Here is a 110,723-nt window from a genome sequence, read left to right as displayed (position 1 = left end):
GCCCCTTCTCCACGGCCGCGCGCCCGCGGAAGTCGCCCTCCTTGCCGAGCGCGACCACCTTGCCGAGACCGGCCTGGACGGGCAGGGTGTGGAGGCCGAGCTCGTGGCCGTAGAGCGGCATGCCGGCCTCGAGGCGCAGCGTGTCGCGGCAGGCGAGGCCCGTGTTGAGGAGGCCGAGCGGCGTGCCGGCCGCGACGAGCGCCTCCCACAGGGCGACGGCGTCCTCGGTCGCGACGTACAGCTCGTAGCCGTCCTCGCCCGTGTACCCGGTGCGGGCGACGAGCACGTCCTGGCCGGCGAAGCGCGCCGCGGTGGCGCGGTAGTAGCGGAGCGCCTCGAGCGGCGTCTCGGTCTCGAGCCCGCCGGTGGCCTCGAGGATCGCGCGGGACACCGGACCCTGCACGGCGATGAGGGCGACGTCGTCGCTCGCGTCGTCGACCTCCACGTCGTCGAGGCCCCGGGCGGCCTCCGCGAGCGCGGCGAGCACGGGGTCGTGGTTGCCCGCGTTGGCGACGACGAGGAAGGACTCCTCGCCCGTGCGGTAGACGATGAGGTCGTCGACGATGCCGCCCGAGGGATCCAGCAGCAGCGTGTACTTCGCCTGCCACTCGGCGATGGCGGAGAGCTTGCCCGCGAGCACGGAGTCGAGGAACCGGGCGGCGCCCTCCCCCTCGACCGCGATCTCGGCCATGTGCGAGATGTCGAAGATGCCGGCGGCCTCGCGCACGGCGCGGTGCTCGGCGAGGTCGCTCGTGTAGCGCACCGGCATGAGCCAGCCGGCGAAGTCGGTGAAGGAGGCACCGGCCGCCTCGTGCACGGCGTGCAGCGGGGATCGGCGGGGCGGGGCCGCGGTCGCCGCGGCGGGCGCGGTCTCGGCGGGTGCGTCGGTCATGGAGTCCTCCGGTCGTGACCGGCGCGGGCGCCGGATGCGGGACTCCCCCTCTGTCATGTGCCTGAGAGCTTCGCGCCGTCCGAGGACGGGCTTTCACCGTGGGCGAGCCGTGCGGGACGGCTGCTTTTCAGAGTGGCCAGTGCATCGCGGTACGTGGACCTGAGAGATTGGCGGGGAGGCTTGCTCCTTCGGTGCTCCCGGAGGAGCTCTCCCGCGATGCGTGCGCGGCCGTGTGTTCGTGCTCCAGCATATCGAGCGGGACGTTTCGGCCGTGTGACGATTCCCGGCGGATCCGACCGGCGCAGCCGTCCCGATCGGACGCGACGGCGCCGCCGCACCCGGGTGGATGCGGCGGCGTCGGGTGGTCGGATCGACCGGCGGGATCAGATCGCGTCGGGCGCGGGCGATGCGGGCGCCTGCGGGGCGCCGTCCTCGTCCTGGTCGATGACGCGGCGCACGTCGTCGGCGAGCTGCGCGACGCCCTCGGGCATCATCTCGAAGCCGTCGGTGGTGCCCACGTTGATGACGAGGCCGGTGCCCTCGGGGATCGCCTGCACGAGCTCGGCGGCGGGGATGGTGGCGACGTGGTCGGCGACGCTCGTCACCTTCTCGTCGATGCGGTCCTCGTGCGTGAACGCGGCGAGCATGGGCACGCCGTCGCGGTCGAAGAGGACGGGCTGGAGCTGGTCGGTCTCGGGGGTGAGGGGCGTGGCGGTGGGCACCACGACCGTCGTGTTGATGAACTCGGTCAGGACGGCGGTCATGTCGGACTCGCCCGCCTGGCCGCGCGCGATGGCCTGCTCGAGGGGGGTGGGCTCTCGGTCCTGTGAATCGGTCATGGGTCCATCGTGCCCGATCCGGCGGGGCGGCCGCTGATCGAGGCCGCCTGGCCGAGCGCCGTCGCGGCCTGGCGCGGAGTTAGGATCGTCTCTTCCACCCGCCATCCGTCCCGAGGGGAGACGCCCGTGTCGATCGGACGCCAGCGCCCCCGCGGCGAGCTCGAGGCCGCCATCATGGACGCCCTCTGGGACGCCGACGAGCCGCTCACGGCCAAGGACGTCGTGGCCCGGATCCCGGATCCGCGCCCCGCGCTCACGACGGTGCTCACGGTGCTGGACCGGCTCGGCCAGAAGGGCCTCGTCACCCGATCCGACGAGGCGCGCGCGCTCACGTTCGCGCCCGCCCGCTCGCGCACGGACCACGCGGCGTCGCTCATGTCGGGCGCGCTCGCGGCCACCAAGGACCGCGAGGCCGCGCTGCTGCGCTTCGCCGGCACCCTCGACGGGGACGACCTCACGGCCCTCCGCCGCGCGCTCGGCGGGGACGACCGGGCCTAGGCCGGATCCGCTAGCGCGGGTCGTCGGCGCCGTCGTACGGTCCGCCGACGCTCGGGCCGTCCTCGCCGGGGCCGTCCTCGCCGGGGAACCGACGCGACGACCGGCGCACGACGCCGACCACCACGAGCACGGCGGCGGCGAGGATCACGAGGCCGATGAGCACGAACACCCACACGGGCGTGGTCTCGGCCGTCTCCGCGAGCGGCACGGACGCGCCGGACCGCGCATCGGACGTGGGTGCGGGCGCGACGGGCGCGGCGCCCTCGGTCGTCATGGTGCCCTCGGGCTCCGGCGTCGCGGTGGCCGCGCTGCCCGCCCAGGCGTCGCCGCAGGCCGGGGCCGCCGTGATCGCCGGGGTGCCGGTCGTGTCGCCCGTGGGCGCGTAGGTGAAGGAGTAGGTGCCGTCGATCGGGTGGCTGTCGCTCGAGACCGCGCGCCACGTGACCTGGTAGGTGCCGGCCGTGCCGAGCGCGATGCGGGTCGTGGCGCGGGTCCCGTCGACCGCGATGCAGCCGTCCTCGTGGAAGGAGCCGTCGGAGGCGTTGACCACCTGGATCGCGAAGCCGGACGCCTGCGCGTCGAGCGCGAGGAGCTCCTCGCTGAAGTCGAGCGCGATGGTGCCCGGCTCGTCCGTGACGGTCGCGTCGGCGGCGGGGATGGATCCCACGAGCCGGTCGTGCGCGGACGCGGCGCCCGCCGGGATCAACGCCCCGCCCAGCACGAGCGCGACGGCGGCCGCGGCGAGCGCGGCGCGACGGAGGAGGGACGGGGTGCGGGGGTGGTGCGGAGACGCCATGGGTCCATCATCCCCTGCGCCCGGGAGCGGGAGAAGCGGACGCGAGGCGACGATGTTCGCCTGCCGGTCGCCTCCGGTTCTCCTCGCGCCCCCGATTTCGGCGGATTCTGAAATGTCCCCGCACCGGGGGCATCACCCGAGGAGACCCCACCCCCATGACAACCACCCCCACCCGGACGCGTCGCCGCGTCCTCCCGATCGCCGCGGCCGCCGTCGCCGCGACCATCCTGCTGCCGGCCGGCGCGTTCGCCGCCGGCGCGGCGCTGTCGCAGAACGGCGGCGCCCAGCGCCTCGCCGGCGACCAGACCGCCCAGATCCGCTCCGAGATCACGAACGCGTCCGCGAAGAACGTCATCCTCCTCATCGGAGATGGCATGGGCGACTCCGAGATCACCATCGCCCGCGACTACGCCTACGGCGCCGCCGGCCGCCTCCCGGGCCTCGACGCCCCGCCCCTGACCGGCCAGTACACGACGTACTCGCTCGAGCGCAGCGGCGACCGGAAGGGCAAGCCGGACTACGTGCCCGACTCCGCCGCGACCGGCAGCGGCTGGGCGACCGGTACGAAGACCTACGACGGCGCGATCAGCGTCGACATCGACGGGAAGCCGCAGGCGACCCTCACCGAGATCGCGAAGGCCAACGGCCTGCGCACCGGCGACGTCAGCACCGCCGAGATCCAGGACGCCACCCCCGCCGTCCAGGTCGCGCACGTCGACAGCCGCTCCTGCTACGGGCCCGACTCCGCCTCGTGCGGCGACGACGCGCTCGCGGCCGGCGGCCTCGGATCCATCAGCGAGCAGCTCTTGAACACGCGCCCCGACGTCACGCTCGGCGGCGGATCCGCGAGCTTCACGCAGACCGCGAAGGCCGGGCAGTACGAGGGCCAGACCCTGTTCGACCAGGCCGACCAGCGCGGCTACCAGGTCGTCCGCGACGGCGCCGGCCTCGCCGGTGTGAAGACCGCCGACCAGACCGCGCCCGTGCTCGGCCTGTTCACCCCGGGGAACTTCCCGACGCGCTTCGCGCCGACCCCCGCGACCGTCGGCGGCGCCGACCTCGCGCCCGTCACCTGCACCGAGAACCCCGAGCGCCTCGGCAGCGACCTGTCGCTCCGGACGATGACGGACAAGGCGATCACGCTGCTCGACACCAAGAAGGCCGGCAAGGGCTTCTTCCTTCAGGTCGAGGGCGCCAGCATCGACAAGCAGGACCACGCCGCGAACCCGTGCGGCCAGATCGGCGAGACGCTCGACTTCGACGAGTCCGTGCAGGCCGCCATGGCCTTCGCGAAGAAGGACGGCAACACGCTCGTCATCGTCACCGCCGACCACGCGCACTCCAGCCAGATCGTGGACAACACGCCTCCCACCTCGCTCAGCGCCGCCGTGCGCACGCTCGAGGGCGGCGTGATGAAGCTGTCCTACGGCACCGCGGGCCTCGGCGGATCGCAGCAGCACACGGGCACGCAGGTCCGCGTCGCGGCCTTCGGCCCGGGGGCGGCGAACGTCGTCGGCCTCACCGACCAGACCGACACCTTCTTCACGATGGCGAACGCGCTGAAGCTCGACCGCGGCACGGGGGCGCTCAGCAAGGGCGCGTCGGTCGTGGCCAGCGACTACCGACCCGACCGCGGCGAGGAGATCACCGTGACGGGCACCCGCTTCGCCGGCGACCGCCAGGTGACGCTCACGACCTCCGCCGGGCAGATGGTCGGCACCTACGACGTCGTCGACGGCAAGGTCGCGATCCCGTTCACGGCCCCGGCCACGAGCGGCCCGCTCACGCTCACCCTCACCGGGGTGCAGACGGGCAAGGTCGCCACCGCCAAGGTGACCGTCCGCTAGCACCGCGGATCCACCACGGGTGCCCCCACGACCACGGTCGCGGGGGCGCCCTCCGCGTCTCCGGGCGTCGTCGGCCCGCGCTCGTGTTGCGCCGGGAGCCGCGGCACGATGGACTCGTCGCATGCACACCGCCCCCCAGGACGCCCCCGGCGACGGCCCGGCGCGATCCGCCGGCCTGTCCGCCGACGAGATCGACCGGATCCGCCGCGACTTCCCCCTCCTCGACACGGAGGTGAACGGCCACCCGCTCGTGTACCTCGACTCGGCCGCGACCTCGCAGAAGCCGCGTCAGGTGCTGGACGCGGAGCGCGCGTACCTGGAGCACCGGAACGCGGCCGTCCACCGCGGCGCACACACGCTCGCGGCGCTCGCGACCGAGGAGTTCGAGGAGGCGCGCGAGAAGGTCGCGCGCTTCGTGGGCGTCGACGCGGGCGAGATCGTGTGGACCTCCAATGCGACCGAGGGCCTGAACCTCGTCGCGTACGGGCTGGGCAGCGCGGCCGCTCCGACGTCGATCCGCGTGCGGGAGGGCGACGAGATCGTCGTCACGGAGTCGGAGCACCACGCGAACCTCATCCCGTGGCAGCAGCTCGCGCTCCGCACGGGCGCCCGGCTGCGCTTCATCCCCGTCGACGACCAGGGTGCGCTGCGGCTCGAGACCCTGGCCGAGGTCATCACGGAACGCACGCGCGTCGTCGCGCTCGCGCACGTCTCCAACGTGCTGGGCGGCGTCGCGCCGCTCGGTCCCGTCGTCGCCCGCGCGCGGGAGGTGGGCGCCCTCGTCGTGCTCGACGCCTGCCAGTCCGTGCCGCACCTGCCCGTCGACCTGCGCGCCCTCGACGTCGACCTCGCCGTCTTCTCCGGCCACAAGATGCTCGCGCCCACGGGCATCGGCGTGCTCTACGGGCGGCGCTCGGTGCTCGAGGCGCTGCCGCCGTTCCTCACGGGCGGGTCGATGATCACGACGGTGACGATGGAGGCGGCCGAGTTCCTGCCGCCGCCGCAGCGCTTCGAGGCCGGCACGCAGCGCATCTCGCAGGTCGTGGCGCTGGGCGCCGCGGTCGACTACCTCGACGCGGTCGGCATGGACCGGATCCAGGAGCACGGACGGCGCATCGGCGCGCGGCTCGTCGCGGGCCTCACCGGGATCCCGGGCGTGCGGGTGCTCGGCCCCGCCGGCGACCGCGTCGGCCTCGCCGCGTTCGACCTCCCGGGCGTGCACGCGCACGACGTGGGGCAGATCCTCGACGACCGCGGCATCGCCGTGCGCGTGGGGCACCACTGCGCGCAGCCGCTGCACCGGAGGCTCGGCCTCACCGCGTCCACGCGCGCGAGCGGGACGCTGCACACGACCGACGCCGAGATCGACCTGCTGCTGCAGGGCGTCGAGGACGCCGCCGCGTTCTTCGGGGCCGGCCGATGAGCGCCCCGGGCGTCGGCGGCGGCGCGCTCTACCAGGAGCTGATCCTCGACCACTCGCGGACCCCCGAGGGCACGGGCGATCCCACCGGGTGGCCGATGCACGCGCACCAGGTGAACCCGACGTGCGGGGACGAGATCACCCTCGGCGTCCGCGTCGAGGACGGGCGGGTGGCCGAGATCGCCTGGACGGGCCACGGCTGCGCGATCTCGCAGGCGTCCGCGTCGATGCTCGTCGGCGTGCTCGACGACGCGAGCCTCGAGACGGTGCACGCGCGTATCGCGGCGTTCCGCGAGGTCATGCGGAGCCGGGGCGCGTCCCACCTCGACCCGGAGGAGTTCGGCGACGCCGTCGCGCTCGACGGGGTCTCCCGCTACGTCGGCCGCGTCAAGTGCGCGATGCTGCCGTGGACGACGCTGGAGATCGCGCTCCGCGCCGGCTGACGAGGACGGTCGCGGCCGAGCGCCCGGGCCTCAGGGCAAGTCGACGCGGAACAGCGCGCACTCCGTGTCGTAGTAGGCGCGCGTGCGGCCGAGGGGGCGCATCCCGATCCGTCGGCACACGGCCTGCGACGGCGCGTTCGCCGGGTTCGTCACCGCGAGCACGCGGCGCAGCCCGCCCTCGGCCGCGTGGGCGAGCACCCGCCGCGCGGCCTCCGTCGCGACGCCGCGCCCCCAGGCGTCCGGGTGCAGGTGCCAGCCGATCTCCGTCTCGCCCTCCTCCGGCGCGTCGCGCGGGGCGGGGTCGTCGCCGGCGAGGGGCGCGGCCGACGCGGGCAGGTCCTTGAGCAGCAGCGTGCCGAGGAGCGCGCCGCCGTCGCGGTCCTCGATCGCCCAGATGCCGCGCACGGGGTGGTCGAGGGCGGCGTAGCGGGCGGCGCGCGCCACGGCCTGGGCGGGATCCGTGTGCACGGCACCCGTGCCGATCCACCGCATCACCTCGGGCCGCGCGTGCAGGTCGAGGAGGAAGGGGGCGTCGGCCTCCGTGAAGCGGCGGAGGAGCAGGCGGTCGGTCTCGAGGTCGGGCACCGCCCCAGGCTAGGGGGACGTCGGTGGTCGCCCCTAGCGTGACGGCATGCCCGAGCCGGTGGATGCGTGGTGGGCGCGGCGCCGCTGGTCGCGCGGCCTCGACGTGCCGTACCCGGTGGGCACCTACCGGGAGGCGTGGGCGTCGTTCCCCGTGCTCGTCCGGCAGTACCACCCGGATCTCAACCGCGGCATCACGCTCACGCAGGTGCCGCCCGCGGCCGACGTCCTCCTCACCTGGCAGTGCGACGTCGGGCACGTCTTCGTCGCGACGCCCGAGGAGCAGCGGAGGCGGCCGGGCCGGGAGCGCCGCCGCTCGTCGTGGTGCCCGGACTGCGCGGAGGCCGCCGCGCCGCGCACACCGGTGCTGCCGATGGCGGACCAGGTGCGGTGGCCGGGGGCGTCGCCGCTCGTGGCGGGGCCGGTGGCGGGGGGATCCGCGTCCGACGCGTCCGACGCGTCGGGCGGATCACCGTCGTCGGCTGCCGGGCCCGGATCCGCGTCCGCACGTCCGCGTCGGGGCGCGCGCGACGGCCGGCCCGCGGCGGGCGGCACGGGCCGCGACCGGCGCGGGAAGGACGGCACCCCGAGCGCCTCGGGCACCGCGGGTCCGGCCGAGCGGCGCGCGTCCCCGGCCGCGGCCGCGACCCCCGCCCGCCCCCGCCGCTCCCCCGGCATCTGCACGAAGACGCCCGACCTCCCCGTCGGCGAGCCGTTCGCGAGCGCCTGCGCGCCGCCGCCCGCGTCCGCCGTCGAGGAGCGCCTGCGGCAGGATCTGGCCGCGCGCCTGGATCACACGCCCGGGCTCACCGCCGTGCGGCTCGCGCGCCCGTTCTTCGAGCACCTCGAGGCGTGGCCCGACATCCTGCTGCCCGAGCTGCGGGTGGCGATCGAGTACGACTCCACCGGCCGCCACGGCCTCGAGCACGTCGGCCGGCGCGAGGAGGCCGACCGCCGCAAGGACCGGGCGCTCCGTTCCGCCGGCTGGGAGGTCATCCGCATCCGCACGGGCAAGCTGCCGCCCCTCGGCCCCTACGACCTCTGCGTCTCGGGCCTCACCCGCGGCACGGTCGACCAGCTGCTCGACCGGCTGCGCGAGATCCGCGGCCCGCTCTTCGTGGACGCCTACCTGCGCGAGGTGCCGCCGTCGGCCGCGACGGGGTGACGCGCGCGCCCGGCGCGCTCGCCCGCCCACCTCAGCTGACCCGCAGCGCCAGCGCCTCGCTCCGCCACCGGGCGACCAGCTCCCACGGATCCGGCTGCCCCGCGGCGAGCGCAGCGACATGCGCGCGCAGCTCCTCGTCGAGCGCGAACCACTCGGTGCGCGCGTAACGCTGCCGCGCGAAGAGCGCGTGCCGCGCCCGCTCCACCGCGCGTCCGCCGCGCTCGAACGCCAGCAGCTCGTCGTGCCGGAGCGTGCCGAGCCGCTGCCGCGGGTTCGCGCTGGTGCCGATCTTGATGCGGTCGCCGAAGCGGATGTAGTAGACGACGTCGACCCGCGGCGGCGCCAGCTCGCCGTCCGGGTGATCGCCATGCCGCCACTCGCACACGGCGCACAGCCAGCCCGACGGATACCGCACGCCGAGACGGGATCCGCATGCCGGGCAGGGCGACGGCAGCACGTCCTCGACGCCGTGCTCCCGTTCCGCCCACGCGGCCGCGGCCACGAGGTGCGTCGCGCACAACGGCACGGGCGCCCCGGGCTCGACGGGGGCGGCGCACGCCTCGGCGCGGCACCGGGCGGATCCGTTCGACGTCATGCCCCGACGCTAGGCGCGAGGGCCGACACCGGCGCCTGCGGGATCTGGTCGGGAGACGCTCAGCGCGCCGCCCGCACCACCACGGGCGCCTCGTCCTCGAGCCCACGGCGGAGCTCGACGGAAGTCCACGGCACGGGAGCGTCCGCGAAGATCGGCTCGAGCACCTCCCACATGATGCGGCGGTCGGGTCCCACGAAGTACACGTCGTAGGAGCCGTCGCCGAACTCGTTGCCGTCGATCCCGCCCGCCTCGAGCAGCTGGAGCGCATCGTCGCCCGCGGTCTCGGTGGCGGCCAGCGACTCGAACGCCTCGTAGGCGGATGCCGCCTCGCCCGCCTCGAAGCGGAGCACCACCCAGTCGTCGGGCTCGTCCTCGCGGATCCAGGGGCGCGCGACCGCGACGATCGCCATCGTCAAGCCGGTGATGATCCCGGTGAGGAGGAGCGCGCGGATCCGGGGCGTCATGCGCGCGCCCGCCCGGCGTCGACTGCTGCGCTCATGCGACCTCCCCGTCCCCGCGGCCGCGCTCGCGAGACGGCGCGCCCTGCCTCAGTATCCCCTGGTGCCCGCCCGTGTGACGAGTCGCCCACGGCGCTGGACCGGGAACGGTCCTGATGGGTAGCTTTCCCCCGACGAGCGGGCGGTCGGCCGGCTCCCCCATCCGCTTCGCCGAAGGAGCGCCGTGTCCGAGCCGAGCACGCACGAGGAGCTGATCGCCTCCATGGCGACGGTCTTCGACCTCATGGACGCCGCCACCCTCGACGCCTGGGAGGGCCTCACCGGGCTGCAGATCCAGCTGCTGCGCGTCGTCGCCACCGGCATGCAGGTGGACCGCCAGTCGCTCTCCATGTGGACCCGCACCTCGCGCGCGGCCCTCGTGCCGAGCCTCGCGGCGCTGCTGCAGCGGCGGATCCTCGTGGAGGAGGCGGATGGGGAGGCCGCGCACCTCGTCGTCGGACCCGCCGGCCGGCAGCTCCTCGAGACGGTGATGCGCGCCCGCATCGGCTGGATCCGCGGGGCCTGCGCCTCCGTGCAGCCGCCCGTCGACGAGGGCGAGCTCCGGCGCGCGATCGGCGCCCTGCAGCGCATCGCCGACGGCGCCTGACCGCGAGCTACCCCGCGTCCTCGCCCGATCCCTCCCCCTCGACCACCTCGCCATCGCGCCCATAGGGTGGGGAAATGGCGAACACGAGCGAGGCCCAGGCACCCCCGCGATCCGAGCTGAAGCGCTCCATCACGGTGAAGCAGCTGTACTTCTACGTGGTCGGCGACGTCCTCGGATCCGGCATCTACGTGCTCGTGGGCCTCGTGGCCGCGGCCGTGGGCGGCGCGTTCTGGATGGCGTTCCTCGTCGGCGTCTCCATCGCGACCATCACGGGCCTCGCGTACGCCGAGCTCGTCACGAAGTACCCGCAGGCCGCCGGCGCCTCGCTCTACATCAACAAGGCGTTCCGGAGCCCGGTGCTCACGTTCTTCATCACCATCTGCATGCTCAGCGCCAACATGGCCGCCGTCGGGTCGCTCGCCGCTGGCTTCGTCCGCTACCTCGCCGACCTGGTGGGCCTGCCCGAGTCGGCCATCTGGGCGACGACCGGCATCGCGGTCGCGTTCGTCGCCGTCATCACGGCCATCAACCTCATCGGCATCAGCGAGTCCGTCATCGCCAACGTGGTCATGACCTTCGTGGAGATCAGCGGCCTCATCATCGTCGTCGCCATCGGCGTCATCGCGCTGGTCGAGGGCGTGGGCGACCCCGCCGTGCTGCTCCAGTTCCAGGTCGAGGGCGGCCCCGGATCCGCGGTGCTGGCCGTGCTCGCCGGCGTCTCGCTGGCCTTCTTCGCCATGACCGGGTTCGAGAACGCCGCGAACGTGGCCGAGGAGACCATCGACCCGTCGCGCGCGTTCCCCCGCGCGCTCATCGGCGGCATGATGACCGCCGGCGTCGTCTACGTGCTCGTCTCGATGGCCGCGGCCCTCGCCGTGCCCATCGGCGACCTCGCCGGCAACACGCTCCTCGAGGTCGTGCGCGCCGACCTCTTCTTCATCCCCGCGGCCGTGATGCTCGTGGTCTTCGCCGTGATCGCGATGGTCGCCATCAGCAACACGGCGCTCGTGACCGTGGTGGCCCAGTCGCGGATCCTGTTCGGCATGGCCCGCGAGAACGTCGTCCCTGCGGTCTTCGCGAAGGTGCACCCGGCCCGCCAGAGCCCTTACGTGGCGCTGATCTTCGGCGGCGCCGTGGTGGCCGCGCTCCTCGTCATCGGCGCGGCGATCCGCTCCAGCCAGGCGGGGATCCCCGAGGACCAGCGGCTCGACATCGTCGACCGACTCGCCACCATCACCGTGGTGTTCCTGCTCTTCATCTACGCGCTCGTGATCGTCGCGTGCCTGAAGCTGCGCGGCCAGGACGAGACCGACGACACGTACCGCGCGAACACGCCGCTGCTCATCGTCGGGATCCTCGGCAACGTCGCCGTGCTGGTCTACACGCTCATCGACGACCCGGACGCGCTGTGGTGGGTCGCCGGGCTGCTCGCGCTGGGGCTTGTGCTCTACCTCGCGCAACGCACGTTCGGCGCGACGAAGCCGGACCTCGAGGCCGCAGCGGGCGTCGCCGCGGCGGGCCCCACCGACAGGGAGGTCTGACCCGTGCACGTCATCGTCGCCACCGACGGATCCCAGGCGTCGCTGCAGGCGGCCCGCCAGTTCCAGGTGATCGCCGACTCCCGCGAGATCACGGAGGTCACCGTGCTCGCGGTCGTGAGCCCGTACGCCGCCGCGCCGTTCGCCAACGACCTCGGCCCGCGCCGCGCGACCGGCCAGACCGAGCTCAGCTACCGCCGCGATGCCGAGGCTGCCGTCGCGACGGTCGCCGCGGTCTTCGACGGCTGGGGCCCGACCATCCACCGCGACGTGCGCAGCGGCTCCCCCGCCACCGAGATCATCCGCGCCGCCGAGGACCTCTCCGCGGGCCTGATCTCCATGGCCGCCGGCAGCCGCGGCCTCACGGCGACGATCCTGCTCGGCAGCACGGCGTCGCGCGTGCAGCACTCGGCGCCGTGCCCGGTGCTGATCTGCCGGCCGACGGCGCGCGGGCGGGCGTAGCGGACTAGCCCTGCGGCGTCGCGGCCGCCGTCGCGATGAGCGTCGTGAGCGTGCTCGGGTCCACCGGCCCGAGGATCCGCGCGCTGACGCGGCCCTCCGGGTCGAGCACGAGCGTCGAGGGGGTCGCGTTCGGCGCGGTGCGGGCGGCGAAGGCGAGCTGCACCGCGTTGTCCTCCACGTCGAGCACGTTCGCGTAGGGGATGTCGTAGGCGTCGACGAACGACGTGACGGTATCGGCGGAGTCGCTGGTGTCGACGCCGAGGAACGTCGCCGTGTCCGTCGTCGCCGCGCTGACCTCGCGGAGGTCCTTCGCCTCGAGGCGGCACGGACCGCAGGCGGCGTACCAGAAGTTGACGACGAGGACCTTCCCGCGGAACTGCTCCGCGGTCACCTCGGCGCCGGATGCATCCGGCGCGCGGAAGGATATCGGGTCGCCCCGTTCCCCCACCGGGAACTCGGTGACGCGGTCGTCGCGGGACCCGGCGCCGTCGCCCGTGTGGAAGTCGCTCGCGAGCTGGTCCGTCGCGGTGCACCCGCCGAGGGTCAGGGCGGCCGCGAGCGCGAGGGCGGCAGCGACGAGGGGGCGCCGGATCATGCCGCCATGCTACGGCGCGTCAGTCGATCGCCTCGAACACCATCGTCGCCTGGATCCGGTCGCCACCGTCGAGCCCCTTGCTGCCCGACACCGCCGTCGAGATGGTGTGCAGCCGGTAGCCGCGCGCGGCTTGGGCGTTGATCGCGTTCTCCAGCTCCGTGAGGTTGCCCGACCCGGTCCCCCACACCTTCTCCTTGAGGATGGTCTGCAGGACGACGTACTCCTTGCCTCGCGTGCGCGCTGCCGCGCCCGAGGCCGACGCTGCCGCAGGACCCGCAGGCGTGGTCGCCACAGCCGGTCCGTACCCGGGAGGAGGCGGCGGCTGCACCGTGTCCGTCCACTGCGTACCGTCCCACCAGCGCATGGTGCCCGAGCCGTCGTCGTACCAACCGGCCTGCGTCTCCTGTGCCATCGTCTCGCCTCTCGTCGTGTGATCCTCCGGCCATCGTCCTCCGACGGCCGGCAGATCGTGCCCGTCGATGGCGGACGGCGGATCAGGGGCCGCGACGCGCGACGCCCGAATGTAAAGCCCATGTGAACAGTTCGCGGTCGCGTCGATAGCGTGCGTATCGTGCTGAGCACCTCCCGCCCGACGCGTCGCGACCGAGCGGGAGGATCCCCTACCCGAGAACGCCGACCCGCACGGAGGCCCTCATGGCACCCGCCCCCCAGCTGCACAAGGGACTGACGCAGCGACAGCTCAGCATGATCGCGATCGGCGGGGTGATCGGCGCCGGACTCTTCGTCGGATCCGGCGTCGTCATCAACGGCGCGGGTCCCGGCGCCTTCATCACGTACGCGATCTCGGGCGTGCTCATCATCCTGGTGATGCGGATGCTCGGCGAGATGGCCACCGCGAACCCCAGCACCGGCTCCTTCGCCGACTACGCCCGGCACGCCCTCGGCGGCTGGGCCGGCTTCTCGATGGGCTGGCTCTACTGGTACTTCTGGGTCATCGTCGTCGGCTTCGAGGCGGTCGCCGGCGCGAAGGCCCTCACGTACTGGTTCGACGCCCCGCTCTGGCTGCTGTCCCTGGCGCTCATGGCGCTGATGACCGCCACCAACCTCTTCTCGGTCGGCGCCTTCGGGGCCTTCGAGTACTGGTTCGCGGGGATCAAGGTGGCCGCGATCATCCTGTTCCTCGGCCTCGGCGGGCTCTACGTGCTCGGCATCTGGCCGGGTCGCTCCGCCGACTTCTCGAACCTCACCACGCACGGCGGCTTCTTCCCGAACGGCGTCGGCGCGATCTTCTCCTCGGTCGTCGTCGTGATCTTCTCCATGGTCGGCGCGGAGATCGCCACCATCGCCGCGGCCGAGTCGAAGGATCCGGCGACCGCGATCCGGAAGTCCACCAACTCGGTGATCCTCCGCATCTCGCTCTTCTTCGTCGGCTCGCTGTTCCTCCTCGCCGTGATCCTCCCGTGGGATTCCACGGAGCTCGGCGCCTCGCCCTTCGTGAGCGCGTTCGACCGCATGGGCATCCCGTTCGCGGGCGACGTGATGAACGCGGTCGTCCTCACGGCCGTGCTCTCCTGCCTCAACTCCGGGCTCTACACGGCGTCCCGCATGCTCTTCGTGCTCGCCGGCCGGCGGGAGGCGCCGGCGCGGCTCGTGCAGGTGACGCCCCGTGGCGTGCCGCGCGCGGCGATCCTGCTCTCGTCGGTCGTCGGCTTCCTCTGCGTGATCGCCGCGGCCGTCTCCCCCGACACCGTCTTCCTGTTCCTGCTCAACTCCTCGGGCGCGATCATCCTGTTCGTCTACCTGCTCATCGCGATCTCGCAGATCGTCCTCCGCCGCCGCAACGGATCCGCAGGGCTCGTCGTGCGGATGTGGCTGTTCCCGGGCCTCTCGATCCTCACCGTCGTCGGGATCGTCGCGGTGCTCGTGCAGATGGCGCTGGATCCCGAGATCCGCCCGCAGCTCGTGCTGAGCCTCGTGGCGTGGGCGGTCGTGCTCGGGCTGTACGCGGTGACGAAGGCGCGGGGCGGGTCGGTGGATCCGGTGGCGGCGGAGCCCGTCGACGCACCGGAGACCGCCGTCCCGGTGGCGCGCGAGGCCTGATCCCGCCCGCCGGGGTCGGCGGGCCCGCTGGTTAGGCTGGCCGCATGGCGACAGTGATCCTCGTGCGGCACGGACGCACCACAGCGAACGCGACCGGGATCCTGGCGGGGCGCACCCCCGGCGTCGACCTCGACGACACCGGACGCGACCAGGCCGACCGCGCCGGCGACCGGCTCGCCGCGGTGCCGCTCGCGGCCGTCGTCTCCAGCCCGCTGCAGCGCTGCTGGGAGACGGCGCAGCGGATCCTCGAGCGGCAGCAGGCGAAGCCCGCCCAGCCCGTCGACCCCGACCTCACCGAGTGCGACTACGGCGACTGGCAGGGCCGCGCGCTCGCCGACCTCGCGAAGGAGGACCTCTGGGCGCGCGTGCAGTCGCACCCGTCGTCGGTCGTCTTCCCCGGCGGCGAGTCCATGGCCGGGATGCAGGGGCGCGCGGTCGCCGCGATCCGCCGCCACGACGCCGCCATCGAGGCCGAGCACGGGCCGGGCGCCGTGTGGGTCGCGGTGAGCCACGGCGACGTCATCAAGTCGATCCTCGCCGACGCCCTCGGCACGCACCTCGACCTGTTCCAGCGCATCGACGTGGGCCCGGCGTCGATCTCCATCGTGCGCTACGGCGCGGGCCGGCCGACCGTGCACGCGACGAACACCGACGCGGGCGACCTCTCGTGGCTGGCCGCGAGCGTCGGATCCGGTGACGCTCCCGTGGGCGGCGGCGCCGGGCACACGACGCCGTGATCCACCGCGCCTAGAGTGGACGCATGCCCACACGAGCCCTCGAATTCGACTGGCCGGACCGGGCCGTGGTCGGCACCATCGGTCTCCCGGGCGCGCGCACGTTCTACTTCCAGGTGCGATCCGGCCCCCAGCTGGTGACCATCGCCCTCGAGAAGCAGCAGTCCGCGCTGCTCGCCGAGAAGATCGACGAGATCCTCGACCAGCTCGTCACGGTCGAGGGCAACCCGTTCAGCATCCCCGAGAGCACGCCCCCGGAGCTCGTCGACAACGATCCGCTCGAGGACGTCGACGAGCGCTGGCGCACCGGCGCCATGGGCCTCGGCTGGGATCCGACGACGGCCCAGGTGGTCATCGAGGCGTACCCGCTCGCGGAGGACGACGACAGCGACGACTTCGACCTGCCGAGCGCCGACGACGACGTGGACGCGGATGACACCGAGATGCTCGTGGTGCGGATGCCCGTCGGCGCGGCCCGCGCGTTCGCGAAGCGCACCCACGAGATCGTCGGCGCCGGCCGCCCGATCTGCGCGGTGTGCGGCTACCCCATCGACCCCGACGGGCACATCCACACATTCCCCGACGAATGATGTCGGAGCCGGACCCGCTGGACGGCGAGCTGATCGTCACCGGCCGCATCCGCACCGCGTCGAACGCGACCTTCCTCGGGACGATCGGCGACGTGGCCGTCGTCTACAAGCCGATCCGCGGGGAGAACCCGCTCTGGGACTTCCCCGACGCGGTGCTCGCGCACCGCGAGGTCGCCGCGTACCTGGTCTCCGAGGCGCTCGGCTGGGGCGTCGTGCCGCGCACGTGGCTCCGCGACGGTCCCGCGGGCGAGGGCATGGTGCAGCTCTGGCAGGACGAGGATCCGGACCAGGACGCCGTGGATCTGATCCCCGTGGCCGAGATCCCGGAGACCGGCTACCGTACGGTCCTCGGCGGCGAGGACGATGAGGGCAACACGGTCGCCCTCATCCACGAGGACACCCCGGTGCTGCGCCGCATGGCCGTCTTCGACGTGATCGTCAACAACGCCGACCGCAAGGGCTTCCACGTTCTTGCGATGCCGGACGGCCACCGCTTCGGCGTCGACCACGGGCTCACGTTCCACGAGGACCACAAGCTGCGGACTGTGCTGTGGGGGTGGGTCGGGGATGCGCTGACCGCGGAGGAGCTCGCCGGTGTGGATCGGGTGCTCGCGGGGTTGGATGGGGAGCTGGGGCGGGAGCTGGCGGGGCTATTGACGGTGGAGGAGCTGGAGGCGCTGGCAGAGCGGTGCACGCGGTTGCGCTCGCAAGCGCGGTTCCCGGCGCCGGCGGGACAGCAGTCCGCGGTGCCCTGGCCGCTGTTCTAAGCCCCATACGAAGAGTAACCACCCACCGACGACATTCAGTCGCTGAAGCAGAGCGACTCTAAGTCGCTTACTGCCAAGCACCTCACCCTAAAGCTGGGTGCAAGTAAGAGTACTCGAGTGCACCTAAAGCCCCCTTCGCCCCGCATTCCTGCATCTTATCTATGACGAGGGATACATTCGACCGCGAGCAATGGCATCATTCTTTAATTCGCGCGCAATGCGCTCGTCTAGCTTCCGACACCGGTTCGCCGAAGCGCCAGCATAGTCGTCAGAAAATACGATCGATGCATGCTCTTGATGCAAGTCGTCGAAACCGCCGTCATCGAGAACTCGTAGCTGACCAACGGTTTGGTCTTGTGCGGAAAGGGAGTTGTTTGCGGTAAGGATACAGCCGACAGAAACACCCCATGTGCCACCGGGTCGGACACCCGTTCGCCGCTCATAATTCCCAAAAGACTCAGCTGGACTTACAGTGGATTTGTCGGTCGACAAGCGCCGCTCATCCTTTGGCGTTGGACGAAATGCCACGGATAAGGGACTACCGTCACGAATCCAGCTCACTACTACCTGGCGCCGTAGAACTTCTCCAGATTCAACTATTTCGGACGGCTCCGTGACCGGAGCAGGCTCGGCAACATCGGTGGAATTGGTAACTTCCGTAGGTTGGTGGGATTGATTCGCCTCTGAGGGGGCGCGCTGGCCCAACTCGCTAGGAGAGTCGTCAACCAATTGAACCCTCCTCAAGGAAGTGGCGGATGCGACCCATGTCTCTGGCCTCAAGCAGCACATCACGATCGTCTTCAGCTCGATCCGCGAGGATGCACATGTAAGCGCTCCCATCCACATTCATCTCAAGAATAAAGTCCTCGCTGTTGCGACTCCACTCAAAGCGCAGGCCACCATCAGGCAGAGGCGCAGGTGCCAGGTCTTCCGGCACATCATCGAGTTGCTCTAAAATGTTAGTCGCGTCAACTACAAGCTCACGTTTGACAGGTTCGCTTGCTACTCCCCCAAGCCAACCCGACGGCAGTTCAAGAAGCTTGACAAGATGTTCCTTCAGGCGCACGATTGCAAACCTAGTGACGCTAGTGACGGTCTCAAATCTTTGAATATCACCCTCGGCGTTGACGAGCGCATCCCCATCAACCTCTACGAGAGGCCCCTCTCCGCTTTCGTCACTTAGTAAACTGGCTGGAATTGAGAGACCATTCCACCCATAGTTGCAGAGCACGCGGGTGCCCTCGGCCGTTCGCAAGTGAAAGACTAGTCGTTCAGTGTCTAGCTCAACTATACGGCCCACCACTTCCTGATGTGACACGTCAGACATTGATGCAATAATCTCCGCAAATGCGTCATGTACGGCCGTGGTGACGTAAGCGGTGTTACTGCCGTCGACACGACCCGTCTTAATGCGACATCCCCGTTCCAGCGTTCGCCCTAGGTGGCGAAACTTGACAAGAGACTTAAGTGGAAAGTCGGAGGGTACGGCTCCCGTTGTAGCAACTGCCACGATTGCCTTCGAGACAAGATCGCGACCCTGATCGAAATAATCAGAAAATACTGGCTCATCGCGCTGGTCGAGTTCAGACACGGGCGCACGCTCAAGAACAAGGTCGGAGCTACCCTCATCAATATCAACGAGCCGAAGATCGAAATCTTTTTCCATATTCCGGCGCGATCTTAACCGCTCCGGATTGTCTCGAAGGAAGCACTGCTTGGCTACGTCGACAATGATGGCCCGATAAGTCACTAGCTCAAACAGAGCCTCGACGGGCACTCCGCGTCGGTCAAACGGCGCACCCTCAAGCACGAACAGCCCAAACTTGCTGCCCTGGTGGTCACCGGTCGCGTCGTCTGAGTGTGGCTGCACCGGGTCAGGCATGGGTTGAAACTAGCACGCGAGCCCTCCATCTGGTCTGGCCACTTGAGTAGTCAGTCAGGATGACCCGGGGCTCGTCAGAGAGCCTTCATCTAGCCGGTGCCGGAGCCCCTGAAGATCTGGATGAGCAGTATGGGACTCAGTTGTTGAACCGGAACTCCACCACGTCCCCGTCCTGCATGACGTACTCCTTGCCCTCGATGCGGGCCTTGCCCTTCGAGCGCGCCTCGGCGATGGAGCCGGTCTCGACCAGGTCGTCGTAGGAGATGACCTCGGCCTTGATGAAGCCCTTCTCGAAGTCGGTGTGGATCACGCCGGCCGCCTGCGGGGCCTTCCAGCCGCGCCCGATGGTCCAGGCCCGCGTCTCCTTGGGGCCCGCCGTCAGGTAGGTCTGGAGGCCGAGGGTCTCGAAGCCGATGCGGGCGAGCTGGTCGAGGCCCGACTCCTCCTGGCCGGTGCTGGCGAGCATCTCGGCGGCGTCCTCGGGGTCGAGCTCGATGAGCTCCGACTCGATCTTCGCGTCGAGGAACACGGCCTGCGCGGGCGCCACGAGGGCGGCCAGCTCATCCAGACGCCCCTTGTCGCCGAGCACCTGCTCGTCGACGTTGAACACGTAGATGAAGGGCTTCGCGGTCAGCAGGCCGAGCTCGCGGACGGGCTCCAGGTCGATCTTCGACGCCGACAGCGGCTTGCCCGAGTCGAGCCACTCGCGCGCGGCCTTCGCGGTCTCGAGCACGACCGGCTCGATGCGCTTCGTCTTCAGCTCCTTCTCGTAGCGCGGCTCGGCGCGCTCGAGGGTCTGCAGGTCGGCGAGGATCAGCTCGGTGTTGATGGTCTCCATGTCGCTCGCGGCGTCGACGCGGCCGTCGACGTGCACGACGTCCTCGTCCTCGAAGCCGCGGACGACCTGCGCGATGGCGTCGGCCTCGCGGATGTTCGCGAGGAACTGGTTGCCGAGGCCCTCGCCCTCGCTCGCACCGCGGACGATGCCCGCGATGTCGACGAAGGAGACGGGCGCGGGGAGGATCTTCTCGCTGCCGAAGAGGCCGGCGAGCACCTCGAGGCGCGGGTCGGGCAGGTTCACCACGCCCACGTTCGGCTCGATCGTCGCGAACGGGTAGTTCGCGGCGAGCACCTGGTTCTTGGTCAGGGCGTTGAAGAGCGTCGACTTGCCGACGTTGGGGAGACCGACGATCGCGATAGTGAGAGCCACGGGAGTCCATCGTACGGGGCGGGCCGGCTCCTCCCCCGCCCGCGGCTGCCCTGGGCTCTCCGGCATCCGGCGTCGGTCGTGCGTGGAACACTCGAACCCATGCCGTTGGACTTCACCGCGATCGACTTCGAGACCGCCAACAACTCGTCGGCGAGCGCGTGCTCGGTGGGTCTCGTCAAGGTCCGGGACGGCGTCGTCGTCGAGACCGCGTCGTGGCTCATCCGGCCGCCGGCGGGGCACGACGCCTTCTCGATCTGGAACACGCGGATCCACGGCCTCGTGGAAGACGACGTGGCCGGCGCCGACGGCTGGGCCGACCAGCTGCCGCGCCTCATGGCCTTCGCGGGCGACGACCACCTCGTGGCCCACAACGCGCGCTTCGACATGGGCGTGATCCAGGGCGCCTGCAAGGCCACCGCGCTCATCCCGCCGCCGTACTCCTACCTCTGCAGCCTCCAGGTCGCGCGCCGCACCTACGCGCTCGACTCGTACCGGCTGCCGGTCGCCGCGCGGGCCGCGGGCTTCGAGGACTTCTCGCACCACGAGGCGCTGGCGGATGCGCGGGCGTGCGCCGCCATCGTCGTGCACGCGGCCGGGCGGCACGGCGCCGCGTCGATCGCGGGGCTGGCGGAGGCCGCCGGCGTGGGCCTCGGCCGCATCGGCGCGCCGCGCACGCAGACCGTCACGCGCGCGTCCGCCGCCGCGACGCCGCCCATCGACTGGGCCTGATCCGCCGCTCGGCCACCCGCCGCCCCGCGTCCCGGCCGTGTCGGGGGCCGCTGGCACACTGCACGCATGGATCCCGTCATCGCCCTGCTCGTCGGCCTCGTCATCGGCCTGGCCGTGGGCGCGGTGGTCGGGCTTGCCGTGTCGCGCGCCCGTTCCGGGGTGGATGCGCCGGGCCGCGCGGGCGAGGCCGCCCGCCTCGCTGCGGCGGAGGCGACGGTCACGGCGCTGCGCGAGCAGCTGGATCGCACGGAGCGGCTCGCCGAGGAGCAGGTCGCCCAGACCACCGCGCAGTACGCCGAGCGCGCCCAGACGCAGGACGCGCTGCATCGCGAGCGGCTCGATGCGCAGGAGTCGCACCTCCGCGAGCAGATCGGCCAGCAGGAGGACCGCATCGCCGAGCTGCAGACCCGGCTGCGGGAGATCCAGCGCGCCGAGGTCGCCCGCACCGAGGAGGACGGCCGGGTGCTCACCGCGCTCAGCCCGGTCGCCGAGAGCCTCAAGCAGGTGCAGGCGAAGGTGCACGAGCTCGAGGAGCAGCGGCGGCAGCAGCACGGCGAGCTGAGCGAGCAGCTGCGGAGCGCCACCGAGGCCGAGGAGCGGCTGCGCGCCACCGCCGAGACGCTCGCCTCCGCGCTCCGCTCCAACAGCACGCGCGGCGTGTGGGGCGAGACGCAGCTGCGGAGCGTGGTCGAGGCGGCGGGCCTCATCCACCGGGTCGACTTCGACGTGCAGACCTCCGTCGCCACCGCGCAGGGCGTCGGCCGGCCCGACATGGTCGTGCACCTCCCCGGCGGCAAGCACATCGCCGTGGATGCGAAGGCGCCCTTCACCGCGTACCTCGAGGCGAGCGCCATCCCCGCCTCCGCGACCGGGCCCGAGGGAGCGCGCCGCGACTCCCTCATGAAGCAGCACGTGCAGGCCGTGCGCGACCACATCACGGCGCTCGGCAGCCGCGCCTACTGGGAGGGGCTCGACGCGAGCCCGGAGCTGGTCATCGCGTTCATCCCGAGCGAGTCGCTGGTGTCGTCGGCGTTGGAGGCGGATCCGAGCATCATGGAGTTCGCGTTCTCCCGCCGCGTCGCCCTCTCCTCCCCCGTCACGCTGTGGTCGGTGCTCAAGACCGTCGCGTTCAGCTGGCAGCAGGAAGTGCTCACGGAGGACGCGAAGCAGCTCTTCGACCTCAGCCGCGAGCTGCACGCGCGCCTCGCCACGAGCGGCGAGCACATCGCCAAGCTCGGCCGCTCGCTCACGGGCGCGGTGGGCGACTACAACCGCGTCGTCGGATCCCTGGAGCGCCAGGTGCTCCCCACCGCCCGCCGCCTCACCCGGCTCGACGAGTCCAAGGTCATCGGCACGTTGGAGCCGCTGGAGGCCACCGCCCGGGAGCTCACGGCGGACGAGTTCACGCGCCCGCCCGCCCCGGTCGCGGACACCCCCGCTGGGTAGAGTGGCGAGCACGCGGGGCCCGGCCGCACGACTCCATCCGCCGGCCGATCAGGATCCCGCGCCAGCCGCACGGCGCCGCCGTGGATCCGCCGAAGGAGATGCACCATGCCCGTAGCAACCCCCGAGCAGTACGCCGAGATGCTGGATCGCGCCAAGGCCGGCGGATTCGCCTACCCGGCGGTCAACGTCTCGTCGTCGCAGACCATCAACGCGGTCCTCCAGGGGCTCACCGACGCCGGATCCGACGGCATCATCCAGGTCACCACGGGCGGCGCCGACTACTTCTCCGGCCACACCGTGAAGAACCGCGCGGCCGGCGCCCTCGCCTTCGCGCGCTTCGCCACCGAGGTCGCCAAGAACTACCCCATCACCGTCGCGCTGCACACCGACCACTGCCCGAAGGACGCCCTCGACGGCTTCGTCATCCCCATGATCGAGGCCAGCGAGGAGGAGGTCCGCGCGGGCCGGAACCCCATCTTCCAGTCGCACATGTGGGACGGATCGGCCATCCCGCTGAACGAGAACTTGCGACTCGCGACGGATCTGCTCCCCCGCATGAAGGCGATCAACGCGATCCTCGAGGTCGAGATCGGCGTCGTCGGCGGCGAGGAGGACGGCGTCAGCCACGACACCGGCTCGCACCTCTACACGACCCTGGAGGACGCCATCTCCACCGTCGAGGCGCTCGGCCTCGGCGACAAGGGCCGCTACATGGCCGCGCTCACCTTCGGCAACGTGCACGGCGTCTACAAGCCCGGCGGCGTGCAGCTGCGCCCGTCGCTGCTCAAGGAGATCCAGGACGGCATCGCCGCGAAGTACGGCACGGGCGAGAAGCCGTTCGACCTCGTCTTCCACGGCGGATCCGGATCCTCCGACGACGAGATCTCCGAGGCCGTGCGCAACGGCGTCGTGAAGATGAACATCGACACCGACACGCAGTACGCGTTCAGCCGCTCCATCGCCGACTCGGTGCTCCGCAAGTACGACGGCTTCCTCAAGGTCGACGGCGAGGTCGGCGACAAGAAGACGTATGACCCCCGCGCCTGGGGCAAGACGGCGGAGTCGGCCATGGCCGCCCGCGTCGTCGAGGCCACGCGCCAGCTCGGCTCGCACGGCCGGTCGCAGAGCTAGCGGGTCGCCGCGCCGAGGGCGCGCGCACGACGGCGGGGCCGGTCCACCAGGACCGGCCCCGCCGTCGTGCGCGCTGCGTCGTGCCGGCTACCCGCGGCTCGTGACGAACTGCTGGAACGCCGGATCCGCCAACAGCAGGCTGGACAGGAGCACGGCGGAGATCACGGTCGCGACCACGGCGCCGACCAGCGGGACCCAGAACGCGACGCGGCCGCGGCGGATCCGGCGGAGGGAGAGCACCACGGTCGCCGCGAACACGGATACCGTGATGACCAGGAGTGCCAGGCCGACGGGACCGGTCGCCGACGTGGGCGTGTACGCGTCCGAGATGCCGAGGGCCGGGAACGCCCGGGCGAGGGATCCGGCGAGGTCCGTGTACGAGCCGAGGCTGAGCAGCAGGTTCAGCCCGCCTCCCGCCAGGAGGCCGACCGTCACGGCGGCGTCCAGGCGTCGGCCCGCACGGCGGGGCTGCTGCGTCGGCAGGTACCCGGGACGCCCGGGCTCGGTCGACGGAGCGGGAGCCGGGGACGGCGCCCGCCGCGCCTGGCGACGCTCCGCCTCCGCGGCCTTCTCGGCCTCGCGGCGTTCGGCGATCATCCGCTCGCGCGCGGCCTTGCGCTCCTCCGCCATCTGCTCGGCGAGGGTCTGCGGCGCGGCGGGCTTGCCGCCCTTCTTCCCACCGCGACCGGCGGACGCCGGGGCGTCGCGCTCGGCCTGCGCGCGGCGGTACTCGGCGGCCTCCGCGACGATCCGCGCATCCGCCTCGGACAGTTCCGACGACCCGCCCGCGGACGAGGAGGACGACGACGCGTACTCGCCGAAGCGCGGAGCGGGTCGGCCGGGACGGCGCGTGCCGTCGTCGTCGCTCACGCGCGGGTGCGCCCGCCGATGGCGCGGGAGTCCGTGTTGCCGGACTGGTCCTTGCGCAGCTCCTTGGGGAGCGAGAAGACGAGGTCCTCCTCGGCGGTGACGACCGCGGTGACGTCGCCGTAGCCGGCGTCGGCCAGGTCGTCGAGCAGCTCCTGCACGAGGACCTCGGGCACGGACGCGCCGCTCGTCACGCCGACCGTCTGCACGCCGTCGAGCCACTCCTGCTTGACCTCGGACGCGTAGTCGACCCGGTAGGACGCCTTGGCGCCGTACTCGAGCGCGACCTCGACGAGGCGGACGGAGTTGGAGCTGTTCGCGGATCCGATGACGATCACGAGGTCGGCGTCGACCGCGACCTTCTTGATGGCGACCTGGCGGTTCTGCGTGGCGTAGCAGATGTCGTCGCTCGGCGGGTCCTGCAGGTTGGGGAAGCGGGCGCGGAGGCGGCGGACCGTCTCCATCGTCTCGTCGACCGAGAGCGTGGTCTGCGAGAGCCACACGAGGTTGTCGGGGTCCTTGACCTCGATCACGTCGGCGTGCTCCGGGGAGTTGACGACGATGGTCTGCTCGGGCGCCTCGCCCGCGGTGCCCTCGACCTCCTCGTGGCCCTCGTGGCCGATGAGGAGGATCTGCATGTCGGCCTTGGCGAAGCGCACGGCCTCGCGGTGCACCTTCGTGACGAGGGGGCAGGTGGCGTCGATGGCCTGCAGGCCGCGGTCGGCCGCGCCCTGCACGACGGCCGGCGAGACGCCGTGCGCGCTGAAGACGACGTGGGCGCCCTCGGGCACCTCGTCGACCTCCTCCACGAAGACCGCGCCCATGCGCTCGAGCGTGGACACGACGTGCACGTTGTGGACGATCTGCTTGCGCACGTAGACGGGGGCGCCGTAGCGCTCGAGCGCCTTCTCGACGGCCACGACCGCGCGGTCGACGCCGGCGCAGTAGCCACGGGGAGCAGCGAGCAGGACCTTCTTGGGTCCGGCCACCGGGTTATCCTTGAGCCTGTTGCGGACGCCGGGCATCCGCGGCATCGACAGGCTGACGACGGGTGCTCCCACGAGTCGCTGGTCAGTGGTCGCTGTAGTCACGTGGTCAAGTGTATGCGCCCGATCTGGGCGTCGAGCGGGGTGGACGGATGAGCGAGACGCGCACGGTGGCCATGCCCGCCGCCGACGCCCCGACGGTCGACGCGCCCTGGCCCGTCTCCGTGCTGTCGGGGAAGATCAAGGGCTGGATCGACCGGCTCGGCACCGCGTGGGTCGAGGGCGAGATCACCCAGTGGGGCGGATCCGGCGGCAACGTCTACGGGAAGCTCAAGGACCTCGACGTCGACGCCACCATCAGCTTCACCGTCTGGTCGTCCGTGCGGTCGAAGATCCCGGCCGACCTCGGCCAGGGCGCCCGCGTCGTCGCGCTCGTGAAGCCGAACTACTGGGTCAAGGGCGGCACGCTCACCATGCAGGTGCTGGAGATGCGCCACGTCGGCCTCGGCGACCTGCTCGAGCGGCTCGAGCGGCTGCGCCAGACGCTGCGCGCGGAGGGCCTGTTCGACGCCGACCGCAAGCGCCGCCTCCCCTTCCTCCCCGGCTGCATCGGCCTCATCACCGGCAAGGACTCGGACGCCGAGAAGGACGTGCTCCGGAACGCGCAGCTGCGCTGGCCGAGCGTCCGCTTCCGCGTCGTGCACACGGCGGTGCAGGGCGACCGGGCCGCGGGCGAGGTCACGCTGGCCATCGGGGTGCTCGACGAGGATCCCGAGGTGGACGTCATCGTCATCGCGCGCGGCGGCGGCGACTTCCAGAACCTCCTCGTCTTCAGCGACGAGGAGCTCGTGCGCACGGCGGCCGCGTGCCGCACCCCGCTCGTCAGCGCGATCGGGCACGAGGCCGACCGGCCGCTGCTCGACGACGTCGCCGACCTCCGCGCATCGACCCCGACCGACGCCGCGAAGCGCGTCGTGCCGGACGTGTCCGAGGAGCTGTCGCGCGTGCAGCAGGCGCGGGCCCGCATCGGCATGCGCCTCACCAGCCAGGTGCGCGGCGAGATCGACCGCATCGAGCAGCTGCGGTCGCGGCCCGTGCTCGCGAGCACGGCGTGGATCGTCGACTCGCGCGCCGAGGAGCTCGGCCGCTACATCGCCCGCTCCGCGGAGCTCGCCGGCCGCGTCGTCGAGCGCGGGATGCAGCAGACCGGCGAGCTGTCCCGCCAGCTGCGCACGCTCTCGCCGCAGCACGTGCTCGACCGCGGCTACGCCATCGTGCAGACGGCCGACGGATCTGCCCTCCGCGCCCCCGCGGACGCCCCCGACGGCACCTCACTCGTGCTGCGCCTCGCGGCCGGCGCGCTCGGCGCGACGTCCACCGGCCCCACCGACGACATCCCCTCGTCGGCCGCGCGGCTGCCCGCCTCCCCCGCCCCGGACGCCCGGCCGGCGTCCGGCGCCGAAAGCTAGGATCACCCCCATGCCCACCAGCCCCGCCGACACCGGCGCACGCCTGCCCGACGTCTCCGAGCTCAGCTACGAGGAGGCGCGCGACGCCCTGGTGCGCGTCGTCAACGACCTCGAGCAGGGCGCGTCCACGCTCGAGGAGTCGATCGCCCTGTGGGAGCGCGGCGAGGCCCTCGCGGCCCGCTGCGAGGAGTGGCTGCTCGGCGCCAAGGCGCGGCTCGACGCCGCCCGCACCACCGCGTCCGACGCCGGCTGACCGTGGCGAAGGACCGCACCCCGAACGTCGTCGCCGAGCTCGGCCGACCGGAGACGCCCGAGGAGACCGCCGCCCGCAAGGCCGCCGACTCCCGCCGCCACCGCGCCAAGCAGACGTTCCGCAACCTGCTCTACTCGCTCATCGTCACGGTGGCCACCGTCGCCGTCATCGTCGCGCTCGTGCCCCGCTCGAACACCACGATCCTGCCCGACGTCGACTACGGCGCCGCGGCCGCCGAGGCGCAGGGCGGGTTCCCGCAGACCCTCGTGGTGCCCGACCTGCCCACCGCCTGGAAGAGCAACGACGCCGAGATCCGCCCGGCCGGCCGCGACGGCGTGGCCGTCTGGTACATCGGCCTCATCACGCCGAGCAACCGCTACATCGGGATCTCGCAGGGCATCGACGCGAATCCCACCTGGCTCGCCGAGACGCTGCAGTCCGCCCCCGAGGTGAGCTCGGAGGAGATCGGCGGCCTCGAGTGGACCCTGTACGACAACTCGCAGGCCGACGACCCGGGCAACGTCGTCCTCGCGGCGAGCGCCGTCGACGGCGACAGCACCTACGCGATCTACGGCACGGCCGACGCGAACGAGCTCCGCACCGCCATCGAGGCGGTCGCCGCCGCGCGCACCGCCCCGGCGGCCACCACGCCGTCGACCACCGACGGCACGACCAGCACCACCGCACCCGGAGAGGGGATCGAGGGATGACCGATCAGGTCGAGACCACGCAGGACGACACCGTGCAGGCGCCCGCCGCCGTCTGGGCGGAGATGGTCGAGGGCAACGCGCGCTTCGTCGCCGGCACGCCCGAGCACCCGCGGCAGGACGTCGAGCGCCGCGCCGCGCTCGCCCACGTGCAGCGCCCGGTCGCCGCGCTGTTCGGCTGCAGCGACTCGCGCCTCGCGGCCGAGATCATCTTCGACAAGGGCCTCGGCGACCTCTTCGTGATCCGGAACGCCGGCCAGATCATCTCCGACTCCGTGCTCGGCAGCCTCGAGTACGCCGTCGCCGTGCTGGGCGTGCCGCTCATCGTGGTGCTCGGGCACGACGAGTGCGGCGCCGTGCGCGCGGCCATCGAGAGCGCGGCGCCGGGCGCGGAGGCGCTGCCGCCGCACATCGCGAACCTCATCGCGCCCATCGCGCCGGCCGTGCGCCGCGTCGCGGGCGACCACGTCGTGCCCAGCGAGGTCGACGCGGGCGAGGTCGGCCGCCAGCACCTCCGCGGCACCGTGACCCGCATGCTGGAGGCATCCGAGATGATCTCCGACAGGGTGGCGGCCGGTAGCCTGGCCATCGTCGGCGCCAACTACAAGCTCCTCGAGGGCACCGCGGTGCCCGACGTCATCGTGGGCGACATCCCTCGCTAGAGGGCGGTCCGCGCTGACCCACCGACTCCGGATCCTGGTGGTCCGGCGCATCACCCGTCCCGAAGGAGAGAGAAACAGCGTGGTCGACACTTCCCCCGGATCAGACAGCGGCACGACGGACGAGTTCCGCATCGAGCACGACACGATGGGCGAGGTGCGCGTCCCGAAGGATGCCCTGTACGCCGCCCAGACGCAGCGCGCCGTCGAGAACTTCCCCATCTCGGGCCGCGGGCTCGAGCCCGCGCAGATCCAGGCGCTCGCCCGCATCAAGCGCGCTGCCGCCATCGTGAACGGCGAGATGGGCATCATCGACGCCGACGTCTCGGCCGCCATCGTGTCGGCCGCCGACGAGGTGGCGGGTGGATCCCACCACGAGCACTTCCCCATCGACGTGTACCAGACGGGCTCCGGCACGAGCTCGAACATGAACATGAACGAGGTCCTCGCGGCCCTCGCGACCGCGTCGCTCGGCAAGCCCGTGCACCCGAACGACCACGTCAACGCCTCGCAGTCGTCGAACGACGTCTTCCCCACGTCGGTGCACGTCGCCGTCACGGGCGCCCTCCTCGCCGAGCTGATCCCCGCCCTCGAGCACCTCGCGGAGGCGCTCGAGACGAAGGCCGACGCGTGGAAGGGGCTCGTCAAGGCCGGCCGCACGCACCTGATGGACGCGACCCCGGTCACGTTCGGCCAGGAGTTCGCGGGCTACGCGCGCCAGATCCGCCTCGGCGTCGAGCGCGTGCGCACCGCGCTCCCCCGCGTCGCGGAGGTCCCGCTCGGCGGCACGGCCACCGGCACGGGCATCAACACCCCGGTCGGCTTCCCGCAGAAGGTCATCCGCGTGCTCGCGGACGACACGGGCCTCCCCGTCACCGAGGCGCTCGACCACTTCGAGGCGCAGGGCGCGCGCGACGGCCTCGTCGACGCGTCGGGCGCGCTCCGCACCCTCGCGGTCAGCCTCACCAAGATCTGCAACGACATCCGCTGGATGGGGTCTGGCCCGAACACGGGCCTCGGCGAGCTGCACATCCCCGACCTCCAGCCCGGGTCCTCGATCATGCCCGGCAAGGTCAACCCGGTCATCCCCGAGGCCGTGCTCATGGTGTGCGCCCGCGTCATCGGCAACGACGCCACGGTCGCCTGGGCGGGCGCGTCCGGCCTGTTCGAGCTCAACGTCGCGATCCCCGTCATGGGCTCGTCGCTGCTCGAGTCGATCCGGATCCTCGCGTCCTCCACGCGCCTGCTCGCCGACAAGACCGTCGACGGCCTGCGCGTCAACGAGGAGCACGCCCGCGCGCTGGCGGAGTCGTCCCCGTCGATCGTCACGCCGCTGAACCGCATCATCGGCTACGAGGCCGCGGCGAAGATCGCCAAGCACTCGGTCGCGCAGAAGATGACGGTGCGCGAGGCGGTCATCGACCTCGGCTACGTCGAGCGCGGCGAGATCACCGAGGAGCAGCTCGATGCGGGCCTCGACGTGCTGCGGATGACGGCGCCCGGCCTGTAGCCGCCTCTCGCCACGGACGCCGACGGGCGCCGGTCCTCGCGGGGACCGGCGCCCGTCGTCATGCGGGGAGCGGGCGGATCACATGGGGTCGCCGTCGAGCAGCCCCGTGACGAGCGCCGCGATCGCGCTGCGCTCCGAGCGGGTGAGCGTGATGTGCCCGAACAGCTCGTGGCCCTTGAGCGTCTCGATGACGCTCGCGACGCCGTCGTGCCGGCCGACGCGGAGGTTGTCCCGCTGCGCCACGTCGTGCGTGAGCACCACGCGCGAGTTCTGGCCGATGCGGCTGAGCACCGTGAGCAGCACGTTGCGCTCCAGCGACTGCGCCTCGTCGACGATCACGAACGCGTCGTGCAGCGAGCGTCCGCGGATGTGCGTGAGCGGCAGCACCTCGAGGATCCCGCGCTCCACCACCTCGTCCATGACGTTCTGCGACACGACGGACCCGAGCGTGTCGAACACGGCCTGCGCCCACGGGTTCATCTTCTCGGCGGCGTCGCCCGGCAGGTAGCCGAGCTCCTGGCCGCCGACGGCGTACAGCGGGCGGAACACCATGATCTTGCGGTGCTGCTGCTTCTCCAGCACCGCCTCGAGCGCGGCGCAGAGGGCGAGCGCGGACTTGCCCGTGCCGGCGCTGCCGCCGAGGGAGACGATGCCCACCTCGCGGTCGAGGAGCAGGTCGATCGCGAGGCGCTGCTCCGCCGAGCGCCCCTTGAGGCCGAAGACCTCGCGGTCGCCGCGCACCAGGTTCACGGTGCCGCGGCGGACGACCCGGCCGAGGGCGGATCCGCGGTCGGAGTGCAGCACGACGCCCGTGTTGACGGGCAGGTCCTGCACGACGCGCGACTGCAGCGACTCGCCGTCGTAGAGGTCGGCCATCTGCTCGCTGGAGAGCGTGACGTCGGCCATGCCGGTCCAGCCGCTGTCCACGGCCAGCTCGGCACGGTACTCCTCCGCCTGCAGCCCGATGGACGCGGCCTTCACGCGCAGCGGCATGTCCTTGGAGACGACCGTGACCGCGAGGCCCTCGGTCGACAGGTTGAGCGCGACCGCGAGGATCCGGGAGTCGTTGTCGCCGAGCTGCAGGCCGTTCGGGAGGGACGCCATGCTCGAGTGGTTGAGCTCGACCCGCAGCGTGCCGCCGGCCTCGCCCACCTCGATGGGGAAGTCGAGCCGCTCGTGCTCCTCGCGGAGCTGGTCGAGGAGGCGCAGCGCCTGGCGGGCGAAGTAGCCGATCTCCGGGTCGTTCCGCTTCGACTCGAGCTCGGTGATGACGATGACCGGGATCACCACCGCGTGCTCGGCGAAGCGGAAGAGCGCACGCGGATCGGACAGGAGGACGGAGGTGTCGAGCACGTACGTGCGCTCGGCCTGCGGCGTCCCCTCCCTCCGGCTCGCGCGTCGTGCGGTGCTGCTCTGGCTGTCCATCGGGGCCACGGGCCACTCCATCCCCGAGCGGTCGCGCTCGGATCCTGACGGCGATCGGGCCACGGTGGCGAGAAGAGATCCTGCGGCCCTCTCGATCGGGCGCCATGCCCGATGAGTGGAACCTACGTCGCCCACCGCCGTGCTGACCAGAGCGACGCGGGTCCGGATGTGTCGTGGACATTAACTCTTCCTCGACCCGCCCCCGACGACGGCCGCGACGGCGTCAGGAGCCGAAGCGCCGCTGCCTCGAGGAGTAGTCGCGGAGGGCGCGCAGGAAGTCGACCTCGCGGAGGTCCGGGCCCAGCGCCTCCATGAAGTAGAGCTCGCTGTGCGCCGACTGCCACAGCATGAAGTCGCTGATGCGCTGCTCGCCCGAGGTGCGGATCACGAGGTCCGGGTCCGGCTGCCCGCTCGTGTAGAGGTGCTCGCCGATGAGGTCGGGCGTGAGGAGGGCCGCGAGGTCCTCCAGGGTGCCGCCGGCCAGGTGGTGCTGCTGCACGATGCTGCGCATGGCGTCGGCGATCTCGGTGCGCCCGCCGTAGCCCACGGCCAGGTTGATGTGGAGCCCGGCGTTGCCCTTCGAGCGCTCCTCGGAGGCGTCGAGCCGGGCGATGAGCTCGGGCGGCAGGCCCTCGTCGGATCCGACGTGCTTCACGCGCCAGTCGCGGTGCCGGGAGAGGTCCTCCGCGAGCTCGCCGATGATGTCGATGAGCGCGGTGAGCTCGGCGCTGCCGCGGCCCGTGAGGTTGTCGGTCGACAGCAGGTAGAGCGTGGTGACCTTGATGTCGAGGTCGTCGCACCACTCGAGGAACTCCAGGAACTTGGCCGCTCCCGCGCGGTGCCCGTGCGCCGCGGACTCGAGCCCGAGCTGGCGGGCCCAGCGGCGGTTGCCGTCGAGGATCATCGCGATGTGGTGCGGCAGCGCGTTCCGGTCGAGACCGCGGCGGATGCGCTTCTGGTACGCCCGGTAGAGCAGACCGCGCCACGGTCGGATCGGCTTCTCTCGCACGGGGGCAACGCTATCCCACGCACCCGGGAGCCGGATCGACCGCCCGGCTGACGTCGTGGACCGCTGTCCTACACTCGCAGGATGACGCGCGACGCCTCCTCCCCCCGGCCGCTCGGAGACGCCCCGGAGGAGGACGCGTCGGTCGCCCACCTGCCGCTCGTCGAGGACGCGCAGGACGCCGGCCCGGAGCCCAAGCCCACCTGGCGCGGCTGGCTGCACGCGGGCATGACGCCGGTGGCGCTCGTGCTCGGGATCGTGCTCATCGCGGTCGCCGACGGGACCGCGGCGAAGATCGCGTGCGCCGTGTTCGTGGCGTCGTCGCTGCTGCTGTTCGGCGTCTCGGCCGTGTACCACCGGTTCGACTGGTCGCCGCGGGCCAAGATCCTCCTCAAGCGGATGGACCACGCCAACATCTTCCTGCTCATCGCGGGCTCGTACACGCCCATCACGGTGCTGGCGCTGCCGCACGACGAGTCGGTGCTGCTGCTCTGGTTGGTGTGGTCCGGCGCGACGGTCGGCGTGCTCTTCCGCGTGCTCTGGATCCACGCCCCGCGTTGGCTGTACGTGCTGCTGTACCTCGTGCTCGGCTACGCGTCGCTCGTGTTCGTCGTCGACTTCTTCCGGGCCGACGCGGCCATGATGACGCTGATCCTCGCGGGCGGCCTCGCCTACACGGTCGGCGCGGTCGCGTACGCGCTGAAGCGGCCGAACCCCTGGCCCGGCCGCTTCGGCTTCCACGAGATCTTCCACGCGTTCACGCTGGTGGCGTTCCTCTGCCACTGGACGGGGATCCTGCTCGTGGCGACGCACCCGCCCGTCGTCTGACGCGCGGCCGCCCGCCCGCGGAACCGGGTCAGGCGCCCGCGCCCGCGCGCGCGAAGCCGGGGAACCGCGCGACGAACCCCGGATGCGCCGCGAGCAGCTCGCGCGCGTAGCGGGGGTGGTTCGCCGTGGTGGCGTCCACGTCGAGCTCCACGATGCGGCGCACCTCGCCCGGTCCCTCGAGGAGGGACGCGTGCACGCGGAGCCCGGCGTCGTGGAGCCCGTCCACGAGCGACCGCGTGAGGCCGCGCCACGGCAGCATGATCGTGCGCGCCCCCGTGGGCGCGACCGCGTCGCGCCACTCGCCGTCGATGTCGGCGACGAGCAGGCCCGTGCCGCGCGGGAGGTCGGGCAGCCCGGCCATCACGTCCACGAGCGCCTGCGGGTGGAAGCTGATGACGGTGCAGCGGGTCCGGTCGGCGTCGCCGCGGGCGCGGAGGAGCGCGACCAGGGGTCCCGCCGCCGCCGGCGCCTTCACCTCCACCTGCACGAACCCGCGCGTGCGGTCGAGCACCTCGTCGAGGGTCGGCACGCGCTGGCCCGAGCCGAGGTCCACCGATCGGACCTCGGCCAGCGTCAGCTCCTCGACGGGCGTGCCGAGGTGCGGGCCGGGCGCCGCCGCGGTGCGCTCGAGCGTGCGGTCGTGCAGCACGACCACCTGCCCGTCGCGCGTGAGGCGCACATCGAGCTCGATCTCGTCCGCCCCGGCCCGCTCCGCCGTCATGAAGGAGAGCATCGTGTTCTCCGGGCAGTCCGCCATGCTGCCGCGGTGGCCCGCCAGCAGGAAGGTGCGCGGAGCGTCGGTCACAGGTACGGCTCGACGTTCTCCTTGTAGGCGGACGTGAGCTGCGTGGCCGCGGCCGGGAAGACCGCCGCCGGGTCGGCGTCCTGCGTGAGGATCTGCGACCACGGCTGCTGCAGGTACGTGTCGCCGTTCGGGATCAGCGTGCGCGCCCAGTCCTGCGAGCGGACGTGCTCGAGGCTGTCGTACACGGTGCGGAAGGCCGGGTTCGCCGCCCAGAAGCCCGTGAGGTCGGACGACTGGCCGGCCGAGGTGCGCACGGGCGCGTAGCCCGTCTTCTTCGCGAAGGCGACCTGCTGGTCGACCTCGGTGACGTGCTTGATGAACATCGCGGCCGCGAGCTGCTGCTCCTTGGTCTTGCTGCCGACGACCGCGAGGCCCGTGCCGCCCGTGGGGACGAACTGGCCCTGGGGGCCTCCGGGCAGCACGCCCGTGCCGATGGGGAACTTCGCGCTCGCGGTGACGATGCCGACCGCGCCCGCCGACGCGATGGTGCACGGCGCGAGCCCGCCCGCGAAGTCGACCGCGGTGTCGCCGCTGGCCGCCGCGACGTTCGCGATCTTGGAGTCGAAGACGAGGCCGCTCGCGTAGCGGGCCGCCTCGAGCGTCTCGGGCTGGTCGAGCTTCAGGTCCCAGCCGTCGGAGTACTGGCCGCCGCGGCCCCAGAGGACGTTGCTCATGGCCCAGGTGCCGATGGATCCCTGCGGCAGGCGCACCGCGGGGTTGCCGCCGGTGACCTTCATGATGGCGGGCGCCCACTCCTCGAGCTCGGCCCAGGTGTCGGGGGCGCGGTCGGGCAGGCCGGCCTTCTGCCAGATCGACTTGTCGTAGTAGAAGATCGGCGTCGAGCGGGCGTACGGCACCGCGTAGCGCGCGCCGTTGTACAGGTAGTCGTCGAGGAAGACCTTGTTGAAGTCGTCGAGCTCGAAGCCGAGGTGCGACATGAGGCCGTCCATGGCGATCGACTGCTTGTTGACCATGTAGCGGAACCACCAGGTGTCGCTCGCGTTCACCATGTCGGGCATGCTGTCGGTGCCCGCGGCCGCCTGCAGCTTCTGGGCGATCTCGTCGTAGCTCGCGCCGCCCGTCACCACGTTCACGGTGATGCCGGTCTTGGCGAGGAAGTCCGCCGCGAACTGCGCCTCGAGGTCGGAGGTCTGGCCGGGGTGCGTGGTCCACCAGGTGATGTCCGTGGCGGGCTGGATCCCGTCCCAGTCGGTGTCGGGGGCGGCGGTGGCCGCCGTGTCGCCGCCGACCGAGGGACCGGAGCAGGCGGCGAGCATGGCGGTGCCGCCGAGGACGGCGCCGAGCTTCAGCACGCCGCGGCGGTCGAACGGACGGGCGGCGAAGCCGCCGAGGGCCGAGCGGGGGTCGATGGGCATGGTTCTCCTGGGTTCGGGGTGCGGGTCGAGCGGGGAGGGGTGAGGTGGGGAGGGGGGTTCGGGACGTGCGTCAGCCGGTCACGGCGCCGGCGGTGAGGCCGCCGACGATGCGCCGCTGGAAGACGAGGAAGACCGCGAGCACCGGGATCGTGACGATGACGGTGCCCGCCATCAGCACGCCCCAGTTGGTGATGCCCGTCGTGTCCTGCAGCAGGGTGAGGCCGACGGGCAGCGTCATCATGCGGGGGTCGGTGGTGACGAGGAGCGGCCAGAGGTAGTCGTTCCACTCGCCCACGATGGAGACGAGGGCGACCGCGGCGATCGTGGGGCCCGACATGGGGATCACGAACGACCACAGGCGACGCAGGTGCCCGGCGCCGTCCATGGAGGCGGCCTCGAGGACGGAGCCCGGCAGCGTGAGGAAGTGCTGGCGGAAGAGGAACGTGCCGTACGCGCTCGCGACGCCGGGGAGGATGAGGCCCGGGTAGGTGTTGATCCAGCCGAGGCCCGCGATGACCTGGTAGTTCGGGATCATCACGATCTGCTGGGGCACGAGGAGCGCGAGGATCACGACGCCGAACCACACGTTCTTGAAGGGCACGCGGATGAAGACCAGCGCGTACGCGGTCATCAGGCCGAGCAGCACCTTGAGGCCCGAGCCCGCGATCGTCTTGATGAGGCTGTTGGTCGCGAGCGTCGAGAAGGAGACCGTGTCGGACGCCGTCGCGTAGTTCGTCGGCGCGAAGGACGACGGGAGGAGCTTCAGCGGCAGCGAGTAGATCTCGCCGAAGTCCTTGAAGCTCGTGAGCACCATCCAGACGAGCGGCAGGAGCATGACGACGACCGCGAGGGCGAGCGCGAGGTACGTGCCGGCGAGGGACGGACGCGCCGACCCCTTCCCCGACGGACGGGGGCCGCGACGCGGACGGCGGGATCCCGCGGGCACGGCCGCGGGCTCCGGGCGGGCGAGGGTCGTGGTCACGAGTAGTGCACCTTCCGCTGGACGATCACGAGCTGGACGAGCGTGACGACGAGCAGCACGAGGAAGAGGATCGTGGCGACGGCCGAGGAGTACCCGGCCCGGCCGGCGACGAAGCCCTCGTGGTAGATCTGGTACATCATCGTGGTGGTCCCCTGCAACGGCCCGCCCTTGGTCATGGCGCTGATGAGGTCGAAGGTCTGCAGCGAGCTCAGCAGCGTGGTCACGCTGAGGAAGAACGTGGTCGGGCTGAGCAGCGGCAGCACCACGCGGAGGAAGGTGCGGACGCGGCCGGCGCCGTCGAGGGCCGCCGCGTCGAGCAGGTCCTTCGGCACGGCCTGGAGGCCCGCGAGGTAGATGAGGGCGCAGTAGCCGAGGTCGCGCCAGACCTGCACGGTGGTGACCATCGCGAGCGCGGCGCCCGGGTCGCTGTACCAGTCGGGCGACGGGAGGCCGAGGAACTGCAGGCCCGCCGAGATCAGGCCGAAGTTCGGGTCGAAGACGTAGAGCCAGAGGAAGCCGACGGCGACGCCGGAGAGCACGTACGGCGCGACGATGATGGTGCGGACGGGCCCGCGCAGCCGGATCCTGCGGTTGAGCAGCACGGCGACGCCGAGCCCCAGCACCATCGAGCCGACCACCGTGACGCCCGTGAAGATCACGGTGACCGAGACGACGGTGGGCGTCTGCGGGTCCTGGAACCAGGCGACGTAGTTGGCGAGGCCGACCTCGCGCGCCACCTGGGACCCGATGTTCCACTGCAGCGTCGAGTAGTAGAAGGACTCGAGGAGCGGCTTGTACGTGAAGACCGCGAGCAGGAGCACGTTCGGGCCGACGAAGGCGAGGAACAGCAGGCCGTCGCGGAGGCTCCCGGGGCGGCGGCGGCGCGGGCGCGGCGCGGCGGCGGGGCGCGCGGCATCGGTCGGGCGGTGCGCGCCGGTCGGGGGCGGCGCGGCCGCCCGGGCGGGCGCGGTGGTGTGCGTCACGTCGGTGGTCCTCCTCGCAGCCGGATCGGGAACGTTCCCGGATGCCCGGCGAGCTTCGCGAGCGGGGGTGAACGGACCGCTTCCAGCGCATGGCGCGGCGGTGGACGAGCGACGGCCAACGTCCCCTGTACGGGGGACGCCGGCCGCCGGGTCACCTGCGCGGGGAGCCGCCGCGCATCACGTGCGCGGAGGGGAGGCCGGGCCGTCGGGCGCCGTCGGGTCCTCGCCGGCGGGATCCGCGGGCGGAGCGGTGCGCGCGCCGCGCTCGGGCGCCGAGTCGCGCGCGAGGTCGGCCTCGAGCTTCTCCGCCTCCAGCCGGCCGCGGATCTCCTCGCGGTAGCGCGTGCGCCGGATCCTACGGGTCATGTCGACCATGAGCAGCAGCACCATGACGGCCACGAAGAAGATCGCGAGGAAGCCGACGGGCCCGGGCGAGACGGTGTCGGGGTCGAACTCCGCGCTGGGCGTGGGGCTCGGCGTGGTGGTGACCGCGGTCGCGAGCCGCAGGACGAGGTCGGCGCCCATCACGCGACCGCCGCCCGCTCCTCGTCGACGACGCCGGCGAACAGGTCGTGCTCCTCGTCCGGCACCTCGACGCGCGACTCCACGAGCTGGAAGTCCTCGAACGGCCAGGCCCGCTGCTGCAGGTCGCGCGGCCAGCGGAAGAACGTGCTGTCGGGCGCCACCTGGCTGGCGTGCGCGAGGAGCGCGCGATCGCGGGCCTCGAAGTGGTCGGCGACGTGGACGTGCGTGGTCGCGAGGTCGGGACGGTCGCCCATCCACCCGAGCATCTCGTCGACGGCCTCGAGCATCTCCGGGGCCGCGTCGGTCGCGACCAGGTGCTCGCGCACGGCGCGCAGCTTGGCGCCGTTGAAGATCCGGTCGAAGTACAGCTTGGAGACCTGCCACGGCTCGCCCGCGTCGGGGTAGGAGCCGGCGACGCCGGACTCGCGCCACGCCTCCATCGCGATCACGTGCGCCTGGATGTGGTCGGGGTGCGGGTAGCCGCCGTTCTCGTCGTAGGCGACGAGCACGTGGGGGCGGAACCCGCGGACCAGGCGGATGAGCGGCTCGGCCGACACCTCCACCGGGATGCTCGCGAAGGCCGCCGGCGGCAGCGAGCCGTCCTCGCGCGCCATGCCCGAGTCGACGTAGCCGAGCCAGCGGTGCTGCACGCCCATGACCGCCTGCGCGCGCGCCATCTCGATGCGGCGCAGGCCCGGCAGGTCGCGCTCGGCCATCGCCCGCTCCGCGAGCCCCTCGTTGAGGATGTCCCCCGCCTCGCCCCCCGTGCAGCTGACGACCATGACCTCGGCCCCCTGGTGCGTGTAGTGGGTGTAGGTCGCCGCGCCCTTGCTGGACTCGTCGTCGGGGTGGGCGTGCACGGCCATGAGGCGCAGGGTCACGGGGCTCCAAGGGTGGGGAATGTAGTCTGACCACCCAGAGTACAAGGTGCGTGTGAGGAGTTCGCCGTGACGACCGAGTCCCGCTCCCCCGCCCCCTCGGGCCCCTCCGCCGACGACGACGAGACCGTCGAGCACCGCGTCCCCGCCCCTCGATCGACCGCCGCGCTCGACGAGCGCTACGGCCGCACGCGGCCCGCGCGCATCCGCCAGCGCTGGCTCTACGGCACGGCCGGCGGCCTCGTCGCGCTCGTGTTCGGCGCGTGGGTGCTGTGGGCGGGACTCGACCAGGCGTCGGGATCCATCGACGCCACGGACCGCGCCTTCGACATCGTCGACGCCCGCACCATCGACGTCACCTTCTCCGTGGTCATGCCCGCCGGCACCCGGGCCTTCTGCGCCGTGCAGGCGCAGGACGAGCAGCGCTCGATCGTCGGGTGGAAGGTCGTCGAGCTGCCGGCCCAGGACGGGTTCGAGCGGATGGAGACGGTGCGCCTCCGCACCACCGGTCCCGCGGTGACCGGCTTGATCCACAGCTGCTGGCCCGCCTAGAGTGGGGGATTCGCCTCGACGGTTCCGTCGGGGCGTCCGTGCGAGTGCGAGGAGTCCATCGTGGCCGAGGAGCAGGCAGTCACCTGGCTGACCCAGGAGGCGTTCGACCGCCTCAGCAGGGAGCTCGACACCCTCAGCGTGCAGGGCCGCGAGGAGATCGCGAAGAAGATCGAGATCGCCCGCGAGGAGGGCGACCTCAAGGAGAACGGCGGCTACCACGCCGCCAAGGAGGAGCAGGGCAAGATCGAGGCGCGCATCCGCCAGCTCACGCAGCTGCTGCGGACGGCCGAGGTCGGCGACGCCCCCGAGAGCCACGGCATCGTGGAGCCCGGCACCGTCGTCACCGCGCTCATCGCCGGCGACGCGACGAAGTTCCTGCTCGGCAACCGCGAGATCGCGGGCGACAGCGACCTCGACGTCTACAGCGAGCAGTCGCCGCTCGGCGCCGCCATCATCGGCTGGGAGGTCGGGCAGAAGGGCGCGTACACCGCGCCGAACGGCCGCGAGATCCCCGTCGAGATCCAGGCCGTGGAGAACTACACGCCGTAGCGCACACCGCCGTCACGACGAGAGGGGGCGCGGACCATCCGGTCCGCGTCCCCTCTCGTCGTGCGGGGTGCACCCGATCGGGGCACCCGGACGTCAGTCGCGCTGGAGGCGCGGGTCGTAGCCGGCGTCGCGCAGGCGCTGGACGACCTCGTTCGTGTGCTCGGGACCGCGCGTCTCCACGCTCACCTCGAGCTCGACCTCGCTGATCTGCAGGCCGCGGCCGTGGCGCGTGTGCAGCACCTCGACGACGTTCGCGTTCGCCTCCGAGATGATCTGCGAGGTGCGCGCGAGCTGGCCCGGGCGGTCGGGCAGCATGATCCGCAGCTTCACGTAGCGGTCGCTCGCGGCGAGGCCGCGGCTGATCACGCGCTCCATCATGAGCGGGTCGATGTTGCCGCCGGAGAGGATCACGACCGTGCGGCCGGCGTCCGTCACCAGCCCCGCGAGGATGGCGGCGACGCCCACGGCGCCCGCGGGCTCGACCACGAGCTTCGCGCGCTCGAGCAGCAGCAGCAGGGCGCGCGCGGTGTCGTCGTCCTCGACGGTGACGACCTCGTCGACGCTCTCCCGGATGATGTCGAAGTTGAGCAGGCCGGGCTTCGCGACCGCGATGCCGTCCGCGATGGTCGGCGTGATCTCGATCTCGGTCGCGCGGCCCGCGGCGAGGGACGGCGGGTAGGCGGCGGCGTTCCGCGCCTGCACGCCGATGACGCGGATCGTGCGGCCCTCCTCGGCGGCGCGCAGCTTGAGCGCCGTCGCGACGCCGGAGATGAGCCCGCCGCCGCCGATCGGGACGACGACCGTCTCGACGTCGGGCGTCTGGTCGAGGATCTCGAGGCCGAGCGTGGCCTGGCCCGTGATCACGTCCTCGTGGTCGAACGGCGGGATGAGCACGGCTCCCGTCTGCGCGGCGAACTCGGCCGCGGCCAGCAGCGGCTCGGCGACCGTGTGCCCGCGCAGGATGACCTCGGCGCCGTACTGGCGGGTGGCCTGCAGCTTCGGGAGCGCGACGCCCACGGGCATGAAGATCGTGGCGCGGATCCCGAGCTCGCGCGCCGCGAACGCGACGCCCTGCGCGTGGTTGCCCGCGGAGGCCGCCACGACGCCGCGCGCCTTCTCCTCGTCGGTGAGCCGCGAGATGCGGTTGTACGCGCCGCGGATCTTGTAGGACCCGGTGCGCTGCAGGTTCTCGCACTTGAGGTGCACGGGGCTGCCGAGGATCTCCGCGAGGAACCGGGAGGACTCCATGGGTGTCACCTCGGCGACGCGGCTGACGACCTGGCGCGCGGCCTCGATGCGCGCGAGCGTGGGCGCGGATCCGCGGGGCAGCTCCCCGGCGAGCGCCGCGGCCTCCTCCCCCAGCTGCGACGGGTCGAGCTCGTCGCCGACGGCGCGGAGGTGCGGCAGGTCGGCGTGCGGCGCGGCGGCCGCCTCGTCGGCGGGGGTCCGGGCGGGTGCGGCGTCGGTCATCGGCTGGGCTTCCTCGGGTTCGGGCGGCGGGTGGCGTGCGCGGCGTCGGCGGGCACCGCGGGAGGCGGCGGCTCGGGTTGCCCCCGCCACGCCCCGCTGGCGACGTGCTTGACCATGGAGTTGACGGTCGCGACGAGCGGCACCGCGAAGAACGTGCCGGCGATGCCGCCGACCATCCCGCCCGCGGCGACCGAGAGGACGACCGCGAGCGGGTGCACCTTGACGATCGATCCCATGATGAGCGGCTGGAGGACGTGCCCCTCGACCTGCTGCACGAACAGCACGATGGCGATCATGATGAGCGCCTGCGGCAGCCCGTTGTAGACGAGCGCCACGAACACGGCGAGCGTGCCCGTGACGACCGCGCCGACGATCGGGATGAAGGACCCGAGGAACACGAGCACGCCGATGGGGATCGCGAGCGGCACCCCGATGATCGCGGCGCCGCCGGCGATGCCGATCGCGTCGATGAGCGCGACGAGCACCTGCACCTTCACGAAGTTCTGCAGCGTGGTCCAGCCGGCCCGGCCCGCGCCATCGACCGCGGGACGCGCGAGCCGCGGGAACAGCCGCACGACCCAGCGCCACATGCCCGCGCCGTCGATGAGGATGAAGAGGGTCGAGAAGAGCACGAGCAGCACGCCCGTGAGCACGTGCCCGAGGGACGACGTGACGGACAGCGCGCCGCTGAGGAGCGCGCCCGCGTCCCGCTGCACCGCGTCGACCGCCTGCGCGTACGCGTCGTTGAGCTGCTGCTCGGACAGCTGGAGCGGCCCGTCGGTGAGGAAGCCGCGGAGGTCGGCGTAGCGCGTGAGCGTCTGCGCGCGGAGGGAGTCGTACTGGCCGATGATCTGGGTCGTCACGAGGTACACGAGGGCCGCGACCGCGACGATCACGCCGATCTCCGAGATCGCGACCGCGAGCCACTTGGGCACGTGGTGGCGCTGCATCCACTGGGAGACGGGGACGAGGAGGGCCGCGAGCACGATGGCCAGGAACAGCGGGATGACCACGTACTCCAGCTGGATCACGAGCCACGCGACGACCCCGAGCACGCCGAGGATGAGCAGCAGCCGCCAGGCCCACGCGCCGGCGATGACCATCCCGGGCGGCACGGTCTCGGCGACGGTGCGCGCGACCGGCGGGGCGGAGTCGATGTCGGGCTCGGCGGGACGCTCGGCCGCGCGGGCGGCTGCCGCGGCGCGCGCACGGGATCGCTGGCCGAAGATCATGCTGGGAGTCTAGGACGGGCCTCCCGTGCGGCCGCTCCCCGCCGGGCCGGTGCCGGCCGGTGCCGGCCGGTCCCCGCCGCCCGGTCGGGGGTCGCCGCTAGCGTCGCAGCATGCCCGACACCGTCTCCCCCGCCCTCGCCCGACGCGTGGCCCTGGCGGCGCAGGGGCTCGGCCGGCCGCTCGCCGAGGCGGCGGGCACGCGCCGCCTGTCCGCGGAGATCCGCCGGCTGGGGCTGCTGCAGATCGACTCCGTCAACGTCTTCGAGCGCAGCCACCACCTGCCCGTGCTCGCCCGCGTGGGGCCCTACGACCGCGCCGCGCTCGACCGGATGCTGTTCGGCGGCGGGGGCGCCTACACGGAGTACTGGGCGCACCAGGCCGCCGTGCTGCCCGTCGACGACCTGCCGCTGTTCGGATGGCGGATGGCCGCGGAGCGCGCCCGGCGCACGCGGCCCGGCTCCTGGGCGCTCGAGCACGCGCCGCTGATCGCCGAGGTCCGCGCCGAGCTCGCCCGCACGGGGCCGGTGCCGGCGAGCGCGATCGAGCACGAGTCCAACGTCCGCACCGGCCCCTGGTGGGGCTGGTCGGACGTGAAGCGGGCGCTCGAGGCGATGTTCGCGTGGGGCGAGATCGCGAGCGCCGGCCGGCGCGGGTTCGAGCGGGTCTACGGGCTCGCGGAGGACGTGCTGCCGGCCTCGGCCCGCGACCGCGCAGTGCCGGAGGAGGACGCCGTGCGGGAGCTCGTGCGCCGCGCCGCCGTCGCGCACGGCATCGGCACGGCCGCCGACCTCGGCGACTACCACCGGCTGTCCCGCGCCGCGACCGACCGCGCGCTCCGCGACCTCGCCGACGCGGGCGAGGTGCTGCCCGTGACCGTGCCGGGCTGGGAGGGGCGCGGGAAGCCGCTGCCCGTGTGGCTGCACCGGGACGCGCGGCTGCCCCGGCGGATCCGCGGCGAGGCGCTGCTCTCGCCCTTCGACCCGGTCGTGTGGTTCCGCGAGCGGGCGCTGCGCCTGTTCGACCTGCACTACCGGATCGAGATCTACACGCCGGCGGCGCAGCGCGTGCACGGCTACTACGTGCTGCCGGTGCTGGTGGACGACGAGATCGTCGCCCGGGTGGACCTCAAGAGCGACCGCCAGGCGGGCATCCTGCGCGTGCAGGCGTCGTGGATCGAGGAGGGCCACGATCCCGCGGCGGTCGCCGAGCGCGTCGCGCCGCTCGTCGAGCGCGCGGCCGCGTGGCAGGGGCTGGATGGCGTCGGCGTCGTCGATCGCGGGACGCTCGCGCCGGCGCTGCGGGCGCACCTGCCGGCCGTCGCGGCCGTCGCGGCCGTCGCGGCCGGGGTCTCCGCCGATCCGGCCGGCTGAGGCGCGGCGGCTAGAACTGCACGCGCGGCGGCTCGGCGATGGACGCGAGGCTGGAGACCTCGTAGAAGTCCCGCTCGCCGAAGCCCAGCCCGCGCACGAAGAGCGTGTTCGGGAACTGCGTGATCTTGGTGTTGAGCTCGCGGACGCCGCCGTTGTAGAAGCGGCGCGACGCCTGGATCCGGTCCTCGGTGTCCACCAGCTCGCCCTGCAGCTGCAGGAACGTCTGGCTCGTCTGCAGCTGCGGGTACGCCTCGGCGACCGCGAACAGCGACTTCATCGCGCCCTGCAGGTGCTCCTCGGCGGCGCTCGCCTCCGCGGGGCTCCCGGCGCTGATCGTCTCGGTGCGCGCGGAGGCCACCTTCTCGAACACCTTCTGCTCGTGGTTCGCGTAGCCCTTGACCGACTCGATGATGGTCGGCAGCAGGTCCGCGCGCCTCTTCAGCTGCACCGTGATGTCGCTCCACGCCTCGTCCACCCGCACGTTCAGGGTGATGAGGGCGTTGTACGTGGCCCAGAGGTAGATGCCGACGAGCACTGCCAGGAGCACGACGACTCCGAGCGCGATCCACAATTCCATGCTCGGATCCTACGCGCGGGCCTGGGGAGGACCCGGGGGATCCACGGCCCGCGCACCCGTTCTGGGGGCGGGGCGGCCGTGCGCGTCCGGGTCAGCCGCGCTCGCGCAGGGTGTCGCGGAGGAAGCGGTAGGAGGAGCGGGGCGTGCGGTCGCGGGTGTCCGGATCCACGTGCACGAGACCGCGCGGCGCCCGGCGCCCGGCCTCCCACTCGAAGCCGTCGAGGAGGCTGCCGGCGATGACGACCTCGAGCCGCACGCCCTCCGCGGCGCCGCCCGGCGCGACGGCGGCGAGCGCCTGCACGAGGTGGTCGGAGATCGCGTGCGCACGGCGCGGATCCCGGCGGGAGCCGTCGCGGTCGTCGACCTGCTCGGGGTGGGCGGCGTCGAGACCGGAGAGCACGACGGGCGGCAGGGCGTCGCCGTAGCGCGCGCGGAGGTCGGCGAGCACGACGGGGACCAGGTCGGGCGCGACGGGGTGGCCGTCGAGGGAGGTGGGGTGGTCGGTCCAGGGCAGCTCGGCTAACGGGATCGCGGTGGATCCGGCGACGAGTCGCGGCACGGCGGCGACGCGGATCGGGTCGGCGAGCGCGACCCCGTAGTGGTCGAGCGGTTGGCCGATGGAACGGAGGTCGGCGGGATCCACGCGCCCGAGCCGCTCGAAGGCCTCCGCGTGCGGGCCGTCGAGGTCCGGGTAGCGCCCGAGGAGCACGGCGTCGGCGAACAGGTCCTGGTGCAGGGCGCGCGCCACGACGGCGGCCGCGCGGTCGTCGTCGTCCCCGGAGGCGGCCTCGACGACGCGGTGGGCGTTCACGATGCCGACGCGCGCCGAGGAGCGCGCGCCGCGGATCGCCTCGACCGCGCGGCCGTGCGCGAGCAGCTGGTGGTGCACGGTGGGCAGCGCGTCGAGCCCCAGGCGCGAGCCCGGCGCGTGCGTCCCGGCGACGTGGCCGCCCATCGTCGTGAGCGCGGGCGTCCGCAGCGTGACCCAGTCGGGCACGCGGTCGGCGAGCGCCTCGGCGGCGAGGTACGCGAGGTCGCCGAAGCGGAGCGCGGTGTCGCGGTGGAGCCAGCCGCCGCGGTCCTGCAGCTCGACGGGCAGGTCGTGGTCGTGCAGGGCGGCGCGCGGACGGATGCCCGCGGCCAGCAGGGCGTCCACCAGCTCGTCGTAGAACCCGATGCCCTCGCGACGGAGGCCGCCGCGGGCCTCCGGCTGGATCCTGGACCAGGAGAGGGAGAAGGAGAGGACGTCGGCGCCGAGCTCGACGGCGAGCGCGACGTCCTCCGCGCTGCGGGCCATGTGCTCCGCTCCGCGCTCCGGGTCGCTGCCGTCCGCCACCGCGCCGGGCCGCCGCGCGAACGCGTCCCACACGGACTCGGTGCGGCCGCCCTCGTGCGCGCGGCCCTCGACCTTGGTCGCGCTCGTGCTCACCCCGATGCGCGGGCCGCCCGCGAGCAGACCCGCCAGCTCGGTCGGCGTCGGGCGGTCGGGGGCGGCGTCGCGAGGGGTCACGTGAGCCAGTATCGGGCACCGGGACGGCGCCTCCCCGCGCCGGCCGGCCGTGCGGGCGCTCGGCATCGCACCCGGGCCGCCCGGGGCGCCGCACCGAGGACGCACACCGCGCATCCCGGCGTCGGGCATGCGCCGCACAGGTTCGGGTACCACTTCCGTCACGGTCGGTGCGGGCGGTTGACACGCCCGGATGCACCCGCCTGAATGGAGGCACGGTGCAGCAACTGGCGAGGAACGAGGAGCGCCCGTCCACGGGGGGTGGAGCGGGCGGGATCCGTCGATCCCGCGAGCGGGCCGTCCGCACCGCCTCGGTGCTCCTGCTGCTCGCGGCGCTCCTCGCCGGCGGCACCGTCGCCGCCTCCGCCGCCACCGAGACCCCAGCCCCCACGCCGAGCCCCGTCCCCTCCGGCGCGCCCGCGCCCGCGCCGACGGTGGAGACGCCCCCGTTCTCCACCGATGGCGCCATCGCGGTCACCGGCACGCGGCCCGCGGGCGCCGACGTGCAGGTCACCATCGCGAGCGTGCCCGCCGCCGTCACGCTCCCCACCTCCACCACCTGGCGCGCTACCGCGACCGGCGTCCCGGACGGGCAGAACCCGGTGCGCGTCACCGCGGGCGGGCAGGAGGCCACCGCGACCGCGACCGTCCTGCGGGCTCCCGGCGTCAACAGCTTCTCCGTCGTGACCACCGGCCTCGTCAGCGGCACGGGCTACCCGGGCGCGGTCGTCGACGCGCGCTCGGGTGGTGCCGCCTGCCGCGCCACCGTGGGCGCCTCGAGCACGTGGGCGTGCCTCCTCGCCCCGCCGCCGGCGTCCGGGACCGGCGTGCCCGTCACCGCCACGCAGTCCACGCCGTGGAGCACGGGCACGCCCGCCGTCGGCCGCGGCACCGGCAACTTCGACACGACGGCACCCGGAGCCGCGGTCATCACCGCGCCCGCGGCCGGCGCCACCGTCGACGCCGCGGGGATCACGATCTCCGGCACCTCCGACGAGGACGGCGACGTCGTGCGCGCCTACCTCACGGGCTACGGCGACGCCGCGTGCCAGGCGCAGGTCGCCGGCGGCCGATGGTCGTGCACGACCGGCACGCTGCCGCCCGGGCCGCGGGGGATCACCGCGACGGTCACGGATCCGCTCGGCAACATCAGCACGCTGGCCGCGGAGGTCGACATCACGGTCGCGCAGGCCGCGTCCTCGCCCACCCCGGGCGCGACCACGCCGCCCGCGAGCGCGACGCCCGAGGCCACCAGCTCGCCCGAGGGCACGCAGGCGGCGCCCGCGCCCGGATCCGTCCCCGGCGGCGGCGAGGGCGGCGGCACGACCGGCACGGCGCCGGGGCACGACGGCGCGACCGGATCCGGATCCGCGCCCGCCGCCGCCGCGCCCGGCACCTGGAACGCGCCCACGCGCTTCGGCACGTCGCTCCAGCCCCTGCCCGCGGCGTTCACCGACGGCCGCGGCCTCCTCCCCCTCCTCCTCGCCCTCGGCGCGGTGCTCCTCGTCACCCTCCCGGCCCTCCTCCTCCGCGGTGCCCTCGTCGCCCGCTTCGGTGGCCGCCACCGCGCGGCCGAGGACGTCACGCCGCTGCGGATCATCGCCCGCGGCGACGCCGCCGCCCTCACCACGCGGGCGGCCGCCGCGGCCTTCACCGGCTCGACCGCGACGACCGGCCAGCTGCGCATCGTCCCCGGCCGGCTCGACTCCGCTCCGCTCCCCGTGCCCGCCCGGCGCGAGCCCGAGCCGACGCTCCTCGGCGCCCGCCCCGCACGCGAGCCCGGCCGCGCCGGCCGCTGGGGCGCCGCCGCGGCAGCGCTCGCGCTGGCCGCCGCGCTGGCCGCCCTGTCGCTGCCCGTGGGATCCGACCCCAACGCCGTGCGCCTGTTCCTCGCCGCCCTCGTGGGGCTCGCCGTGGTCAACGGCGTCGGCGTGGTCGCGGTCGCCTCGGTGGCCGGCCGCGTGGGCGCCGGGCCCGCGCGCGTGCGCGCCGTGCCCGCCCTCCTCGTCCTCTCGGCGACCGCCGTGCTCGCGTCGCGGGCGTTCGGCCTCGCGCCGCCCATCGTCATCGGCCAGGTCCTCGGCCTCGTGGCCGACGACCGCGACGACCGGTCCCGGGCCCGCCTCGCCCTCGTGCAGTCGGGATCGCTCGCGACGCTGGGCCTCGTGGCCTGGATCCTGTACGGCCTCGTCCCCGCGACCGGCGGGATGTGGCCGCAGCTGGCGAACGAGCTCCTCAGCGTCATCACCCTGGCCGCGCTCAGCTCCGCGGCGCTGGCGCTCGCGCCCGTCTCCCTCGTGCTCGGGCGCTCGCTGCTGCTGCGCTCCCTGCCGCTGTGGGCCGTCGTCAGCGTCGCCGTCCTCACGCTGGCGTTCGCCGCGGTGGCCACGACCGCGAGCGGGGTACCGGCCGAGGTCTGGATCACGGCGCTCGTCATGGCCGGCGCCTTCGCGGCGGTGAGCCTGGCCGTGTGGCTCTGGATCCGCGTGGTCGAGCCCTCGCTGCAGCGCCTCTAGCCGCGCGACGCGCACCGGGGTCACGGGGATGGGCGGCGCGCGCGACCCGGGGGCTCCGCCCGCGCGGATCACCGTCGACGAGGGACAGGTCCGTCGGCTCGTCGCCGACCAGTTCCCCGAGTGGGCCGGCCTCTCCGTCGCGCCCGTGCCGGCGGGCGGCTGGGACAACCGGACCTTCCGCCTCGGGGACGGCCTGCTGGTGCGGCTTCCGAGCGCCGCGGAGTACGCGCTGGCGGTCCCGAAGGAGCAGCGGTGGCTCCCGCGCCTCGCGCCCTGCCTGCCGGTGCCCGTCCCCGTCCCGCGCGCGCAGGGCGTCCCGGGGTCGGGGTACCCGTTCCCCTGGTCCGTGTACGAGTGGATCGAGGGCGAGCCCGCGAGCTCCCGACCCGCGCGTGACCCGATCGAGCTCGCGGAGGACCTCGGCGGCTTCATCACGGCCCTGCAGCGCGTCGACGCGTCCGACGGCCCGAAGCCGGGCACGCACAGCTGGTTCCGGGGCGGCCCGCTCCTCACCTACGACGCGCAGACCCGCCGCGCCCTGACCCAGCTGGAGGGCGAGGTCGACCGCGCGGCGGCCACGCGGATCTGGTCGCGCGCGCTCGCGTCCCGCTGGGACGGCAGGGACGTCTGGTTCCACGGCGACCTGGCGCCCGGCAACATCCTGCTGCGCGACGGGAGGCTGTCCGCCGTCATCGACTTCGGCACCTGCGGCGTCGGCGACCCCGCGTGCGACGTGGCGGCCGCCTGGACGCTGTTCCCCGCCGAGGGGCGCGCGGCGTTCCGCGACCGGCTGGCGGTCGACGACGGCCTCTGGTCCCGCGGGCGAGGCTGGGCGCTGTGGAAGGCGCTGATCACGTGCGTCGAGCACCGGGGCAGCACCGACCGGGCTGCCGTCGACGCCCGACGTGCGCTCCACGGGATCTGCGCGGAGCACCAGGACGGCTGAGCGCCCTCAGCAGCCACCACCCGCCGCCGTCCGCTGCCGCGCCGCGCCTGGCGCGGACCCTCGGCCGGGGCCACACTGGGGGCGTCGCCGGCTCCGGCGGCCTCGACCCGGCCCGCGCGGCCCCGACGGCAGGAGTCCAGCATGAGCACATCGAGCACGTCCCTCTGGGCGGCGCTCACGCGGCGGAAGCCCGTGGAGACGATCGAGGCGGAGCCCGGCGCGGCCGGGGAGGAGGGCGGCCTCACCCGCTCGCTCGGCCTCTGGCAGCTCACCGCGATCGGCGTGGGCGGCATCATCGGCACCGGCATCTTCACGCTCGCGGGCACCGTCGCGAACCAGACGGCCGGCCCCGCCGTCCTCATCTCCTTCCTCATCGCCGGCATCGCGAGCGCGGCGGCGGCCCTCTCCTACGCCGAGTTCGCGGGCATGATCCCGAAGGCCGGCTCCGCGTACACGTACGGCTACGCGGCGCTCGGCGAGATCGTCGGCTGGTTCATCGGGTGGGACCTGCTGCTCGAGTACACCGCCATCGTCGGGGTGGTGGCAATCGGCGTCTCCGGCTACGCGGGCTTCCTCCTCGACCAGTTCGGCGTCGACCTGCCCGCGTGGATGCTCGGCGCCGCCGGCACGGGCGACGGCCACGTGGTCGACCTCTTCGCCGTGATCCTCTGCCTCGGCACCGCCTTCGTCCTCACCCGCGGCATGAAGAGCGTCGGCCGCTTCGAGCTGTACCTCGTGGGCCTCAAGGTGACGCTGGTGCTCGTGATCGTCGTCATCGGCTTCACGCAGATCACCGGCGCCAACTACCAGCCGTACTTCCCGTTCGGCGCGGCCGGCGTCTTCACGGGCGCCGCCACCGTCTTCTTCGCCGTGTTCGGCTACGACGCCATGAGCACCGCGGCCGAGGAGTCGAAGGACGCCACCAAGCACATGCCGAAGGCGATCCTGCTGTCGCTCGCGATCGCGATGGTGCTCTACGTGCTCGCGACCATCGTGCTCACGGGCATGCAGAGGTACAGCGACATCAACCCGGAGAGCGGCTTCGCGACGGCGTTCGAGTCGGTGGGCCTGCCGGCCGTGGCGAACGTGGTGGCGGTGGGCGCGATCGTCAGCGTCGTCACCGTGATGCTCACGTTCATGCTCGGGGCGTCGCGCGTGTGGTTCTCCATGAGCCGCGACGGGCTGCTGCCCAAGTGGTTCGCGGTCACCGACCGGAAGCGCAACGTGCCCACGCGCGTGACGTGGATCATCGGCATCGGCTCGGCCCTGTTCGCGGGCTTCCTGCCCATCACGGTGGTGGCGGAGCTGACGAACATCGGGATCCTGCTGGCGTTCGTCGTGGTGTGCGCGGCCGTGATCGTGCTGCGCTACAAGCGCCCGGAGATCCCGCGGGCGTTCCGGCTGCCGGCCATGCCCGTGGTGCCGATCATCGGCATCGGCTTCTCGCTGTGGCTCGTCTCGTCGCTGCCGTGGGAGACGTGGGTGCGGTTCCTGGTGTGGCTCGTCATCGGCCTCGTGATCTACCTCACGTACTCGCGCCGCAACTCGGTGCTCGCCCCCGACAGCCCGCGCAACCGCGGCTGACCGGACCAGGCGGGCACGCGGCGCCCCTGCTGCGTCGTGACCCGCGGGCTAGTTCGCGCCGCTGGTGTTGATGCCGCCGTTGACGCCGGCGGGGAAGAACCCGCCCTTCGTCACGGCCTTGTTGTTCAGGTACACGATGTTGAGCACCTGGCCGGTCGTGCGGCTGAACGCGATCGAGTTCGCGTCGGTCGGCACCAGGTTGGCGCCGCCCGAGACCGTGATGCCCTGGTCGAGGTCCGTGGACCCGTCGAGGGAGTCGCGCGCGTTCGAGATCGCGTTGGTCGGAGCCGCGAGGCCCTTCGCGAACAGCGACGTGCGGATGATGCCCGCGTGGTACGCCTCGACCGCGAGGATGCCGGCGGCCGCCTCGAGGTACGTCTTGTTCGTGATGAGCGGGGCCGCGCCCTTGTAGGCGGTCACTCCGACGTCCTCGAAGACGAACGACGCGAGCAGGAAGTTCTCGTCGCTCGCGAACGCGTCGAACTTCTCGCCCGCCTTGATGAGGCCAGCGGCCTGGGCGGCCGCGGAGAACGCCGCGTCCAGGTTGATCGCGGGACGCGCGACCCGCGCCGAGCCCAGCGCGGACCGCAGGAACTTCACGTGCGCCTTCTCGTCCTGCGCGATCTCGCGCGCGTACTGGCGGATGGCGTTGTCCTTGAACTGCACCTGGCGACCGCCCGTGACCGCGCCCGGCGTGCCGACGCCGGAGATGTCGTTCGGGACGAGGCCAGCGCCCGTGGAGGCGCGCAGGTAGAACTCGGCCTCGAGGTACTCGAGGTTGAGCGCGAAGTTGAGGACCGCGGCGTCCGTGACGGCGCCCGCGTCGGCCTCGGCCTGCGCGTCGGCCGCCTGGGCGCCCGTCGCGGGGATCAGGGCCGCGGCGCCGACGCCGAGCCCCGCCACGCCGGCGGCGGTGAAGAAGCGACGACGGTCGAGCGGCGACTGCGCGCTCTTGTCGATGGCCTGGGTGATGAACTTCTTGTCGAACATGGATGAGCTCCCTTGATCGGCGCGTCCGTATCCCAGATACCGAGCGCGTGGTGGTTCGAACGCTAAACGGGTGTGCGGCATACGGGAAGAGGCACGGGGCATCGTTTCGCCGGATGTCGGAAAGCGTTCGGAACCCGGCTCGATGCGGTTTGGGTCGGATCCATGCGGATCCGACCCGCGGCGATCACGTCGGGATGACCTTGAAGAGCACCTTGTGCCTCACCATGAACCAGATCGCCGCGAGCACGAGCGTGTGGATCACTGTCCCCTGTAAGAAATTCGACCTGTCGAGGAACGGCAGGCTGCCGACGAGCAGCACGAAGAACACGTGGACGATGAAGACGTAGAGGCTCGCGGATCCGAGCGGCGTGTAGAACCAGCCGAACGCGCGGTCCACGGGCTTCCAGACCCGGGTGAGGAACGTGTACGCGACCACGAGCATCAGCGCGAGGTCGATGAGACGGCCGGGCTGCAGGAACGTGCGCTGGTACAGCGACTCGTACAGCGACGAGTAGAGGCCGTCGGGCACGCCCGGCAGCTGCACGCCGAAGGTGTGGCCGGCCCAGAGCACGGCGAGCGAGCCGACGTACGCGACGAGCGCGATCGTCACCAGCACGCGGCCGACGCGGCCCGTGAGCGCACGCGTGATCTGCCTCCGGTAGTAGCCGATCACCAAGCCGTTGAGGAACGCGACCTGCCACGTGAGCAGCGGGAAGACGTCCTCGAACATCGACGGCAGCACGCGGATGTCGTACTGCGCGTTGAGGAGGTACGCGGCCCAGCTGACGATGACCACGACCCACCACATGCGGCGGCGGAGCAGCCAGACGATCGCGGGGACGAGCAGGGTCAGCACCACGAACAGGCCCATGATGTTGAACACCCACGGCCCCATGCGCAGCAGCAGCAGGTCGCGGATCGCGTACCAGGGCGGCGGGTAGTCGAGCAGGCGCGCGCCGTTCGGGTAGAGGTCGTAGACCTGCCCGGTGGTCGTCTTGCCGTCGGCGCCCGTGCCGCGGTCGGTGAACGTGGTGATGACATCGGTGTTCAGGAACGGCACGAACGTGAGAGCGAAGACGATGACGACCACCGCGATCGACACGACGTACTGCTTCACCGCGCGCCGGAGGATGGAGACGAGCGCCTTCACCTCGCCGTACTTCTTCACCGCCAGCGGGTAGACCATGCCGAGCACGAGGCCGGACAGCAGCACGAACATCTCGGCGCCCGTGATGGCGCCGATCGCGTTGATGCTGATGTAGGAGTACGTGCTCGCCACCTCGATGTGCGTGACGACCACGACGACGATGATCCAGCCGCGGAAGAGGTCGAGGCGGCGGTCGCGGGGGCTGTTCTCGTCGGGGTAGCGCCAGCCGGGCTTCAGGCGGCCGATGGGGCCGGAGATCACGAACAGCAGCAGGAGCACGACCGCGCAGAGCACGATCCAGCCCATCTGCTCGTCCTCCGGGGATCCCGGGTCGCGGTACTGAGCGGTGGCGATGTTGGCGCGCTCCTGGTCGAAGACCTGCGTGACCGGCCCGAGGGTCGCGGTCGCCGGATCCAGGTGCGTGCGGAGCGCCGACGCCACGGTGGTGTCGCCCGTCGCCCGCCAGTCGATGACGGCGCCCTTGGCCTCGGCCTCGGTGCGCTGGAGCTCGCGCCACACGACCATGCCGATGCCCGGGTGCGCAGATCGGACGTCGGCGGAGAGCACCTGGTCCCACCACGCGCTCTTGATGTCGATCTCGGAGGCGCCGTCGGTGCGGGCCGGGTCGTAGAGCGCGCCCGTCTCGATGACGGCCGGCTTGCCGGTGCCCTCGATCCACTCGGCCGCGAAGTCCCGCCCCGCGCCGCCCTGGTCGGAGTAGCCGTACGCGCCCGAGAGCTCGCGGGAGAACTTGTCCTGCTCGGGCACGACGTTCTTCCCGAACTCCTGCTGCGGGATCACCTCGGTGCCGAGGTAGTCCTGGGTGGGCTCCCCGACGGTGAAGTCCTGCTCGGCGCCGAAGTGGGACGCGGACAGGCCCACCCAGTCGACGGCGTCGTCGCCCGGGTAGTACGGCCGGTAGGCGTCGTCGTCCACGTCCACGCGGCCGTTGCCGTCGGTGTCGAGCTCGGCGATGGAGCGGGTGGCGGATCCCTGCGTGAGGCCGTCCGCGGATCCGAACGGGTAGCCGGCCGCGTAGGCGGGCGACCACACGGTGACGGCGCCCGCGTCGGAGGCGTGCACGGCGTCCGCGACCTGGCGGAAGGCGGCGACGTACGCCGTCGGCTGCTGCCCCCAGGGGGTCCACGACCCGTTCATCTCGGGGGCGAACCGCACCAGCGCGCGGGAGTCGTAGCGCTGGCGGAGCGCCTCGAGCCGGCCCATGAGGGCGGTCGCGTCGGCCGCGGTCAGGTCGGCGAGCGGCTTCGTCGGCTCGAGCGTGAGGAAGAGGAGCGACCCCTGCTGCGCGGCCTGCTGCGCGAACTGGTCGAGGTAGGTGACGTCGTCGGATCCGAGCGGGTAGCGCACCGACTGCCCGAGCACCGCGGGGGTCGCCCCGAGGCGGTCCGCGTAGCTCTGCGCGTCGTCGGCGGTCCAGTCGATGATGCCGCCGAACCAGGGCGCCGCGGGCCCCCGGGTGAGGTCGACCTCGTCGGCGGGCGCCGCGGGCGCGGCGGCCCGCGGCGCGGCCGGTGCCGCGAGCGCCGCCGTCGCCGGGACGACCGCGATCGCGAGCGCCACCATCGCGGCGGCCCACCCGCCGATCCGTCCTCGCGTGCGCCCGCCCCCGCGTGCCCGCATCCCCCCGCCGCGCATCAGCCGCGCAGCCTGACCAGTCGCCAGCGGTTGCTGCCGTCCGTGCGCTCGTACGTGAGGTCGTCGAGGGCCGCCTGCGCGAGCGCCAGCCCGCGCCCGCTCTCGCTGAGGTCGTCGGGCATGGACACCCGGGTGAGGTCGACGACGGCGGGCTTGCCGTCGTCCTCGAACAGCGCGACGATGCGGTCGTGCTGGCAGATCACGGTCATCGTGAACGTCACGGGGTAGCCCGCCCGCTCCCCCACCGCGACGCCGTGCTCGACCACGTTGCCGGCGATCTCCACCACGGCCGTCTCGAACAGCATCCGCTCGGTGTCGCTCACGTCGAAGGCCTGGTCCCACACCGCCGCGATCACCGCGTGCACGGCGGAGAGGCTCTCCTCGACGGCCGGGAGCGTGACGTTGGCCCGCACCGGCGGCGCGTGGTGCGTCATGCCCTCATCGGTCACGGAACACGCCCTCGGGCGAGTCGTGCACCGTGAGCACGCGATTGAGGTTCGTCAACTCCAGCACGGCCTTGACCTGCGCGTTGGGGCGGGCGAGACGGAGGTCGCCCCCCGCCTGGCGCGCGCGCTTGAGCCCCGAGACGAGGGCGCCGAGGCCGGAGGAGTCCATGAAGTCGGTGCTGCCGAGATCCACCACGACGAAGGCCCGGCCGCCGTCGATGACCTCGGTGAGGATGGTGGTGAGCTGCCGGGCGGAGACCATGTTCAGGCGGCCGGTCGGCGTGACGACGCTCACGTGCGTGCCCTGCTCGTTGACTGCGATGTCGATCATGCGTCCTCCTTGGCCGGCGTGAAGCCCCGGTAGCGGGCCGCACGGATGATGATGCTGAAGATCGCCAGGTCGAAGACGACCCAGGCGAGGTTGGTGAACGTGCCGAGCGGCGTCGCCTGCCCGACCGAGAGGCGCAGCAGGCCGATCGCCGACGCGACGATGAGCGCGCCCATCACGTAGAGCTGCGGCTTCACGAGGTCCCACCGCGGCTTCCCGCTCGCGGCGCGGACCTTCGGGGTCACCGCGAAGTCGAGGGGCTTGCGGAAGAACACGTTGGCGACGGCCGTGGTGACCGACGAGATCCACACCGGGAAGAGCGCGAGCGAGTACTGCTGGCCGCGCCAGGTGCGCTTGCCGCGGCCGACCACCGCGAACAGGAGCTGGTTGACGAGGAGGAACGGGATCAGCCGCACGAAGAAGTCCGTCGAGATCGCCTGCACCGGGAGCACGCCGAACACGAGGTAGATGATGGGCGCGGCCACGTAGACCACGGCCGTGAAGCCGGAGAAGTAGCTCCACATCGTGGCGAAGTACATGAGGCGCTGCGGGATGGAGAGCGCCTTCTGCAGCAGCGGGTTCTCGCGGAAGAACACCTGGATCGTGCCCTGCGCCCAGCGGAGGCGCTGGGTGAGCATCGTCGGCAGGTCCTCCGGCGCGAGCCCGTACGCGAGGACCTCGTCGTGGTACGCGGACTTCCAGCCGAGCCCGTGCAGGCGCATGCAGGTGGCCATGTCCTCGGTGACCGAGATGGTGGCCAGCGGCATGATCGACTGCGCGTCGTCGTCGCGGTGCACGTCGATGTCGCGGACGATCGCGCGCACGGCGTCGAGCGCGCCGAGCGGCGACCAGTCGCGCTCGGAGAGGCGGGCCATGGCGCTCTCGTCGACGAGCGACACGGCGTCGCGCGCGGCCGAGTGCCGGCCGGCCAGCGCGGCTATCTCGGCGAGGTCGGCGTTCAGGGCGGCCATGTCGTCCTGCACCATGCGGGCGGCGATGGAGTCGACGCGCTTCTGGAAGCGGTAGGTCACGTCCGCGAGCGGCTGCCCGCGGCGGAGCTCGGCGCGGGCGCGGCGCACGTCGTAGGCGACGTCGTCGAGGGCCTTGCGCAGCTCGGGCTGCTCGGGGTCGAGCTCCTCGCGCGCCTTGTCGATCACGTCGCCCGCCGTGCGGAGCGCGCGGAACACGCTGATCTCGATGTCCGTCACGTACCGCGAGACGCCGAGCAGCATGAGGGCCTCGCGGCGGAGGATCGCGTTGGATCCGCAGAAGAACGCCGCGTTCCACCCGTCCTTGCCCTGCTGGATGGGTCCGTAGAACAGCGGCGCCTGGCTGCCGAGCGGATCCGAGTCGGGCACGTTGACGAACACCTGCGGCGTCTGCACGATCGCCATGCGCCGGTCGTCGAAGTAGCCGAGCGTCTTGTCGAGGATCTCGGGCACGGGCACCTGGTCGGCGTCGAGGATGAGCATGAACTCGCCCTCGGTGGTGAGCAGCGCGTTGTTGAGGTTGCCGGCCTTCGCGTGGCGGGCGCGGCCCGACCAGTCGGCCGAGCGGGTGATCCAGCCGATGCCCTCGGCCTCGGCCAGGTCGCGGAGCTCGGTGCGGTTGCCGTCGTCGAGCACCCACGTCTTGTGCGGGTAGGTGATGCGCTGGGCGGCGCGCGCGGTCTCCATCACGAGGTCGAGCGGCTCGTTGAACGTCGCGATGAACACGTCGACCGTGAGCCCCGGCTGCGGCGTCGGCGGCCTCGGCCGGTCGCGGGCGCGCCACATCGTGAGCCCGAACAGCAGCGAGTCGATGAGGCTGTACGTCTCCGCGAGCACGAGCGGGATCGCGATCCAGAGCGCCTCGGTGTTCACCGAGAACAGCAGCCGCCAGATGATGTAGTTGAGGCCGAGGATCGCGGTCACCACGGCGAGGAAGCGGATGAACGCGAACCGCAGCGGCGACCGGCCGGTGGTCGGCGCGCGATGCGTCGAGCGGCTCACGTGCGGCTCACGGCGAGGACGGTGACGTCGTCGAGCGGCGCGCCGACGGACGCGAGGACGCGGACCCGCTCGACGAGCGCGTGCACGCCGCCGGCCTCGGCCACGAGGCCGCCGATGGCCTCGAACGCGGGATCGCTGCCGCCGAACATGTCGAAGAGGCCGTCGCTGAAGGTGACGAGCGTGTCGCCGTGGTCGAGCGTGAGGCGCAGCTCCGCCCAGCTGTGCTCCGGGTCGATGCCCACGGGCAGGTCCCCCGTGCGCAGGTGCGTGACGCGGCCGTCCGCGTGCACCACGATCGTCAGCCCGTGACCCGCGTCGGCGTAGCGCACCAGGCCGGTGCCGACGTCGATGTGGCCGTGCTGCAGCGTGACGAACGCGCCGGTGCGGCTGAGATCGCCCTCGAGCGACCGTGCGGCCTCCGTCACGAGGACCCCGGTGTCCCCCAGCGCGCCCGCGCCGAAGCGGTCGGCGGTGCCGGCCAGGCCGCGCAGGGTCGCGCGCACGGTGGCGGTGAGGATGGCGGCGCCGGTCCCCTTGCCCATCACGTCGGCGATGGCGAAGCGGAGGCCGGTGGGCGTGCGCTCGTAGTCGAAGAAGTCGCCGCCGACGACCTGGGCCGGGATGCACACCGCCGCGAGCTCGTAGCCGGGCAGCTCGACCTCCGCGACGGGCAGCAGGGCGGCCTGCACGGCCTGCGCGCGATCCATCTCCGCGCTCGTGGCCAGCTCCCGCTGGGCCCAGTCGGCCAGCTCGGCGAGGAGCGCCAGCTGGCCCTGGTCGAGGCTGCGGGGCCGGACGTCGTAGAGGCAGAGCGTCCCGATGATGGCGCCCTCGCTGTCGCGCAGCGGGTGCCCCGCGTAGAAGCGCACGTGCGGCGGTCCCGCGACCGACGGCAGGTGGCGGAACGCCGGATCCGCGGCCGCGTCCTCGACGACGAGCACGCGGTCCTCGCGGATGGTGGTGTCGCAGAACGCGCTCGTGATCGGTATCTCCGACATCTCGAGACCCGTGCGGGACGCGAACCAGATGCGGTCCCGGTCGGGGATCCCGATGGTGCACGCCGGCACGTCGAACGCGGTGCGGGCGAGGCGCGTGACGCGGTCGAAGCGCTCCTCCGGGGCCCCGTCGAGCAGCCCCAGGGCCTCGACGGCGCGCTGCGACGCGGTCGCCCGCGCGTCCTCGATCAGACTCATCCCCGCCCCCTCGCCGATGTGGGCCCCCGCCCACGGCACCCGGGATCGCCGGGCGCGCTCAGCTTACGTGCCCGGATCCATAGGGGGCGTACTAAGTGGCGCTACGCGGATGACCTCGGTAGTCGTCCCAGTGGTCGCGGAGGGGCTGCCAGCTTCGACGGCGGACCGGGGGATCTCATGGAATCAGCACGGCGGCCCGAGCTGCCCTACCTAGACGGCATGCGCGGGGCAGCAGCCCTCGCCGTCGTCGCGTTCCACGCGTTCCTCTACACGGGGCCCAGCGGGCAGGCCTGGCGGGATCTGCCGCTCCTCGGCTGGATCACCGGCTACGGCTACCTCGGCGTGCCCGTCTTCATCGTCCTGTCCGGCTACGTCCTCATGCTGCCCGTCGCCGGCCGCCCGGGGCTCGACCTCCGTCACGGCACGGGCACCTTCCTCCGGCGCCGAGCCAGGCGGATCCTCCCGCCCTACTTCGCCGCCCTCGCCCTCAGCCTGCTCATGGCGCTCGCGATCACCGTGATGAGCGACGGCGGCGGAACGGCCTGGGGAAGCGCGGCGCCCGCCGCCCCCGCCGGGATCGTGTCGCACGTCCTCCTGCTCCAGGACCTCTCCCCCGACTGGGTCAGCCAGGTGAACGCGCCGCTGTGGAGCGTGGCCGTGGAATGGCAGATCTACTTCCTCATGCCGCTGGTGCTGCTGCCGCTCTGGCGACGATGGGGCGGCCTGCCCGTCGTCGCGCTGGCCACGGTCGTGATGACCGGCGCGTCCCTCGCCGGCTTCGCCCCGTGGGCTTGCCCCTGGCTGCTGGGTCTCTTCGCCGCGGGGATGCTCGCGGCCGAGCTCACCGTCGGCGCGCGCCCGCGCTGGGCGTCCGACCGGCTGCTGCTCGCGGTGGCCGTGGGCGCCGCGGCCGTGCTGCTCCTCGGGATCACCGTTCTGCAGGGCCGCGTGTGGGCCGCGGAGCTCGTCGCCGGCGCGGGCTTCGCGTCGCTCCTCGCGTGGGCGGGTGCGCGCACGATGGCCGGATCCCGTCCCCGCGCGCCCGGGGCGTTCGTCACCCGGCCGGCGCAGCGGCTGGGGCTCGTCTCCTACAGCGTGTACCTCGTGCACAGCCCGTTCCTCGCGCTCGGGAACCTCCTGCTCCTGCCGCTCGGGCTGCCGACGGGCGCGCACGCCGCGCTGATGCTGCTCGTCGTCGCGCCGCTCGCGGTCGCCGCCGGCTTCGGCTTCTTCCAGCTCGTCGAGCGGCACTTCCTCAACACGCGGCAGGTGCACGTGACGGAGGCGGCGGATGCGGATGCGGACGCGGCACCGGTCGCGCCCAAGCCCGCGGCCTGACCGGTCGATCCCACCGCCGCGTCGGTGCCCCCGCAGGGACTCGAACCCTGACCTGTAGCGATTTTAAGTCGCCCGTCTCTGCCAATTGGACTACGGGGGCGGCGCGCGATGCGCTCCCGACAGCCTACGGTCGCCGTGCGGATCGGCGTGCCCGGGCATGACGACGGCCCGCAGGCTGCTTGCCTGCGGGCCGTCGTCGGTGGCGCGGGTGGATCAGGCGGAGGGCTTCTCGTCCGCGGTCTCGGCGCTGGGCGCGGAGCTGTAGCTGCCCGCGAGCGCCGGGGACTTCTCGCCCTCGGCGGGCGCGTCGGCCTTGTCGTCGGCGGCCTTCTTGGCGGGCGCCTCCTCCTTCTTCGCGGGGGCGGCGGGCGCAGCGTCCGCGGCGGGACGCGGACGCGACGCGAACGTCTCGAACGCGGTGCGCGGGGTCTCGCGCGCCTCGAGGGAGACGATGTCGCGGCCCCAGACCAGGTTGTTCAGCCAGCCCGTGACGACGCGCGCCTTGCGCTCGAAGGACGGGATCGCCAGGCCGTGGTAGCCGCGGTGCATGACCCACGCGGGGAAGCCCGTGATGCCGAGCTTGCCGGACTGGAACGCGCCCTGGTAGAGACCGAGGCCCGCGACGGCGCCGAGGTTCTTGTGGAAGTAGTCGGTGATCCCCTCGCCGCGGAGGCTCGCGGTGAGGTTCTTCGCCATGAGCTTGCCCTGGCGGACGGCGTGCTGCGCGTTGGGCACGCAGAAGCCGCCGACGCCGCCGCCCGTGAGGTCGGGGGTGGCCGCCACGTCGCCGGCGCCCCAGGCGTCCGCGACGATGCCGTCATCGCCCTCGACGCGACCGTCGGCGCGCACGCGCAGGCGCCCGCGCTCCTCGATCGGGAGGTCCGTGTTCTTGAGCATGGGGCTGGCCATGACGCCCGCGGTCCAGACGATGACGTCGGACTCGAACGACTCGCCGGTCGACAGCTCGACGACGCCTCCGACGGCGGACTTGAGCTGCGTGTCGAGGTGCACGAGCGCGCCGCGCTCGGCGAGGTTCTTCAGCACCCAGTGGCTGGTCTCGAGCGACACCTCGGGCATGATGCGGCCCATCGCCTCGATGAGGTGGAAGTGCGTGTCCTCGAAGTCGATCTCGGGGTACTTCTTCACGAGGTCCGTCGCGATGCTGCGCATCTCGGCGAAGACCTCGATGCCGGCGAAGCCGCCGCCGACCACCACGAAGGTGAGGAGGCGCTCGCGCTCGGGGCCGGCCGGCAGCGTGGCGGCGCGGTCGAAGTTGGCGAAGATGCGGTCGCGGATGGCGACGGCCTCCTCGATCGTCTTCAGGCCGATGGCCTCGTCCGCGACGCCCGGGATCGGGAACGTGCGCGAGACGCTGCCCGCGGTCACGACGATGATGTCGTACTTGAACTCGTACGGCTCGCCCACGGGCGGCGTGATCGTCGCGGTCTTCGACGCGTGGTCGATGCCGGTGACCTTCGCTGTGACGACGTTGGTGGTGCGGAGGTGGCGCCGCTGCGAGACGACCGCGTGGCGGGGCTCGATGGATCCGGAGACCACCTCGGGCAGGAACGGCTGGTACGTCATGTACGGCAGCGGGTCGACCATGGTGACCTCGGCCTCGCCGGATCGGAGGTGCGACTCGAGCTTCCATGCCGTGTAGAAACCGGCGTAGCCGCCGCCGACGATCAGGATTTTGGGCACGATGGATGACTCCCTGCAGGTTGTGGTCGAAATCAGGCTACCCCTTCCGGAGCAGCCGCCTGAAATGCCGCCACGCGACGACGGCCATGGCCGCCGCGAGCGCCGCGAAGACGGAGAGGACGAGGGCGGGGATCCCCACCTGGCGGAGCTCGCCCGCGGTCGGCAGCGCGTCGTCCGTGGAGTCGCTCGGGGGCGCGTCGGCGGGCACCGCGGGTGCGGCGTCCGGGGTGGCGGACGCGGCGGGATCCGCCGTGGCGGCGGGCGCGCGGCGGTACAGGCGCACCCACTCCTCGAGGTCGCCCAGCGGCTTCCCGCTCGCGGGCGCGACGTCCGCGGTCACGGCGGCCGCCGCGTCGACGAGCCCGCGGCCGTAGATCTCCGGCTGGCCCTTCTGCTTGGCCGTGGCGAGCACGCGCTCCACCACGTCGTCCGCCTTCAGCTCCGGATGGGCGGCGCGCACGAGCGCGACGACGCCGGAGACGAGCGGCGCCGCGCCGCTCGTGCCGCTCCACTGCACGTACCGGCCGCCGGGCTCCACGCCCACGAGCTGCTCGCTGGGCGCGGCGACGGCGATCGTGATGCCCTGCGACGACGCGTCGAAGCTCGCGGCCCCCGCGCGGTCGACGCCCGCGACCGCGAGCACGCCCGGGATCGTGGCGGGCGCGCCCACCTCCGTGGTGCCGCTCCCCCGGTTGCCCGCCGCCGCGACGACCACGACGTCGTGCTGGTAGGCGTAGAGGAAGGCGCGGTCCCAGCTCTCCGGCCAGTCGAGCGAGTTGCGGGTGAGGGACATGTTGATGACGCGGGCGCCGTTGTCGACGGCCCAGCGCACGGCGTCGGCGATCTGCGCGTCCTCGTCGCGGGCGCCGGGCGTCGGTCCGCCGAGCGCGACCGAGACGCTGAGGACGCTCGCGGCCGGGGCCACGCCGATGACGCCGGATCCCGTGCCCGTGCCACGGCCGGCGAGGAGCGACGCGACCATGGTGCCGTGCTCGCTCGACGCGCCGACCGGCGTGGTGCCGTCCGCGGATCCGACGCCGGAGACGTCGGTCCCGCCCACGACCGCGCCGCGCAGGTCGGCGACCGAGGCGTCCACGCCCGTGTCGATCACGGCGATCTTCACGCCCTCGCCGCGGGTGGTCTGCCAGGCCTGCTCGACGCCGTAGTCGGCGAGCCAGTACTCGCGCTCGCGCACCGGATCCGCCTGGGCGGGCGTCGCCGCGGCGAGCGCGGCGGCGAGGGCGAGGATCCCGACGAGGCCCGCCCGCGCGACGCGGCGGCCGGATCCGGTCGATGCGCGCGCGCCCGGCGCGGGGATGCCGGACGCCCGGGTCATGCCGCGTCGTGGTCGGCGCACTCGCAGACGTCCGGCGACCACGAGGCCCGGGCCAGCGCGATGTCGCCGATGGGGTTCACGCCGGGACCCGCGGCGAGCGCGTGGCCCGCGAGCGCGTGCAGGCACTTGACGCGCACGGGCATGCCGCCCGCCGAGACGCCGGCGAGCTCGGGCACGACGAGGATCGACTCGCGGTCGGCGAGGTACGACGCGTGGGCGGCGGCGTACGCGTCGCGCAGCGCCTCGTCGTCCGCGAGGCCGTCCTGCAGCTCGGCCATGACGTGCTCGGCCTCGAGGTGCGAGATGGCGGCGGTCGCGGCGGGGTGGCACAGGTAGTAGAGCGTGGGGAACGGCGTGCCGTCGGCGAGGCGCGGGGCCGTGCTCACGACGGTGGGGTTGCCGCAGACGCAGCGGGCGGCGATGCCGACCACGTCGCGCGCCGGGCGCCCGAGCTGGGCGGAGACGACGCGCACGTCGCGCTCGGAGGGCGGGTCGAAGGGGGGTCGGGTCACTGGTCGCCTCCCTGGACGGATCCCTGGAGCTGGTCGGGCGGGGTGTCGCTGAGGCCGCTCGTGAGCGCGGATCCGAGCAGGGACTGCACCCAGTCCCGCTTCGTCTCCTGCAGGTCGGCGCTGATGGGCGCGCCGTCCGGCGTGGTGGTGGCCTCGCCGGAGGAGGCGGGCAGCCCGCGGACGAGGTAGCTCGTCTCGCCGGGCATGACGTAGAAGAGGCGATCCCGGACCTGCGCCTTGAGGAAGGCGGGGTCGTCGTAGCGGGCGCGCTGGTCCTGGAGCTGGGCGATGGTGCCCTTCTGGGCGTCCACCGCGCTCTGCAGGCTGCTGAGCTGCTGCCGCTGCTCGAGGTAGATGCGCAGGCCCGGGGCGAGCACCACGACCGTGAGGACGAGCAGCACGAGCACCATCACGGAGAAGCCGGAGAAGCGCATGCTGCGGAGCCAGTTGCCCGCGGGGGCGTCGCCGTCGGGCAGCGCAACGGGGACCCGCTCGGTGCGCGGGCGCGGGGCGCGGCGGGCGCGGAGGGTGTCGAGGCCGGGGAAGCGGGCCATCGGTCCTCCTTCGTGTGCGGATCGGCCGGATCAGGCCTGGAAGCGCGGGAAGGCGCTGCGGCCGGCGTAGACCGCGGCGGCGCCGAGGTCCTGCTCGATGCGGAGGAGCTGGTTGTACTTCGCGACGCGCTCGCTGCGGGCGGGCGCGCCGGTCTTGATCTGGCCCGCGTCCACCGCGACCGCGAGGTCGGCGATGGTCGTGTCCTCGGTCTCGCCGGAGCGGTGCGACAGCACGGTGGTGTAGCCGCTGCGCTGCGCGAGGCTGACCGCGTCGAGCGTCTCGGTGAGCGTGCCGATCTGGTTGACCTTCACGAGGATCGAGTTGGCGACGCCGCGCGTGATGCCGTCGGCGAGGCGCTTCGGGTTCGTGACGAAGAGGTCGTCGCCGACGATCTGGACCTTCGAGCCCAGCTCGGCGGTGAAGTGGTCGTAGCCGGCCCAGTCGTCCTCGTCCAGCGGGTCCTCGATGGTGATGAGGGGGTAGGACGCGACGAGGTCGGCGAAGTACGCGGTCATGTGCGCGGCGTCGACCTTCTGGCCCTCGAACGTGTACGCGCCGTCCGAGTAGAACTCGCTGGACGCGACGTCGAGGCCGAGCGCGATCTGCTTGCCCGCGGTGAAGCCGGCGGCGTCGATGGCCTCCATCAGCAGGTCGAGCGCGGCGCGGTTGCTGTCGAGGTTCGGGGCGAAGCCGCCCTCGTCGCCGAGCCCGGTCGAGAGGCCCTTCTTCTTCAGCAGGCTCTTGAGCGCGTGGTACGTCTCGACGCCCCAGCGGAGGCCCTCGGAGAAGGTGGACGCGCCGACGGGCAGGAGCATGAACTCCTGGATGTCGACGTTGGTGTCCGCGTGCGAGCCGCCGTTGATGACGTTGAGCATGGGGACGGGAAGCGTGTGCGCGTTCGGGCCGCCGAGGTAGCGGTAGAGGGGCAGCTCGGCCGAGTCGGCCGCGGCCTTCGCCACCGCGAGGGAGACGCCGAGGAGCGCGTTGGCGCCGAGGCGGGACTTGTTCTCGGTGCCGTCGAGCTCGATCATCGTCGCGTCGATGATGCGCTGGTCCGCGGCGTCGAGGTCCTGGATGGCCGGGCCGATCTCGTCGACGACGGCGGCGACGGCCTTCTGGACGCCCTTGCCCAGGTAGCGGCCCGCGTCGCCGTCGCGCAGCTCGTACGCCTCGAAGGCGCCGGTGGAGGCACCGGACGGGACGGCCGCGCGCGTGAACGTGCCGTCCTCCAGGAGCACCTCGACCTCGACGGTCGGGTTGCCCCGGGAGTCGAGGATCTCGCGTGCGTTGACTGCTTCGATGGCTGCCACGGATGGTCTCCTTGCGTTGCGGTGAGGGGTGGGAAGTCGGATCCATCCTAGCCGCGGGGTCATTCCGGGCCGGGGGCGGCGGGGCCTGCGCGCAGGTGTCGCGCAGGTGGCGGATCAGCCGCGCGCGCCGCCGTCGAGGGGGCGCTCGCGGAGGGACGCGGCGTCGGCCGTCTCGGCGTCGACGGCCGCGAACGTGCGGAAGCCCTGCTCCTTGAGCGCCTCGAGGAGCGGCGCCACGTTCTTGGGACGCGGCTCCAGCCGCACGCGACGCCCCGAGGCGACGAGCTCGGCCTTGAGGCGCGCGAGCACCTGGACAGGAGTGCGCCTGTCGTGCACGAGCGCGATGGCGTCGCCGTCCTCCGCCCGGGGCAGGACGGCCAGGTCGACGATGCGCTCGAAGCCGATGGAGAAGCCGGCCGCCGGCACGTCCTGGCCGAGGAAGCGGCCGATCATGCCGTCGTAGCGGCCGCCGCCGCCCACGGAGCTGCCGGACGCGGGGTGCGCGATCTCGAAGATCGTGCCCGTGTAGTAGCCCATGCCGCGCACGAGCGTCGGGTCGAAGCGGAGCGTGACGCCGTCGGGGAGGCCGACGAGCGCGTCCGCCAGCGTCTCGAGGTCGGCGACCGCGTCGGGGTCGACGCCCGCGGGGAGGATCCCGGTGATCGCCTGGGCCGTGAGCGGCACGCCGCCGTCGGCGAGCGCGGGCTCGATGTGCTCGAGGATCCCGCCGAGGACCGCCGCAGCGTCGGCGCCGCCCTCGGCGAGCTCCGCGACGACGCCCGCGGCGCCGATCTTGTCGAGCTTGTCGATGCTGATGAGCGCCTGCGCGTGACGCTCGGGCGCGAAGCCGCAGTGCTGGAGGATGCCCGCGAGGATGCGCCGGTCGTTCACGCGGATGGTGCAGCCCGTGAGGCCGAGCGCAGCGAGCGTCGCGGCCGTGGCGGAGATCAGCTCGACCTCGGCCAGCTGCCCGGCCTCGCCGATGATGTCGATGTCGCACTGCATGAACTGGCGGTAGCGGCCCTTCTGCGGGCGCTCGGCGCGCCAGACGGGCGCGGCCTGGATCGACCGGAAGACGCCGGGCAGCTCGGCGCGGTGCGAGGCGTAGAAGCGCGCCAGCGGCACCGTGAGGTCGAAGCGCAGCCCGAGGTCGGAGAGCGCGAGCACATCGCCCCCGTCGGCGGCGGCGCGCAGGTCGTCGCCCGAGAGGCCGCGCCTCAGCACCGAGTAGGCGAGCTTCTCGTTGTCGCCGCCGAGGCCCGCGTGCAGCCGGCCGGACTCCTCGACCACCGGGGTCTCGATCTCGTCGAAGCCGTGCGCGCGGTAGGTGCGGCGGATGATCGCGAGCGCCTGCTCGCGGCGGGCCTTCTCGGCGGGCAGGAAGTCGCGCATGCCGCGGGGCGGCGTGATCTGCTGGGGCATCCCCCGATTCTGTCAGGCGGCGGGCGGCCGCTCCGGCGCCCCGGGCGGCCCCGCCTCCTCCGCCAGGTCCAGCCACGGCTGGATGCGCGGCGTGAAGGCGTCGATGAGCGCCTCGAAGCCCCGCATGGCCCGGTCGCGGTCGCCCGAGATCACGAAGTCGAACTGCAGGCCGTAGGACCCGGCCTGCAGGAGGTCGGCCGTGTCGAGGGCGACGTCGTCGGGGACGCCGTGCGCGAGCATCCACTCGAGGCCGAACCGGCGCCACGCGGAGACGCTCGCGATGGCATCCGGCCGGACGACGCCGTCGCGCGTGCGGAGGAGCGCGGCCTCGAACTCGAGGCGCTGGAAGTCGCGGTTGACGTCGGTGAGGCGCCAGCTCCACGCCCGCGTGGTCCACTCGCGGAGCTGGCCGGGCCGGATGTCCCGCGGGTCTCCCTCCACCATCTCGGCCTGGCGCTGGTCGATGGCGTCCATCGCGGCCTCGAGCAGCCGCTCCTTGGATCCGAAGTGGTAGACGAGCACGAAGGTGCTCTCGCCGAGCGCGTCGGCGAGGCCGCGGAAGGTCACCGACTGGAGCGGGTGCGCGCGGAGGTGGTCGAGGATGTGGGCCAGCAGGTCCTGGCGGCGATGCGGATCCGGGGCTGCCACGGCCTCACCATAACAACCGTGATGGACGGGCGGCGAAGGCCGTTAGCGTGTGACCGCCCAGGTCTGTCCGCCGTCTCCTTCGGGTGGAGGCGACGGACGTGGCGCCCCGGGATCGGGTAAATCCCGGGCGACGCCCCCGCGGGCCGGACCTCGCCTCAGGCGCTCCGGCCCGCGCCGGGTCCGGCGTCGTCCTCGCCGTCGGCCGCGCTCGCACCGGCGGCCGGTTCCGCCGCGCGGATCTCCGCGGTCAGCGAGCGCAGCGTCGTCCGCAGCGCGCGCTCCGCGTCGAGCCCGCGCGACCTCGCCGAGACCACGACCGCGAGGATCAGCCGACCGAGGTCGTCCTCGTCGTCGACGGGGATCGCGGCCGGCGCGTCCGCCTCCAGCAGGCCGACGCGCTCCGCCCGGCCGAGCAGCTTGTCGGCGAGCGCGAGGGACGGCATGCCCGGGGGGATCCCGTCGAGGACGCTCGTGCGCGCCGACTTCTCGCGGTCCTTGGCGGCGCCCCAGACGCGCAGGACCTCCTCGACCGTGTCGGCGCGCTCGTCCCCGAAGACGTGGGGGTGGCGGCGCACCATCTTCTCCGTGGCGGTGCGGGCGACGTCCGCGAGGTCGAAGCCCTCGCCCTCGGTGCGCGCGATGTCGGCGTGGAAGACGACCTGGAGGAGCACGTCGGCGAGCTCCTCGCGCATGCCGGGCACGTCGTCGGTCTCGATGGCCTCGACGAGCTCGTGGCTCTCCTCGAGGAGGTACGGCACGAGGGTCCGGTGCGTCATGCCCCGGTTCCAGACGCAGCCGTCGGGCGCGCGCAGGGCGGCCATCGCGGCGGCCAGCTCGGCGACGGCGGCGGCTTCGGATCCGGTGGTGGCGGCGGATGCGGACGGGGACGCGGGCTCGCTCATCCCGACATCCTCGCACCGGGCCGCCGGTAGGCTGATGGTCGGTGTGCCGGGAAGTCTGGTCGGCGGCGGGTGACCGTCTCCCCGTCCATCGACCCCGGAAGGCCACCATGACCTCCCTCATCCGCTCCGAGCGCGTCGCCGCCGGGCTCCTCCTCCTCGCGGCCGTCGTCGGCCTCGTCGTCGCGAACACGCCCGTCGGGCCCGGCCTCCTCGCCGGGGCCGACGCCCACCTCGCCCTCCCCGCGCTCGGCGTCGACCTGTCGCTCCGCCACTGGGTCAGCGACGGCCTGCTCGTGGTCTTCTTCTTCATCGTCGCGGTGGAGCTCAAGCACGAGTTCCTCGCCGGCGGGCTGAACAGCGTCTCGGCGGCGCTCGTCCCGGCCATCGCCGCGGTCGGCGGCGTCGTCGTGCCGGCGGGCGTCTACCTCGCGATCACCGCGGGCAGCGGCCTCGAGCGCGGCTGGCCCGTGCCGACCGCGACCGACATCGCCTTCGCGCTCGGCGTCCTCGCCGTGTTCGGACGCGGCCTGCCCGCCGCCGTCCGCGTGTTCCTGCTCGCGCTCGCGGTGCTCGACGACCTCATCGCCATCGGGATCATCGCGGTCTTCTTCACGACCGACCTCGACGTGGGCGCGCTCGGCCTCGCGGTCGCGGGCGTCGTCGCGTTCGCGGTGGTCGGCCGGCTGGGCGTCGGGCGCACAGGCGCCGCCCGGGGCGCCGTCGTCGCGCTGCTGGTGCTCATCGCCCTCGTCACGTGGTGGGCGACGCTCTCCTCCGGGATCCACGCGACCATCGCCGGCGTCGCCCTCGGCTTCGCGCTCCCCCGCCTCTCCGGCCTCCGCGCCGCGCACGCGCTGGAGCCCGTCTCGAACGGCGTCGTCCTGCCGCTGTTCGCCTTCTCCGCCGCGCTCGTCGCGATCCCGGCGATCGGCATCGCGGAGCTCGCGCCCGCCTTCTGGGGCATCGCGCTCGCGCTGCCGCTCGGCAAGCTCGTGGGGATCACGGCGGGCGGGCTGCTCGGCGCGTGGGTCGCGCGCCGACGCGGATCCACCGGCGGCCTCGCCGTGCCCGACCTCGTGACCGTGTCGCTCCTCGGCGGCATCGGCTTCACGGTGTCGCTGCTGATGAGCGAGCTCGCGTTCGCCGACCTCGACGACGTGCGCGACGAGGGCACGCTCGCGGTGCTGCTCGGATCCGGCGTGTCCATCGTCGCGGCGGCCGTCACGCTCTCGATCCGCAGCCGCCGCGCCCGCCGCGACGGGGCGCCCGCGGACGGGGACGACGCGACGCGCGACGACTTCCCCGCGCACGTCGACGGCGGACCGACGCGCGTCTAGGCGCCCACGGCCCGCCTCCACCGGCGGCGCGCGTCAGGCCTTCGGCGCGGACTCCTTCGCGGCCGGCGCCTGCTCCACCGTGAACACGGCGTCGAGCAGCTGCCGCACCCAGTCCACGAGCTCCGCGTCGGGCAGCGGCTCGCCGTCGCGCCGGGGCAGCGGCACGGTCACGGCGTTGGTCTGCGCGAACAGCTTGCTGCCCGGGTACATGCGCTGCAGGCGCACCTGCTTGCTGTCGGCGAGGTCGGCCGGCGCGATGCGCAGGTTCGGGCCCATCGCGACGACCTCGCTGAGCCCGGCGCGCTGCGCCACGCGACGCAGCCGCGAGACCCGCACCAGGTTGTCGACCTCGACGGGCGGCTCGCCGTAGCGGTCGGACAGCTCCTCGATGACCCGGTCGATCTGGTCGTCGGTCGCCGTGGGCGAGGCCGCGGTGGAGAGCTTCTGGTAGGCCTCGAGGCGCAGCCGCTCGCTGTCGACGTACTCCTCGGGGATGTGCGCGTCGACCGGCAGCTCGAGCCGCAGCTCGGTCTGGCCCTCCGCGACGTCGCCGCGGAAGGTCGACACGGCCTCGCCGATCATCCGGAGGTAGAGGTCGAAGCCCACGCCCTGGATGTGGCCGGACTGCTCGCCGCCCAGGAGGTTGCCCGCGCCGCGGATCTCGAGGTCCTTGAGCGCGACCTGCATGCCGGATCCCAGCTCGTTGTTCGCGGCGATGGTGGACAGCCGGTCGTGCGCCGTCTCGGACAGCGGCTTGTCGGCGTCGTAGAGGAAGTACGCGTACGCGCGCTCCCGGCCGCGGCCGACCCGACCGCGCAGCTGGTGCAGCTGGCTGAGGCCGTACTTGTCGGCCCGGTCGATGATGAGCGTGTTCGCGTTCGCGATGTCGAGGCCGGTCTCGATGATGGTGGTCGACACGAGCACGTCGAACTTCCGCTCCCAGAAGTCGACGATGACCTGCTCCAGCATCGACTCGCTCATCTTGCCGTGGGCCACGGCGACGCGCGCCTCGGGCACGAGCTCCGCCAGCTCCGACGCGACGCGGTTGATGCTCGACACCCGGTTGTGCACGAAGAACACCTGGCCCTCGCGCAGCAGCTCGCGCCGGATGGCGGCGGCGATCTGCTTCTCGCTGTTCGGGCCCACGAAGGTGAGGATCGGGTGCCGGTCCTCCGGCGGCGTCGCGAGCGTCGACATCTCGCGGATGCCCGTGACCGCCATCTCGAGCGTGCGCGGGATCGGCGTGGCCGACATGGCGAGGATGTCCACGTTCGCCTTGAGCTTCTTGAGCGCGTCCTTGTGCTCCACGCCGAACCGCTGCTCCTCGTCGATGATGACGAGCCCCACGTCCTTGAACGCGATGTTGCCGGTGAGCAGCCGGTGCGTGCCGATGACGACGTCGACCGAGCCGTCCTCCAGCCCCTTGACGGTCTCGCGCGACTCCTTCTCGGACTGGAAGCGGCTGAGCTGGCGCAGGTGCACGGGGAACCCGGCGAAGCGCTCGGAGAAGGTCTCGAAGTGCTGCTTCACGAGCAGCGTCGTGGGCACGAGCATCACGACCTGCTTGCCGTCCTGCACGGCCTTGAACGCGGCCCGCACGGCGATCTCGGTCTTGCCGAAGCCGACGTCGCCGGAGACCAGGCGGTCCATGGGGATGGGGCTCTCCATGTCGCGCTTGACCTCGTCGATGACGGTGAGCTGGTCGGGCGTCTCCATGAAGGGGAACGCCTCCTCCAGCTCGCGCTGCCACGGGGTGTCCGGCGGGAACGAGTGCCCGCGCGACGCCATGCGCGCCGAGTAGAGCTTCACGAGCTCGACCGCGATGTCGCGGACGGCCCGGCGCGCCTTGCCCTTGGCGGCGGCCCAGTCGCTGCCGCCCATCTTGCTGAGGGCGGGCTCCTCGCCGCCGACGTAGCGGCTGAGGAGGTCGAGCTGGTCGGTGGGCACGAAGAGCTTGTCGCCCGGGTAGCCGCGCTTGGAGGGCGCGTACTCGATGACAAGGTACTCGCGGCGCGTCTTCACGGCGTTGCGGCCGCCGGACGAGACCTCGCGCTGCGTGAGCTCGACGAAGCGGCCGATGCCGTGCGTGACGTGCACGACGTGGTCGCCCGCCTTCAGCTGGATGGGGTCGACGACGTTCTTGCGCCGGGTGGCGAGCTTCTTGACCTGGCGGCTGTCGTACCCGGCGGCGCGCCCGTAGAACTCGCTCTCGGTGAGGAGCGCGAGCTTGACCTCCGGCATCTCGAAGCCCGCGTCGATCGCGGAGCGCATCAGGTAGGCGATGCCGGGCTCCGGCTCGGCGGGGAACTCCTCGACCACGCGCGCCGGGACGCCCGCCTCGCGGAGCACGGTGTCCGCGCGCTCGACGAGGCCGGATCCCTGCGCCACGACGCCCACGCTCCAGCCGGCCGCGAGGCGCTCGCGCACATGCTCGATGGCGCCGTCCGCGTTGCCCGCGAAGCTCGGCACGGGATCCGCCTGGATGCGCACGGTCATGACCTCGTCGATCCCCAGGTCCTCCGGCAGCACGTCGGTGGCCTGGAAGCCGGAGAGCGTCCACCAGCGGCGCGGACCGCGGGCGTCCCGCAGGCGGCCGAGCGAGAGGAAGTCGCCCGACGCGAGGTCGATGGGCGCCTGCGCGCCCGCGGTGGCGGCGTTCCACGCGGCGTCGAGGAACTCGCGGTTCGTGTCCGCGAGGCTCTGCGCGCGGGTGGACACGCGCTCGGGCGAGACCACGGCGATGGCCGCGTCCACCGGCAGGTAGTGCGTGACCGGCACGAGCCGGTCGACGAGCGCCGGGGCCAGCGACTCCATGCCCTCCACCGGGATGCCCTCGGCGATCTTCGCGAGCATCTGCTGCAGGTTCGGGAACTCGTGCTGCATCTCCCGGGCGCGCTGCCGGACGGGCGCGCTCAGCAGCAGCTCGCGGCTCGGCGGCAGCTCGACCGAGGTGATCTCCTCCTCGAGCGACCGCTGGTCGGCGACCGCGAACGGCCGCATCTGGTCGACCTCGTCGCCGAAGAACTCGACGCGCACGGGATGGTCGGAGACGGGCGGGAAGACGTCGAGGATGCCGCCGCGCACGGCGAACTCGCCGCGGCGCGTGACCATGTCCACGCGCGAGTAGGCCAGGTCGACGAGACGCACGGCGAGCTCGGAGAGGTCGTGGCCGCGGCTGCCGGTGGCGAGCTGCACGGGCGCGAGCTCGGTGAGGTTGTCGGCGACGGGCTGGAGGGCCGCGCGCACGGAGGCGACGATGACGAGCGGGCGCACCCGCTCGGCGGGGACCTCGCGGGCGCCCTCGCCGAGCGCGGCGTGCCACTGCTCCATGCGGCGCAGCGCGTGGATCCGCTTGCCGACGATCTCCGCGCTCGGGCTGAGCCGCTCGTGGGGCAGCGTCTCCCACGCGGGGAACTCGAGGATCTCGGCATCCGGCAGCACGGCGGCGAGGCTGCGGCGCACGCCCTCCGACTCGCGGCCGGTGGCCGTGACGACGAGCAGGCACCCCGGGATGCCGCGCTGGATGCGCTGGCGGAGGAGCCCCGCGAGCAGCGGCCCCTGGAGCCCCTCGGTGAGGGAGAAGTCGGCGTCGCGGGAGGCCGACGCGAGGGCGTCGTCGAACGTGGAGGCGCGCGAGAGCGCCGGGATCAAGCCCTGGAGGATCACCCGACGATCGTACGCGCCGCCACCGACGCCCTCGCCGTCGTCCGCCGTGGGCGGACGCGCGGCGTGCGCGCCGTGGCCCGCCTGCGGATCAGGACGCGGCGGTGTGGAAGCGCAGCTGGGCGGCGATGAGGCCGTCGGACGCGATCATCTCGATGGCGTCGGCCGCGTCCTCGAGCACGTTGGGCAGCACCTGCCGCTCCGTGGAGGAGAAGGGCTTGAGCACGAAGTCGGCGGCGTCCTGGCGGCCGGGCGGCCGGCCGATGCCGATGCGCACGCGGGTGAAGTCGCCGGTGCCCGCGGAGGAGATGATGTCGCGGATCCCGTTGTGCCCGCCGTGCCCGCCGCCCTGCTTCAGCTTCATGGCGTCGAACGGGATGTCGAGCTCGTCGTGCGCGACCACGAGCTGCGCGGGCTCGAGCGAGAAGTACTTGAGGAGGTTCGCGACCGGGCCGCCGGACAGGTTCATGAACGAGCTCGGCTTCGCGAGGATGAGCTTCGGCCCGCCGGGGACCGCGCGCCCCTCCGCGACCTGCGCGTTGGCGCGGTGCGAGCGGAAGGTGGCTCGCATCCGGTCGGCGAGCACGTCGAGCGCCATCTGGCCGACGTTGTGGCGGGTGCCCGCGTACTGCGGACCGGGGTTGCCGAGGCCGACCACGAGCAGGGTCCGGTCGTCCACGTGCGCTCTCCTCCTGGTCGTCGCATCCGGGGGCGGATGCGCGGAGCCCGCCGGCCGCTGCCGGTGTCCCGGACGGCGGCCGACGGGCTCCGTGGTGCTGGTGGTGCGGCGCCGCACGCGGCGGCGACGCGGCCCGGAGGCCGCGACGGGTGCTACTTGTCGTCGCCCGACTGGTCGCCGGTGGCGCCGTCGTCGGTGACCGCGACGTCCGCGTCGCCCTCGGCCACGACGTCCTCGTCCACCGCGTCGGTGGTGAGGTCGAGCTGCGGCACCGAGATCGCGAGCACGAGCGTCTCGGGGTCGGTGACCAGGTTGGCGCCGGCGGGCAGGTCGACCTGGCCGGCCGTGACCTGCGTGCCGTCCTCGAAGCCCTCGATGGAGACGACGAAGCGCTCCGGGATGTGGGTGGCCTCGACGTCGACCGTGATGGACGTGTTCTCGAGGTTGTGGATCGTGCCGGGGTAGGACTCGCCCTCGACGTGGATCGGGACCTCGACCTCGACGCGCTCGCCCTGGCGGACGACGATGAGGTCGACGTGCTCGATGATCTGGCGCACGGGGTCCTTCTGGACGTCCTTCACCAGGACCAGCTGCGGCGTGCCCTCGATGTCGAGCGTGATGATCTGGTTCGCCTTGCGGATGATGAGCATGAGCTCGTGGCCCGGCAGCGTGACGTGCTGCGGGTCGGTGCCGTGGCCGTAGATGACCGCGGGGATCTTGCCGATCGCGCGGATCTTGCGGGCCGCGCCCTTGCCGAACCGCGTGCGCAGCTCCGCGGAGAGGTTGTTGTCCACCATGGTGTCGCTCCAATTGCGGCCCGTGAGGGCTCGCGTCGTGTGTGTGTCGTCTGCTCGAACGCTTGCGCGTGAGGAGTGAGGTGCGAGCCCCGTCCACCGCGTCGATAACGGACCGCCGCCGTGCTCGCGCACGGCCCCTGCGATCCCTCGCCGAAGTTCAACCCCCGATGCTACCGGACGGACGGGTCCTCGGTCGACGCGTCCGGTGCGGCCGCCGGCGACGGGGAGCCCGGCGCGGGCGGCGTCGACTGCCCCACCCGGAGCGTGAGGCCGTCGTGGACGCCGTCGACGACGTCCTCGAAGGCGACCGGCGTGCCGAGCGTGGCCGAGACGTAGACGCTCACCACGGTCGCGAGCGACAGGAACGCGTCGTCGACCGTGACCCCCGCCGGGCGACCGGTGCGCAGGGCGTCGGCGATGTCGTCGTACTGGCGGTAGTGGCCCTCGAGGTACGTGTTGTCGAGGCGGGGCGAGCGCGGGAGCTCGGCCGCGTGGATCTCGAGCTCGGCGTCGTTGCGCACGTCGGCCTGGGCGGGCACGCCGGACTCGGGCGCCGCGTGGAAGTAGGTGAGGGATCCGGCCTCGATGACCGCGGATCCGCGCGTGCCCTGCACCTGCACCCGGGTGTCGAGCCCCGGGTAGCCGGCGGTCGTCGCCTGCAGCGTCGCGAGGGCGCCGGACGCGAAGCGGATCACGGCCACCGCGACGTCCTCGACCTCGATGCCGTCGTGCGCGAGCAGCGCGGTCTGCGCGTACACCTCGACCGGGCGGCCGAGGTACGAGACGAGCAGGTCGAGCGTGTGCACGCCCTGGTTCATCAGCGCGCCGCCGCCGTCGAGGTCCCACGTGCCGCGCCAGTGGCCGGAGTCGTAGAAGCCCTGGCTGCGCCACCACGGCGCGCTGGCGACGGCGGTGGTGAGGCGGCCGAGGCGGCCGGAGCGCACGGCCCGGTCGACGATGACGCTCGACGGGTTGAAGCGGTGCTGGCTGATGACGGTCGAGAGGATCCCGCGCCCGGCGGCCTCGCGCGCCAGCTCCGCGATGCGGCGGCCGCGCGCCAGGTCGACGTCCAGCGGCTTCTCGATGACCACGTGGAGGCCGGCGGCGAGCGCCTCCTCGGCGAGGCCGATGTGCAGGCCGCTCGGCGTGCAGATGACGACGAGCTCGGCGGCGTCCGCGCGGATCATGTCGCCCAGGTGCGCGAAGACGCGCGGGCGGTCGGCGCGCAGCTCGTCGACCACGACGTCGGCGAGCTCGTCGGCGGTGTCGGCCGTGACGTCGACGAGCGCGGCGACGCGGAACTCCGGGTGCTCGGCGAGGACGCGCGCGTGGTGCGTGCCGATGACGCCGCATCCGACGATCGCGACGCGGATGGGCTCGTGGACCGCGGCGGCGGGCGCTCCCTCCCCGCCGGGGGCCGGTGCCGGATCGGCGCGGGGCGCGTCGGCCGGCGCCTCATCGGCGCGCGGCACGTCCGCGCGCGGCACGTCGGCGTCGGACCGCGCCTCGCGGACGAGGTCGGGGACGTCCGCCGCGGGCACCGCGGCCGCGGGCTCCGTCGCGGTGGCGGGGGCGTCGTCGACCCGACCCGGGGAGGCCGTGCGACCGCCCGGAAGCAGCTCGCGGACGGCCGCGTCGGCGAGCGCGACGGGATCGTCGGTGATGTCGAGGGTGATGCCCTGCTCGTCGTCGCCGAGCGGCTCGAGCGTGCGCAGCTGCGAGGCGAGCAGGCTCGACGGCATGAAGTGGCCCTCGCGTCCGCCCAGGCGCTCGGCCAGCAGATCGTGATCGCCGGCCAGGTGCACGAAGACGGCGTCGGGCGCGGCGGCGCGGAGGATGTCGCGGTAGGAGCGCTTCAGCGCGCTGCACGCGACGACCGGGCCGCCCTCGGGGCGACCGGCGAGCGTCCGGCCGACCTCCTCGAGCCAGGGGCGGCGGTCGTCGTCGTCGAGCGCGTGGCCGTCGGCCATCTTGCGGCGGTTGGCCTCGGGGTGGAGGTCGTCGCCGTCGATGAAGGGCACGCCGGCATCCTGCGCGAGGAGCTCGCCCACGGTCGACTTGCCGGATCCGGAGACCCCCATCACGATCACGGGCGGGAACGGGCGGACGGCGTCGATGCGGATCACTCCCTGCGGTTCGGTGAGGAACTCGTGCGGCGCTCCGTCGTGGTGCGCCCATCCATCCTACGAGACGCTCCCCGACGCCCCGCTGACGGTCGGGAGCCCGGGCGTAGCCTGAGGACGACTGTCGACAAGGAGGCATCAGATGTCAGATGACCAGCAGGCCACGGCGAACATCGGGGTGGTGGGGCTCGCGGTGATGGGGTCGAACCTCGCCCGCAACCTCGCCAGCCGCGAGGGCAACACGGTCGCGGTGTACAACCGCACCACCGAGAAGACCACGGCCCTCGTCGAGGAGCACCCCGAGGCCGGCTTCGTCGCCGCCACGTCGATCGAGGAGTTCGCGGCGTCGCTCCAGCGGCCCCGCACCGCGATCATCATGGTCAAGGCCGGGCGCGGCACGGACGCCGTCATCGAGCAGCTCACCGAGGCGTTCGAGGAGGGCGACATCATCGTCGACGGCGGCAACGCGCTGTTCACCGACACGATCCGCCGCGAGAAGGAGGTCCGCGCGAAGGGCCTCCACTTCGTCGGCGCCGGCATCTCCGGCGGCGAGGAGGGCGCGCTCAAGGGCCCGAGCATCATGCCCGGCGGCACCGCGGAGGCGTACGAGACCCTCGGCCCCATCCTCGAGTCGATCGCCGCGGTCGCGGAGGGCAAGCCCTGCGTGACCCACATCGGCACCGACGGCGCCGGCCACTTCGTGAAGATGATCCACAACGGCATCGAGTACGCCGACATGCAGCTCATCGCCGAGTCGTTCGACCTGCTGCGCCGCGTCGGCGGCCACGAGCCCGACGCCATCGCCGACGTGTTCGAGGAGTGGAACGGGGGCGACCTCGAGTCGTACCTCATCGAGATCACCGCCGAGGTGCTCCGCCAGAAGGACGCCGCATCGGGCAAGCCGCTCGTCGACGTGATCGTCGACCAGGCCGGGTCCAAGGGCACGGGCGTCTGGACCGTGCAGAACTCGGTGGGCCTCGGCGTGCCGGTGGGCGGGATCGCGGAGGCCGTCTTCGCGCGCGCCGTGTCGTCGAAGCCCGAGCAGCGGAAGGCCGTGCAGGCCACCATCACGAGCCGCCCCGAGATCCAGTCGGGCGGCGACACCTTCGAGGACGACGTCCGCGCCGCGCTCTACGCGAGCAAGGTCGTCGCCTACGCGCAGGGCTTCGACGCGATCATCGCGGGCGCGAAGGAGTACGGCTGGGACATCGACAAGGGCAAGGTCGCGGAGATCTGGCGCGGTGGCTGCATCATCCGCGCCCAGTTCCTCAACCGCATCGTCGAGGCCTACGAGAAGGACTCCGGCCTCGCGACGCTCCTCGAGGACCCGTACTTCGCGAAGGCCGTCGCCGACGGCGAGCAGGCCTGGCGCCGGGTCGTCTCGGTCGCCGCGCTGTCGGGGATCCCGGTGCCCGGCTTCGCGTCGGCGCTGAGCTACTACGACTCGCTCGCCTCCGAGCGCCTGCCCGCCGCTCTCGTGCAGGGCCAGCGCGACTTCTTCGGCGCGCACACCTACCACCGCACCGACAAGGAGGGCACCTTCCACACGCTGTGGTCGGGCGACCGCTCCGAGGTCGAGGCGGAGGACACGCACTAGCCGCCTCCCGCGACGCAGGGGACGAGCCCGCCGGTCATGGACCGGCGGGCTCGTCGCGCACTGGATCAGTTGCGCCAGAACGAGACGCCCGGCGAGTTCGTCGGGTGCTGCTTGTCGTAGCGCGAGGAGTAGAAGTAGATCTTGTTGACCTTCATCTCCGGGCAGATGTCCGCTCCCCTGTCGAGTCCGATCCTCGAGCCGAACACCTCGCACGTCACCATGACGAACGAGAGGTCGCCGGACGACCCCGGGTACGCCTGCGCGTAGTAGCGCCGCATGTAGTCCGACTTCGCGGTGCAGGTGTCGTTGTTCGGGTCGTCCTTGTAGATCTTCACCGCGAGACCGGTGCCGTACTGGCCTCCGGTCGCGGAGTTGTAGACACCGCACACGCGGTATCCCGCCTCGGCCTGCGCCGTGGGAGCCGGGCCCATCACCGCACCCGCCACCCCGAAGCCGAGCGCGAGCAGCGCGGCCGGCCCGAGGGCTGCCGCACGCATGGATCTCCTCATCTGTCCTGTCCTTCCGGGAACCGTGTCGCATGAGGCCGCGGACCGATCGCCGCGGTCGCGGGCAGCCTAGGGAGACGGGTTCGCCACCGCGCATCCCCTGCACACGGGCGCGGGCGACGACCGCGGCACGCGGCGGGGCGTCTGTCACACTGGGGCGGATGGACGAGGACGAGCACCCGGAGCTCGCGGGCTACGAGCCGCACCGCCCGCGGAGCCTGCGCAGCACGCGCACGCTGCTCGTGATGCGGGTCGTCGTCGTGGTCGGCATCGTCAGCCTGCTGCTCCCCGGCGTCGTCACCATGGTGCGCGTGGGCGCGAGCACGGCCGACATGGCCTGCAAGGACTTCGTGGCGTACGAGCGACCCGACTCACCGTCCTACGAGGTGCGGTTCGAGCTCTTCGGGCCCGGCGTCGTGGGCTACGAGTGCTACACGAAGTACGCGTTCGGCGGCGACCAGCACATCGCGTCGCTCGGGCCCATCCCCTCGGGGCGCGTCGCGCGCGAGGTCGTCGAGCGGAACTCCCGGGACTGATCCCGGGCCGCCCGCGCGGGCGGCCCGGTCCGGCGCCTCGGCCTAGGCGGCGCCGTCGAACATGCTCGTGACGGATCCGTCGTCGAACACCTCGTGGATCGCCCGGGCGAGCAGCGGCGCGATGGGCAGCACCGTGAGCTTGTCCCAGCGCTTCTCCTGGGGGATCGGCAGCGAGTCCGTGACCACGACCGAGTCGATGTGCGGGCTGTTCAGGATCTGCGTGGCCGGGTCAGAGAAGACCGCGTGCGTGGCCGCGACCACGACGCCCGTGGCGCCGTTCTTCTTCAGGGCCTCGGCGGCGGAGACGATGGTGCGGCCGGTGTCGATGAGGTCGTCCACCAGGAGGCAGACGCGGCCGGCGACGTCGCCGACGATCTCGTGCACGGTGACCTGGTTGTGCACCCTCGGGTCGCGGCGCTTGTGGATGATGGCGAGCGGGGCGCCGAGCTTGTCGCTCCAGATGTCGGCGACGCGCACGCGGCCCATGTCGGGCGAGACGACGGTGAGGGTCTTGGAGTCGAGCACGGAGCGCATGTGCTCGAGGAGCACCGGCATCGCGAAGAGGTGGTCGACGGGGCCGTCGAAGAAGCCCTGGATCTGCGCCGCGTGCAGGTCGACCGACATGATGCGGTCGGCGCCCGCGGCCTTGAAGAGGTCGGCGACGAGGCGCGCGGAGATCGGCTCGCGCCCGCGGCCCTTCTTGTCCTGGCGGGCGTAGGGGTAGAACGGCGCGACCACGGTGATCCGCTTGGCCGAGGCCCGCTTCATCGCGTCGACCATGATGAGCTGCTCCATGAGCCACTCGTTGATGGGCGCCGTGTGCGACTGGATGACGAACGCGTCGCTGCCGCGGACGCTCTCGTCGTACCGGATGTAGAGCTCGCCGTTGGCGAAGGTCCGCGCGTCCGTGTGCACGAGGCTCGTCTCGAGCTCCTCCGCGATCTGCTCGGCGAGCTCGGGGTGCGCGCGACCCGTGACGATCACGAGCCGCTTCTCTCCGGCTGTCTTGATTGCGGACACGGGACTCCGTCTCGTCAGTGGTGCTCGGTGTGCTCGGTCCCGGACGGAACGTCCTGGTGCCCCTCGGCGGCCTCGACGGCGGCCCGGGCCTCGGGGGTGCCCGGTCGCTTCGCCTCGGTCCAGCCGACCATGTTGCGTTGCGGCGCCACCGAGATGCCGAGTGCGCCGGGCGGGACGTCCTTGCGGATGACGGCACCGGCACCCGTGTAGGAGCCGGTACCGATACTAACCGGTGCGACCAGGACGTTCCGCGAGCCGAGGTGCACGTGGTCCCCCACCTCGGTGTGGTGCTTCGCATGCCCGTCGTAGTTCGCGAAGATCGCGCCGGCGCCGATGTTGGTCTGCTCGCCGATGGTCGCGTCGCCCACGTAGCTGAGGTGCGGGACCTTGCTGCCGGCGCCGATGTCCGCGTTCTTCGTCTCGACGTACGCGCCGATCTTCCCCTCGTCGCCGAGCCGCGTCCCGGGTCGCAGGAACGAGAACGGGCCGACCGTCGCGCGGGCGCCGATGACGGCCAGCTCCGCGTCGGTGCGGCGGACGATCGCGTCCTCGCCGACCTCGGTGTCGCGGAGGGTCGTGTCGGGGCCGACGGTCGCGCCGGCGGCGACCGTGGAGGCGCCGAGGATCTGGGTGCCCGGGAGGATCGTGACGTCGGCCGCGAGGGTGGCCTTGACGTCGATCCAGGTGGTGCGCGGGTCCTGGATCGTCACGCCAGCGAGCTGCCAGCGGCGGATGATGCGCGCGTTCAGCTCGGTGGCCGCCGCCGTGAGCTGGACGCGGTCGTTGATGCCCGCGACGAGCCAGCTGTCGCGCACCGGCAGGCCCTCGATGGCGCCGCCCGCGCGGCGGATCACGTCGGCCGCGTCGGTGAGGTACTTCTCGCGCTGCGCGTTGTCGGTGCCGATGGCGCCGAGGGTCTGGCGGAGCGCCTCCGCGTCGAACACGTAGACGCCCGCGTTGACCTCGTCGATGCGGAGCTGGTCGCCGGTCGCGTCCTTCTGCTCGACGATGGCCTCGAACGCGCCGTCCTGGCCGCGGATGATGCGGCCGTTGCCGGTCGGGTCGTCGAGGCGGGCGGTGAGGAGCGTGAGGTCGTTGCGCGCCTGCCGGTGGGCGGAGACGAGCGAGCGCAGGGTCGCGGCGTCGAGCAGCGGCACGTCGCCGGACAGGACGACGACCTGGCCGGTGAAGCCCTCGGGCAGGGCGGTGATGCCCGCCTCGACCGCGCGTCCGGTGCCGGGGATCTCGTCCTGGTCGACCACGAGCGCCTGCGGCGACAGCGCGCGCACGACCTCGACGACCTGGTCGCGGTCGTGGCGGACGACCGTGACGATGTGGCGCGCGCCGAGCTCCTCCGCGGTCGCGAGCACATGGCCGACGAGCGGCAGGCCCGCGAGCGGGTGCAGGACCTTGGGGAGGCGCGAGCGCATGCGGGTGCCCTGGCCGGCCGCGAGGATCACGACCGCGATGGAGGGGCTGCGCGGCTCGCCGTCGACGTCGAGCTCGCCCGTCACGATGGGGATCTCGCGGGTCGTCGGTGTCTCGTGGTCGGTCATGGCGATCTCCCTGGTCCTCGTGCGCGTGTGCGGCGCGGCCTGCGAGCGTGGCTCCGCCCCCAGGATTCGAACCTGGACCTCACAGCTCCAAAGGCTGAAGTGCTGCCGTTACACCAAGGCGGACCGCTCACGGTCCGGCCGTGCGCAGGACGAGTCTGCCAGAGGTGCCCGGACGCGGAGACCGGGACGCGGCGGGCGCTCAGGCCCCGCGCGCGCGGAGCCGGCGCCGGCTCCCCCGGATCCGCAGCAGCAGGGAGAGCACGCCGCAGACCGCGAGCCCGCCGACCCCGCCGACGAGCACGCGGGCGTCGAACGCGCCCTGCGGGAACGGCCACACCTGGCTGAGGAGGGCGGCGACGCCGAGGATGCCCGGGGTCAGCACCATCGCGACCACGGCTTCCTGCCGCAGGGACATGCGCTCCGTCCCGCGACGGCGTTCCCCGATCGCGGTGCCGACGAGGCCGGACCACATCGGCACCGCCGTGACGAGGTTCGCGACCGGGGCGAGGAGCAGGGCGACGACGACGGACAGCAGGAGCCCGCCCACGTACCACCATGGCATGACGGAGCGGAAGGAGGGACGGTCGGCCATGTCCCTCACGCGAGCGACCGGGCGGACGCCCCCGGACCGGCATGATGGGGGGATGCCCAGCCGCGACGAGGTCGACCGCATCGTCGACGCGTGGCGGCGCGAGCGGCCCGACCTCGACTTCTCCCCGCTCGAGGTGCTGTCGCGCGTCGGGCGGCTGTCCCGGCTGCTCGAGCGCGCGCGGCGCTCGGCGTTCCAGGAGTCGGAGCTCGAGTCGTGGGAGTTCGACGTGCTGTCGGCGCTCCGGCGGGCGGGCGATCCCTACCAGCTGAGCCCCAAGGCCCTCCTGCAGCAGACGCTCGTCTCCTCCGGCACCATGACGAACCGCATCGACCGGCTCGTGGCGCGCGGGCTCGTGGAGCGGCGGACGGACCCGCACGACGGGCGCGGGATCCTCGTGGTCATGTCGGACGCCGGGCGCACCCGCGTCGACACCGCGATCACCCGGCTCGTGGCCGAGGAGGCGACGCTCCTCGACACCATGCCGGGCGCCGACCGCGACGTGCTGGCCGGGCTGCTGCGGCAGCTGATCCTCGACCTCGACGACGACGGCGCCTGACCGGCACGACCCGGGCCGAGGATCCCCCGCTCAGGCGTGCGCGACGCAGCGGCGCGCGGCCGGGCGGATCTCGAGCCGGCCCGCCGGGATCGCCTCGCCGCAGACCTCGCACCGGCCGTAGGCGCCCGCGTCGAGGCGCGCGACCGCGGCGTCGACGTCGGCCAGGCGCACGCGGGCCTCGCGGATCATCGCGTCGGACTGCGAGCGCTCGAACGCGAGGGTCGCGCCCTCGGGGTCGTGCTCGTCGTCGGAGTTGGCGTCCTGGCGCGCCTCGACGATGGCCGCGACGTCCCGGTCGAGGCCGTGGATCAGCGCGAGCGTGTCGGCGCGGAGGGCGGCGAGGGCCGCGCGCGGATCCGCCGGGCCGGGCGCGCCGTCGTCGGCCATGGATCCCGCGCTACGCGGCGACGAGCGCGTGCGCGTCCGCCATGAGCTCGACCGAGCGGAGGCGCTCGGGCGTCTGCTGCGACGCGTGCCCGACGATGACCTCGTCGACGCCCGCCTGCTCCGCGAACCGGTTCGCGTAGTCGGAGACCTCGGCGCCCGTGCCGACCGCCGTGTACGTCATCATGCTGGCGACGTGCGCGCCGACGGGCGCCTCGAGCAGCCGGTCGAGCTCGTCGTCCGTGAAGGTCTGCGTGGCCGGGATCTGGCCGCTCTGGCGTAGCAGCATCATGAGCCGCGCGCGGCGGACCCCGGCGAACTGGCGCTCGGCGTCGGCGCGGTCGTCGGCCGCGATGGCGTTGATGCCGGCGATCGCGTACGGCGCGTCGAGCTGCTCCGACGGGCGGAAGTCGCGGCGGTAGATCGCGATGGCGTCGAGCAGCATGTCGGGCGCGAAGTGCGAGGCGAAGGCGAACGGCAGGCCGAGGGCCGCGGCGAGCTGGGCGCCGAAGGTCGAGGATCCGAGGATGTAGAGGGGCACGCGCGTGCCGGCGCCGGGCGTCGCGGAGACGCCGGGGACCTGGCTCTCGCCGGAGAGGAAGGCCTGCAGCTCGACGACGTCCTCGGGGAAGCGGTCGGAGGATCCCGGGTCGCGGCGGAGCGCCCGGAAGGTGGCCTGGTCGCTGCCGGGGGCGCGACCGAGCCCGAGGTCGATGCGTCCCGGGTGCAGCGTCTCGAGCGTGCCGAACTGCTCCGCGATGGTGAGCGGCGAGTGGTTCGGCAGCATGACGCCGCCGGAGCCGAGCCGGATCGTCGACGTCTGGCTGGCGACGTGGGCGATGAGCACGCTCGTCGCGCTGGACGCGATCGAGGCCATGTTGTGGTGCTCGGCGTACCAGACGCGGCGGTACCCGCTCCGCTCAGCCTGCTGGGCGAGGGCGACGGAGGCGGCGAAGCTGTCGCGGGCGGTCTCCCCGGGGGCGATGGGGGCGAGGTCGAGGATGGAGAGCGGGACGGTCATGCTCACCCCAACAGCGCGGGTGCCCCGACTGTTCCGAGCTCGTCGCGGGCGGGCGCGGCGGGCGCGTCCGCGGGCGCCGACGCCTCGTCGCGTGCGGCCTCTGCCGCGCGACGGCGACGCACGACCGACCACGCCGCGACCAGGCCGGCGAGCAGCGCGCAGGCGGCGGTGGCGAGGAGGATCCGCGCCCCCTCCCCCGGCCCTGCCGGCACGAGCGGCAGCAGGATCTGCACGGCGAGCACGAGCATCACCCCGGCGATCACGGTGTCGAGCACGCGCCAGGCGGCCGGCCGCGCGAGCACGGGCGCGAAGACCCGGGCGGCCGTCGCGATCAGCGCGAACCATACGCAGCTGGCGACCATGGCGCCGATGCCGAACGCCCAACGGCCGTCGCCGTGGCCGGCCGCGACGGATCCCACGAGGAGCACCGTGTCGAGGTAGACGTGCGGGTTCAGCCAGGTGAGCGCGAGGCACGCGGCGACCACCGTGCCGAGCGCGCGCGGCGCGGACACGGCGACCGCGAGGCCCTGGGGCGCGACGGCCCGCAGGAGCGAGAGGGCCGCGTAGCCGGCGAGGAAGCAGGCGCCGAGGATCCGGATGACGACGATCGCCACGGGCGCCGCCTGGATCAGCGCGCCGACGCCGGCGACGCCGAGGCCGATGAGGATCACGTCGGAGACCGCGCAGATGAGGACCACGACGAGCACGTGCTCGCGCCGCGTGCCCTGCCGCAGGAGGAACGCGTTCTGCGCGCCGATCGCGGCGATGAGCGAGAAGCCGAGGCCGAAGCCGGAGAGCGCGTGCGCGAGCGGGTGCATGCCCCCACGGTAGGCAGCGGACGCGCATCAGACCAGCTCATGTTGCTGGTGCACCATTAGCATCGCTGATGATGGACATCCGCACCGAGCACCTGCGCACCCTGGCCGCCGTCGTCGACACGGGCACGCTCGACGCGGCCGCCCGGGCGCTGCGGCTCACGCCCTCCGCGGTGAGCCAGCGGATCACGGCGCTCGAGCGCAGCGCCGGCCGCGTGCTCCTCCGCCGCACCCGGCCCGCCACCACGACCGAGGCGGGCGACGCCGTGCTGCGGCACGCGCGCCAGGTGCTCCTGCTCGAGCGCGACCTCGACGGACTGCTCGGCGTGGGCGACGGCGACGCGCCCCGCGCCGGGACGGCGGCCGTGCCCGTGGTCGTGAACGGCGACTCGCTCGCGTCGTGGCTGCTGCCCGCGTTCGCGGCGCTGGCCGCGGAGACCGGGCAGGCGGTCGAGGTGCTGCGCGAGGACGAGCACCACTCCCTCGACCTGCTGCGCGACGGATCCGCCATGGCCGCCGTCACGAGCGTGAAGGACCCGGTGCAGGGCTGCACCTCGGAGCGCCTCGGGCGGATGCGGTACCGCGCGCTCGCCACGCCCGCCTACGTCGCCGCGCACCTGCCCGACGGGCCCACGCCGAGCGCGCTGGCGCAGGCCCCGCTCGTGATGTTCGACCGCAAGGACGCCATGCAGGACCGCTGGCTGCGCGGCCGTCGCGCGCCCGCCGGGCAGCCGCGCCACTACGTCCCGTCGTCGGCGGAGTTCGTCACGGCGGTCACGCTCGGCATGGGCTGGGGCATGCTGCCCGACCTGCAGAGCGAGGAGCTCGTCGCCGCCGGCGCGCTCGTCCCGCTCGACGCCGGATCCCACGTGGACGTGGCGCTGCACTGGCAGCGCTGGAGCGTCGACTCCCCCGTGCTCGCCGAGCTCACCCGGCACGTGCGCACCGCGGCCGCCTCGCTCCGGTAGGGAGCGGGCGGCCGCGGGTCGCGTCGGGGGCGCGTCAGCGTCGGAGCGCCGCCCGGGCCATCCGGTTGCCGGCGAACTGCACCACCTGCACGAGCACGATGATGATGAGCACCGCCGCCCACGTGACGACCGGCTCGAACTGCCGGTAGCCGTAGACGATGGCGAAGTTCCCGAGGCCGCCGCCGCCGACCGAGCCCGCCACCGCGGTCATGTCGACGATGCCGACGAAGACGAAGGTGTAGCCGAGGATCAGCGGGCCGAGCGCCTCCGGGATCAGCAGCGTGAAGATGATCCGCACCGGGCTCGCGCCCACGGACCGGGCCGCCTCGATCACGCCCGGCTGCACGGTGAGCAGGTTCTGCTCGACGATGCGGCTGATCGCGAAGGACGCGCCGAGCGACAGCGTGAAGATGATCGCCGGCTGCCCGATGCCGGTGCCCGTGACCAGGCGGGCGAGGGGCTGGGCGGCGACCAGGAAGATGATGAACGGGATCGGCCGGAAGGTGTTGACGACCACGTTGAGCACCGCGAACACGGCCCGGTTCGGCAACAGGCTGCTGGCGCGCGTGAGGTAGAGGCCGAGGCCCATCAGGAGGCCGCCGAGGCCGCCGAACAGGACGGTGAGCAGCACCATCACGAAGGTCTCGACCGTGGACTGGCCGAGCAGCGGGAGGAGCGGGGTGAGCGCGTCCATCTCAGACCACCTCCGTCACGGTGACGCCGGCGCGGTCGGCGGCGAGCACCTCGTCGATGCGCGCGGGGTCGCCCCCGAGCGCGAGGGTCAGGTTGCCGAACGTGCGGCCCTGGATGTCGGTGATCCCGCCGTGCACGACCTCGAACGCGATGCCCGCGGCGGCGAGCGCCCCGAACACCTCGCTCTGCGTCGCGCCGCCGTCCGCGAAGGACAGCGTGACGAGCCGGCCGGGGTGGCGCCGGCGCAGGCGCTGCACCTCGTCCGTCTCGGGCACGCCCGCGACGACCGTGGAGACGAAGCGCCGCGCGGCGTCGCTCGTGGGCCGGGAGAACACGTCGAAGACCTCGCCCTGCTCGATGACGCGGCCGGAGTCCATGACGGCCACGCGGTGCGCGATGGACTTGATGACCTCCATCTCGTGCGTGATGACGACGATGGTGACGCCGAGCTCCTCGTTGACCCGGCGCAGCAGCGCGAGGACCTCGCTCGTGGTCTCGGGATCCAGCGCGCTCGTGGCCTCGTCGGCCAGGAGGATCGCGGGGCTCGTCGCGAGCGCGCGGGCGATGCCGACGCGCTGCTTCTGGCCGCCGGACAGGTCGTCGACGCGGGCGTGCGCCTTGTCGGCGAGGCCGACGAAGTGCAGGAGGTCGCTGATCCGCCGCTGCTGCTGGTCCTTCGGCATGCCGGCGACCGTGAGCGGGTACGCGACGTTGCCCCACACGGTCTTCGAGGTGAAGAGGTTGAACTGCTGGAACACCATGCCGATGCCGAGCCGGAGCTTCCGCAACTCGCGCTCGGGCAGGCCCTGGATCTCCCGGCCGTCGACCGAGACGGTCCCGGAGGTGGGCCGCTCGAGCGCGTTGACGAGCCGCACGAGGGTGCTCTTGCCGGCGCCCGAGTAGCCGATGATCCCGAACACCTCGCCGCGGCGGATGTCGAGGTCGACGTCGGCGAGCGCGTCGAGGGCCGGCTCGCCCTTCGCGCGCGGCGGGTAGGTCTTGCCGACGCCGCGCAGGGAGACGTGCGGGGCGTCCGTCATCGAGCCGCCTTCTTCTCGGCGACGGCCTTCTCGGTGGTGGCGAGGAGGCTCTGCAGCTCGTCGGGCGGCGTCTGCAGCGGGATCGCCGTGCCGCCGGAGTTCTCGACGACCGCGTCCACGACGGCGGGGGTGTCCCGGAAGATCTGCGCGAGCTTGAGATACGTCGCGTTCTGCGCGTCGTCGGCGCGGGCCGCGAACACGTTCACGTAGGCGAGCGCCTTCGGGTCGCTGGGGTCGTCCTGCGCGATCGCGTCGTCGGCGGTGAGGCCGGCGTCGGTGACGAAGTCGTTGTTGATGATGACGGCGTCCGCATCCGGCAGCGACGTGGCGGTGAGCGCGGCGTCCACCGTGGTGACGGTGACCTTCGACGCGGCCTGGTCGACGTCGTCGAGCGTGGAGACGCTGGATCCGCCGCCCTTCAGCGTCAGGAGGCCCTCGCGCTGGAGCAGGAGGAGGCCGCGCGCGAGGTTCGACTCGTCGTTGGGGAGGATCACGGTGCCGCCCTGCGGGATGTCGGCGACCGACGTGTGCTTCGACGAGTACAGCCCGAGCGGGTAGATCGCGGTGGCGCCGATGGGCGCGAGCTCCTCGCCCGAGCCCTCGTTGTACTGCGCGAGGTACACGAGGTGCTGGAACTGGTCGAGGTCGATCTCGCCCTCCGCGAGCGCCGGGTTCACCTGCGGGTACTCGGTGAAGTCCACGATCTGCACGTCGATGCCCTGCTCCTTCGCCGCGTCCACGAAGAGGGGCCACTGCGGGTCGCTCGCGCCGACGACGCCGATGCGCACCGCCTTGCCGCCGCCGCCCGAGAAGGCGCCGGTGGCGAAGAGGACGGCCGCGACGACCGCGAGGACGACGACGACCGCGCCGATGATGAGGCCGAGGCGGTTCCTCCGCTTCGGGGCGTCGATCAGGGGTGCCTGGGTGGTCATGGGGGTCCTCTCGGTGGTGCGGGCGCCGGTGCTGTCCGGTGGTGGTGCGGGTGCGGGGATGCTGCTGCGGGGACGCGCGATGCGGCCGGACGACGCGCGGGTGCGCGCGCCGACGCGGTCTGGCGGGCGCACGGCGGCGACCGCTCGGGATGCCTCCCGCGAGGCGTGCGCGGGACGACGGTCCCGCCTGCGGTGCGGGACACCTCCGGTGGCCGATGGCCGCGTCCCTGCAGCACCTCGACGGTAGGCGGACGGACGGGGGCGTGTCGAACCGGGCCGTAACACGGGGACACCCCGCATCGCCCGCGGGATGTGGCAGGGTCGGCCACGGAGGTGCCCATGCACGAGGACGACGACGACGACGTCTCCGCGCTCCCCCTGGAGGAGCTGCGGCGCCGCGTCTACGCGCAGGGGGCCGACGAGGCCGACGAGCGGCGGATCCGCGCGGCCGCCGAGCTCGCCCGCCGCGAGCGCGCGTCCCGGCCCGCCGCGGCCGACGCCGTCCGGGACGCCGACGGCGGCGATCCCACGGACGCGGATGCGGACACGCCGACCACGGCTGCCGGCGACGCGGACGCCGAGGCTCCCGTCGACCCGCACGACGCGGCCCCCACCCCGCCCCGCGGATCCCGGCGCGTCCTCATCGGGGTCGCCGCCGCCGCGCTCGCGCTGGGCCTCGCCGCGGGCGGCGCGGTCGGCGCGTCCCTGGGCAGCGGATCCCCCGTCACGACGTCCGCCGACGGCACGCCCAGCCCCGGCGCAGACGCGCCACCGACCGCCGTGGGGACGTCCCCCGGCCCGAGCGCGAGCGCCGACGGACCCACGCTCCTCGGCCCCGACTCCACCTCCGACCAGCGCAGCCGCCCGGTCGGCGCGATCTTCGACGGCCCGCAGGAGGACGGCGACCGCCCGCCCAAGGCCGTCCGCGCCGACATCAACGCCACCACGATCCGCGCGGTGCAGACGAGCGTCGGCCTCTACGCCGCGCTCTCCACGTCGGGCGACCTCTGCCTCCTGGTCTTCCCGAGCGGCGGCGCCGGGGTCGTCACGTGCGCGTCGCCCGACCGCGTCGCGTCCGACGGCCTCCGCATCGCGTGGACGACCGAGTTCCCGTCGCGCAACCGCGACGGCTCGACGGGCATGATCACGGGCGACGTGACGGCGACCTGGTCGGGGGACGACCTCATCACCCTGACGACACCGAACCGCATCCTCGCGTACTGAGGCGGACTCGACGGACCGCTCGCACCCTGTGGGAGGGTCGACGCGTCGGAAGGGACACCACCATGGACGCACGCGCATCGGGGTCGGACGACGACCTCACCACGCTCCCGCTCGACGCGCTCCGCCAGCTCGTCTACGCCGAGGGCGCGGACGAGGGCGACGAGCGGTGGATCCGCGCGGCCGCCGAGCTGACCCGCCGCGAACGCGCGTCGTCCCCCGCCGCCCGTCCGGCGGATGCGGACGGGCCGGACGCGGAGAGCGACGAGGCCGACACGGCGGATCCGCCCGCGCGCTCCCGCCGGACGCTCGCGTGGGCCGGCGGCGCGCTCGTCGTCGGGCTGCTCGCGGGCGCGGGCATCGCCGCGGGGGTCGGCGGATCCGCGGACCCGACCGCCGACACGACGGTGGTCCCCTCCGCCGCGGCGACCGACGAGTCCGCGCCGCCGCCGGATCCCGCGGACGTGCGCTCTCTGCTCGGCACCGACATCAGCCGCACGTCGGCCCCCGTCGCGGTCGACGGGATCCTCGCCGCTCCGCAGCAGGAGGCCGACCGGCCGCCGCGCTCCCCCGCCGGCGACATCGACCTCACCTCGATCCGCGGCGTGCAGACGAGCGTCGGCCTCTACGTGGCGCGCACGATCTCCGGCGACGCGTGCCTGCTCGTGTACCCGTGGTCCGGATCCACCCCCATGGACGGGGACAGCCCCGGATCCGGCGTCGCGTCCTGCGCCCCGCCCGCGCAGCTCGCGGTCTCGGGCCTCGAGATCACCTGGATCGCGAACGTCCCGGCGCGGGCGTTCGACGGGAGCGTGCGCATGGAGGGAGGCGGGCTCAGCGTCGTCTGGTCGCCCGACGGCACGCTCACCCTGAGCTCGCCGGACGTCCTGCTCGCCTACTGACCCGCGAGCGGATCAGCCCTCGAGCAGCTCGCTGAGCTCCATCCATCGGCTCTCGAACGCCTCGACCTCGGCCTCGATGGCGCGCACGCCCTCGTTCGCCTTCGCCAGCCCCTCGTAGTCGTTCGGGTCGTGCTCGGCCATGGCGTCGAGCGCCTGGCGGCGGCGCGTGTCCGCCTTCTCCAGCTTCCGCGTGATGCTCGCGAGCTCCTTCTGCGCGTTCCGCAGCTCGGCGCCCTGCAGCTGCGAGCCGCCGGATCCGCCGAGCGTCGCGGTGGCCTGGCCGCCCACCTCGTCGGGCCGCGCGACCGTCGCCTTCTCGGCGTTGCCCGGCTGCGACCGGAGCTTCAGGTACTGCTCTACGCCACCGGGGAGGTGGCGGAGGTTGCCGTTCATCACCGCGTACTGCTGGTCGGTGACGCGCTCGATGAGGTACCGGTCGTGGCTCACCACGAGGAGCGTGCCGGGGAACGAGTCGAGCAGGTCCTCCATGGCGGCGAGCATGTCGGTGTCGAGGTCGTTGGTGGGCTCGTCGAGGATGAGCACGTTCGGCTCGTCGAGCACGATGAGGAGCAGCTGGAGGCGGCGCTTCTGGCCGCCCGAGAGGTCCTTCACCGGGGTGGACAGCTGCGCGCTCGTGAAGCCGAGGCGCTCGAGGAGCTGGCCGGGCGTCATCTCCTTGCCGCCCGCGACGTACGTGGTGCGCTGGCGGCCGATGACGGTGGACACGCGGTCCTCGAGCACGTCCTTCAGCTCGTCGAGCTGCTGCGTGAGCACGGCGACCTTGATGGTCTTGCCGCGCTTGACCCTGCCGGTGGTGGGCTGCAGGGATCCGGCGACGAGCGACAGCAGCGTGGACTTGCCGGCGCCGTTCACGCCGAGGATGCCCGTGCGCTCGCCGGGCGCGATGCGCCACTCGACGTCCTTCAGGATCTGCTTCTCGCCGTAGCTGACGGACACGTCGAGCAGGTCGACGACGTCCTTGCCGAGCCGCTGCATCGCCATGGACGCGAGCGAGACGGTGTCGCGCGCGGGCGGCTCGTCGGCGATGAGGGCGTTGGCCGCCTCGATCCGGAACTTGGGCTTGGCCGTGCGCGCGGGCGCCCCGCGGCGCAGCCACGCGAGCTCCTTCTTCATGAGGTTCTGGCGCTTCGCCTCGGAGACGGCGGCGCTGCGGTCGCGCTCGACGCGCTGCAGGATGTACGCCGCGTAGCCGCCCTCGAACGGCTCGATGAGCCGGTCGTGGACCTCCCACGTCGCGTTCGCGACCTCGTCGAGGAACCAGCGATCGTGGGTCACGACGATGAGTCCGCCGGAGGCCGGCGCCCAGCGGCGGCGGAGGTGGCCGGCGAGCCAGGCGATGCCCTCGACGTCGAGGTGGTTGGTGGGCTCGTCGAGGAAGAGCATGTCGTGGTCGCCGATGAGGAGCTTCGCGAGCGCGACCCGGCGGCGCTGGCCGCCCGAGAGCTGGGCGACGTCCGCATCCCACGGCACGTCCGAGGCGAGTCCGTCGATCACGTCGCGGACGAGGGGGTTGCCCGCCCACTCGTGCTCGTCGATGCCGCCGACGATCGCCTCGCCGACCGTCTGGCCGTCGGGCAGGGTGTCGCTCTGGTCGAGCACGCCGATGGTGATCCCACGGCGGCGCGTGACGCGGCCGCGGTCGGGCTCGAGCCGCCCCGCGAGGAGGGAGAGGAGGGTCGACTTGCCGTCGCCGTTGCGTCCGACGATGCCGATGCGGTCGCCCTCGTTCACCCCGATGGTCACGTCGTCGAAGATCACGCGCGTCGGGAACTCGAGGTGGAGCGCTTCGGCTCCCAGCAGATGGGCCACCGCACGAGCCTAGGCGACCCCGCCGCGGGGAATTCCCGCGGGGCGTCCGGGATTAGCCTCGGTGGCGACCCGAGAGGGCCGCGCGCTCGACGGGGAGCATCCCACCCGGCGCCGACGCGCGGGGACCAGCCCACCGCGAGGAGCGCCCATGAGGACCACCGGCACCGGCACCGGCACCGAGACCAGCACCGAGACCGAGACCGAGACCGAGACCGCATCGGGCGCCGCCGCGGGTGCGCGCGCCGCATCGCCCGTCCGCCGCGAGTCCGCCGCCGGCCTCCTGGTCTACGCGCTCACGCTGCTCGTGATGATCGCCTCGGGCGCCGCGCCATCGCCCCTCTACCCCGTGTACCAGGAGGAGTGGGCCCTCCCTCCCGTGGTGCTCACGCTCGTGTTCGCCGTCTACGTCGTCGGCCTCCTCGCGACGCTGCTCACCGCGGGACGGATCTCCGACCACATCGGCCGGCGTCCCGTGATCCTCGGAGCCCTCGTGATCTCTATCGCCGCCATGCTCGTGTTCGCGTTCGCGCACGACGGGCTCGCCCTCGTGGTCGCCCGCATCCTCCAAGGCCTCGCGATCGGCCTCGCGACCGGCGCGCTCGGCGCCGGCATGATCGACCACCAGCCGCGGCGCCGCTCGGGCATCGCCGCGTTCCTCAACGGCGTCGTGCCGCCCGTCGCCCTCACGGTGGGCGCGCTCGGCAGCGGCTTCCTCGTCGCCTACGGTCCCGCGCCGGAGGAGACCGTGTTCGTCGCCCTCGCGGCGCTCATGGTCGCCGCGGGCGTCGCCGTCGCGTTCGTCCCCGAGCGCCAGCCGCGCCGTGCGGGCGCGCTCCGCTCGCTCGTGCCGTCGGTCGCCGTGCCGCGCGCCGCCCGGTCCGTGTTCACCGCGGTCGTCGGCGGCATGATCGCGAGCTGGGCGCTCGGGGGCATGTTCCTCGCCTTCATCGGATCCGTGCTCGGCACGACGTTCGGCCTGCACAGCGCCGCGGTGACGGGCGCGGCCATCGCCCTCTTCACCGGCACCGGCGCGATCACCGGCATCGTGATCCGCACCCGCGACGCCCGCCGCGGCCTCATCGTCGGGGTGATCGCGCTCGTGCTCGGGCCGGTCGGCCTCGTCGCGGCGATCTGGACCGCCTCGCTCCCCCTCTTCGCGGTCGCCACGGTCGTCGGCGGCATCGGCTTCGGCGCCGGGTTCCAGGCGGGGCTCCGGCTCGTGCTCGCGGAGGCGCCCGTCGACCAGCGCGCGAGCCTCCTCTCCTCCGTCTACGTGGCGAGCTACCTCGCCTTCGGCGTGCCGAGCATCGTCGCGGGCGTCTTCGTCGAGGCGGACGGGCTGCCGATCGTGCTCACGGTCTACGGCGCGTTCGTCGCGGCGAGCGCCCTGGTCGCGCTCGTCCTGCAGCTGGCGGGGCGCCGCACGCGCCGGGCCGAGCGGGACGCCGACGCCTGGGACGCCCACGGCCGGGGTGCCGCCGGGTAAGGAGCCCGCCGACGGATCCGGTCCGCACGCGGGTAGCATCGTCGTCGCCGCGCGGCCGGGAGATCACCGCCCGCCGGCCCCCACCGGAACGGCGTCCCGTTCGTGTCCGGCTCCGAACGGAAGGTGTCCCCATGGCGTTCATCGTCGTCCTGCTCGTCCTCTGGCTGATCCTCACCGTGGTCGGCTTCGCCATCAAGGGCCTCATCTGGCTCGGGATCATCGGCATCATCCTGATCCTCGGCACCATCGTCCTCGGCAGCCTGCGCCGCCGCTACAACGCCGCGAAGACGCCCAAGGCCTAGCCGCCCGTCCCGTCCGGAGTCGGGGCCGTCGCCGCCCGAGGAGGGCGCCGGGTGGGCACCGGCCGCGTGGCACGGCAGGATCGACACCATGATCGTCGCGCGCCGCAACGCCCGCATCGGCTCCGCGGTCGTCCTCACCCTGACGGCGGCGGTCGGCCTGTCCGGCTGCGGGTCCGCGGTCAGCACGGTGGATCCGTCGGAGGCGCGGGAGTCGGTCGTCACGGCCGTGGAGGCCACGACCGCCGCGGTCGGCGGCGACTGGACGCTCTACCGGGGCCCCTGGCCCGAGGTGTGCGAGCAGCCCGGCGGCCGCGACGGAGCCCGGTTCGTGTACATCCTCGAGCGGGAGGGCGCGGACGGGCCTGCGCCGGCCGCGGACACCCGCACGGTCGATGAGCTGTGGCAGGGCCGGGGCATCGCGACCCAGCCCTACCGGAGCGGCAGCTCGGCCCCCCTCATCGGGATCACCGGCGTCGGCGGCCCGGTGGATTCGATCGAATTCCGGGCGTACCGGCAGGGGTACACCGTCTCCGGAGCCTCATGGTGCTTCGACGGGGACGTGGGGGAGCTCCGGGAATCGGGGTGACGCCGCCGGGGCCGCCCGGGTCAGCCGAGCGACGCCACCCACTCGCTCGTGCCGTCGTCGAAGGCCTGCTGCTTCCAGATCGGGACGCGCTGCTTCACCTCGTCCACCAGCAGGCCGCACGCCGCGAACGCGTCGGCGCGGTGCGCGGAGGAGACGGCGCAGGTGAGCGCCACGTCGCCGATGCCGAGGCGGCCGATGCGGTGCTCGACGGCGATCCGCACCTCGGGGTACCGCGCCGAGACGTCGAGCGCGACCTGGCGGATCGCCTGACGGGCGGCCGGATGCGCGGAGTAGTCGAGCCAGAGGACGCCGCGGCCGTCGTCGTGGTCGCGCACGACGCCCTCGAAGGTCACGACCGCGCCCGCGTCGTCCGCGCGGACGGCGTCGGCGCAGTCCTCGACGCGGATGGCGCCGCCGGCGATGCGCGCGAAGAGCACGCGGTCGGCGGTCACGAGCCGGCTCCGGCGTCGGGCGCCGTGTCGGCCGCGTGATCGGTGGCCGGGTGGACGGCGCCGCGCGCCTGCTCGAGCACGTGGTCGAGGATCCGGTCGAGGAGGCCCAGGCCGTCGCGCACACCGCCCGGCGAGCCGGGCAGGTTCATGACGAACGCGCCGCCCGCGAGGCCCGCGTGCCCGCGCGTGAGCACGGCCGTGGGCGTGTGGGCCGTGCCGATGCGCCGCGACTCCTCCATGATCCCGGGGATCTCGAGGTCGAGCAGCGGCGCCGTGGCCTCGGGCGTGCGGTCGGTGGGGGTGATGCCCGTGCCGCCCGTGGTGAGGATCACGCGCGCGCCGCCCGCGACCGCCTCGGCGAGCGCCGCGGCGACCCCGGGGCCGTCCGCGCGGACGACCGGCGCGCCCACCTCGAACCCGCGCTCGGCGAGCCAGGCGACGATGACGGGACCCGTGCGGTCCTCGTACTCCCCCGCCGCGGCGCGCGTGGAGGCGACGATGACGACCGCCCGTCCGCGCGGATCCGCGGCGCTCACGACCGCTCCCAGTCGCCCGACTTGCCGCCCTGCTTCTCGCGCACGAGCACGTCGGTGATCACGGCCCGCGCGTCGACGGCCTTGAGCATGTCGTAGAGCGTGAGCGCCGCGACCGAGGCCGCCGTGAGCGCCTCCATCTCGACGCCCGTGACGCCCGTGGTGCTCACCGACGCGACCACCGTGAGCCGGTCGTCGGCGCCCGTGATGTCGATCTCGATGCGCCCGATCGGCAGCGGGTGGCACAGCGGGATGAGGCTCGACGTCTGCTTGGCCGCCATGATCCCCGCGATGCGCGCCGTGCCGACGGCCTCGCCCTTGGGGAGGTCGCCCGAGATCACGGCGGCCACCACCTCCGGCCGCGTGACGAGCACGGCCTGCGCGACCGCGCGGCGCTTCGTCGTGGCCTTGTCGGTGACGTCGACCATGTGCGCGGATCCGTCCTGCCGCAGGTGGGTGAGGGACGGCGCGGCCGCGCTCGTCGCGGGATCAGTCATCGATGCTCCAGACGGTGACGGGGGCGCCGGCCTCGAGCCGGTCGACGTCCGCAGGGATGTGGACGAGGTGGGTGGCGGTCGCGTACGCGTGCAGGAGGTGGGATCCGGGTCCGCCCACCGCGACGACCCGCCCGTCCGCGTCGAGGCGCCCGCGCCGCACCTGGTGCTTGCCGGCGGGCGAGTCGAGCGGGGCGGCGAGCGGCCGCTCCCGCGACGGGCGGTCCGGGTGCGGGTGCCCGGCGAGGGCGCGGAGCACCGGACGCAGGAAGAGCTCGAACGAGACGAGCGCGCTCACGGGGTTGCCCGGGAAGGCGACCACGGGGATCCGCGCGCCGCCGACCTGCGCCGTCCCGAGCCCCTGGGGCCCGCCCGGCTGCACGGCGACGGAGACGAACTCGACGCCGCCGCCGGAGAGCAGGTCGCGCACGACCTCGTAGGCGCCGGCGCTGACGCCGCCCGTCGTGAGGAGGAGGTCGACGCCGTCGGCGGCCCCGCCGATCGCGTCGCGCACCCGGTCGGCGTCGTCGGACGCGACCCGCAGCACGCGGACGTCGGCTCCGGCGGCCGTGAGCGCCGCGGCGAGCGCGACGGAGTTGGCGTCGTGGATCTGCCCGGGCGCGAGCTCCTCGCCGGGCCCGCGCAGCTCGAGGCCGGTGGAGAGGAAGAGCACGACGGGTCGGCGGCGCACGGCGACGGTCGGGACGCCGGCCGAGGCGAGCACGCCCCAGTGCGCCGGGAGGAGGCGCGTGCCCGCGGCGACGAGCACGGCGCCCGCGGCCAGGTCGCTGCCCTGCGCGCGCACGAAGGCGCCCGGATCCACGGGCGCGACGAAGGAGACGGTCGCGTCGGTCGCGGCCTCGTCGACGAAGCGATCGGGGATCGCGGCCTCGATGGGCACGATCGCGTCGGCGCCGGGCGGGACGGGCGCGCCGGTCATGCAGGGGGCGGCGGTGCCGGGCGCGAGGGGCGCGGGGGCCACGCCCGCGGGGATCCGCGGGGCGATCGGCAGGACGGCCGGAACCGCGTCGCTCGCGCCCGCGAGGTCGGCCGCGCGCACCGCGTAGCCGTCCATCTGCGAATTGCGGAACGGCGGCAGGTCGATGCCGCTCACGACGTCGCGCGCGAGCACGCGGCCGGCGTACCGGTGCGGATCCGCCGCGAGCGCCTCGGCGGAGACGGGCAGCTCCTCCGCGGGCAGGTCGGCGAGCGGGGCGAGGAGCGCGGACACGTCCGCGCGGTGCGCGTCGACCGTGCGTCGGCCGCGGCCAGCGGGGCGGTCGGGGGTCATGGGACCATCATCCCCGACGCGGCCGCGTCCGCCCCCGACGCCATCGGATCCCGAGTCGCGGTCGTCCTCCCCGTCATCCGCGCCCCGGACACGGGCCTTGCCGTCGCGGTCCGGACGCGGGACCCTGTGCGCATGGATCCGCACGAGCGCCGCGCCGCCCTCCGCCGCCGCACGGCCACCGAGATCGGCGCCGTGCTGCTCGCCGCCGCGATCGCGCTCGGCATCGCCGGGGTGGTCGTCTACACGGGCGGATCCGACCTCGGGCTGTTGCTGCTCGTGGCGGCGCTCATGCTCCTCACGGCCGGCGTGGGCCTGGTCGTCTCGGCCGTGCGATCCGCCGCGGACCGACCTCGCTGACGCGGACCCGCTCCTCCCCAGGACGCGTCGACGTATCCGTGTCCGCGTCCCGAAGCCGCCCCTGCCGCGCGGCGCCCGGCCGCCCTAGGGTCGGGTCATGACCATCGCCGCCCGCGGGCAGACCCTCGTCGACCTCCACACCGCTCCCGAGCTCCTCCGGGTGGTGAACGTGTGGGACGCCATCTCGGCTGCCGCCATCGGCTCCCTCCCCGAGACGAAGGCGCTCGCCACCGCGAGCCACTCCATCGCCGCCACGTTCGGGTACGAGGACGGCGAGAGGATCCCGCTCGACCTCCACCTCGACATGATCGGCCGCATCGTCGCCGCCGTCGAGCAGCCCGTCTCCGCCGACCTCGAGTCGGGCTACGGGGACGCGGGCGAGACCGTGCGCCGCGCCATCGGCGTGGGCGTCGTCGGCGCGAACCTCGAGGACGGCATGCGCCCCCTCGACGACTCCATCCGCGCGGTGGAGGCCGCCGTCGCCGCGGCGCAGGCCGAGGGCGTGCCGTTCGCGCTCAACGCCCGCACCGACGCCTACGTCCTGGGCGGCGACCGCGACCGGTCCGACGTCCTGGCGGACGCCGTCGAGCGCACCCGTGCCTACATGGCCGCGGGCGCCACGAGCGTCTTCGTGCCCGGGCCGCTCACGGAGGACGAGGTGCGCACCCTCGTCGAGGCCGTGGGCCCGCAGCGCCTCACGGTCATCGGCATCCCCGGATCCCTCTCTCCCGCGCGCTTCGAGGAGCTCGGCGTCGGCCGCATCTCCTACGGACCATGGACCCAGCGCGTCGCGCTCACCGCGCTGCAGGACACGGCGAAGGACCTCTACGCGGGCGGCGCGCTGCCCGAGGGGACGCGGCCGCTCAACTGACGCGGTCCGCCGGATCCCGGGCTCGACCGCCGAGGCGGAGCCCGCGTCCGGCGTGCCCTGGTTGACTGCTGCCACCGCCCCGAAGGAGCTCCCGTGACCGACACCCCCGCACCGGCGCACGTCGCTGCACCCGCGTCCACCCCGCGCGCCGACATCGGCGTCATCGGCGGATCCGGCCTGTACGCCCTGCTCGATCCCGCGACCAGCACGTCGCATCGCGTCGAGACGCCGTTCGGCCCCACCTCGAGCGAGGTGACCGTGGGCGAGCTGGCCGGCCGCCGCATCGCGTTCCTCACCCGGCACGGCGCGGACCACTCGGTCGCGCCGCACCTCATCGACTACCGCGCGAACGTGTGGGCCCTGGCGTCTCTCGGCGTCGCGGCCATCGTGTCGTCCTCCGCGGTGGGCGGCGTCTCGCCGGACTACCCGCCGGGATCGCTCGTGCTCACCGACCAGCTGCTCGACCGCACGTGGGGCCGGCCCGACACGTTCTTCGACCAGGGCGTCGTGCAGCACCTCTCCGCCGCGGATCCCTTCGACCCCGAGCTGCACGCCCGCGCCGCCGCCGCGCTCGTGGAGCTCGAGGGAGGCGACCGGGCGGATCCCGCGGGGCCGCTGCGCACCTCCGGCACGGTCGTCGTGATCCAGGGCCCGCGCTTCTCGACGCGCGCCGAGTCGCTCTGGTTCCGCCAGGCGGGCGCGCACATCGTGAACATGACGCAGTACCCCGAGGTCGTGCTCGCGTCCGAGCTCAACATCGGCACCGTGAACCTGTCGTTCGTGACCGACGCGGACGCGGGCCTCGCTCCGCTGCCCGGCGAGCAGGGCGACGCCGTCACGGCCGACCTCGTCTTCGCGCGGCTGCGGGAGGCGCAGCCGCGCATCGTGCGGGCGATCGAGGCGGTCGTCCGCGCGATCCCCGACGACTACCGCGGACGCCCGCTCATCGACCCGGACGCGGTCGCATCGGTGCTCGCGCGGCCCGTCAGCGGTGCCGGCACGGCGTCGGGCGTGCGCTCGTGAGCGACGGGATCCTCCTCGTCACGGGTGGCGCGGGCTTCATCGGCGGCGCGATCGTGCAGGCTGCGCTGGAGGAGGGCCGGCGCGTGCGCATCCTCGACTCGCTGCGGGCCGACGTGCACGGCGGCGCACCGGAGGTCGACCCGCGCGTCGAGCTGGTGCGCGGCGACGTCACGGATCGCGGCCAGGTGGCGAACGCGCTCGACGGGGTCGACATCGTGTGCCATCAGGCCGCGAAGGTCGGGCTCGGCGTCGACTTCCTCGACGCGCCCGACTACGTGCGGACGAACGACGGCGGCACCGCCGTGCTCCTCGCCGCCATGACCCGCGCGGGCATCGACCGGCTCGTGCTCGCCAGCTCGATGGTCGTCTACGGCGAAGGCGCCTACGCGGGTGCCGCGGGCCCCGTCCGGCCGCCCGCACGTCGCGTCGCCGACCTCGACGCCGGGATGTTCGATCCGCTCGATCCCGCGACGGGCGAGCCGCTCGTCCCCACGCTCATCGGCGAGGACGTGCCGCTGGACCCGCGCAACGTCTACGCCACCACGAAGCTCGCGCAGGAGAACCTCGCGAGCTCGTGGACCCGCGCCACCGGCGGCCGCGCGGCCGCCCTCCGGTACCACAACGTCTACGGGCCCGGCATGCCGCAGAACACGCCCTACGCGGGCGTCGCGTCGCTGTTCCGCTCGGCGCTCGCGCGCGGCGAGGCACCGCGCGTCTTCGAGGACGGCCGGCAGCGCCGCGACTTCGTGCACGTCCGCGATGTCGCGGGCGCGAACCTCGCCGCGCTCGCCTGGACCGGGGTCCAGGAGCCCGGGTCGTTCCGCGCCTTCAACGTCGGCAGCGGCACCGTGCACACCATCGGCGAGATGGCGGAGGCGCTCGCGCGGGAGGCCGGCGGATCCGCGCCCGTCACCACCGGCGAGTACCGGCTCGGCGACGTGCGGCACATCACGGCCTCGTCCGAGCGGCTGCGCACGGAGCTCGGCTGGGCGCCGCGGATGACCTTCGAGGAGGGCATGCGGGAGTTCGCGACGGCGCCGCTGCGGAGCGCGGTGGTCTGAGCGCGGTGGTCTGAGCGCGGTGGTCCGACCCCGGTGCTCCGACCCCGGTGGTCCGACCCCGGTGGTCCGGGCGCCGACGACCCGGCGACCGCGACCCGGGCCGCGCCCGATCCCCCGAAGGTGGTACCCGGGTGCTGGTCGCGGGCCGACCCCGGCACCTCGGAGGGACGAGGTCGCGGCCGCCGGCTCGCCAGACTGGGAGCATGACCTCCGCATCGCCCCGTCGCGTGAGCCGCCGCTCGGGCATCGCCCTCGTCGCGGCGGCCTCGTCGCTCGCCCTCGCGGGCTGCACGGGCATCACCGACGACATCGCCGACATCTACGCCATCACCTACCAGGTGACGACCACCGGCCCCGCCGACGGCGGCCTGACCGACGTCTCGTACGCGGAGGCATCGCACCGCGGACGCCCGTCGATCGTGAAGGAGGTCGGCCCGGCCGCCCTCGCGCCCGGCGACGACTCGGCGAGCTCCATCTGGTCGGTCGAGTCCGTCGTCACCGCCGAGGACTGGGCGTTCGTGCAGGCCACCCCCGTGGACGGCGAGGCGCTGACCTGCCGGATCCTCGTCGACGGCGTGAGGGAGATCGCGTCGTCGACCGCGGCGCCGGGCCAGCCGGTGACCTGCCAGGTGCCCACCGCGCCGTTCGGCTGAGCGCGCCCGGCGCGCCGACCCCGCGGATCGCGCCGACCATGCGGATCCCGCGGATCGCGCCGGCCTCGCTCACGGCCGACGCGATCCCCGCGGCTCAGTACTTGGCGGACTGCCCGCCGTCGATCGGCAGCACGGCCGCGTTGACATACGCCGCGTCGTCCGAGAGCAGGAACGCGACGACGGAGGCGATCTCCTCCGCCTCGCCGTAGCGCTTCGTCGGGTTGCCCTGGATGAACTCCTCGGCCGCGCCGCGCGGGTCGTCCGCGCTGATCTGCTTCATCGACGCCTCGACCATGGGCGTCCAGATGGCGCCGGGCGCGATGGCGTTGACGCGGATGCCGAACTGCCCGTACTCGACGGCCGAGTTGCGGGTGAGACCCACGACGCCGTGCTTCGCGGCCGCGTAGCCGGACTGGTTGCCGACGCCGCGGATCCCGCCGACGCTCGCGGTGTTGACGACCATGCCGGAGCCCTGCGCGCGCATGACCGCGAGCACCTTCTCGAGGCCGAGGAACACGCCGCGGAGGTTGATCGCGACGACCCTGTCGAACTCGCTCGCGGTGAAGTCCTCGGTGAGGTTCTGGCGGCCCTCGATGCCGGCGTTGTTGAAGAAGCCGTCGATGCGGCCGAAGCGCTCGACGGTCTGCTGCACGTACGCGTCGACGTCGGTCTCCTTCGAGACGTCGGCGAGCACCGTGAGGATCTCGGTGTCGGGCGTCGCGGCCGTGACGGCGGCGACGGTGTCGGCCAGGCCGCCCGCGGAGATGTCGACGAGGGCGAGCCGCGCGCCCTCGGCGGCGAGGCGGACGGCGGCGGCGCGGCCGAGGCCGGACCCTCCGCCGGTGATGAGGACGACCTTGTCGGTGAAGCGGGTGGTGGTCATGGGGTCTCCTGACGAGTCGGGGACGGCGGCCCGCGTCTCGTGGGCGGAGCCGCTGATCCATGCGATCGCATGGACATACCTACCGTAGGTCGGGATCCTGGGCGCGGCCTCCGCGCGCCGGCCGCCGGCCGGGCGACCGCAGACCGGGCGACCGCAGCTCGGGCGCCCGTCGCTCGAGTCGCGTGCGCACCGCGACGAAGACGACCCCGGCGAGCACGCTGTGCACGAGCACCAGCGCGATCGCGTCGGGCTCGACGAACGCGACGTCCCAGCCCGACGACATCCAGCCCGTCCCGCCCAGCAGCACGCGGTTCACCGTGAGCTGCGTCCCGTGGAACGCCATCGCGACGAGGAGCGCACCCTCCATCGGTATCCGCCGCGCGGCGATGAGCGCGAGGCCGAAGAGCCCGAGCTGGAGGACGTAGGCGATCGCGTCGTTCCCTGCGGGCACCGGCGTGAAGGTGCCGGTGTCGGAGCCCGCGAGCGTCCGCACGAGCCAGCGGCCGGACTCGGTGACGACGCCGATCGCCGGGAAGAGCGCGGTGGTGAGGAGCGTGGCGACGACCAGGCCGGTGCCGTCACGGAGGTTCGTCCACATGTACCCGCGGAGGGCGAGCTCCTCCGGGATCGCCTCGTAGAGCGCGAGGACGAGGCCGTTGAGCAGGAGGAACCCGGCGAACGCGGCGAGGTCGACGTCGTCGACGCGGATCCAGCCGAGGAGGCCCGCGGGGACCCAGACGGCGGCGCCCGTGGCGGCTCCGACGCCGACGCCCAGCGCGATCGGCGGCCCGACGCGGCGGGACAGGCCGAGGCTCGCGAGGCTCCTGCGGTCGAGCCGCCGCCGCAGGAGGACGACGGCGGGCACGACGAGCGCGGACATCAGCACGGCCTGCAGGACGGCCTTCGGGATCAAGCCGGCGCCGGTCGCCTGCGCCACCGCGTCCGCGATGCCGATGGCGAGGCCGAGCCCCAGCCCGAGCACGATCCAGGCGAGGAGCGCGACCGCGACGGCGCGGATCCAGGGCTGCGGTCGACGCGTCTGCGCCTCGCGGCGCGGATCCGCGGCGGCGGCGGCCGGGTCATCCCGGCCGGCCGATGCCGTGCGGGCGGATGCGGAGGGGCGGGCGGATGCGGGCACGGGACTCGTCTCGTCGGCGGATCGTGGGCGGCGGGCGTCCTCGCCCATGCTGGCCGCCGGGTCCTCGTCGCGCGATCACGACGGCGGCGCGGCCCACGTCTGGGGCGCGGGATCAGGCGGCGGACGCCCCCGCCGACCCGCCGGCCGACGTCCCCGGCTCGGTGGAGTCGAACACCAGCACCCCGTGCGGATCCGGCGCGAGCAGCGGCCCCACGAACTCCGTGAAGGCCGCGTGCTGCGCGTCGACGCACGCCGGATCCGCGACGGCGCGGTCAGGAGGTGACGAGGAGCGGCACGCCGAGCGCGAGGCCGGCGAGGCCGGTCGCGAGCTGGATCCACGTGCGGTGGGCGGATCCGCGGCCGGCGCGGCGCGCGACGACCACCGTGGCCAGCGCGTCGAGGGCGACGAGGGCACCGGCGACGGTCATGATCCAGGCGATGACGGTGGTGGCCACGCGCCCAGGGTACGGGGCGACCGCCGTGACCCGGACGGGGCCTCGCCAGGACGGATCCGCCGCCGTAGCCTGGCGACACGCGACCACCGCCCGGCCGCGGTGCCCGGCCCTCGACGAGGAGGCCCCATGATCGACCCACCCGAGGCGCCCGACGCCGCGCTCGCCCGACGTCTCCGCGACGATCCCGAGGCCGCGCGCCGTCTCGAGGAGCTGCGACGCACCGCCTACGGCCGCGACGGATCCGCCGCGCCGCTCGTCGAGGTCCCCGCCGGCCTCCGCGCGCGCACGGGCTCCGACGAGGACGAGCAGCCGGGGCCGCTCGTCGCGCTGCTCACGGAGGAGGCGCGGCTCGTCGACGAGGGCGCCGCGCTGCTGGCGGCCGAGCGGCCCGCGGTCGCGCCCTCCACGGCGGACGACGACCGCGCGCCGGACGGGCCCGTCGCCCCGCCCGCCCGCCGCCGTGCGCTCCGACCGGGCCCGATCGCCGCGATCGCCGCCGGCGTCCTCGTGCTCGTCGGCTTCGGCGTCGCCTTCGCCGCGGGCGTCGTCGACGACGGCCGCACCACCGCGTCGCCGCCGACCTCGGAGGACGTCGGCTCCGCCGTCACCTCGACCGCCACCCCGCGCGGGCAGGCGATGGGCACGCCGGACGGGCGACGAGGATCCGTCGTCCCCGACTTCACGGCGGACCCGCCCGTCCGGGTCCCGCCGACCGACGCGGAGCTGGCCGAGGGCCTGCGGGTCCGCGCCGACCAGGCATGGGGGCTCGTGCTCGAGCAGCAGCCCGACGCGGTGCGGCCCGAGGTCGCGACGGAGCGGGTGATCGACGACGAGGAGGACCACGCCGAGCAGCAGGTGGCCTGCCTGCAGGACGCGGGCGTCTCCGCGTACATGGAGGGCGAGGCTGGCTACGGCGTCACCGGCGGGGACCCGGTCGCCGTCTACGCGTGCGCGGTCCGCTTCCCGCTGCGCGACACCGGCGGGCGCACCGACGCCGAGCTCGCCTACATCCACGACTACTACGTCTCGTTCCTCATCCCCTGCTACGCCGCGGAGGGGCGACCCTACGAGGGCGACGTCCCCGCCGTCGCCGACTTCATCGCCGGCGTGCACGCCGATCGGCTCTGGACCCCGTTCCCCGATGCCATGGACGACGGGCTCGCCGCCGCGTGCCCGGTGCTGCCCGCGGCGTACCGGTGACGTCCCCGGTCTCGTCTGCCGAGGCCCTGCGTCGGCGGCTGCGCGATGACCCGGCGGCTGCTCGCACCCTCGATGCCCTCCGCCGGGACGCCTACGGTCGCCCGGGCGACGATGCGTCGCGGGTCGGGGCGCATAGGGAGGTCCGGAGCGCAGCAGCGGACGAGGCCGACACCCTCGCCGCCCTGCTGGCCGAGGAGCAGCGCCTCGTCGGCGAGGGACGGGAGCTGCTCGCGGCCGAGGCGCGCGTGGATGACCTCACCCCGGCCCGGCCCGAGGAGACCGCCGACGCCGACGCCGGGGCCCACGCGGCGCGTCGGCTCGTGCCGCCCCGCCGCCGGATCCTCCGCCCCGGCTCCATCGCCGCGGTGCTCGCGGGCGCGCTGCTCGTCGCGGGGCTCGGCACGGCATCCGCGACCGGCCTCCTCGCCGACGGCGACGACCGGGGCTCCGCGGAGACCGCGGCGACGGCCGGGCCGCCGGGCACCCCGGATCCGCCCAGCGGCGAGACGGGGCCCGCGTCCACCACGGAGCCGCCCGCCGGCATGCGCGCGCAGCTCCCCGCCGGCGTGACCGTCGCGGCGCTCCGGGAGCGCGCGGACGACGCCTGGCAGCGGGTCCTCGACCGGCGACCGGACGCCGTGCGCCCCGACGTCCCGGTCGAGCGGGTCCTCGGCGGCGAGGAGTGGGTGCGACAGCAGGCGGCGTGCCTCGGCGAGTCCGGCGTGCGCGTGCAGGTGATCGGGACCGGCGACGACGCGCGGCTCTCCACCGACTCGGCGGACGACGTCGTGCGGTACGTCTGCGAGGTCCGCTTCCCGGCCGCGCCACGGGGCCCCTGACGGACGCCGCGCTCGGCTGGCTGGACGACCACCGTGAGGGCCGACCCCTGCGCTGACCCGCCGCCCCGCCTCCTGAGGACGCTTCTCACCGCGGTTATGGTGGAGGCCGTGCGCGCCCGCCTCCGACCCCGGCTTCGCGCCACCGGACCGCGATGACGGATCGGCACTCCCCCTGGGCGCCGGATGACGACGACGCGTCCCCCTTCGACCGGCCCGCGCGCCCGCGACGCGAGCGCCGGACCCGGACGGACCGGCCCGCCGCCGCATCCGCCGCCGCGGGCATCGCCTCGACCGCCACCGCCCCCTCGACGGCGACCGCGACCGCGACCGCGACCCCCGTCCGCGAGGAGCACGGCGACCCGGACGACCACGGGCACGACGCCCCGCGCCCCGCGCGCGCCACCCCCGCCGGCCTCGGCACCGGCCTCGCGACGGGCCTCGCCCTCGTCCTCCTGCTCCTGGCCCTCCGCGCGGTCTCCCCCGCGCTCGGCGACGGCGTCCTGCCCGACCGGCTGCAGGACCTCGTCACGCTCTCGGTCAGCGTCATCGTGGAGTCGCTGCCGTTCGTGATCCTCGGCATCGTGCTCTCGATCGTCGTCCAGGTGTGGGTGCCGCCCGGCGTCATCGAACGCCGCCTCCCGCGCAACCCGTTCGCGCGCCGCGCCTGCATCTCGTTCCTCGGCATGGCGCTGCCGGTCTGCGAGTGCGGCAACGTGCCGCTCGCGCGCGGCCTCGTGGTGCGCGGCTTCACGGTGCCGGAGTCGATCACGTTCCTGCTGGCTGCGCCGATCCTCAACCCGATCACCATCATCACGACGCACGCGGCATTCGGCTGGGACGGCTGGATCCTCGTGGCCCGGCTCGTCGGCGGCTTCCTCATCGCGAACGTGGTCGGGTGGCTGTTCAGCCTCCACCCCGACCCCGACCGCCTCCTCACCGACGAGTTCCGCGCCGAGTGCGCCCTGCCGGATCCGCACGCGCACGGCGGCGCCCGGGTCCGGACGTCGATCTCGCTGTTCGGCCGCGAGGCGACGACGATCATGCCGGCGCTCGTCATCGGCTCCCTGCTCGCGGGCCTCATCCAGGTCGCGGTGCCGCGCGAGGTGCTGGTCACGCTCGGCGGCAGCCCGATCCTCTCGGTCCTCGCGCTCATGCTCCTGGCCTTCGTCGTCTCGGTCTGCTCCAACGTCGACGCGTTCTTCGTGCTCTCGTTCGGATCCGTGTTCCTGCCGGGCGGCATCGTCGCCTTCCTCGTGTTCGGCCCGGTCATCGACGTGAAGATGCTGGCGCTCATGCGCACCACCTACTCGACCCGCACGCTCGTGATGATCACCTCGGTCGTCGCGCTGATCAGCCTCGCGCTGGGATGGGGTGTCAATGCCATCGCCTGACGACCGGACGCGCGACGACCGCGAGGCCCGCGCGCCCCGCGACCGCACCACGACCGGCCTCCGCCGCGTCCTCCGCCGTCGCGCCGCGGGCGGCCGCGCGTCCTCCACGGCGGGCCTGGTGCTCCTCGCCGCGTGCATCGTCTCGACGCTGTGGCTCGCGGTCACGGGGCAGCTCGGCCTGTACATCCACCCGCGCTACTTCGTCTTCACGGGGATCATGGCGGTCATCGGCCTCGTCGCGACCGTCGCCGGGTTCGCCCTCCGCCCGTCGGAGGCGGCCGACGGCCACGACCACGCGCACGACCACGACGGCGGATCCCCGTCACCGGACGCCCGCGGCACCCTCCGCGCCCGCGTCTCGCGCGTCACCGTCGCCGCCGTCGTCACGGTCACGGTCGTCGCCGTCCTCGTGCTCCCGCCGCGCACGCTCACCCAGAGCACCGTGACGCAGCGCGCGCTCAACTCGAGCACGGTCGCCTCCGGCGCCGCGCCCGACGAGCAGCTCGTCGGCGCCGGCGACTCCTCCCGCCTGGGCGTCAAGGACTGGGCGCGGCTCCTCGCGCAGACGACGGACCCGACGTTCTTCACCTCGAAGTCCGTCGACGTCACGGGCTTCGTGAGCGCCGACCCCGACGATCCCGACGACGTGTTCTACGTGACCCGCTTCGTCATCACGTGCTGCGCGGTCGACGCCCAGCCCGTCGGCGTGCCCGTCTACCGGCCCGGCTGGAGGTCGACGCTCCAGACCGACGAGTGGGTGCGCGTCACCGGCCCGTTCGCGTCGAACCCGAGCGCGCGGAGCCGGCAGCCGCTCGCGGTCATGCCGCAGGGCGTCGAGCCGGTCGACCAGCCCGCCGACCCCTACGTCTACTGATCCGCCCGTGACCGACGCACCCGCCTCCCCGCGCGCCTTCCGGCGGGCGTTCGCCGCCGTGATCCTCGTCCTCGTGCTCGCCTGCGGCGGCCTGCTCGCGGTGGCCGGCAGCCAGGGGCCGCGGCTCGTGCGCACCGACGTGGATCCGCTCGCCGTCGTGCAGCAGTCCCGACAGCGGCTCGTGCTCGCGGCGAACCGGCCGATCCAGCCCGTCGACGCCTCGCGCATCCGGATGGAGCCCGGCGCCGACTTCACCGTCGACACGCAGGCCGACCGCGTCATCATCGACTTCACCCGGCCGCTGGCCTACGACGCCGACTACACGGTGTCCGTCGACGGCGTCCAGGGCGTCGGCGGCGGGCCCGCGTCGGACCTCCGCACCGCGTTCCGCACGGGCGACCCCGGCATGCACGTGCTCGTCCGGGGCGGCGGGCAGCAGCCCGACCGGATCCTCCGGCAGAGCGTCGCCGGCACAGGCACGGGCACGGGCACGGGCGAGGGCGCGAGCGCGAGCGACGTCGTGTTCCAGGCCGCGAGGATCCAGGAGTACGCGGTCGTCGGGAACTCGCTGGTCGTGGCGACCCTGCAGGACGACGGGGAGAACGGACTCGTGCTCGCGGCGCTCGACGGATCCGGCCAGGTCGACCTGCCGCTCCCCGGCCGCGGCACGCTCCAGGACCTGCACGCCGAGGACACGGGAACGACCATCGGCTTCCGCTTCACGAGCGCGGACGGCGGCCCGTTCGACGACACCCTCATGGTCGACGACGTCGCGGCGGCCGCCGTGCCCACGCCCGCCATCGGGGTCGACGGCCAGCCGATCCGCGCGCAGGCGTGGGGCTTCGTGCCCGGGCATCCGCAGCTCGTCGCGCACGGGCGGGACGGCGACCTGGACCTCGTGGCGATCGACGGCTCGTCCCCCGTCGTCCCGCTCGGCCGCCACGGAACGCTGGGCGCGTTCTCCGCGGACGGCACCCGGATCGCGGTGACGGATCCCGGCTCGACCACGGAGATCGACCTGGGCACGGCCCAGCAGACGACGCTGCCCACCGCGAACGGCGGCGGCGACCTCCCGGACGACGACGCGATCTCGTTCGTGCCCGGCGACGACGACGCGGTGCTCCGCGTGCGCACGGCACGGGATCCCGCGACAGGCGCCGCCACGCAGCGCCTCGTCGTGGTGCGCGACGGCCGCGCGAGCGACGTCTACGTGCCCGCGGACCCGGCGACCCGCATCACGGGCCTGTCCGTCACCCCGAACGGCCGCTTCGCGCTGCTCGAGACCGTGCCGGATCCCGCGCGCGGCGCCAGCGACGGCTACCCCCGCGAGCCGCGCGACACGACCGTGACCACGCTCCTCGTCGACCTCGCGACGGGCACGGTGACCCGCAGCGTCGCGGGCTCCGAGGTCACGATCGGCTGAGCCCGCGCCGAGCGGCGGAAGACCGGCTCCGGGTCCCGGAGCACGCCGGCACGGTCCCGGTGGAGCGGCAGGTGGATGCCTTCCGCTGACGCGCCGGCGCGATCCGACCCCGGACGCGCCGACGGCCCCGGCTCCCGGAGAGGGAGACGAGGCCGTCGATGCGTCGTGCTGTGATCGCAGGTGGTGCTGTCCCGGGGTCGAGCCCGGGTGGGGTGCTACTTGGTGTTGACGGTGATCTTGGCGATGCCGACGACGAGCTGGTCGGTGACGGCGGTCGTGC

Annotated in this window: 108 protein-coding genes, 2 tRNA genes and 1 riboswitch (1 of these 111 running past the window's edge); of the genes, 48 read left to right on the top strand and 62 right to left on the bottom strand. The window is 73.3% G+C overall.

The window, feature by feature from the left end:
• Both gcvT and ITJ44_RS12330 read right to left on the bottom strand, forming a co-directional pair.
• A protein-coding gene (gcvT, locus tag ITJ44_RS12335) for a glycine cleavage system aminomethyltransferase GcvT (protein WP_194635848.1) crosses the window boundary here: on the bottom strand, positions 1 to 892 show its 5' portion. It extends 329 nt beyond the left edge of the window; 892 of the gene's 1,221 nt are visible here — the first part of the coding sequence; it begins with the start codon at positions 890 to 892; its stop codon lies off the left edge, out of view.
• A gap of 137 nt (positions 893 to 1,029) precedes the next feature.
• A riboswitch (glycine riboswitch) is annotated at positions 1,030 to 1,116 on the bottom strand.
• A gap of 159 nt (positions 1,117 to 1,275) precedes the next feature.
• Positions 1,276 to 1,731: an SseB family protein gene (locus ITJ44_RS12330; RefSeq protein WP_194635847.1), complete on the bottom strand. Its 456-nt coding sequence runs from the start codon at positions 1,729 to 1,731 to the stop codon at positions 1,276 to 1,278.
• Positions 1,732 to 1,857: 126 nt separating this feature from the next.
• On the opposite strand from ITJ44_RS12330, the gene ITJ44_RS12325 reads away from it, so the two are divergent.
• Entirely contained in the window at positions 1,858 to 2,229 is a 372-nt protein-coding gene (locus tag ITJ44_RS12325) for a BlaI/MecI/CopY family transcriptional regulator (RefSeq protein ID WP_015490825.1), read from the top strand.
• A 10-nt stretch (positions 2,230 to 2,239) separates the two neighbouring features.
• Here ITJ44_RS12325 and ITJ44_RS12320 read toward each other — a convergent pair whose 3' ends face one another.
• Complete coding sequence (locus ITJ44_RS12320) at positions 2,240 to 3,025, bottom strand: copper resistance protein CopC (RefSeq protein ID WP_194635846.1); 786 nt, start codon at positions 3,023 to 3,025, stop codon at positions 2,240 to 2,242.
• A gap of 155 nt (positions 3,026 to 3,180) precedes the next feature.
• Between ITJ44_RS12320 and phoA the strand changes: the two genes are divergently transcribed.
• The 3 genes from phoA (at position 3,181) to sufU (ending at position 6,735) form a co-directional block, all read left to right on the top strand.
• A complete protein-coding gene (phoA, locus tag ITJ44_RS12315) occupies positions 3,181 to 4,872 on the top strand; it encodes an alkaline phosphatase (RefSeq protein ID WP_194635845.1) in 1,692 nt (563 codons plus the stop codon).
• A gap of 121 nt (positions 4,873 to 4,993) precedes the next feature.
• Positions 4,994 to 6,295, top strand: a complete 1,302-nt coding sequence (locus ITJ44_RS12310; RefSeq protein ID WP_194635844.1) for a SufS family cysteine desulfurase — start codon at positions 4,994 to 4,996, stop codon at positions 6,293 to 6,295.
• Positions 6,292 to 6,735, top strand: a complete 444-nt coding sequence (gene sufU, locus ITJ44_RS12305) for a Fe-S cluster assembly sulfur transfer protein SufU (protein ID WP_194635843.1) — start codon at positions 6,292 to 6,294, stop codon at positions 6,733 to 6,735. The genes ITJ44_RS12310 and sufU overlap by 4 nt, the downstream gene beginning before the upstream one ends.
• A gap of 30 nt (positions 6,736 to 6,765) precedes the next feature.
• Here sufU and ITJ44_RS12300 read toward each other — a convergent pair whose 3' ends face one another.
• Positions 6,766 to 7,320, bottom strand: a complete 555-nt coding sequence (locus ITJ44_RS12300) for a GNAT family N-acetyltransferase (protein WP_194635842.1) — start codon at positions 7,318 to 7,320, stop codon at positions 6,766 to 6,768.
• A gap of 46 nt (positions 7,321 to 7,366) precedes the next feature.
• Here ITJ44_RS12300 and ITJ44_RS12295 point away from each other — a divergent pair, with 46 nt between their 5' ends.
• Positions 7,367 to 8,482, top strand: a complete 1,116-nt coding sequence (locus ITJ44_RS12295; protein ID WP_194635841.1) for a zinc-ribbon domain-containing protein — start codon at positions 7,367 to 7,369, stop codon at positions 8,480 to 8,482.
• Between the two features lie 31 nt (positions 8,483 to 8,513).
• Here ITJ44_RS12295 and ITJ44_RS12290 read toward each other — a convergent pair whose 3' ends face one another.
• Together ITJ44_RS12290 and ITJ44_RS12285 are read right to left on the bottom strand one after the other, a co-directional pair.
• Entirely contained in the window at positions 8,514 to 9,077 is a 564-nt protein-coding gene (locus tag ITJ44_RS12290; RefSeq protein WP_194635840.1) for a GIY-YIG nuclease family protein, read from the bottom strand.
• Positions 9,078 to 9,136: 59 nt separating this feature from the next.
• A complete protein-coding gene (locus ITJ44_RS12285; protein ID WP_194635839.1) occupies positions 9,137 to 9,541 on the bottom strand; it encodes a hypothetical protein in 405 nt (134 codons plus the stop codon).
• A gap of 217 nt (positions 9,542 to 9,758) precedes the next feature.
• Here ITJ44_RS12285 and ITJ44_RS12280 point away from each other — a divergent pair, with 217 nt between their 5' ends.
• The 3 genes from ITJ44_RS12280 (at position 9,759) to ITJ44_RS12270 (ending at position 12,181) form a co-directional block, all read left to right on the top strand.
• Positions 9,759 to 10,181, top strand: a complete 423-nt coding sequence (locus ITJ44_RS12280; RefSeq protein ID WP_194635838.1) for a MarR family transcriptional regulator — start codon at positions 9,759 to 9,761, stop codon at positions 10,179 to 10,181.
• 74 nt (positions 10,182 to 10,255) lie between these two features.
• A complete protein-coding gene (locus ITJ44_RS12275; RefSeq protein WP_194635837.1) occupies positions 10,256 to 11,722 on the top strand; it encodes an APC family permease in 1,467 nt (488 codons plus the stop codon).
• A gap of 3 nt (positions 11,723 to 11,725) precedes the next feature.
• On the top strand, positions 11,726 to 12,181 hold the full coding sequence (locus ITJ44_RS12270) for a universal stress protein (RefSeq protein ID WP_194635836.1): 456 nt from the start codon (positions 11,726 to 11,728) through the stop codon (positions 12,179 to 12,181).
• A gap of 4 nt (positions 12,182 to 12,185) precedes the next feature.
• Here the strand turns inward: ITJ44_RS12270 and ITJ44_RS12265 are convergent, their stop codons facing one another.
• Both ITJ44_RS12265 and ITJ44_RS12260 read right to left on the bottom strand, forming a co-directional pair.
• The gene (locus tag ITJ44_RS12265) at positions 12,186 to 12,776 is read right to left on the bottom strand and encodes a TlpA disulfide reductase family protein (RefSeq protein WP_086506249.1); all 591 of its coding nucleotides are present in this window, start codon (positions 12,774 to 12,776) and stop codon (positions 12,186 to 12,188) included.
• Positions 12,777 to 12,795: 19 nt separating this feature from the next.
• Positions 12,796 to 13,188 (bottom strand): DUF2510 domain-containing protein, encoded by a 393-nt coding sequence (locus ITJ44_RS12260; RefSeq protein ID WP_194635835.1) that lies wholly within the window; start codon positions 13,186 to 13,188, stop codon positions 12,796 to 12,798.
• Positions 13,189 to 13,430: 242 nt separating this feature from the next.
• Here ITJ44_RS12260 and ITJ44_RS12255 point away from each other — a divergent pair, with 242 nt between their 5' ends.
• Genes ITJ44_RS12255 through ITJ44_RS12240 form a run of 4 tightly spaced genes read left to right on the top strand, consistent with a single transcriptional unit; the run spans position 13,431 to position 16,928 of the window.
• The gene (locus ITJ44_RS12255; RefSeq protein WP_194635834.1) at positions 13,431 to 14,837 is read left to right on the top strand and encodes an amino acid permease; all 1,407 of its coding nucleotides are present in this window, start codon (positions 13,431 to 13,433) and stop codon (positions 14,835 to 14,837) included.
• A gap of 44 nt (positions 14,838 to 14,881) precedes the next feature.
• Positions 14,882 to 15,574: a histidine phosphatase family protein gene (locus ITJ44_RS12250; RefSeq protein WP_194635833.1), complete on the top strand. Its 693-nt coding sequence runs from the start codon at positions 14,882 to 14,884 to the stop codon at positions 15,572 to 15,574.
• Positions 15,575 to 15,597: 23 nt separating this feature from the next.
• Positions 15,598 to 16,161 carry a DUF3090 domain-containing protein gene (locus ITJ44_RS12245; RefSeq protein ID WP_194635832.1) on the top strand — a complete coding sequence of 188 codons (564 nt, stop codon included), beginning with the start codon at positions 15,598 to 15,600 and terminating at the stop codon, positions 16,159 to 16,161.
• Positions 16,161 to 16,928, top strand: coding sequence for an SCO1664 family protein (locus tag ITJ44_RS12240; RefSeq protein ID WP_194635831.1), 768 nt, complete (start codon positions 16,161 to 16,163; stop codon positions 16,926 to 16,928). Before ITJ44_RS12245 ends, ITJ44_RS12240 begins: the two co-directional genes overlap by 1 nt.
• Before the next feature lie 721 nt (positions 16,929 to 17,649).
• Here ITJ44_RS12240 and ITJ44_RS12235 read toward each other — a convergent pair.
• Positions 17,650 to 18,810 (bottom strand): hypothetical protein, encoded by a 1,161-nt coding sequence (locus ITJ44_RS12235; protein ID WP_194635830.1) that lies wholly within the window; start codon positions 18,808 to 18,810, stop codon positions 17,650 to 17,652.
• Between the two features lie 136 nt (positions 18,811 to 18,946).
• The gene (gene ychF / locus ITJ44_RS12230; protein WP_194635829.1) at positions 18,947 to 20,020 is read right to left on the bottom strand and encodes a redox-regulated ATPase YchF; all 1,074 of its coding nucleotides are present in this window, start codon (positions 20,018 to 20,020) and stop codon (positions 18,947 to 18,949) included.
• 99 nt (positions 20,021 to 20,119) lie between these two features.
• Here ychF and ITJ44_RS12225 point away from each other — a divergent pair, with 99 nt between their 5' ends.
• The 3 genes from ITJ44_RS12225 (at position 20,120) to fbaA (ending at position 23,326) form a co-directional block, all read left to right on the top strand.
• Complete coding sequence (locus tag ITJ44_RS12225) at positions 20,120 to 20,749, top strand: 3'-5' exonuclease (RefSeq protein WP_194635828.1); 630 nt, start codon at positions 20,120 to 20,122, stop codon at positions 20,747 to 20,749.
• Positions 20,750 to 20,815: 66 nt separating this feature from the next.
• Positions 20,816 to 22,195 (top strand): DNA recombination protein RmuC, encoded by a 1,380-nt coding sequence (locus ITJ44_RS12220; protein ID WP_194635827.1) that lies wholly within the window; start codon positions 20,816 to 20,818, stop codon positions 22,193 to 22,195.
• A 105-nt stretch (positions 22,196 to 22,300) separates the two neighbouring features.
• Positions 22,301 to 23,326: a class II fructose-bisphosphate aldolase gene (gene fbaA, locus ITJ44_RS12215; protein ID WP_194635826.1), complete on the top strand. Its 1,026-nt coding sequence runs from the start codon at positions 22,301 to 22,303 to the stop codon at positions 23,324 to 23,326.
• A gap of 87 nt (positions 23,327 to 23,413) precedes the next feature.
• On the opposite strand, the gene ITJ44_RS12210 is transcribed toward fbaA, so the two are convergent.
• Together ITJ44_RS12210 and ITJ44_RS12205 are read right to left on the bottom strand one after the other, a co-directional pair.
• Entirely contained in the window at positions 23,414 to 24,196 is a 783-nt protein-coding gene (locus ITJ44_RS12210) for a DUF6264 family protein (protein ID WP_194635825.1), read from the bottom strand.
• A complete protein-coding gene (locus ITJ44_RS12205) occupies positions 24,193 to 25,227 on the bottom strand; it encodes a 4-hydroxy-3-methylbut-2-enyl diphosphate reductase (protein WP_043560941.1) in 1,035 nt (344 codons plus the stop codon). Before ITJ44_RS12205 ends, ITJ44_RS12210 begins: the two co-directional genes overlap by 4 nt.
• A 104-nt stretch (positions 25,228 to 25,331) precedes the next feature.
• Between ITJ44_RS12205 and xseA the strand changes: the two genes are divergently transcribed.
• The 5 genes from xseA to ITJ44_RS12180 all read left to right on the top strand — a co-directional run bounded on the left by xseA (position 25,332) and on the right by ITJ44_RS12180 (position 29,777).
• Positions 25,332 to 26,648 carry an exodeoxyribonuclease VII large subunit gene (gene xseA / locus ITJ44_RS12200; RefSeq protein WP_194635824.1) on the top strand — a complete coding sequence of 439 codons (1,317 nt, stop codon included), beginning with the start codon at positions 25,332 to 25,334 and terminating at the stop codon, positions 26,646 to 26,648.
• 10 nt (positions 26,649 to 26,658) lie between these two features.
• On the top strand, positions 26,659 to 26,901 hold the full coding sequence (locus ITJ44_RS12195; RefSeq protein WP_012038920.1) for an exodeoxyribonuclease VII small subunit: 243 nt from the start codon (positions 26,659 to 26,661) through the stop codon (positions 26,899 to 26,901).
• Positions 26,902 to 26,903: 2 nt separating this feature from the next.
• Positions 26,904 to 27,611, top strand: coding sequence for a DUF4245 domain-containing protein (locus ITJ44_RS12190; RefSeq protein ID WP_194635823.1), 708 nt, complete (start codon positions 26,904 to 26,906; stop codon positions 27,609 to 27,611).
• Complete coding sequence (locus ITJ44_RS12185; protein ID WP_228495044.1) at positions 27,608 to 28,270, top strand: carbonic anhydrase; 663 nt, start codon at positions 27,608 to 27,610, stop codon at positions 28,268 to 28,270. The genes ITJ44_RS12190 and ITJ44_RS12185 overlap by 4 nt, the downstream gene beginning before the upstream one ends.
• A gap of 79 nt (positions 28,271 to 28,349) precedes the next feature.
• Positions 28,350 to 29,777 (top strand): class II fumarate hydratase, encoded by a 1,428-nt coding sequence (locus ITJ44_RS12180; protein ID WP_194635822.1) that lies wholly within the window; start codon positions 28,350 to 28,352, stop codon positions 29,775 to 29,777.
• A gap of 78 nt (positions 29,778 to 29,855) precedes the next feature.
• Here the strand turns inward: ITJ44_RS12180 and ITJ44_RS12175 are convergent, their stop codons facing one another.
• On the bottom strand, positions 29,856 to 31,202 hold the full coding sequence (locus ITJ44_RS12175; protein ID WP_194636046.1) for a PhoH family protein: 1,347 nt from the start codon (positions 31,200 to 31,202) through the stop codon (positions 29,856 to 29,858).
• Positions 31,203 to 31,425: 223 nt separating this feature from the next.
• Positions 31,426 to 32,211: an isoprenyl transferase gene (locus tag ITJ44_RS12170; protein ID WP_160482800.1), complete on the bottom strand. Its 786-nt coding sequence runs from the start codon at positions 32,209 to 32,211 to the stop codon at positions 31,426 to 31,428.
• Positions 32,212 to 32,292: 81 nt separating this feature from the next.
• Between ITJ44_RS12170 and ITJ44_RS12165 the strand changes: the two genes are divergently transcribed.
• Entirely contained in the window at positions 32,293 to 33,036 is a 744-nt protein-coding gene (locus tag ITJ44_RS12165) for a hemolysin III family protein (RefSeq protein ID WP_194635821.1), read from the top strand.
• Positions 33,037 to 33,064: 28 nt separating this feature from the next.
• Here the strand turns inward: ITJ44_RS12165 and ITJ44_RS12160 are convergent, their stop codons facing one another.
• From ITJ44_RS12160 to mca, 6 genes are all read right to left on the bottom strand, one after another.
• Positions 33,065 to 33,841 (bottom strand): glycerophosphodiester phosphodiesterase family protein, encoded by a 777-nt coding sequence (locus ITJ44_RS12160; RefSeq protein ID WP_194635820.1) that lies wholly within the window; start codon positions 33,839 to 33,841, stop codon positions 33,065 to 33,067.
• Positions 33,838 to 35,217 carry an extracellular solute-binding protein gene (locus ITJ44_RS12155; protein WP_194635819.1) on the bottom strand — a complete coding sequence of 460 codons (1,380 nt, stop codon included), beginning with the start codon at positions 35,215 to 35,217 and terminating at the stop codon, positions 33,838 to 33,840. Before ITJ44_RS12155 ends, ITJ44_RS12160 begins: the two co-directional genes overlap by 4 nt.
• 70 nt (positions 35,218 to 35,287) lie before the next feature.
• Positions 35,288 to 36,199: a carbohydrate ABC transporter permease gene (locus ITJ44_RS12150; protein WP_194635818.1), complete on the bottom strand. Its 912-nt coding sequence runs from the start codon at positions 36,197 to 36,199 to the stop codon at positions 35,288 to 35,290.
• Positions 36,196 to 37,182 (bottom strand): carbohydrate ABC transporter permease, encoded by a 987-nt coding sequence (locus ITJ44_RS12145; RefSeq protein ID WP_194635817.1) that lies wholly within the window; start codon positions 37,180 to 37,182, stop codon positions 36,196 to 36,198. The genes ITJ44_RS12150 and ITJ44_RS12145 overlap by 4 nt, the downstream gene beginning before the upstream one ends.
• Before the next feature lie 177 nt (positions 37,183 to 37,359).
• Positions 37,360 to 37,707 carry a hypothetical protein gene (locus ITJ44_RS12140; protein WP_194636045.1) on the bottom strand — a complete coding sequence of 116 codons (348 nt, stop codon included), beginning with the start codon at positions 37,705 to 37,707 and terminating at the stop codon, positions 37,360 to 37,362.
• The gene (gene mca / locus ITJ44_RS12135) at positions 37,707 to 38,588 is read right to left on the bottom strand and encodes a mycothiol conjugate amidase Mca (RefSeq protein ID WP_194635816.1); all 882 of its coding nucleotides are present in this window, start codon (positions 38,586 to 38,588) and stop codon (positions 37,707 to 37,709) included. Before mca ends, ITJ44_RS12140 begins: the two co-directional genes overlap by 1 nt.
• 66 nt (positions 38,589 to 38,654) lie before the next feature.
• On the opposite strand from mca, the gene ITJ44_RS15915 reads away from it, so the two are divergent.
• Both ITJ44_RS15915 and greA read left to right on the top strand, forming a co-directional pair.
• Complete coding sequence (locus ITJ44_RS15915) at positions 38,655 to 39,137, top strand: DUF4307 domain-containing protein (RefSeq protein ID WP_194635815.1); 483 nt, start codon at positions 38,655 to 38,657, stop codon at positions 39,135 to 39,137.
• A gap of 60 nt (positions 39,138 to 39,197) precedes the next feature.
• Positions 39,198 to 39,686 carry a transcription elongation factor GreA gene (gene greA / locus ITJ44_RS12125; protein ID WP_194635814.1) on the top strand — a complete coding sequence of 163 codons (489 nt, stop codon included), beginning with the start codon at positions 39,198 to 39,200 and terminating at the stop codon, positions 39,684 to 39,686.
• Positions 39,687 to 39,779: 93 nt separating this feature from the next.
• Here greA and ilvA read toward each other — a convergent pair whose 3' ends face one another.
• Both ilvA and ITJ44_RS12115 read right to left on the bottom strand, forming a co-directional pair.
• On the bottom strand, positions 39,780 to 41,156 hold the full coding sequence (ilvA, locus tag ITJ44_RS12120) for a threonine ammonia-lyase (RefSeq protein WP_194635813.1): 1,377 nt from the start codon (positions 41,154 to 41,156) through the stop codon (positions 39,780 to 39,782).
• Entirely contained in the window at positions 41,153 to 42,388 is a 1,236-nt protein-coding gene (locus ITJ44_RS12115) for an AI-2E family transporter (protein WP_194635812.1), read from the bottom strand. The genes ilvA and ITJ44_RS12115 overlap by 4 nt, the downstream gene beginning before the upstream one ends.
• A 110-nt stretch (positions 42,389 to 42,498) precedes the next feature.
• Between ITJ44_RS12115 and ITJ44_RS12110 the strand changes: the two genes are divergently transcribed.
• Positions 42,499 to 43,758, top strand: coding sequence for a winged helix-turn-helix domain-containing protein (locus ITJ44_RS12110; RefSeq protein ID WP_194635811.1), 1,260 nt, complete (start codon positions 42,499 to 42,501; stop codon positions 43,756 to 43,758).
• Between the two features lie 10 nt (positions 43,759 to 43,768).
• Here ITJ44_RS12110 and ITJ44_RS12105 read toward each other — a convergent pair whose 3' ends face one another.
• Positions 43,769 to 44,335, bottom strand: a complete 567-nt coding sequence (locus tag ITJ44_RS12105; RefSeq protein ID WP_194635810.1) for a LemA family protein — start codon at positions 44,333 to 44,335, stop codon at positions 43,769 to 43,771.
• A gap of 91 nt (positions 44,336 to 44,426) precedes the next feature.
• Positions 44,427 to 45,845 carry a family 1 glycosylhydrolase gene (locus ITJ44_RS12100; protein WP_194635809.1) on the bottom strand — a complete coding sequence of 473 codons (1,419 nt, stop codon included), beginning with the start codon at positions 45,843 to 45,845 and terminating at the stop codon, positions 44,427 to 44,429.
• Between the two features lie 215 nt (positions 45,846 to 46,060).
• Here ITJ44_RS12100 and ITJ44_RS12095 point away from each other — a divergent pair, with 215 nt between their 5' ends.
• From ITJ44_RS12095 to ITJ44_RS12085, 3 genes are all read left to right on the top strand, one after another.
• A complete protein-coding gene (locus tag ITJ44_RS12095; protein ID WP_194635808.1) occupies positions 46,061 to 48,358 on the top strand; it encodes a hypothetical protein in 2,298 nt (765 codons plus the stop codon).
• A 28-nt stretch (positions 48,359 to 48,386) separates the two neighbouring features.
• Entirely contained in the window at positions 48,387 to 49,304 is a 918-nt protein-coding gene (locus ITJ44_RS12090) for an aminoglycoside phosphotransferase family protein (protein ID WP_194635807.1), read from the top strand.
• A 141-nt stretch (positions 49,305 to 49,445) separates the two neighbouring features.
• Complete coding sequence (locus ITJ44_RS12085; RefSeq protein ID WP_194635806.1) at positions 49,446 to 50,888, top strand: amino acid permease; 1,443 nt, start codon at positions 49,446 to 49,448, stop codon at positions 50,886 to 50,888.
• Positions 50,889 to 50,936: 48 nt separating this feature from the next.
• On the opposite strand, the gene ITJ44_RS12080 is transcribed toward ITJ44_RS12085, so the two are convergent.
• The 6 genes from ITJ44_RS12080 to ITJ44_RS12055 all read right to left on the bottom strand — a co-directional run bounded on the left by ITJ44_RS12080 (position 50,937) and on the right by ITJ44_RS12055 (position 58,639).
• On the bottom strand, positions 50,937 to 51,878 hold the full coding sequence (locus ITJ44_RS12080; RefSeq protein WP_194635805.1) for a ferritin-like domain-containing protein: 942 nt from the start codon (positions 51,876 to 51,878) through the stop codon (positions 50,937 to 50,939).
• A gap of 184 nt (positions 51,879 to 52,062) precedes the next feature.
• A complete protein-coding gene (gene opgC, locus ITJ44_RS12075) occupies positions 52,063 to 54,609 on the bottom strand; it encodes an OpgC domain-containing protein (protein WP_194635804.1) in 2,547 nt (848 codons plus the stop codon).
• 71 nt (positions 54,610 to 54,680) lie between these two features.
• Positions 54,681 to 55,130: an ATP-binding protein gene (locus tag ITJ44_RS12070; RefSeq protein WP_370551689.1), complete on the bottom strand. Its 450-nt coding sequence runs from the start codon at positions 55,128 to 55,130 to the stop codon at positions 54,681 to 54,683.
• Complete coding sequence (locus ITJ44_RS12065; protein ID WP_194635803.1) at positions 55,120 to 55,458, bottom strand: STAS domain-containing protein; 339 nt, start codon at positions 55,456 to 55,458, stop codon at positions 55,120 to 55,122. Before ITJ44_RS12065 ends, ITJ44_RS12070 begins: the two co-directional genes overlap by 11 nt.
• Positions 55,455 to 57,446, bottom strand: a complete 1,992-nt coding sequence (locus tag ITJ44_RS12060; protein WP_194635802.1) for a glycosyltransferase family 2 protein — start codon at positions 57,444 to 57,446, stop codon at positions 55,455 to 55,457. The genes ITJ44_RS12065 and ITJ44_RS12060 overlap by 4 nt, the downstream gene beginning before the upstream one ends.
• A complete protein-coding gene (locus ITJ44_RS12055) occupies positions 57,443 to 58,639 on the bottom strand; it encodes a PP2C family protein-serine/threonine phosphatase (RefSeq protein ID WP_194635801.1) in 1,197 nt (398 codons plus the stop codon). Before ITJ44_RS12055 ends, ITJ44_RS12060 begins: the two co-directional genes overlap by 4 nt.
• A gap of 177 nt (positions 58,640 to 58,816) precedes the next feature.
• Between ITJ44_RS12055 and ITJ44_RS12050 the strand changes: the two genes are divergently transcribed.
• Positions 58,817 to 59,977 carry an acyltransferase gene (locus tag ITJ44_RS12050; protein WP_194635800.1) on the top strand — a complete coding sequence of 387 codons (1,161 nt, stop codon included), beginning with the start codon at positions 58,817 to 58,819 and terminating at the stop codon, positions 59,975 to 59,977.
• Positions 59,978 to 60,002: 25 nt separating this feature from the next.
• Here the strand turns inward: ITJ44_RS12050 and ITJ44_RS12045 are convergent.
• The 9 genes from ITJ44_RS12045 to ITJ44_RS12005 all read right to left on the bottom strand — a co-directional run bounded on the left by ITJ44_RS12045 (position 60,003) and on the right by ITJ44_RS12005 (position 68,363).
• Positions 60,003 to 60,077 (bottom strand) — tRNA-Leu (locus tag ITJ44_RS12045).
• Between the two features lie 113 nt (positions 60,078 to 60,190).
• Positions 60,191 to 61,678, bottom strand: coding sequence for an NAD(P)/FAD-dependent oxidoreductase (locus tag ITJ44_RS12040; protein WP_194635799.1), 1,488 nt, complete (start codon positions 61,676 to 61,678; stop codon positions 60,191 to 60,193).
• 37 nt (positions 61,679 to 61,715) lie between these two features.
• Entirely contained in the window at positions 61,716 to 63,014 is a 1,299-nt protein-coding gene (locus ITJ44_RS12035; RefSeq protein ID WP_194635798.1) for a S8 family serine peptidase, read from the bottom strand.
• The gene (locus ITJ44_RS12030) at positions 63,011 to 63,526 is read right to left on the bottom strand and encodes a DUF501 domain-containing protein (protein ID WP_194635797.1); all 516 of its coding nucleotides are present in this window, start codon (positions 63,524 to 63,526) and stop codon (positions 63,011 to 63,013) included. The genes ITJ44_RS12035 and ITJ44_RS12030 overlap by 4 nt, the downstream gene beginning before the upstream one ends.
• Positions 63,523 to 64,080: a septum formation initiator family protein gene (locus ITJ44_RS12025; protein ID WP_194635796.1), complete on the bottom strand. Its 558-nt coding sequence runs from the start codon at positions 64,078 to 64,080 to the stop codon at positions 63,523 to 63,525. Before ITJ44_RS12025 ends, ITJ44_RS12030 begins: the two co-directional genes overlap by 4 nt.
• Positions 64,081 to 64,110: 30 nt before the next feature.
• Positions 64,111 to 65,391 carry a phosphopyruvate hydratase gene (gene eno, locus ITJ44_RS12020; RefSeq protein WP_116055965.1) on the bottom strand — a complete coding sequence of 427 codons (1,281 nt, stop codon included), beginning with the start codon at positions 65,389 to 65,391 and terminating at the stop codon, positions 64,111 to 64,113.
• Positions 65,392 to 65,505: 114 nt separating this feature from the next.
• Positions 65,506 to 66,813, bottom strand: a complete 1,308-nt coding sequence (hisS, locus tag ITJ44_RS12015; RefSeq protein WP_194635795.1) for a histidine--tRNA ligase — start codon at positions 66,811 to 66,813, stop codon at positions 65,506 to 65,508.
• Between the two features lie 12 nt (positions 66,814 to 66,825).
• Positions 66,826 to 67,461, bottom strand: coding sequence for a TetR/AcrR family transcriptional regulator (locus tag ITJ44_RS12010; RefSeq protein ID WP_194635794.1), 636 nt, complete (start codon positions 67,459 to 67,461; stop codon positions 66,826 to 66,828).
• A gap of 155 nt (positions 67,462 to 67,616) precedes the next feature.
• Positions 67,617 to 68,363 carry a MazG family protein gene (locus ITJ44_RS12005; protein ID WP_194635793.1) on the bottom strand — a complete coding sequence of 249 codons (747 nt, stop codon included), beginning with the start codon at positions 68,361 to 68,363 and terminating at the stop codon, positions 67,617 to 67,619.
• A gap of 107 nt (positions 68,364 to 68,470) precedes the next feature.
• Between ITJ44_RS12005 and ITJ44_RS12000 the strand changes: the two genes are divergently transcribed.
• On the top strand, positions 68,471 to 69,700 hold the full coding sequence (locus ITJ44_RS12000) for a Na+/H+ antiporter NhaA (protein WP_194635792.1): 1,230 nt from the start codon (positions 68,471 to 68,473) through the stop codon (positions 69,698 to 69,700).
• A gap of 33 nt (positions 69,701 to 69,733) precedes the next feature.
• Here the strand turns inward: ITJ44_RS12000 and mfd are convergent, their stop codons facing one another.
• The 4 genes from mfd to ITJ44_RS11980 all read right to left on the bottom strand — a co-directional run bounded on the left by mfd (position 69,734) and on the right by ITJ44_RS11980 (position 76,965).
• Complete coding sequence (gene mfd, locus ITJ44_RS11995) at positions 69,734 to 73,366, bottom strand: transcription-repair coupling factor (RefSeq protein ID WP_194635791.1); 3,633 nt, start codon at positions 73,364 to 73,366, stop codon at positions 69,734 to 69,736.
• 88 nt (positions 73,367 to 73,454) lie between these two features.
• Positions 73,455 to 74,042 carry an aminoacyl-tRNA hydrolase gene (gene pth, locus ITJ44_RS11990; protein WP_194635790.1) on the bottom strand — a complete coding sequence of 196 codons (588 nt, stop codon included), beginning with the start codon at positions 74,040 to 74,042 and terminating at the stop codon, positions 73,455 to 73,457.
• 152 nt (positions 74,043 to 74,194) lie between these two features.
• Positions 74,195 to 74,839 carry a 50S ribosomal protein L25/general stress protein Ctc gene (locus ITJ44_RS11985; protein ID WP_194635789.1) on the bottom strand — a complete coding sequence of 215 codons (645 nt, stop codon included), beginning with the start codon at positions 74,837 to 74,839 and terminating at the stop codon, positions 74,195 to 74,197.
• Between the two features lie 170 nt (positions 74,840 to 75,009).
• Positions 75,010 to 76,965: a gluconokinase, GntK/IdnK-type gene (locus tag ITJ44_RS11980; protein ID WP_194635788.1), complete on the bottom strand. Its 1,956-nt coding sequence runs from the start codon at positions 76,963 to 76,965 to the stop codon at positions 75,010 to 75,012.
• Between the two features lie 139 nt (positions 76,966 to 77,104).
• On the opposite strand from ITJ44_RS11980, the gene gndA reads away from it, so the two are divergent.
• Complete coding sequence (gene gndA / locus ITJ44_RS11975; RefSeq protein WP_194635787.1) at positions 77,105 to 78,559, top strand: NADP-dependent phosphogluconate dehydrogenase; 1,455 nt, start codon at positions 77,105 to 77,107, stop codon at positions 78,557 to 78,559.
• A gap of 65 nt (positions 78,560 to 78,624) precedes the next feature.
• Here the strand turns inward: gndA and ITJ44_RS11970 are convergent, their stop codons facing one another.
• Positions 78,625 to 79,068, bottom strand: coding sequence for a hypothetical protein (locus ITJ44_RS11970; RefSeq protein ID WP_194635786.1), 444 nt, complete (start codon positions 79,066 to 79,068; stop codon positions 78,625 to 78,627).
• 158 nt (positions 79,069 to 79,226) lie between these two features.
• Here ITJ44_RS11970 and ITJ44_RS11965 point away from each other — a divergent pair, with 158 nt between their 5' ends.
• Entirely contained in the window at positions 79,227 to 79,601 is a 375-nt protein-coding gene (locus ITJ44_RS11965; RefSeq protein WP_194635785.1) for a hypothetical protein, read from the top strand.
• A gap of 42 nt (positions 79,602 to 79,643) precedes the next feature.
• On the opposite strand, the gene ITJ44_RS11960 is transcribed toward ITJ44_RS11965, so the two are convergent.
• From ITJ44_RS11960 to ITJ44_RS11945, 4 genes are all read right to left on the bottom strand, one after another.
• On the bottom strand, positions 79,644 to 80,621 hold the full coding sequence (locus tag ITJ44_RS11960) for a ribose-phosphate diphosphokinase (RefSeq protein WP_194635784.1): 978 nt from the start codon (positions 80,619 to 80,621) through the stop codon (positions 79,644 to 79,646).
• A gap of 14 nt (positions 80,622 to 80,635) precedes the next feature.
• Entirely contained in the window at positions 80,636 to 82,177 is a 1,542-nt protein-coding gene (gene glmU / locus ITJ44_RS11955) for a bifunctional UDP-N-acetylglucosamine diphosphorylase/glucosamine-1-phosphate N-acetyltransferase GlmU (protein WP_194635783.1), read from the bottom strand.
• 48 nt (positions 82,178 to 82,225) lie between these two features.
• A tRNA-Gln gene (locus ITJ44_RS11950) sits at positions 82,226 to 82,300 on the bottom strand.
• Positions 82,301 to 82,376: 76 nt separating this feature from the next.
• Complete coding sequence (locus tag ITJ44_RS11945) at positions 82,377 to 82,769, bottom strand: hypothetical protein (protein WP_194635782.1); 393 nt, start codon at positions 82,767 to 82,769, stop codon at positions 82,377 to 82,379.
• A gap of 52 nt (positions 82,770 to 82,821) precedes the next feature.
• Here ITJ44_RS11945 and ITJ44_RS11940 point away from each other — a divergent pair, with 52 nt between their 5' ends.
• Positions 82,822 to 83,325 (top strand): MarR family winged helix-turn-helix transcriptional regulator, encoded by a 504-nt coding sequence (locus ITJ44_RS11940; RefSeq protein ID WP_194635781.1) that lies wholly within the window; start codon positions 82,822 to 82,824, stop codon positions 83,323 to 83,325.
• 30 nt (positions 83,326 to 83,355) lie between these two features.
• Here ITJ44_RS11940 and ITJ44_RS11935 read toward each other — a convergent pair whose 3' ends face one another.
• Genes ITJ44_RS11935 through ITJ44_RS11925 form a run of 3 tightly spaced genes read right to left on the bottom strand, consistent with a single transcriptional unit; the run spans position 83,356 to position 85,548 of the window.
• Positions 83,356 to 83,712 (bottom strand): TraR/DksA C4-type zinc finger protein, encoded by a 357-nt coding sequence (locus ITJ44_RS11935; RefSeq protein WP_194635780.1) that lies wholly within the window; start codon positions 83,710 to 83,712, stop codon positions 83,356 to 83,358.
• Positions 83,713 to 83,722: 10 nt separating this feature from the next.
• Positions 83,723 to 84,730: an LLM class flavin-dependent oxidoreductase gene (locus tag ITJ44_RS11930; RefSeq protein WP_194635779.1), complete on the bottom strand. Its 1,008-nt coding sequence runs from the start codon at positions 84,728 to 84,730 to the stop codon at positions 83,723 to 83,725.
• Positions 84,731 to 84,732: 2 nt separating this feature from the next.
• Positions 84,733 to 85,548 carry a LysE/ArgO family amino acid transporter gene (locus ITJ44_RS11925; protein WP_194635778.1) on the bottom strand — a complete coding sequence of 272 codons (816 nt, stop codon included), beginning with the start codon at positions 85,546 to 85,548 and terminating at the stop codon, positions 84,733 to 84,735.
• 68 nt (positions 85,549 to 85,616) lie between these two features.
• Between ITJ44_RS11925 and ITJ44_RS11920 the strand changes: the two genes are divergently transcribed.
• Positions 85,617 to 86,513: a LysR family transcriptional regulator ArgP gene (locus tag ITJ44_RS11920; protein WP_194635777.1), complete on the top strand. Its 897-nt coding sequence runs from the start codon at positions 85,617 to 85,619 to the stop codon at positions 86,511 to 86,513.
• A 34-nt stretch (positions 86,514 to 86,547) separates the two neighbouring features.
• On the opposite strand, the gene ITJ44_RS11915 is transcribed toward ITJ44_RS11920, so the two are convergent.
• Genes ITJ44_RS11915 through ITJ44_RS11905 form a run of 3 tightly spaced genes read right to left on the bottom strand, consistent with a single transcriptional unit; the run spans position 86,548 to position 89,178 of the window.
• On the bottom strand, positions 86,548 to 87,207 hold the full coding sequence (locus tag ITJ44_RS11915; RefSeq protein WP_194635776.1) for a methionine ABC transporter permease: 660 nt from the start codon (positions 87,205 to 87,207) through the stop codon (positions 86,548 to 86,550).
• A 1-nt stretch (position 87,208) separates the two neighbouring features.
• Positions 87,209 to 88,246: a methionine ABC transporter ATP-binding protein gene (locus tag ITJ44_RS11910; protein ID WP_194635775.1), complete on the bottom strand. Its 1,038-nt coding sequence runs from the start codon at positions 88,244 to 88,246 to the stop codon at positions 87,209 to 87,211.
• On the bottom strand, positions 88,243 to 89,178 hold the full coding sequence (locus ITJ44_RS11905; protein WP_194635774.1) for a MetQ/NlpA family ABC transporter substrate-binding protein: 936 nt from the start codon (positions 89,176 to 89,178) through the stop codon (positions 88,243 to 88,245). The genes ITJ44_RS11910 and ITJ44_RS11905 overlap by 4 nt, the downstream gene beginning before the upstream one ends.
• Positions 89,179 to 89,517: 339 nt before the next feature.
• Here ITJ44_RS11905 and ITJ44_RS11900 point away from each other — a divergent pair, with 339 nt between their 5' ends.
• Positions 89,518 to 90,402, top strand: coding sequence for a hypothetical protein (locus tag ITJ44_RS11900; RefSeq protein ID WP_194635773.1), 885 nt, complete (start codon positions 89,518 to 89,520; stop codon positions 90,400 to 90,402).
• Between the two features lie 62 nt (positions 90,403 to 90,464).
• The gene (locus ITJ44_RS11895) at positions 90,465 to 91,301 is read left to right on the top strand and encodes a hypothetical protein (protein ID WP_194635772.1); all 837 of its coding nucleotides are present in this window, start codon (positions 90,465 to 90,467) and stop codon (positions 91,299 to 91,301) included.
• 12 nt (positions 91,302 to 91,313) lie between these two features.
• On the opposite strand, the gene ITJ44_RS11890 is transcribed toward ITJ44_RS11895, so the two are convergent.
• A complete protein-coding gene (locus tag ITJ44_RS11890; protein WP_194635771.1) occupies positions 91,314 to 93,131 on the bottom strand; it encodes an ABC-F family ATP-binding cassette domain-containing protein in 1,818 nt (605 codons plus the stop codon).
• 148 nt (positions 93,132 to 93,279) lie between these two features.
• On the opposite strand from ITJ44_RS11890, the gene ITJ44_RS11885 reads away from it, so the two are divergent.
• From ITJ44_RS11885 to ITJ44_RS11875, 3 genes are all read left to right on the top strand, one after another.
• Positions 93,280 to 94,617, top strand: a complete 1,338-nt coding sequence (locus tag ITJ44_RS11885) for an MFS transporter (protein WP_194635770.1) — start codon at positions 93,280 to 93,282, stop codon at positions 94,615 to 94,617.
• A gap of 131 nt (positions 94,618 to 94,748) precedes the next feature.
• Entirely contained in the window at positions 94,749 to 94,919 is a 171-nt protein-coding gene (locus ITJ44_RS11880) for a hypothetical protein (protein ID WP_167435227.1), read from the top strand.
• A gap of 88 nt (positions 94,920 to 95,007) precedes the next feature.
• A complete protein-coding gene (locus ITJ44_RS11875) occupies positions 95,008 to 95,505 on the top strand; it encodes a hypothetical protein (protein ID WP_194635769.1) in 498 nt (165 codons plus the stop codon).
• A 20-nt stretch (positions 95,506 to 95,525) separates the two neighbouring features.
• Here ITJ44_RS11875 and ITJ44_RS11870 read toward each other — a convergent pair whose 3' ends face one another.
• Genes ITJ44_RS11870 through glp form a run of 4 tightly spaced genes read right to left on the bottom strand, consistent with a single transcriptional unit; the run spans position 95,526 to position 98,275 of the window.
• Complete coding sequence (locus ITJ44_RS11870) at positions 95,526 to 95,957, bottom strand: molybdenum cofactor biosynthesis protein MoaE (protein ID WP_012039001.1); 432 nt, start codon at positions 95,955 to 95,957, stop codon at positions 95,526 to 95,528.
• On the bottom strand, positions 95,954 to 96,493 hold the full coding sequence (locus ITJ44_RS11865; protein WP_194635768.1) for a molybdenum cofactor synthesis domain-containing protein: 540 nt from the start codon (positions 96,491 to 96,493) through the stop codon (positions 95,954 to 95,956). Before ITJ44_RS11865 ends, ITJ44_RS11870 begins: the two co-directional genes overlap by 4 nt.
• On the bottom strand, positions 96,490 to 96,987 hold the full coding sequence (gene moaC / locus ITJ44_RS11860; RefSeq protein WP_194635767.1) for a cyclic pyranopterin monophosphate synthase MoaC: 498 nt from the start codon (positions 96,985 to 96,987) through the stop codon (positions 96,490 to 96,492). The genes ITJ44_RS11865 and moaC overlap by 4 nt, the downstream gene beginning before the upstream one ends.
• Positions 96,980 to 98,275, bottom strand: coding sequence for a gephyrin-like molybdotransferase Glp (gene glp / locus ITJ44_RS11855; RefSeq protein WP_194635766.1), 1,296 nt, complete (start codon positions 98,273 to 98,275; stop codon positions 96,980 to 96,982). The genes moaC and glp overlap by 8 nt, the downstream gene beginning before the upstream one ends.
• 132 nt (positions 98,276 to 98,407) lie before the next feature.
• Between glp and ITJ44_RS11850 the strand changes: the two genes are divergently transcribed.
• From ITJ44_RS11850 to ITJ44_RS11830, 5 genes are all read left to right on the top strand, one after another.
• On the top strand, positions 98,408 to 98,632 hold the full coding sequence (locus tag ITJ44_RS11850; RefSeq protein WP_194635765.1) for a hypothetical protein: 225 nt from the start codon (positions 98,408 to 98,410) through the stop codon (positions 98,630 to 98,632).
• A 97-nt stretch (positions 98,633 to 98,729) separates the two neighbouring features.
• Positions 98,730 to 99,503 carry an isocitrate lyase/phosphoenolpyruvate mutase family protein gene (locus ITJ44_RS11845; protein ID WP_194635764.1) on the top strand — a complete coding sequence of 258 codons (774 nt, stop codon included), beginning with the start codon at positions 98,730 to 98,732 and terminating at the stop codon, positions 99,501 to 99,503.
• A 93-nt stretch (positions 99,504 to 99,596) separates the two neighbouring features.
• Positions 99,597 to 100,526, top strand: a complete 930-nt coding sequence (locus ITJ44_RS11840) for an MTAP family purine nucleoside phosphorylase (protein ID WP_194635763.1) — start codon at positions 99,597 to 99,599, stop codon at positions 100,524 to 100,526.
• On the top strand, positions 100,523 to 101,587 hold the full coding sequence (locus ITJ44_RS11835; RefSeq protein ID WP_194635762.1) for an NAD-dependent epimerase/dehydratase family protein: 1,065 nt from the start codon (positions 100,523 to 100,525) through the stop codon (positions 101,585 to 101,587). The genes ITJ44_RS11840 and ITJ44_RS11835 overlap by 4 nt, the downstream gene beginning before the upstream one ends.
• A gap of 203 nt (positions 101,588 to 101,790) precedes the next feature.
• Positions 101,791 to 102,240 carry a hypothetical protein gene (locus ITJ44_RS11830; protein WP_194635761.1) on the top strand — a complete coding sequence of 150 codons (450 nt, stop codon included), beginning with the start codon at positions 101,791 to 101,793 and terminating at the stop codon, positions 102,238 to 102,240.
• Between the two features lie 94 nt (positions 102,241 to 102,334).
• Here ITJ44_RS11830 and ITJ44_RS11825 read toward each other — a convergent pair whose 3' ends face one another.
• The 3 genes from ITJ44_RS11825 to ITJ44_RS11815 all read right to left on the bottom strand — a co-directional run bounded on the left by ITJ44_RS11825 (position 102,335) and on the right by ITJ44_RS11815 (position 104,716).
• Entirely contained in the window at positions 102,335 to 103,123 is a 789-nt protein-coding gene (locus ITJ44_RS11825) for a glucose 1-dehydrogenase (protein ID WP_194635760.1), read from the bottom strand.
• Between the two features lie 79 nt (positions 103,124 to 103,202).
• Complete coding sequence (locus ITJ44_RS11820; RefSeq protein ID WP_228495043.1) at positions 103,203 to 104,261, bottom strand: type II CAAX prenyl endopeptidase Rce1 family protein; 1,059 nt, start codon at positions 104,259 to 104,261, stop codon at positions 103,203 to 103,205.
• 272 nt (positions 104,262 to 104,533) lie between these two features.
• Positions 104,534 to 104,716 (bottom strand): hypothetical protein, encoded by a 183-nt coding sequence (locus ITJ44_RS11815; RefSeq protein ID WP_194635759.1) that lies wholly within the window; start codon positions 104,714 to 104,716, stop codon positions 104,534 to 104,536.
• A gap of 126 nt (positions 104,717 to 104,842) precedes the next feature.
• Between ITJ44_RS11815 and ITJ44_RS11810 the strand changes: the two genes are divergently transcribed.
• The 5 genes from ITJ44_RS11810 (at position 104,843) to ITJ44_RS11790 (ending at position 110,443) form a co-directional block, all read left to right on the top strand.
• A complete protein-coding gene (locus tag ITJ44_RS11810; RefSeq protein WP_194635758.1) occupies positions 104,843 to 105,916 on the top strand; it encodes a hypothetical protein in 1,074 nt (357 codons plus the stop codon).
• Positions 105,913 to 106,755, top strand: coding sequence for a hypothetical protein (locus ITJ44_RS11805; protein ID WP_194635757.1), 843 nt, complete (start codon positions 105,913 to 105,915; stop codon positions 106,753 to 106,755). Before ITJ44_RS11810 ends, ITJ44_RS11805 begins: the two co-directional genes overlap by 4 nt.
• Positions 106,756 to 107,267: 512 nt before the next feature.
• Positions 107,268 to 108,146 (top strand): permease, encoded by an 879-nt coding sequence (locus tag ITJ44_RS11800; RefSeq protein WP_194636043.1) that lies wholly within the window; start codon positions 107,268 to 107,270, stop codon positions 108,144 to 108,146.
• On the top strand, positions 108,133 to 109,020 hold the full coding sequence (locus ITJ44_RS11795; RefSeq protein WP_194635756.1) for a TIGR03943 family protein: 888 nt from the start codon (positions 108,133 to 108,135) through the stop codon (positions 109,018 to 109,020). Before ITJ44_RS11800 ends, ITJ44_RS11795 begins: the two co-directional genes overlap by 14 nt.
• 7 nt (positions 109,021 to 109,027) lie before the next feature.
• Positions 109,028 to 110,443, top strand: coding sequence for a hypothetical protein (locus ITJ44_RS11790; protein WP_194635755.1), 1,416 nt, complete (start codon positions 109,028 to 109,030; stop codon positions 110,441 to 110,443).
• The last annotated feature ends 280 nt before the right edge of the window (positions 110,444 to 110,723 follow it).

It is taken from the genome of Clavibacter sp. VKM Ac-2873, from assembly GCF_015351075.1.
Taxonomy (GTDB): Bacteria; Actinomycetota; Actinomycetes; order Actinomycetales; family Microbacteriaceae; genus Clavibacter.
The sequence above is the reverse complement of the archived record's forward strand: the minus strand, read 5'-3'. Positions and strand labels throughout refer to the sequence as shown.

Excerpts from the sequence above, each read along its gene's own strand:
- ITJ44_RS12115 (WP_194635812.1), bottom strand. The coding sequence starts at position 42,388 with ATGATCTTCGGCCAGCGATCCCGTGCGCGCGCCGCGGCAGCCGCCCGC.
- ITJ44_RS12025 (WP_194635796.1), bottom strand. The coding sequence starts at position 64,080 with ATGGCCCGCTTCCCCGGCCTCGACACCCTCCGCGCCCGCCGCGCCCCG.
- ITJ44_RS11935 (WP_194635780.1), bottom strand. The coding sequence starts at position 83,712 with ATGGCCGACGACGGCGCGCCCGGCCCGGCGGATCCGCGCGCGGCCCTC.
- ITJ44_RS12050 (WP_194635800.1), top strand. The coding sequence starts at position 58,817 with ATGGAATCAGCACGGCGGCCCGAGCTGCCCTACCTAGACGGCATGCGC.
- moaC (WP_194635767.1), bottom strand. The coding sequence starts at position 96,987 with ATGACTGATCCCGCGACGAGCGCGGCCGCGCCGTCCCTCACCCACCTG.
- sufU (WP_194635843.1), top strand. The coding sequence starts at position 6,292 with ATGAGCGCCCCGGGCGTCGGCGGCGGCGCGCTCTACCAGGAGCTGATC.
- ITJ44_RS11900 (WP_194635773.1), top strand. The coding sequence starts at position 89,518 with ATGCACGAGGACGACGACGACGACGTCTCCGCGCTCCCCCTGGAGGAG.
- ITJ44_RS12110 (WP_194635811.1), top strand. The coding sequence starts at position 42,499 with ATGCCCGACACCGTCTCCCCCGCCCTCGCCCGACGCGTGGCCCTGGCG.
- ITJ44_RS12310 (WP_194635844.1), top strand. The coding sequence starts at position 4,994 with ATGCACACCGCCCCCCAGGACGCCCCCGGCGACGGCCCGGCGCGATCC.
- ITJ44_RS11985 (WP_194635789.1), bottom strand. The coding sequence starts at position 74,839 with ATGGTGGACAACAACCTCTCCGCGGAGCTGCGCACGCGGTTCGGCAAG.
- hisS (WP_194635795.1), bottom strand. The coding sequence starts at position 66,813 with ATGCCCCAGCAGATCACGCCGCCCCGCGGCATGCGCGACTTCCTGCCC.
- ITJ44_RS12225 (WP_194635828.1), top strand. The coding sequence starts at position 20,120 with ATGCCGTTGGACTTCACCGCGATCGACTTCGAGACCGCCAACAACTCG.
- ITJ44_RS12330 (WP_194635847.1), bottom strand. The coding sequence starts at position 1,731 with ATGACCGATTCACAGGACCGAGAGCCCACCCCCCTCGAGCAGGCCATC.
- ITJ44_RS12055 (WP_194635801.1), bottom strand. The coding sequence starts at position 58,639 with ATGAGTCTGATCGAGGACGCGCGGGCGACCGCGTCGCAGCGCGCCGTC.
- ITJ44_RS11880 (WP_167435227.1), top strand. The coding sequence starts at position 94,749 with ATGGCGTTCATCGTCGTCCTGCTCGTCCTCTGGCTGATCCTCACCGTG.
- ITJ44_RS12035 (WP_194635798.1), bottom strand. The coding sequence starts at position 63,014 with ATGACCCGGGCGTCCGGCATCCCCGCGCCGGGCGCGCGCGCATCGACC.
- ITJ44_RS12185 (WP_228495044.1), top strand. The coding sequence starts at position 27,608 with ATGACCGATCAGGTCGAGACCACGCAGGACGACACCGTGCAGGCGCCC.
- ITJ44_RS12275 (WP_194635837.1), top strand. The coding sequence starts at position 10,256 with ATGGCGAACACGAGCGAGGCCCAGGCACCCCCGCGATCCGAGCTGAAG.
- ITJ44_RS11875 (WP_194635769.1), top strand. The coding sequence starts at position 95,008 with ATGATCGTCGCGCGCCGCAACGCCCGCATCGGCTCCGCGGTCGTCCTC.
- ITJ44_RS12240 (WP_194635831.1), top strand. The coding sequence starts at position 16,161 with ATGTCGGAGCCGGACCCGCTGGACGGCGAGCTGATCGTCACCGGCCGC.
- ITJ44_RS12105 (WP_194635810.1), bottom strand. The coding sequence starts at position 44,335 with ATGGAATTGTGGATCGCGCTCGGAGTCGTCGTGCTCCTGGCAGTGCTC.
- ITJ44_RS11885 (WP_194635770.1), top strand. The coding sequence starts at position 93,280 with ATGAGGACCACCGGCACCGGCACCGGCACCGAGACCAGCACCGAGACC.
- ITJ44_RS11905 (WP_194635774.1), bottom strand. The coding sequence starts at position 89,178 with ATGACCACCCAGGCACCCCTGATCGACGCCCCGAAGCGGAGGAACCGC.
- ITJ44_RS12260 (WP_194635835.1), bottom strand. The coding sequence starts at position 13,188 with ATGGCACAGGAGACGCAGGCCGGTTGGTACGACGACGGCTCGGGCACC.
- ITJ44_RS11940 (WP_194635781.1), top strand. The coding sequence starts at position 82,822 with ATGCCCAGCCGCGACGAGGTCGACCGCATCGTCGACGCGTGGCGGCGC.
- ITJ44_RS11925 (WP_194635778.1), bottom strand. The coding sequence starts at position 85,548 with ATGCACCCGCTCGCGCACGCGCTCTCCGGCTTCGGCCTCGGCTTCTCG.
- ITJ44_RS12195 (WP_012038920.1), top strand. The coding sequence starts at position 26,659 with ATGCCCACCAGCCCCGCCGACACCGGCGCACGCCTGCCCGACGTCTCC.
- ITJ44_RS12065 (WP_194635803.1), bottom strand. The coding sequence starts at position 55,458 with ATGATCGACATCGCAGTCAACGAGCAGGGCACGCACGTGAGCGTCGTC.
- ITJ44_RS11810 (WP_194635758.1), top strand. The coding sequence starts at position 104,843 with ATGATCGACCCACCCGAGGCGCCCGACGCCGCGCTCGCCCGACGTCTC.
- ITJ44_RS11830 (WP_194635761.1), top strand. The coding sequence starts at position 101,791 with ATGACCTCCGCATCGCCCCGTCGCGTGAGCCGCCGCTCGGGCATCGCC.
- gndA (WP_194635787.1), top strand. The coding sequence starts at position 77,105 with ATGTCAGATGACCAGCAGGCCACGGCGAACATCGGGGTGGTGGGGCTC.
- glp (WP_194635766.1), bottom strand. The coding sequence starts at position 98,275 with ATGACCCCCGACCGCCCCGCTGGCCGCGGCCGACGCACGGTCGACGCG.
- ITJ44_RS11845 (WP_194635764.1), top strand. The coding sequence starts at position 98,730 with ATGACCATCGCCGCCCGCGGGCAGACCCTCGTCGACCTCCACACCGCT.
- ITJ44_RS12140 (WP_194636045.1), bottom strand. The coding sequence starts at position 37,707 with ATGGGCGCCGACCTCGTCCTGCGGCTCGCGACCGCGGTCACCACCACG.
- ITJ44_RS12000 (WP_194635792.1), top strand. The coding sequence starts at position 68,471 with ATGACCTCCCTCATCCGCTCCGAGCGCGTCGCCGCCGGGCTCCTCCTC.
- ITJ44_RS12155 (WP_194635819.1), bottom strand. The coding sequence starts at position 35,217 with ATGCCCATCGACCCCCGCTCGGCCCTCGGCGGCTTCGCCGCCCGTCCG.
- ITJ44_RS12205 (WP_043560941.1), bottom strand. The coding sequence starts at position 25,227 with ATGCCGCGGATGCCCGGCGTCCGCAACAGGCTCAAGGATAACCCGGTG.
- ITJ44_RS12285 (WP_194635839.1), bottom strand. The coding sequence starts at position 9,541 with ATGACGCCCCGGATCCGCGCGCTCCTCCTCACCGGGATCATCACCGGC.
- ITJ44_RS11915 (WP_194635776.1), bottom strand. The coding sequence starts at position 87,207 with ATGGACGCGCTCACCCCGCTCCTCCCGCTGCTCGGCCAGTCCACGGTC.
- ITJ44_RS11930 (WP_194635779.1), bottom strand. The coding sequence starts at position 84,730 with ATGACCGTCCCGCTCTCCATCCTCGACCTCGCCCCCATCGCCCCCGGG.
- xseA (WP_194635824.1), top strand. The coding sequence starts at position 25,332 with ATGAGCGAGACGCGCACGGTGGCCATGCCCGCCGCCGACGCCCCGACG.
- ITJ44_RS11920 (WP_194635777.1), top strand. The coding sequence starts at position 85,617 with ATGATGGACATCCGCACCGAGCACCTGCGCACCCTGGCCGCCGTCGTC.
- glmU (WP_194635783.1), bottom strand. The coding sequence starts at position 82,177 with ATGACCGACCACGAGACACCGACGACCCGCGAGATCCCCATCGTGACG.
- ITJ44_RS12235 (WP_194635830.1), bottom strand. The coding sequence starts at position 18,810 with ATGCCTGACCCGGTGCAGCCACACTCAGACGACGCGACCGGTGACCAC.
- ilvA (WP_194635813.1), bottom strand. The coding sequence starts at position 41,156 with ATGACCGACGCCGCACCCGCCCGGACCCCCGCCGACGAGGCGGCCGCC.
- ITJ44_RS12005 (WP_194635793.1), bottom strand. The coding sequence starts at position 68,363 with ATGAGCGAGCCCGCGTCCCCGTCCGCATCCGCCGCCACCACCGGATCC.
- ITJ44_RS12250 (WP_194635833.1), top strand. The coding sequence starts at position 14,882 with ATGGCGACAGTGATCCTCGTGCGGCACGGACGCACCACAGCGAACGCG.
- ITJ44_RS12090 (WP_194635807.1), top strand. The coding sequence starts at position 48,387 with ATGGGCGGCGCGCGCGACCCGGGGGCTCCGCCCGCGCGGATCACCGTC.
- phoA (WP_194635845.1), top strand. The coding sequence starts at position 3,181 with ATGACAACCACCCCCACCCGGACGCGTCGCCGCGTCCTCCCGATCGCC.
- ITJ44_RS12220 (WP_194635827.1), top strand. The coding sequence starts at position 20,816 with ATGGATCCCGTCATCGCCCTGCTCGTCGGCCTCGTCATCGGCCTGGCC.
- opgC (WP_194635804.1), bottom strand. The coding sequence starts at position 54,609 with ATGGTGGCGCTCGCGATCGCGGTCGTCCCGGCGACGGCGGCGCTCGCG.
- ITJ44_RS11825 (WP_194635760.1), bottom strand. The coding sequence starts at position 103,123 with ATGACCACCACCCGCTTCACCGACAAGGTCGTCCTCATCACCGGCGGA.
- ITJ44_RS11795 (WP_194635756.1), top strand. The coding sequence starts at position 108,133 with ATGCCATCGCCTGACGACCGGACGCGCGACGACCGCGAGGCCCGCGCG.
- ITJ44_RS12085 (WP_194635806.1), top strand. The coding sequence starts at position 49,446 with ATGAGCACATCGAGCACGTCCCTCTGGGCGGCGCTCACGCGGCGGAAG.
- ITJ44_RS12295 (WP_194635841.1), top strand. The coding sequence starts at position 7,367 with ATGCCCGAGCCGGTGGATGCGTGGTGGGCGCGGCGCCGCTGGTCGCGC.
- ITJ44_RS12165 (WP_194635821.1), top strand. The coding sequence starts at position 32,293 with ATGACGCGCGACGCCTCCTCCCCCCGGCCGCTCGGAGACGCCCCGGAG.
- ITJ44_RS12175 (WP_194636046.1), bottom strand. The coding sequence starts at position 31,202 with ATGGACAGCCAGAGCAGCACCGCACGACGCGCGAGCCGGAGGGAGGGG.
- ITJ44_RS11850 (WP_194635765.1), top strand. The coding sequence starts at position 98,408 with ATGGATCCGCACGAGCGCCGCGCCGCCCTCCGCCGCCGCACGGCCACC.
- ITJ44_RS12080 (WP_194635805.1), bottom strand. The coding sequence starts at position 51,878 with ATGTTCGACAAGAAGTTCATCACCCAGGCCATCGACAAGAGCGCGCAG.
- ITJ44_RS11945 (WP_194635782.1), bottom strand. The coding sequence starts at position 82,769 with ATGGCCGACCGTCCCTCCTTCCGCTCCGTCATGCCATGGTGGTACGTG.
- ITJ44_RS11910 (WP_194635775.1), bottom strand. The coding sequence starts at position 88,246 with ATGACGGACGCCCCGCACGTCTCCCTGCGCGGCGTCGGCAAGACCTAC.
- ITJ44_RS12290 (WP_194635840.1), bottom strand. The coding sequence starts at position 9,077 with ATGACGTCGAACGGATCCGCCCGGTGCCGCGCCGAGGCGTGCGCCGCC.
- fbaA (WP_194635826.1), top strand. The coding sequence starts at position 22,301 with ATGCCCGTAGCAACCCCCGAGCAGTACGCCGAGATGCTGGATCGCGCC.
- ITJ44_RS11965 (WP_194635785.1), top strand. The coding sequence starts at position 79,227 with ATGGACGAGGACGAGCACCCGGAGCTCGCGGGCTACGAGCCGCACCGC.
- ITJ44_RS12245 (WP_194635832.1), top strand. The coding sequence starts at position 15,598 with ATGCCCACACGAGCCCTCGAATTCGACTGGCCGGACCGGGCCGTGGTC.
- ITJ44_RS11970 (WP_194635786.1), bottom strand. The coding sequence starts at position 79,068 with ATGAGGAGATCCATGCGTGCGGCAGCCCTCGGGCCGGCCGCGCTGCTC.
- ITJ44_RS12265 (WP_086506249.1), bottom strand. The coding sequence starts at position 12,776 with ATGATCCGGCGCCCCCTCGTCGCTGCCGCCCTCGCGCTCGCGGCCGCC.
- ITJ44_RS12255 (WP_194635834.1), top strand. The coding sequence starts at position 13,431 with ATGGCACCCGCCCCCCAGCTGCACAAGGGACTGACGCAGCGACAGCTC.
- ITJ44_RS11895 (WP_194635772.1), top strand. The coding sequence starts at position 90,465 with ATGGACGCACGCGCATCGGGGTCGGACGACGACCTCACCACGCTCCCG.
- ITJ44_RS12320 (WP_194635846.1), bottom strand. The coding sequence starts at position 3,025 with ATGGCGTCTCCGCACCACCCCCGCACCCCGTCCCTCCTCCGTCGCGCC.